The sequence below is a fragment of the Morganella sp. HSTU-ASny43 genome (assembly GCF_022819185.1).
In the GTDB taxonomy this organism is placed as follows: Bacteria; Pseudomonadota; Gammaproteobacteria; order Enterobacterales; family Enterobacteriaceae; genus Morganella; species Morganella morganii.
This window is the reverse complement of the sequence record NZ_WSPG01000012.1, coordinates 1-109,351: the sequence shown is the minus strand read 5'-3', so window position 1 is coordinate 109,351 and position 109,351 is coordinate 1. Positions and strand designations below refer to the sequence as shown.

Genomic DNA, 109,351 nt, shown 5'->3' with positions numbered 1-109,351 from the left:
ACGTGATAAAAGAGACAGCGCACGTAAGCAGATTGCTGAGGGTATCGACCCTTGTGAACAGAAACGGATAAAGAAAGTGTAAGTATCCCGGAAAAACGAACCATTAACTTTAACAGATATGTCGATTTCAGCTTTTCATTCACACCAGGCTGTCAGGTTGGATTGTATTCTATTGACGAAACCTGTCAGCTTAAGTCTGAGCTGATACAGTCATGCTACGATCTAATGTGTCTGGCAGATGTACATAAAATGATAGGTGCAGCAGTATTCTGCGCTATTTAATGAGTCCTATCCGGAATACGGAAAGAAACCCGGAGCGGTATATTCAACTATGTCGGAATGTTTTATAACAGTAAGCGTTAGCATAGCTTGCGTGTTCTTATATCACCAACGCAATATAAACATCAATATTATCAATTAGTAACCAGTGTTTTTATCGCTCACGTTAATTCAAAATTAAATTAAGACTGACCTTCAGGTAAGGAAAAAATATAGAGTTTAAAAAGATAACTTGATCATCTTCACATTTTATAAAACTTCAATTTGAAATTTTACTCCATTTGATGTTTTATGTTGGAATTATATTTTAAATTGAAATCTCACTTATAACCACCACAAGAGTGAATGCATATGAAAATAATAAATAAAATACCTTATCTCTTTTTCACCATAATACTGTCTTCACCAACATTCTCATCGACCAGCTTTGCTGATAAACTCCCTGACCTTCCTGTGGTATTAAAAAATGGAACCGGAGTAATTAGCCAAAACATTATTTACATAGGTTTAGGTAGTACAGGAAACTCATGGTATAAACTTGATCTTAATGAAAATAAAAAATGGGAAAAAATAGCTGATTTCCCGGGTACGCCAAGAGACCAGGCTATAGCAATTAATTTAAATAATGATATTTATATATTTGGCGGAGCGGGAAAAGAAAATATTGAGAGTGAAACAATAAGCTCATTAACAGATGTTTATCGTTATTCACCAAGTGAAGACAAATGGATAAAAATAAACACCAGCTCACCTTATGGCTTGGTTGGTCATGCAGGAGTTAGTATCAGCACCAATAAAGCCATCATTCTCGGAGGAGTAAACAAGCAAATATTTGATAAATATTTCATTGATTTAAATAATACTAAAAACAATTCACCCATGAAAAATAAAGTTATTAATGATTACTTTAACAAACCTATAGAAAGCTATTTTTTAATAGAGTAATACTGACTTATAATGCAGATAATAATCAATGGAATTCATTAGGTACTATTCCTTTTAATGGAACTGCGGGTTCTTCATTAGTAAAAAATAACAATACAATAACCTTGATTAACGGCGAATTAAAACCCGGGTTACGTACCAGTGAAATACAAACGGCTCTATTAGAAAATAATCAACTACAGTGGAATACTACTGTACAGAAACTTCCTCTACCATCACCTGAGCAGCAGCAAGATGGCTTAGCTGGTGCATTTGCAGGTTATAGCGCTCATACTTTACTTGTTGCTGGTGGTACTAACTTTCCGGGCTCTCAGGCTAAGTATTCACAGAAACATTATTTTGCACATCAGGATTTAGATAAAAAATGGCACAAAGAAATTTATGGGTTGATTGATGATCAATGGAAAGTAATTGGTGAACTGCCGATCCCTCTTGGTTATGGAATCACTATTGAGCATGGTAATTCACTATATTTAATCGGTGGTGAAACTACAAAAGGTGAGGCAGTTAATTCTGTAATCACTTTAACAATAAAAGATAAAGATCTAATTATTAACTAAACCAATCACATATATAAATTATAATAATCAACCAAGAACTCTATATTAAATTTATGGCATCCTATCCACTCAGGTAAAAATTATGCTTAATAATAAAATCTTGCTGGCATGTTGTACTTTTTTTATATCACTTCAATTAAATGCGACTACACTAGACTTTCGTCATGAATATTCAGATTCATCGAGAATAAATAAAGACCGCATTGCGTTTATTCATTCATTTTCAAATGGCATAGGTTTTTATATTGATGCCAGTATAAAATCAGGTGGTGTTGATGGTGAAAAAGATAAAGTATTTAGTGATGTTGTTAATAATGCCATCGAAATGGGGCTGAGTTACAATCATAAGATAAATAATAATATAACGTTACAACCAGGCTTAATATTCGAAACAGTTACGGACACATCAATTTACAAACCTTATTTAAAGGCACAATATAATTTTGATAATGGTTTATATATTGCTGGTCGTTATCGTTTTGATTATGCCAGAAAAACAAAACAAGGTGTTGACGACGAGAAAACAAATCGCTTTGATACTTTTATTGGTTATAAATATAGTAAATACAAAGTTGAATATGACTATACACAAATGTATAGCGATGCTATAAAATATGATAATAAGAAACGTAATTATGAACATAATGTCTTTTTTTCTTACCAATTGAATGACACATTTACTCCTTATATTGAAGTTGGAAATGTTGCAGTGAGACCGACCAGTGACGCCCGTCAAACCCGGTATCGCTTAGGATTACAATTCCACTTTTAAGTCCTCTATAACATAATACCAAACCTTGTAGTGAATAATCACCCCATTATTCACTACATTATTTTATATGTTTATCAACCAATTAAATGCAACACTCTATTATTTGATCTCCTTCACAAATTACACCTTTCTCAATTGAGAAATTACACTCCATAAAATAATATCAAATGGAGTTGCATTTCAAAAAAGAATGGTGAATTCAAAATGGCATTAATTGAAAAAATGACTAAGGATATTCAACAAAAAGGAGGGCTGATCGTTTCTTGTCAGCCTGTCGATAATAGCCCTATGGATAAGCCAGAAATTGTGGCAGCAATGGCCCGGGCTGCTGTAAATGCAGGTGCCGTAGCAGTACGAATTGAGGGGATAGATAATTTAAAAGCAACCCGCCCCCTTATTGATGTACCAATTATCGGTATTGTCAAACGTGATTTACCGGATAGTCCGGTCAGGATCACGCCTTGGTTAAGTGATGCAGAAGCATTAGCGACAGAAGGTGCCGATATTATCGCTTTTGATGGTACGGATCGTGTACGTCCAGTTCCAATTAATGAGTTACTGGCTTGCATACACCACCTTAATAAATTAGCGATGGCAGATTGCTCCACATTTAATGAGGGAATGCATTGCCGGAAATTAGGAGCAGAATTTATTGGTTCAACAATGTCGGGCTACACAGGTGGCGAAATACCGAAATTACCTGATTTACAATTAGTCACTGCATTGGCTGAAAATGGGTGTCGTGTAATAGCCGAAGGCCGTTATAACACCCCAATAATTGCAGCAAGAGCCATACAAGCCGGAGCCTGGGCTGTCACTGTTGGTTCCGCATTAACCCGACTTGAACATGTTTGTGGTTGGTTTACTCATGCGCTCAAGTTACAGCAGGAGTTAGTTAAATGAATATATTAGCAATTGATATTGGAGGAACAAAGATTTCGGCTGCATTAATCAGCCGGGATAATCAACTTACACAGCATACTCAAATTACAACCCCTGCAAGTGCATCACCAACTCAGCTCTATGAAGCGCTGGCCGCGATAACAACACCACTAAAAGCACATGCAGATGGTGTCGCCGTAGCCTCTACAGGGATCATCTGTGATGGTGTATTAACGGCATTAAACCCCGATAATCTGGGGGGATTAAAAAATTTCCCGTTGAAAAAAATACTCTCTGCATTAACGGATCTGCCTTGCTGGTTACTCAATGATGCTCAGGCTGCTGCATGGGCTGAATATGATTACCGCCATGAAAATATCTCTGATATGGCATTTGTTACAGTATCGACAGGTGTTGGTGGCGGCTTGATTCAGCAAGGACAATTACAGGCAGGAAAACGAGGTATTGCAGGCCATCTTGGCCATACCATTGCTGATCCTCATGGCCCTCTTTGCGGCTGTGGTCGTTATGGATGTGTCGAAGCTATCGCTTCCGGCCGTGCCATTGCTTCACAAGCTGTAAATGAACTTGCAGGGAAAGATGCGAAAGCTATTTTTGCTGCCTATCACCAGGGAAGCCTTCAGGCGAAGACAATAATTGAAAACTCAGCAAATACTATAGCTAATTTAGTTGCTGATATTAAAGCAACAATAGATGCCGACTGTGTTGTTCTTGGTGGAAGTATCGGGTTAGCAAACGGATATATTGAGCTCGTTCAAACAGCTATCAGACAACAACCGGAGGCATTACAGGTGCCTATTTTAGCAGCTCACTATCATCATGATGCCGGACTTTGGGGTGCGGCTCTCTGGGCCAGAGTAAACTAAAAAACTGTCGTACTTCTTACCTTTTACCTTACATATGGCAGGACTAAAAAAATGCAACTACATGATTTTGGTTTCGTTAATTATGCAGTGCTGTTTGGTTATTTAGCAGCAATGCTACTCGTTGGTGTTTATTTCTCTAAACGCCAGAAAACAGCAGATGATTATTTTCGTGCCGGGGGACGGGTTCCCGGTTGGGCTGCCGGCGTTTCTGTCTTTGCAACTACATTAAGCTCAATTACCTTTATGTCTATTCCGGCGAAAGCTTATACCTCTGATTGGACTTTTATTATTGGCCAATATTTAGCGATCGCCATTTTGCCATTAGTATTTTATTTCTACATCCCTTTCTTTAGAAAATTAAAAATCACCTCTGCTTATGAATATTTAGAAGCCCGTTTTGATATACGAAGTCGTTTATTCGCCAGCCTGTCATTTATGTTATTTCATATTGGTCGAATTGCAATTATCACTTATTTGACCGTACTCGCATTACGTCCTTTCATAGGGATAGATCCGATTATATTAGTTGTACTGATTAGCCTGTTATGTATTATTTATACATGGATGGGAGGGATTGAAGGTGTTATTTGGACTGATGTCATTCAGGGATTATTACTTTCAGGTGGTGCTGTTTTAATCTTTATCATGATCTGTTTTAAAGTTGATGGAGGAATTAGTGAGATTTTTACCACAACAGCACAAGCTGATAAATTTTTCCCAGAAGCACAGTTACGCTGGAGCTGGACTGACAGTACTATTCCTGTATTAATGATTGGTTTTTTATTTGCCAATATTCAACAATTTACTGCAAGCCAAGATGTTGTCCAGCGCTACATTGTGACTGATTCTATCGAACAGACTAAACGTACTTTAATCACAAATGCTAAATTAGTTGCTGTTATTCCTGTTTTCTTTTTTGCCATTGGTTCAGCCCTGTTTGTGTATTACAAACAAAATCCAGGTTTGTTACCTGAAGGTTTTAATACCGGGGGTATCTTACCCTTATTTATTGTTACAGAAATGCCAGTGGGTATTTCCGGGCTAATCATTGCAGCTATCTTTGCCGCTGCTCAATCGAGCATTTCCAGTAGCTTAAACAGTATTTCAAGTTGCTTTAATTCTGATATCTATATTCGCTTAAGTAAAGTTGAACGACGTTCAGAACAAAAAATGAAAGTCGCCAGATTAGTTATAATTATTGCTGGAGTATTCAGTAGCTTAGCAACAATTTGGTTGGTTTTATCTGACGAATCTGAAATATGGGATGCTTTTAACAGCTTAATCGGTTTAATGGGTGGTCCTATGACCGGACTATTTATGTTAGGTATTTTTGTTAAACGTGCTAATGCAGGTAGTGCGGTCGCAGGCATTATAGTAAGTATCATTGCTGTATTAGCAGCCCGTTATGGCAGTGACCTTAACTTTTTCTTCTATGGTGTAATTGGTGCTATGTCAGTAGTTATTGTTGGTACAATTACTGCGCCATTTTTCTCCGCAGCAAAACAAATTTCATTGGATGATAGTGAAATATCCGGGAACTAACAGGAGGTATCTATGTTATTTGGTCATATATCTGACGTGGCAATAATGCCTGAAATGAATTTGGTATTACGTAATATAATTGAAAAGGCACTCGCACTCGATCCATTATCTTTAGAACCCGGAAGCTATCCTATTGATGATAATGATGTATTTATGAACGTAATGTCATTTGAAACACAATCCCGGGAACAAAAATGTGCAGAATTACATCATCGCTACATTGATATACAAATATTACTATCCGGTGAAGAAGTTATAGATTATGGCGTTCGTCATTCAGCTAAAAATGCCACTGTTTATCATAAAGATGATGACTATCAACTCACTGATACTATTGAAAATAGTCAAACATTATCTTTAACCCCCTCTATGTTTGCTGTTTTTATGCCTTACGAGCCCCATAGACCCGGAATAGCTTCAGAACAAGGAAATAGTATCCTAAAAAAAGCCGTGATTAAGGTAAACCCTGCCCTGCTGGAAAATTAATTTTTGCCGATTCAGTTAAACGCTTTATTCTAAAATATCAGAAATTTTCACTTTGATATCAATGGAATAAAGCGTTTTGCCATTATCACATAATTATCAGAGCAAGGCTTTTTTTAACCCGCCAGAATTGGTACTCTTGTTAGCAGAATTCCACTCCCTTTGAACTTCAGCAAACAAGGATAATTTTCATGACAAAACAGTCAGTTACCAGACTGAAGCCAGGTAAAATACTCGACACACTGGGGGCAATGAAAAATAGCCTGACGCGAGTATCACAGCGTATTGCTGAATATATCCTGTTTCATCCTGTTGAAGTCACTCAGCTTTCCATCGCACAACTTTCCCGGGCGACTAAAGCTGGCGAAGCAACTGTAGTACGTTTTTGCCGCACTCTGGGCTATAAGGGCTTTCAGGACTTTAAAATGGATTTAGCCATTGAAATGGCGACATCGGATAGTGAAGAATCACCAATCCTTGATGCTGAAGTTAACCATCAGGATGATATCCATACTATAGGTTTAAAATTACAAGCAACCATCAATAATGTGTTATCAGAAACATTAAATTTACTTGATATGACGCAAGTTAAAGGCGCTGTAAATGCGTTGCTATCATCGAATTATGTTTTTATCTGCGGCGTGGGTTCCTCGGGGATCACAGCAGAGGATCTAAAAAATAAACTGATGCGTATTGGATATCGGGTGGATGCTGTTACCAATAACCATTTTATGTATATGCAGGCTTCCTTATTGAAACCGGGTGATATCGCGATCGGTATCAGCCATTCCGGAAATTCACCGGAAACAGTTCATGCACTGAAACTTGCAAAAGAAGCAGGGGCTACCACAATTGTGCTAACGCATAATTTAGGTTCACACATTATGGAATATGCCAATTATTATCTGATTAATGGTAATCGCCAGGGGAAATTACAAGGTGATTCTATTGGTACAAAAACAGCACAACTGTTTGTTTTAGATTTACTGTATACCCTACTTGTCCAGGCTCAGCCTGAAATGGTCAAAGAGCAAAAACTGCGTACACTAAATGCATTGAAAAGTACCAATTCAGCATGAGTTTATAATTAGTGTTATGTGGTCTTGAATAAAACCAGCTAAAGATCACACTTTCATTTTTCTCTTTCTTTAACGCTAATTTCATTATTGCGTTCTGAACGATTGAGTCTTAATATAGAGTCAAACTCCATTAAATAATCAATAAAGAAACATGGCTCCAAAAGGAATAATAATGAAAAAACTCTCTGGGTTAATCGCTGCACCTCATACACCTTTTGCTGCCGATGGCAGTGTTAATTATCCTGTCATTGATAAAATTGCAGAACATCTTATTGCAACTGGTGTTACAGGTGCTTACGTATTAGGAACAACAGGAGAAGGTATCCATTGTTCTGTCGAAGAACGCAAAAAAGTCGCTGAATACTGGGCTGCTGCCAGTCAGGGACAATTAGATATAATTGTTCATACAGGTGCTCTCAGTATTGCAGACACTATAGAGCTATCCCGTCATGCTGAAACATTAGATATTCAAGCTACATCAGTGATTGGCCCTTGTTTCTTTAAACCGGGCAATGTAGATGACTTAGTTGAATATTGTCGTTTAGCAGCGATGAACTCGCCTTCTAAAGGCTTTTATTACTACCACTCTACTATGTCGGGACTAAACATTGACATGGAAAAATTTTTACAAGCGGCAGGAAAAACAATTCCGAATTTATCCGGAATGAAATTTAATTCTCCTGATATGTACGAATTTCAACGTTGCTTACGTGTTGATGGCGGTAAATACGACATTCCATTTGGTGTAGATGAATTTATACCGGCAGGGTTAGCGTGTGGGGCATTAAGCGCTGTAGGAAGCACCTATAACTATGCTGCTCCTTTATATCTTGAAATAATTGATAAATTTAACAATGGTGATTACAAGGGGATCACTGCGTGTATGGATAAAGTAATTGCAATTATTCGTGTGCTGGTAGAATACGGTGGTGTTGCTGCAGGTAAAGTTGCAATGCAATTACATGGCATTGATGTTGGTGACCCCCGCCGTCCACTACGCCCATTAACTGCAGCACAAAAAACGGATGCACTGGCAAAATTTAAAGCAGCTGGTTTCCTATAATTAACCTTACTCTTGTTGAGTATTAACAATACAAGCTTGCTTTTTTACATCTCCCCCATTTTATGATGACAGTGGCTTTCGAAGTGAAAGCCACCTTTTATTTCTTAAAATATTCTCCGGTCAGTCATCCGATTAAGCTGAATAACATCATGTATAAAACAAAAAAGAATATATTGTCACCTGTATAAGAAATTTGCTTTTATTACAGATAATTATATTTTACTACACTTTATTTTTTATTTTTAGCAGTGAATAATGCAACCGTACCCTGAATATTAACTGAAACATCTTCAAACAAAGACGAAAGCATAGTTTCAAGTGAATCCGCAGAGTCATAAACGTTGCTAAAAATCCCTTTTTTGTTATAGACTGACATTAGCTTACTTCCAAAACGGTTATGCTTAACCCCCTCTCCAAGAATAGTCGCGCCATATAAAATCCCATCATCTTTAAGTGTTTCAGTGATATTTATTATCGCTTGTTTCTTATCACTCACTTTCCCCGGCAAACAATGTAATAAATAAAATATGGATACTGAATCAAATCCCCCCCTCAACTCATCAGTAAATCTATTGAAGATATCATGACATAAACAAGAATTTAATTTTTCATCAGAAATATATTTTTTAGCACATTCCAAACTATGAACATTAAGATCGGAAAGCGTTATTTTATTAATTTTATCTGCGGATTTCTTTAAATAAAAACCAGTTCCAACACCAATATCCATATGGTTGCTACCAAGATGAAATTTAAAGTGAGGAATTAAAAATTTATCAGTATTACAATGCCATGCATAGTTATTAGATATCTTTAGCACCCACCAGTCATATAGAGACAAAGAGAGAGGTGTATATACTTTAGAACCATCGTTTGTGTTCAATGACATAAAATCCCCAGAATGGAAAACATATATATTATTTTTTTATTATTTGTTTTAATAGTCGAAAATAATGAGTAATAAATCAGGTTATCATATGTTATAAGTGCATGATAATATACCTGATATTATTCAGAATTATTTATATCACATACCATCCCTGGTATGCTTCATCCGTAATAATCATAAATCACATGTTTTTCTAAAAATTTCTCAGAAACCATTTATACAGATACTGAATAAAAACCACGAGGTCACGAAATACAAAATAACCAAACGCAATTATAACGATTAAAATTAACACCATTCACACAAGTAAATTAACAAGTTATATTTTCATTATCTTTTTATTTCTTTCGAAGTATTTTCATTGAGCTAATACTGTGTGGAAAATCATCTGCATTTCCCTTTCCTGAAGAGCGGGTATAATAGTCACCCTGAAAGTTTTTTTCTTTGAAAAACCGCACTGTCCATCCATCCGGAATATCAAACGACATGATCTTGTTATCAAAATTATATGTACTAAAATCATCAATACTTTCATTGACCAGCAAATGCTGACCTGTTTGATCAAATCCATTAAATAATACAATAGCAGAGAGCCCCTGGTGACGACTATCTCCATTACTCAGTATCACCGTTGCTGTAGTACACATGGCATCTTTTGGCGTACAAAAAATACTATTACTACCCTCTTTATTTTGACAAGACTGACTGGCGTTGAATTGTGCTTGTGTTTTTTTCACATCAACACCGGCATACATCTTGTTAAATGGGGTTAATACACATACATATACACTTTCTTTAAACTCCCGATTATCAGGGTAAGAGTACACAGGGGAATTCACCGTCACGTGAATATTATCAGCTATAGCAACCAAAGGTAGTCCTATCAATAAAAACAAACCTATAACTCGTTTTTTCATATTAAATTCCAAATCTATTTTTACCACTGCGGATCAAAAGGGTCTGTATCCGGGCTATACGGAATCAGATATCTTCCCCATATGCTTTGCAGCTTTCAATTGAAAATCTTCCCTAAAAGACTATCCTGTAAAGATAAATAGCACATATGCCCCGTTGCGGCAAACCAGAACAACACAGGGAAAAGAACGGTCAGATGGTACAAAAAATAAAATCGTAGTATCAACTTCCCGTGCACTATTTATCTCATTTTTTATTTTAAGTATTTCTGATTTTGGTTTTCTCATCATTCTGAATTAATCTGCCATTTTTCAGGTAGTTAATTTTGTCAGCCATCAATTGTGCTTCATCTTCGCTGTGAGTCACTAACAGTGCTGTTTGCCCGGCTTCCCGTAAAATATCTCTCACTTCCAGCCCTAAACGTTTACGGCTATCCGGATCTAAGCTCGACAAAGGCTCATCTAACAACAATACTGCCGGCTGTGTCGCCAATGCACGTGCTAAAGCAATACGTTGCTGTTGCCCACCAGACATTTCATGTGGATAACGCCCGGCAAGTTCTTTTAATTCTACTAAATCCAGCAGTGTTTGAACTCGTGTTTGCTGATATCCTTTCGGTTGTTTTCTCAGACCGAAAGCAATATTTTGCGCTGCGGTTAAATGGGGGAACAGCGCGTAATCCTGAAATACCATTCCCACATTGCGTTGTTCCGGCGGAAGATGAAGGCCCTCTCCTGCAACACAGCGGCCACCAACATGGATGGTTCCCTGCTCTGTACGTTCAAACCCTGCAATAGCACGTAATGCAGTGCTTTTTCCGCAGCCGGAAGTACCGAGAAGACAGCCGATCTCCCCTGCATTAATGTGCAAAGAAAAGCCTTTCAGAACATGATTACGTTGATGTTTACTCCCGTAAGAGACATGCACATTATCAAGAACTAACGTTGTGTCTGACACCTGATGACGACTCCCTTCTGATTATCGTTGTTTTGGCCCGGATGAAGATAATTGACTACGTGCTAATAGTATTACCGGGAGCGTTCCGGCCAATACAATCAGTAATGCTGCAACAGCCCCCTCCTCATAGGTACCTCTCGCCGCTTCTGCATACAAAGATGTTGCTAATGTTTCAAAGTTAACCGGACGAAGTAATAAAGTAGCCGGTAACTCTTTCATCACATCAGCAAAAACCAGCAAAGCACCTGTCACTAATGCCGGACGCAATAACGGTAAATGTACGCGGAAAAAGGTTCCCGACTCACTTTCACCAAGTAATCTTGAGGCCTGTTCCATGCCCGGCGGAATACGGGTTAACCCGGCATCAATCGCCCCGACTGAAATCGCCATAAAGCGGATAGAACAACAGATAACTAATAAAACCCCCGAAGAGAGCAGCGGTAAACCGCGATAATTGAACAATTCGGCCAGTATATTATCCAACGACATACCCGGTGTTAATAACCCGATGGCCAATACCGTTCCCGGCACCGCATAGCCCAATGAGGCAACTTTCATCAATGTACGTCTGGCCTCCGGAGCCCCCCCCGAAATCGCACTTGATCTCGCATACCACGCCACAATCAGGCTGACAAAAGTCACCACAAGGGTAACTCCTGCCGCTAATAATAATGAGTTTTGTAATGATTGCAGGAGGCTGGCAGAAATTTCCATACTATCACTAAAACGCCTGATACTTTCCCAACCCAGAAATAGTGCAGGGGCAACAAAGCCCAGTAAAACAGGCAGAGAAGTCAATAAAGTCGCCAGGCATGCGTGAATTCCCGTTAATCGTGCCGGTAAAATCCCCCGCATTTGCCGGCCGGAATTATAACGCTGATTCTTGCGCCCATAATATTCCAGGGCCAGCAACAGAATAATTACCGTCAACATGGAGCACGCAATTTGCGCTGCTGCCGCCAAATCAGAACGCGTCACCCACGTGGTATACACTGTGACTGTCAGAGTATTCACGCCAAGGAATTCGGATGCGCCAATATCATTCAGTGTTTCCAGTAATGCTAAGCTTGTTCCTACCACCAGTGCGGGACGTGCCATTGGCAGCGCCACCCGGAAAAATGAGCCGGTTGAACTTAAACCAAGTGTGCGGGCTGCTTCCAGTAAATGCGCCGGCTGGCTCATAAACATCGCCCGCATGGTGAGATAAACATACGGATATAACACCAGACCCAATAACAAAATCGCGCCGGTCATGGAGCGAAGATCCGGAAGCCTGAACTCACGGGGGTTGCTATAGCCCAACAGGCTGCGAATGACTTCCTGAACCGGCCCGATGGGATGCAGTAAATCAAGCCAGGCAAATGCCACTATGTAGGTTGGCATGGCGAGGGGAAGCAGCAATGCCCAACTAAATAGCCGCTTTCCCGGGAAATCGAATGCAGTGACTAACCAGGCGCAACCCGCACCAATAAGCATGACCAGTACGCCGACACCAAGTAATAAAATCAGGGTATTGAGTATCGCATCAGGCAACACATACTTCAGTAAATGTTCCCAATGACTGACACCTGAGCTTACCGCGAGCCATAACAGGAATAACAAAGGGGTCATTACACCAAGCGTAATGACCACCACAGTAAGACTTAAAGGCGAAAAACCGAAACGCGGCGCTCCTGCGGCGCCACGTAAATCAGATAAGCCTGTTTTATTGATCGAATCCAACTTTATCTACCAACTGGCTGGCTTGTTTACGGTGTTTAACGATTTCAGCCAGTGGAATGTTATCAACATTGATTTCACCAATCGCACTGTTGATCGTCGCATCCAAAGGAACCCCTTTACGGATTGGATATTCGTAGTTAGCTTGCGCATACAGCTGCTGAGCAGGAACTGAAACTAAATACTCCATCAATTTCACAGCTTGTTCTTTATGTGGCGCATTGCGGGCAACTGCAGCACCAGTGATATTGACGTGCGTTCCGCCACTGGTAAAGGTTGGCTGAACGACTTTAATGGCATCCCCCCACTGACGGGCATCAGTGCCTTCTTTCGCATTTTTCATATGACCAACATAGTAGGAGTTCGCTAAGCCAACATCACAGATACCACCGAGGATGTCACGGGCAACATCACGATCGCCACCAGCAGCTTTACGGGCTAAGTTATTTTTCACGCCACGTAACCACGCTTCTGTTTTCGCTTCACCATCATGAGCAATCATTGCGGCTACTAATGCTGTGTTATAGGGGTGTTGTCCCGCACGAATACAGATTTTGCCTTTCCATTGCGGGTCTGCCAGGTTTTCATACGTGATGCTGTTTAATGGTATGGATTTTTCTGCATACAACACACGTGCACGCATTGACAAACCAAACCATTGGTTGTCTTTATCACGTAAAGAAGCCGGAATAACTTCTGTTAATACTTCGGGTTGAACAGGTTGAGTTACACCTGCTTCAACTAAATCGATGAGGTTACCTGCATCAACTGTCATTAATAAGTCAGCCGGAGAGTTTTTACCTTCGGCTTTTACTCGTTCTAACATACCATCTTTGATATAGACAGTATTTACATCAATGGCAGTTTCTTTCGTAAAGGCATCGAGAAGAGGCTGAATTAAGCCCGGTTCACGTGTGGTATATAAAGTGAGGGAATCTTTTGCCATCGCTGGTAATGCACAGGTAACCATAAGCGATGATGCCAACGTAATCAAACGAGTCTTATTACATAAAAAAAACATTTTTTTCAACATGTTGCGATCTTCTCCATAGTGAAGTGATGCTTAATTTAATCTATTGAATATCTTGCAGGCTGTAAAAAAGTATATATGATAATAAGTCTCGTTTGCAAATTAGTTTCATTAAAAAATAGTAAAGTTAAGTTATAACTAAAATGAATGCATTCTAAGGTAATCGAAGATCTCTGTTCGGGCCAAACTCCGGCCTTATAAATACGCTTTCTGATGCGCTCTTTTTTCAGTAAAACGATTAGATCAAAGCGTTATCGCGGCAGTTGCCACTCCGGCTGATACTCTGTACCAGGTTGTTGGCCCGGCAGAAGCGCAGCCAGTGCCAGTTTGCGTGAGAGGGTAGGTTCCATAGCCCCCCTCACCCGGGCTGAATTATCTGCTGTGGTGGGGTGTCAGCTCAGAACATAACGGTCAATGTATAAAAAGGGGCATATTGTGGGTCCTGACAAAAAGATATCCTCAACACTACTCCGCCGCAACGAATATTATAGAAATAACGTAGCACTTGTAATGTGCACCATAAAAAACCTTACTTCATTCAATATCCGAACCGGAATATTTTTCATTGCCTCTGAAAGTAATTTATTAAAATAGATACAGCCTGATAAACCATCCCGTATTTTTCACCTGTCACTGTTATTCCCTTACTATTCTCAAATTGTTACACATTACCGCCTTATTACAACACAGGTGAGTAGAGGCATACGCGTCTGAGTGGTATTTTTCTTATTAACGAGCTGTATATCTGAATTAATTCCGGTAGACGGTATTTACCGGCTGTTTCATTATTTTATCACCTGTTAAAAAATAATATTCCGTTTTATTTCCGGACGATTTTCTTACAGCTCACAGCACCACATTCAATCTGATAAATAATTTTAATTCGCTTTTTAAAGCAAGGACTTGGATATGACATTTAATAATTCAGTGCTGATTGCACTGTTTTCCGCTTCTTTCAGCGCTTATGCCACGGAACCACCACCACCTTATCAGTCAGAAGTTGAAGTTCCTGATATTAATACCATTCTCAGCAGTGCCACTGATGGCTGGCCGACCGCAAAAGATAAGTGGGATAATAAATATCAGTCAATTATCACCGGTAACCAATATATTAATGGTCAGACATTAACCAGAACCTGGTTCCCGGAACAATTTCTTTATGTTGAGAATAATTCTTACAGCCTGAATAACACCATTGATTCCTTCCAGACCACATTCCGGAGCGGCAGTGTCGCTATCGGAAATATAGTCAAAGGCGGAATTACCAATCCGTCCGATCCTTCCAAAGTCTATCGCGGATTTATGTCGATGATGGAAGACTCCATAGCGTATAACACTATTGTTGAAGATAACGGCAGCCTCAGCCTGGGGAATGACGCCAAAGCGTATAACACCACAGTGAATACCGGCGGCAGAATGGTTGTCGGTACACGGGGCTATGCACAGGCAATTTTGATCGACGGCGGTTATCTGGAGCAATCCGTTACCAGCACCTCAAATACCAAAGATGTCATTGTCGTGAATGGCGGCCAGCATATTATCTACGGCGGTACGGCAACCAACAGCCATATCGGCAGCGGCAGCTATCAGATGAGCAGCGGCACCACGATAGATACGGTGCTGTATGACGGTGCTGTCCAGCAAATCTATTCCGGAAAAGGCGCTGACCGCAATACTATCGTTAATCACGGCGCATTGCAGTTTATTACCTACGGTAGTGCGGAAGATACCCGTGTTTACGGTACCCAGATTATTACCGGTGTTGACGGGGAATGGGAAAACGGCGAGTGGACATCCGACGATTCTTTCCGGATTGATGATCAGACAGCCAAAAATGCCACCATTTATGCCGGCGGTGTGCAGCGTATTCAGACTGGCGAAGCCATTGATACCCGGGTTTACGGACAGCAGATTGTCAGCGGCAAAAAAGGCGGCTGGAGCGGCGGACAATGGGTTGAGCAGGATGCCTGGATTGGCAAAGATCAGGTTGCCACCGGCTCAGTGATCCACCAGGGCGGTGAACAGATTGTTGAATACTATGCCGATGCGGTTGGTACGCTGGTTAACGGCGGTACACAGCTGGTCAAGGAGTTTGGTCATATTCAGGATACTACCGTTGAGAACGGAGGTTCATCCTTTATCGCTTACGGTGCCTACTCCACCGGTGACCTGAATGTTAATGACGGTTCAGTAACGATGGAAGGCGGTAGTCTTCACAGCTGGACCGGAGCTCTGGACGGCAAAGGCGCTTATGTTACCCGTCTTAATCTGGCCGGTGACAATGCGTTTATGTATCTGAAGCATAATGACACCACCAGCGAATCCGAAGCAACGATTGAAACACTGGCTAACAACGGTACCGTGGTATTCGGCAGCAGCGACGGCACTGACGCCGGTAAATACAGCCGGTTACAGATTTCAGATCTGACCGGTTCCGGCACCTTTGTGATGAACACCAATATTAACGGTGGTACCGGTGATTTCCTGAATATCAGCAACAGTATCAGCGGTGAGTTTAATGTCAGAGTAATGGATTCCGGTCAGGAGCTGAAAAGCCGCGGCGGTGTGAATCCTCATCATCTGATCTTTGCCAACGGCAGTGACAGCAACAGCTTTGCGCTGGTAAACGGCAGTGTTGATCTGGGTGCTTACAAATATTACCTGGTACAGGGTGATGAGCAGGACAGCGACAACTGGTATTTATCACCGAAAGCAACCGATCCGGTACCAAATCCGGATCCGGAGCCGGGCCCTGATCCGAAGCCTGAAATCTCCGAAAGCGGGAAAAACGCTATCGCGATGGCCAACGTGACGCCAACTATCTGGAACAGCGAATTATCCACACTGAGAACCCGGCTGGGCGATCTTCGTGATAACCAGACGGCGCAGGATGGTGTGTGGGGCAAATATATCGGCAGCCGTAACCGCATCTCAACCGGCAATGTCGGTTACACCCAGGATATGAACGGACTGATGCTGGGCGGCGACCACGCGATTGCGCTGGAAAACGGCCGCCTGCTGGTCGGGGGAATGTTCTCCTATACCCATTCAGAACTGGATGCCCGCACCAGTGACGGCAAGGTGGACAGCTTAGGTCTTGGTGTCTATACCACCTGGATGCACAACAGCGGCTACTATGTGGATGGCGTGCTGAAAGCCAACCATTTCAGAACCAAAAACAGCGCGCAGTTTAATGACGGAAAAACCACCGCCAAAGATAACACCAACGGCATCGGTTTCTCTGTGGAAGGCGGTAAACACATCACCGCAGGCAGTTACTTTATCGAGCCTTATGTACTGGGATCTTACTTCCGCGGCGAAAAAACAGCCTACCGTTTTAGCAGTGACATGAAAGTGAAAGCGGATGCTGCAGAATCTGTTAAAGGTGAAATCGGTACCACCTTCGGTAAGACGTTTGTCACTGAAAGCGGTGGTCTGATTAAACCTTATGCTCGCCTGGCGGTCAGCCACGAGTTCAAAAAGAACAATGATGTGGTGATTAATGACACTGAATCATTCAGCAATGATATGTCCGGAACCGTCGGTAAATACGGCGTGGGTCTGACAGCGCAGATGAATAATCAGTGGTCCGCCTATGCAGAGTTCAACTATGCCAAAGGCAGCCATGTGGAAACCCCTTACAGCGGCAACCTGGGTATCCGTTACAGTTTCTGATAACTTACACAGAAATAACAAAACCGGCCTTTAACAGAGCCGGTTTTTATTTTACAGAACAACGTATCCGTTTCAGCGGCGGTAGGTATGCTGAGACTGATACCACCACAGCAAGCTGAAAATCGAGGCAGATAATACCAGTGATGAAATGGCTGCCGGTACTGCTGCATTATTTATGCCGGACAGAAGTGGTGTTGTGTCATGAGTAAATTCGTCAAAATCAGATGTTTCAGCATAATCATCAAAAATTCCCTGTAAATCCTGTTTTAATTCTGCAAACAGGGGGGGATCTTTATAATCGGGATCCTCTCCCGGCTCTGTATACTGATTTCGGTTTATTTCCCTCTCAACCAACCCCAGTCTGACAAACTCATCCGGATTGACATAACCCTCAGCATACATAAGCACACTCTTATCAATACGAATACGCCAGTTATCTGTTTCATCCTTCATATATTCGGGTTTTCTGACTAAAGGATTATTGAGAATATCTCCTTCGTCCGCCTTCGCGCTGATAAATGATGTTTCCGTTTCACCGGAAAAACCGCTTATTTCCTCATCCAGCAATGGCTGCATTTCCAGGTCCTCAGCACCATTTCCTGTACCTCTGAAACGCTGTAATGCAGAACGGATCCCGCTGATAACACTTCTGATTGCCCGCCCTATCCGGGCGATTCCCCGTGCGACAGCTGCTAAAGGACGGGTCAGTACCCTGCTGATAGCGCGCAACTGTTCCCCGCGGCTTTGCTGCAACGGATGCGATGTATTATATACCGCCGGTGCCATGCTTCGCTGAGTGGACGGTATCTGCAGTTCCCGCATTTCAAATTCCTCAGCTCCGGCCATCAGACCGGCGCTATCGCTGTATGTCACCGGGTTATTGCGCACCATACAATAAGCATTCATACCATCAGCTGTTCCCAGCGGATCGGGCGAGATCCAGCGGCACAACCACGGCGCATAATAACGGAATCCGTAATCGTAAAGCCCGGTGAGATTATCCCGTTCTTTATTGCTGTAACGGTGATATTTATAGTCTGCTTCACTCTCACTCCGCGAACTGAACAGTGAGGTGCCGCCGAACGGATAATATTCCTCCTGCGTAATAATATCGCCCTCTGCACTCAGCTCCAGCGCGACCGAGCCCTGCGCATCAAGGCAGTTATAACGCATCAGAGAAAGGGGCATTTCTTTCTTTTCCGGCTCCCGCTCAGACAGGCATACCACCGCCGAATGGCCGGCCAGCGGAAAACTCAGTGAATAATGGCTGCCCTGTGGTTTACCATCATAGTCATACTCACACAAACGCATGCCGGAAATATACGTCACCGTTTCCCGGCGGCGGGCCTGAGTGATACCGTCAGCAATCCGGCTGCTGAGTTTACTGCAACGCTGACCGCTGCTGTCATACTGATAAAACTCATAGTCCGACGCGCCATTTGCCCGCCGTGCACCATCCGCGCGGACAAGCTGCTGCTGTGAGTCGCGGGTAAAATGCACGCCGTTACTTTCTTTCAGGTTACCGAAACTATCAAAAAAGCGTTCCACTTCATACGGTGAAACCGGCTGCGGTAAACTGCGGTTACTCTCCGGCGAGACAGAAAAAACCTGAGTCCAGTTATTATGTCCGGCACTGTGACGAAGCTGCGTCATATTGCCCGCATTATCATAGTTATACCATCTCTGATAATTCACTAACTGCTGTGATCCGCTGATAAGCGGCGTTATTGTACTTTTTCCGCCATTCAGCGCTTCACGGCCTTCAGCGCGGCGTAAGCGGTAGCAGGAATCGTAGTGATACTGATTATGTGCCGTGATCCGCAGATTATCAAAATACTGATCCTCCCGGCTCAGATCATAACGCTCAGTAACATTTCCTGCAGGATCATACTGATACGAAATATCCTGAATCGGGTAACGTTTTTTATTTCCCCCCGGACGCCAGGTTGAAATACGCAACAGCCGTTTTGTGAAATGTTCCTGTGCATAATAACGGGTCACACCATTACCCAGCATTTCCTGCTGACACGCACCATTCGCATGATAATCTGCCGATATCAGTAATGCATGCAGGTTTCCGCCCTCATCAGTCAGATGACTGCTGATAAGCTGTCCGCGCCGGTTGTACCCATTGCGGCGTGTATAAACAGCGCGTTCCTGTCCGGATTCATGACAGGACAACGATAATTGCCGGACTTTACCTGATGCCGATAAATCATTACGGTGAATCCACATCCGCATTTCTGCTTCAGGCGGATGATTCAAATCAGCACTCCGGTCACGTACTGCCCAGAAACGGCGGCTGAATGTTTTATTTTTGCCGGAGATATCAAATTCCGTAAATGTTTCAGTTCCGGCGTTATTCTGTATCTCTGTACACTGCCCCCGGCAATTATATTCTTCGGCATTATCAACACCATCACTGTAACGCCGGGTCTGTAATAAGATCTCTTCTGTTCCGTTAAGACTGTGCTGTGACAGCAAACGTCCAATACGATCGTAGGTAAAACGCTGGCTGACTGCCTCCTCTCCGGGATTTCCTGTTGTCCATTCAGGCTGGCCATCCGCATGCAACAGACTTAATGATTCACCGCTGTCGATACTGACCTGATGAACAGGGCGCTGCAGTAAATCTGTGGCAGAAACGAGATTCTGATATCCGGGTTCATTTCCCAGTGCAGAGACACTGAAACGCGGATCAGCACACATCTGCATTTCACCTCTTTCTCCGTACTGATAGCGGGTTATCAGTGCTTCGGGTATATCTGTACTGCTTTTGCGGTTAAAATCCACAGCCCTTGCAGTCAGTCCTCTGGGGTCAAATACCGTCATCCGGGGGGTGTCTGCGCACAGTTCACCAATTTCAGATAAGTTCATGATATTTTTTCCTTATACTTTCGGCGGAGTCAGATGCATTTCAAAACATGCCTGCTGTAACTCAATAAATTCCGGCTGATAAAATAATCCCTGCTGATCCTGTGCAATCCACTGCATTCTAAAACTATAATTAAAGACTCCCGATTTTAAATTCTGGCTCTGCGTTATTGGTGAAAAACGGCATATTGCCGTACCATCCGGATGGTTAAAATTAAAATGTGTTTTGATATTGCCCGAATTGTTCTGCACAGACACCGCAATAACCTGATTCTGAAACCAGTGATAAAAATGTGTTTCTTCCGGGACAGCTGAAGTATCAGTAACTACCTGATTAAAAATCTTCCGGGTCATAAGATAGTCATTATTGTAAGTATCATTAATCTGCCGGAAAACAGCCGGGCCACCCGGATATTCCGGAGGAAACTGAATAGTCTGAATAACCTGATGTCCGTGACTATCATAAAGAAACGTTTTTATGGTCCTCCCGCCTTCCGGATTAATTATCGTCATTCTGGTAATATTTGGTTTTCCGTCATATTCATACTCTTCTTTATACCCATCCGGGCGGAGACGGGAAATCAGCTGACCATCCTTATTCCACGTATATTTTTCTGTTTCCGGCCATCCCATATTAACCGGACAATGTGTCAATGAACTCAAACAGGGTGATTTGTCATTGTAGCAATAGCGAATAATATCACTGACACCCGAACTGAAACGCCGGATACTGCGAATAACTAATCCATTTTCATTATATTGATAGCTCTGACCGGACAGTATCCTGCCCATATTATTTGTCAGTGACAAATCACCACTATATCTGCAATCTGTCAGTTTACCTAAGTTATTAAACTGACGTAATTCTTTATAATTACGCTCACTCCTTTGCTCACTATGGCGGCTGCCATCAGGAGGTGAAAATAGATTAAGTTCTGTCATTTCAACACGATCATTAACATCATAGTTAAAAATCAATGTACCTAATCTCTCCCAGTCCTCACCCTTCCTTACACCTAAAGGATCAAGTAGTATATTGCCTGATGAAATTTTCGTTGTATTTACATTCCCCCGGTCATTATAATCATAACTGTAACGTAATTTTGTATATAGCAGGGATTTATTTTCTACACTATCAGCCACATATGTATTAACATAAATATCACTCAGACGGTTATTTTTATCATATTCCGATTGACAAAAACACCTTACCACCCCATTAATCACAAACCATACATACTCTATATTACCATTTTCTTTATTGTATTGATAAATTTCACGATATTCATTACTCCCGGTTGAAATAACTTTCCCTTCCGACCAGTCAATCCGGTTAAATACATTACTGGTAGCCAGCATCTTATGCCTCTCTTAAATTATATCTGTTCGTCAGGATGGTAATGATTAATTTAGCTATCATTATTATTCCCTCCGTACCATACCTGAAGCATTGCATAAGGCCTGAGAATATCCGGCCCCGGTGTCAGAGTAATACCAGCATCCGGCAACCAGGTTTCCCGTCCGCCGTTAAAATAATATCGCTGAATATTATCGGCATATATTTTTTCTGAATACGGCTTGTCTATTTCCGTCATTTGCCCGTAAATACCCCGTTCCATAAATAATTCATCATAGTTACCGGGCCCGGCAGATATATTACTTTGACGCTGAAACAGCCGCAGAAGATCAAAACCGGAAGACAGAGTATCGTTCTCATCATAGTCCAGATTAAACCAGGGGAAATAACGCTGATAACGCAGATATCCTTCCGCATCCTGCACAAATACCGGCTTATCCTGTGCGTCATATCCGATCACTTCGCACGGAATAAGATCTGACAAATGGGTATCAATAACGGGTTCATAACTGTCAGAAAACCAGGCTCTGAAACGACGGATGGCATTACCTGATAATGTGGTTTCCGGCGCTTGCATGATCCGCCAGCGGGTATCTGCCATCACTTCTTTCAGCTGATTATCATCCTGCAATAACACACCGCCGGCACAGGGATAAGCCGCACCGGGCTCATCGAGACTAAACTGCTGCCGCGGATGCCCTGTACCATCAAAATAGGTAATATCAATGCGGTACGGTGCCATGTCCGGTGTTCCGGGGTAATCTGACGCACTGATAGTTATCTTCCATGCCGGCGCGCCCATCAGTTCATTTTCGTGATATAACGTGACCGATGCCAGTCCGCCGAGTAATGCTTCTGCGTTATAAATCACCTGCGGTAATGAGAGTGGCTCCGGTAGCGTTAATTCAGATACCGGTTTAAATCCTGTGTCTTTACCCCCTTCGGTACCGTACTGACTGGCGGCGATAATATTACCAAATGCATTTAAACGGACTTCACTGGTGTTATTGTTGATATCGCAGATCCGTACCGGCTGCCAGAATCGCTCATCAATTTCTGTCACCTGTGTTTTCTGACCAAATTCATCCGTGAAACTATCCGCCATTCTGTAATAGGTGTTGTAATGAAAAATCTGAACGCCACCGCGTGGGTTTTTGCTTTCCGCCGGTAAATAAAACCCGTCCGCATCCAGATACGTCAGTGTGTTTCCTGATGAAACCCAGACAGATTGCTTCAGTTCTTCCGGTGTCCGCTTCTGATAGCCTGCCGCACTCAGTTGCTGTGTCAGTTCATCATCACTGAGATGTGCGTGGTATGGCTGCAGTGTGATGTCATTAAATACCGCCTGTTCCTGCCCGGTAACACGGGGCGGATAATTAATCTCTGCGCCGTCCTGCTGATAACACTCTTTCTGCCACGCCAGCAATGTCCGGGGTTTTCCCGCCAGCGGATTGTCTTTCGCCTGTAATATTTCCCGGCTGAATATGGTATTGCCGTTCATTTCATTGCCGGTCAGAGAAACGCTTTCCTGCCAGCTGCATTCCGGCAGAACCGGCAACCAGCGGTCAGGCGTGATCATACTCAGTGAGAGGCGGCGGGTTTCAGTGAACCAGCACAGGGTCTGAGCATCATCGAATGAATTCTGCCACTGAAGCGGTGTGACCGCCGGATACGGATTTTCCTCAACGCCGCTCTGACGCGGCAGGAAAACAGTTATCTCATGTAACGCTTCACCGTACTCAGAGTAATCCATCACAATTTGCTGCTGACAGGCGATGTCTTTTTCTGACTGCTGATAATTAATACTCAGGGTTTCCAGTAACAGCGGCGCTGCGCAGATAATATCCCCGTTTTGCTGAAGCAGACGGATCTGATAACGGTGTTCCTGTACAGAAAACGGAACAGCAGTATCTTCCGAATCAAATAATTCTTCCCTTAATAGTGCGCCTTTCAGGGCATAATGCAGAGACGGGACGCTGTTATCCGCAATGATCCGGTCTTTACGCTCCTGCCAGCGTGTCAGTAAAGAATCTGATGTTACCGGTGATGAAAAATATCCTTCCCGTTTTACAGCATCACCTGCCGCGCCAGTGTGATACCAGCGGCGCCGCAGACGCGGTCTTTGCAACGGCGTATCGTTGCGTTTGTTACTCTCACCGCAGTCGTCCGTTTCATCGACCCGGTAATAACCACAATAACGGCGTTTATCCGTATCATAGCGTCCGCCCCGGTAATTATAGGTTGTATGCTGTTCCTGACGGGTGATCAGATCCCGGCGGTGTATACCGGAAAGCAGGGATAACCGCAGCGGGAGCCGGCTCCGGCGTGATGGTTCTGCCAGTTTCTCATCCAGCCAGTAATCTGCCGAACTCCGGTAACTGAGCTGAGTATAAAATCCACAGTGATTAGTGATGGTTTTCAGCAGCCACGGCTGCTCAGATGTCAGATTCAGCCGCCAGTGACGTGCTTTCATGTGCCGCTCACTGACCACCAGGCTGACACCCTGTCCGCTCAGTGCGGCAAATTGCAGTGTATTGAGATCATCCCAGGCGAAACCGTCCGGCCAGCTGATCAGCAGAGGCTCCGCAAATCCGTTGCCGGACAGATTACGGTAATAATTCAGCCCCGCCGGCGCAGCATAGAGAAGATCATCTGTACCGCTGCCGTCAATATCCGTCATATAAAGGTGCTGCGGGCGGAATTGCGTTTCCTTATCAATCTCCCCCGGCAGATGCAGTTCGACCGCTTTGCCGAACTGCCCGTAACCATTACCGGGCCAGCAGGTAACACGGTTATAGCGGATGCGGGTTAAATGCGCTCCGCCGCTGCCGAGCGGATTTGCCAGTGCAACCCATTCACGGGCATCAGAAGCCGGTAACGGCAGACATTCGTCATTACAGGTGATCACTGCCGGTTCAAAACCTTCGCGGTTGTTGGCATAAAAACGCACGGTATGCGGGCCGATAGAGGCAATTCCCATCAATCCGTTACCGGCTAAATCAGCAAACTGGCTCTGAGGCTGAAAAAATTCCGGCGGAAAAGCAGAAAACGGGGTAAAACCGGTGTTCTTCTGCAGAGGATTGAGGGTAAAAAAGCCGTTCAGATCCGGGCGTAATACCACCCATTCAGGGAATCCGTCACCGTTAATATCCGCCAGCAGGTTTTCATCTCCCTGCTCAGAGGGGAGCAGCGGCAGCGGCTGCCTGTCCGCATATTCTGTTCCGTCCGGTGTAACCTCACTGCGTACCGGTGCCTGATACCCCCACACACCTTCATTCCGGGATAACCACCCCGCATAGCCTTCACCGTATAAATCGACCAGCTGCCCGGTTGCGCGATCCACTTCCGGCCAGTTCATCAGCGGAACATAATCCGCCTGACCGGTGGTCAGTTTTGCATCGGTATAGGTAAAAACAACCGGTGGTTTTTCTGCAACACGGAGCGTACCATCAACCGTTTCATACGCCAGCCGGGTAATGCGGCTCAGGCAGGTCATCACCGGGCTTTCGGTATACTCAAACAGGTAGCGGTTAACCATCACCGGGTCACGTTTCAGATCATCCGCTTTGCGGGAAAACATCAGGATCTGACGGCATAACCGGCGGCAGCGTGTTTCAAAGCCGGCAGAATAGAGTGAAAACGGATCACGGCGCAGCAACCAGCCGGATTCGGCAGCGGCTGTCCACGGCGGAACTTCCGCTTTCTGTAATGTTCTTTCGCCGTAATCAAAAACAATGTGTAATAAAAAAGCGTCCGGCGCGGGCATATCCCCCGCCAGGCAATACAGGCTTCCGTGAGCTTTTACATTCGCGTAATCTGTCCGCTGCGGATACAGCCGGTTATTTCCGCCCTGCCGTTCTCCGTCACTTACCCCGGTATCATCCTCCCGGCGGTAGTGAAAGCAGATATGTTCGCCGTTAACGGCCAGAAACTCTTCCTGATACCATTCACTGATCCGCAGCGCATCAGTTTCATCCGCTACCCGTGCACCGGCGGAATGACCGAAGCAGGTAACTGCACCATCGTTGTGACAGATCAGCCAGAACTGTTGTGCCTTATCGGTTTCGCCTGTCCAGCACTCGATCCGCTCATAACGGTTTTCAGTCTGAGCGCGGTAACGCCGGACAGTATAAGGTTGTTCAAGGGTTATTCCCTGACAAACCTGAATGTTACTCCTGACTTCAGGCAGCCCGTTATCATCACGGTATTCCGTTAATTCCCCGCCATCCGGGGCAAGAAAAATATCATCATCCTGATAACGCGGTACGCCGTGTAATGTGCTGCGGGAGATACAGGCGGTCTGCAATGACCAGCCGATACCGGTTTCACCGTTGCCCGATGCAGAGCTGTAATAAAGAGAGCATGATGGTGCAATTCCTCTTCCTGCACATACCGCAAAGGGAATATTTGCTGTAGCCATACCGTCAGCACCGGCGCCGGCCACGGTTTCTTCCATCCCTCCCGGAGTGACATTTCCGGAAGGTAAAGACGGCGGCGTTATCGTAACAGCGTCGCCGGACCAGATAGTATTTTCCATAACCTTACCTTTGTCTGTAACAGATAAAATGACAAAAACCCGGTACCGCATACACGGCACCGGGTCGGGTTATGACTGCTCCGGAGAATAGGCAGCCAGTATTGTTTCTTTATAGGTATTCAGCGGCAGCGGGATCGCAATCGCGCAATAAAGCGCACCTTCATCCTCGTCGAAATATTTTGTACTGATAACCGCAAAACCGTTATCTGTCGCCTGTTTGCAGGATAAAATACCGGTTTCAGGATCAAGCGTTGCACCACCGGATTCCAGCAGTGTCCATTCCACTTCATCCGCCGGTATTGCCGTTTCCGCATTTTCAGGGTCAGGGAAATAGGTGAGCTGTACACTGTTTTCCGGCATATTGTCATATGATGCCCGGATATATCCGGTTAACAGCACATTCCGGACTAAAATCATTGCTTCAGTCGTTGTACCCGTTCCATCCGTCACTGAAATACGTTCAAGATTCAGTTTTAATTTCTTGTTCTTTTTACCGGCTGTATAGGTATATTCGTTATTGCTGACTTTTGTCAGTGCTGAACCCTGCGGGTTATCGGCCAGTGTCCAGGTCAGTTCCCCGGGGTTCAGTGATTCCGCCGTTAACGCGGAGGATTTGCCCGGCAAAATAACCTGATACGCCGGTGAAATATTTACACTATGAGCAAGAACAGAGACCAGGGCATACACTTTGGTGTCCCCTTTTTCAGCACAAACCACCACATGGCGCACACCTTCTGTGATTGCCTTAGCTTGTGGTGCGGTATATTTCCCTGTCTTGGCATCAATATGCCCTAAATCAGCGTTGGTATTGCCTTTTTCAGAATCAGAGAGGCTCCATTTCACACCGCTGACTTCAGGGGGGGTTGTAAACTGATATTCCGAACCGGCAACAATGGTAATTTCAGTGGGTGTAACAGCAAATGATTCAGAGCCGGGAGCCAACTGCCCCTGAAGCAACAGATCGCCGGGAACAAAAGCAGTTTCAGAGCGGAAGTAATTACTATCGGGAAACAATAAATTTCGCAATACAAAGGTATTAATGTCATTCAGCTTAAACTCTGAAATTATTTTTACTACCCTTTCATTAACGCCTTCATTAATAGTATCACTGTATTTTGCTGTTCCATCAAATCTGGTAATCAGTTCAGAATTGAACCCACTACACTCTGATTCAACCTTAATATTACCTTTATCACACTGAAAAACAATTAAATCATTTTCAATTTTTGTTTCATATGACGTTTCCACATTCAATTTTAATTTACAAACTCCCGCTGAAACTTCTTTGTCAGGATCTAATTCATTATCACTTGGAATATACTGAAATTCATAAATCATACCCTCTGTATTAAAACCATATTTCATCTTAATATTATATTTTTCCTCATCAGAATAAATACATAACGGTACTAAAGCCTTATCTTTTTCTCCGAAATTCAGAGTAAAACTGCATGACATAACAATATGAGCACCTAAAGGATAAGAATCTTCCGAGCAAAAATTAATCACCTTATAATAATATGACTCCAAATATCCACTATTCGCTACTAATTGCCATGATTTATTGCTTCCACTAATTTCCTGATATGGCTTAAATTCTAAATAATTACCCAACGAGTTTTCTGTTTTTCTTCTGATTATTCTGTCAAATAAAAAACGATTAGAAACGATCAATGCTGAACTATAACCATCCGCTAATAACCAGTCAGTTTCCTTTTCCACCGGTTTCGAGTCACTGTCTTTCATCTGCACAAATAACACCACCGCACCATCACCTTCATCCTGTGACCCGCGGGATTCTGTATTCGGCGCCCCCATGGTGCGGATATCAAATTTTTCAGGCTGAAATTGTTGATTTTCATAATTACTGATGGTGCCCAGCTTATAGATCCGCTGGTCGTCCGGGGTTGCAACAAATCTCCGCTTGAAAAAATTGCTGATCATTTCCTGCCCCATACCATTTACCACCAGGTTATTGGTAAAGTGGTCCCCCTCTTTAATATCAAACTGTACTTCACCAATCTTACTTACTGAGCCGGGCGCTCTTGACAACGGTACCTTCATACCGATAAACGGGGAATTCAGCGGGGTGATCTTTTCAATCTTCTTAACACGGTAAGATCCGTCATCCGCTTCCTGTGTATAAATAATCATCCCTTTGACAAAATCCCAACCGACCCGTGCCATTGAATCCCCGGTGTCTGCAGCGTCGAATGACAGATACGGGGCACTCAGTGTCAGGTTATGTGTCTGTAACCGGGTGGCGTCTGATGAATCGATATCTTCATTCAGCGGCGCTAATACATTGCCGGTAACAAACCGCTTAATATGCTGCTGTTTAAGCAGCATGTTGGCCTGACCGCGCTGGTATACCACAACCGCATCCCAGCCATTCGTGATCGTTTTACCGGCCATTTTGGCCAGTAAATCTTTCACCGGATAACGGCCCTCTGTTGCCGCAAAAATCCAGTTCACCTCACCGGCAGAGACGTTTAGTATCACCTGTGGCCGTAAATCAGGCTGAATCATCAGTGTAATCTGTAACGGACACTGGTCCGTCACCGCCTGAACGGCAACGGCCAGTTTCGCCAGTCCCTCTGCCGCCGTCATGCTCTCAGAACGGTTCTCCTGACCGGAAACCGCCGGTAACCGCCACCGCTCATTTGCCATCTCCGCCGGGCGATCCGTTAACACCAGTTCAGCCCCCAGCTCCAGTGCCCGGAACTGCATTTTTTGCAAGGCCACTTCAGTTTCTGACAGCGATACTTTATCTGTTTTCAGCTCCGCAGTTAATTTACGTTTCTCTTCCGGTTGCCCCTGAACCCTGTTCAGCGAAATGCCTTGTTGTTTAAACTGAGACTGAATATCTGACAGTAATAATGTCAGATTTTTATTATTATCATCGTTTATTTCCGCTGATTTTTCGTTTTTTTGAATAACATTGATCTGAATATCTTCACCTGAAGAAAAATTAATATAAATACATGTGTGGTTTTTATCTGCTGTATCTATTAATTTACCAAAGATACTTTTTGATTTTTCTGACATAGCGCTCTCCATATATCATTAATACGTAGATTATTAGTCACACGACTTAAATTGATTAATGTAAAACAGTTACACTGAGGTAAATTTCATAACAGCACGGATATTTTTTAAATTTTCCAAAACAATCTCCAGTGTAAAACGGTGACCGACTGCCACATCGGTTTCAACGCTCCACTCAAGGTCAGGTTTATTTTTATCAACAGTGATTAATTTATCTGAGGTTATATTCAGACTATCACCTTCATCATCTGTTTTATGAACAACTAATGCCAATACCATTCCATTCAAAAATGCTGATATTTCTTGTGACAATTTCAGTTTAAGTGATATCTCTTTCTTATATTCAAGGTTGTTATTATTTATACCCGGGGTAATAACCGAATCATTCAACATAAAAATACATTGACTTTTTTCCAGATACTTTTCATCGCTAAAAATATGGCACGGAATTTTATAACTAAACTTATCCTGACTGTTTAATACTAAATCGAATTGAGTGCTTTCTTCTTCGGAATAACTGAATTCCCAATCAGTTTCCGGTGAATCTAATATTATAGGTATCTCCGGATCAAAAGAAACAGTATCCCGGTGATTGTCTCCTTCCGTCAGTTCCCAGGAAACGGTTTGTCCGCTGATTAAATTATCCGGCAGAAGTTTCAGATCCAGTGAATAGAGTTCCAAAGCCAGAAAAGCAAAACCAATATTAAAATCAATATCGTATTTTCTGCCCATGTCACCATCAGTGACACAGACAGAGCCTTCATCCTGTAAATCCGCAGACAATACCACACCATCCAGATGAACCGGTGCTCCGCCCCACTGACTCTGAATCTGCAATGAGAATTTTCCGCGTGCAGAAGCTGGGTCAGCAGATATCTGCCAGGAGGTTCCGTTTTCTGCCAGACTGACTTCCTGACCAAACGGCGGATTACTGATAACCGAAACCTCATTGCTGGTTTCTGCAACTAATGAAACAGGAATATCCTTCAGTAAAGGATGAGGTTTCACTGTCAGTGTACAGCCCCGCCCCGGCGCAAGAAATAAATTTCCCGGGGTTGTTAGCGGCGTATTATTCAGCGTAATGAGCTCAATTCCTGAGGCGATTTCCTGCGGCAGTGCACGGCCGGAAAGCGTCAGCGGAATTGTCAGTGGCGGAATGTTCAGATCCAGATTAAAGAATCCTCCCTGCGGGCCGGCACTTCTTAATACCCATTCTGCTGCATTGTTGTTCAGTACCTGTAATTGCCCGAAAGCCGGTTCTGCTGTCAGCAATTTACTTTCTTCACTGTTCAGTTCAGCCTGCAAACGGGACAATAATTTATTGACCCTGCAATTGAGTGTTACCGGTGTTGCCGGAATGATAATTAACGGTGTTTTTTTATTCGCTTCCTCACCATTCACTTTCAACGACTGAATTTCTTTATCACAATCAGGCTGCAATGTAATAACACCGATTTCCTGTGAAATATCAAACTGATCACTGGTTAATAATAGTGTCAGTTCTCTGCTGTCTCTGCCTGTGATATTAACATCCCAGGACAATCCTTCCGGTGAAATATCACGACCTTCCGCCGGTATGATACTGGTACCGGTATTTCCCTCTTTATTTTCGAGCTTAACCCGGCCGAAAATATTTTCGTTATTTTCACAGTTGAGATGAATAACCGTCGTTGTCCCGGTCATCAGATAAGCCGCATCATCCTGATAGTCGATTCCGGTACTGTTAATATCAATACGGGTATCATCCAGCCATGGAGAACGGTCATAAACATTAATATCAAACTGATGGCGGCTTTTGCGCCCTGCTTTATCGGTTATTACGGCAACAAGTTTATAATTCCCGCCCTGCTCCGGTAAAAATGTAAGAGCCGCCATACCATCATTATCTGTTTTGGTCGTACTGATACTCTTTCCGCCGTCAATTTTCCAGAGAACATCAACATCGGGTACGCCCGGCTTATCCGGATATTCTTCATCATAATCACAAACAACACGAATACTGACTTCAGCCGGTATATTTTGAGCAATAACGGCAATCCCGGTGATTTTCGGTTCCGTAAATTTATAAAGGTAATCGCCTATTTCCGCATCGAAAACAAAAGGTACTGCACTGTATTCTGACGCCAGCATTATGTTGAATGTCTCCGGAATTCCGCTGACTTTTTGAGCCAAACAGGATATTTTCCAATCACTTCCCTCTTTTTTTAAGGATTGCACGGTGTTCAGTTCAGGATCAAAACTGATTGGATAGTTAGATGGCGGAGTCTCACTCCCCCACTTCAGTACACAGTCAAGATCACGCCATGCACTGTCATCAGACGGCCTGATATTGAGAATGTGTTTACGCCCATAGTTAAGCCGTAACTGTGGCTTATCTGCCGGGATATTTTCATGATCGAATACAATGGATTCCGGACTAAATCCGCCAATATGTAACTGCATATCAACGGCAGTCAGATTCAATGCTTTATTCCCGCCTGATTTACCAGCATAAAACTCAAATTTTATTTCGGTATCTTCCTCTGATACATTAAGTGATAATTCTTTCTGACACCACTCTTTTTCATTCTGTAAGAAAACCTCTTCTTTATTTCTCTCATCCCCCCCTCTTATATATTTCAGTATTATTGATGCAGCTGCCTTGAATTCAATAAAGTAATCAAAAGACAATGAATAAGAAGGAGGCAATACCGGATTACCAGAATTTCTTTTCGGTAAAATAACTGATTGTGAAATACTTCCCTTGCCAAGAATACGAAGATAAGTTTTGTCTCCGTCCTCTTTCCTTGCATATTTCCCCGGCTCACCTTTATCCCAGACTTCATTATCCCATTCATCAAAACAAGGGTCGGATATAAAGTTACGTCCCTTAACTTCATTCTGGTTATATTTTTTAATCATTGTCGCTGCACTCTTTTATTATTGATTCCGTATTTTCCAGTAATTCATTGACCGCCGCTTCAAAGAAATCATTACCACTTTTCGCCGTATAATTAAGTTTAATGATAATGTCATTAAGATTATCAATGAGCTCTGTGCTATTCTGCGGACGGGGAACGGACAGCAGCCAGTGTGAAATAGCTCCGCTGTGTTCAAAACTATGGTATTGTCCGCCGGTAAAGGCATCTTCCGGAAACTCTCCGCTGTCATCGCAGCCACGGGAGAGTATGATTTTCTGGTTCACCCGCAAATTACGGATAATTGATTCACTGTTTTTTTGTTCTGCTGATGTATACAGGGATTTAACCGCATCAATATCCGGTGAAACTAATAACGTATTCGATGTCTGCTCCAGAAGAACCCGCATATTCTGATATGGCGGTAATAATGTCGGAAATGTCACGGATAAAGAGTGAATTTTTCGGGCATAATGTCCGGGAAAATCTGTATCAAAAAATTGATGGGATAACCCGAAGGACAGTTTTTTCGCTCCTTTTAATGCTTCTTTTACTTCATCCCATGTTGTCAGCGCTGTTTCATCTGTTTTAACCAGATGATTACTGACAAGTGATTTCAGTGAAATCGTTTTTGTGATATTCAGGCGGCGTGTATTTTGCTGTGTATACGCCATTTCCATTTCCAGCAACGCTTTCTGTAATTTAACGCCGACCAGAATACCTAAATTATCGCCACTCCACAGATCGGCCGGAATAAATGTCTGCCGTTTATAATCATCCGTTTCATAACGCCAGGATGCTTCTGTTAATGCACAAAATGTTCTGACCAGTGAACACAACTGGTCATGCAATAAGCCAATAATATTGGCCATTTTTTCGTACAAACTTTCATTAACCTGACGGGTCTGACTGAAATAGTCATACAGGTTTTTAGCCTGCGCCTGAAGAAGCTTTGTATATTTAACACTGTTTTCTGCTGCGGTAATAGCCACGTTCTGAGCATCAATTTGTTTATCCAGTACCTTTATTTCACTTTCTGCCTGAGACGCCAAAAATGCCCACTCTTCCTGGCGGCGACGGTATTGTTCATCTATCTGAACATACTCCGCAGTACCGCGCATAAGTTCCGCACCTAATGCAGCAGTCCCCCCCACAGCAGAGAGCAGTGCTGTTTTACCATGGTCGCCGGTATCCTGCGCCAGACCAAATACACGCGGAATCGCAGCCGCAATACCTGCCGCAACAGCAGCACCTGAAATAACCCCATGAAACACGGATGAACTCACTAATAAATTTCTGGCCTGACATTCTTTTGTACTCGTACTCAGGCTTCCGTAATATGTCTTTTTGCTCTCAGCCATCGTCCTGGCTTCATTCAGAGAGTCCAGAGCAGATTTTTGCTGGTCACGCAGCGATGACTGAATCGCAGCACTGGCATCCGCAAGCGCAACCGCATCCTTTAATTGCATATTTTCAGTGTGATAGCGTTCTTTTTGCTCATAATAACTGAGCCGTTTATCCCCTAAAGTAATCAGTGCCGCTGCCTGTTCTTTTGCTTTTTCCAGCATGGTCCGGAAACAATATGACGGAATACTTAATGACCCGGACTGTAAATATGCCAGTTCAGAGGTTCCTCCCAGCCGCGAACGCAGCAGATCGAACGGATCAAACGCAGCTGCATATAACGGGAGGTTCATCATATTCCCTTCAATATCCAGATAATGACGTAAATTAAATAAGCGTTGCTCCAGAACTGACTGCCTGCTCAGTAAACTTGTCTGAACGGGCAAACGGAATCGTTCATTGCCCAGACTGCCGTACCAGAAAAATCCTCTGAGCTTTTTGGGCATATTTTCCGGATATATTCCTGAAAATAATTCAGGCCTGGTACTTTCCTGTACAGAATAGGTTTTATTATCAAGCAGTTCATTAACAGTACATGGCTGCCATTTCGGTAAGCTGTGCTCCTTTGGTATATAACCCAGCATTCCCTGAGCCTGATGATAAAATCCCCAGGCACGGGTAATACTGTCACGGCTGAGCTGACGGTAATTTAAATCCGCTTCGGAAATCAGGGTATCGATATACATTAAATAGACCGACTTACGATAATGAGAAGGCACATCTTCAGATATCGCATAAGGGTCAGGTAATGCATAGTCATTACTTTTATATTGTAAATCTTCCTGCGTTAATACACGGCAGTTCCAATATGGCGGAGGTAATAATTCGTTACCATCTTTTATGGATAAACGGTGTCCGTCATAAGGTGAAAATATATAATGCAGCGACTGACGAGCCTGATAATAAAGACGATTTTGTGAAAAACGACTTGCCACCAGATAGGGTAAATAGAAAAATAACTCCCACAGATACCGGCTGTTAGCCCCATGTAAGTCGAGTATTTCTTTTTTATCTTCTTTATCTTCTTTATCTTCTTCATATTTCGGTTCTTCCGTGATTTGCGCTTCCCAGTCAAAAATATGTCTGACTGCGATTTGAGCGCGATAGATAAGATCACGAACCTGAACAGAATTAAGACGAATATTTTTTAGCTTAACATCATCTGACTGATTAAGCGTTAAAAATTGCTGATGTTCCGGAAAGGTCTCAATATATGGAATCGAATTTGATAATTTGCTGATTTTAACGCTGAACTCACCGCTTACATCTTTCTTCGTTAATCCAAATTTAAAACGAACATTAATATCCTCATTGTTTTTATCATTTTCGTCATTACTCCAGGTGAAGGTACACCAAGGTGTGTGACTATCCTTCTGATAAATCAACTCACCTTTCCAGTCTTCTTTTTTCAGTCCGGCTAGTTCGTCAGCAAAAATAGATAACTCAGCAGGAACAACAACCGGTTGCATCACCGTACTGATGCGGTTTTTAACATGCGCCAGTGAACTTTCCGCCCCCCCGGATGCTATCTGATAGGAAAAACCGGCACCACTGCGTATTTTTTTATAATCTTTTACGGCTATCAGGTCACATTGTTCCTGAGAAAGTGAGAATATTTTTTCTGCTGAAAACCAGCCATTGTGTTCCTTAAAGTCTCCCTTATTGAACTCAATCAATTTTTCACCGGACAGTAATAATGCTAAATATTCTGCTCCTTTAGTTGCCTCTGCTCTGACAGTAATATTGTCCCGATTTCCGCTGACAATAATGCGGCCATTACTCCACTGACTGACCGTTGCCTGAAAGTTAAGTGAAATAAGATCAGGTATTTTAGCTGAACGATGGCAAGTCCCCCTGACCCGTAACTGATGATAGTTACCTTTGAGACTATAGAATGCCTCCAGCGATAAATTCGGATCACTGTCTATTCTCCGGATACTGCTTATATCCTTTTCAATACCAAAGATACGGTGCTGACAGATATTTTTTCCGGTAAAAAATCGTGATGCTAATTTCGCCTGCCATCCATTGCCGAGAATACCCTTGCTGTCGATAGCTAACTGTTGTCTCAGTACATTTAAAACATTGGAAAAAATAATATTTTTCTGATTATCCAGCCATGCAATAACCAGATAATCATCCCGCTGTTCATCCTGAGTGAATACAACGGATATTAACCGGAACGGATCCGCATTATCTTCCGGTTTTTTCACAGGCTTACTATCATAGATTTTTTCATATAACTGCTCAGGAATATCCCACTTCCCGTCCAGCCCCATACGGCTTAACTTAAGTGTGACCTTATATTGTTTCTTATTTTTAACCCTGCTTCCTTTCTCTGGTTTTGCTTCATCCGCAATTATTTCTTCCTTACAGGCCAGATACACAATGAAAAGGCAACCACTCACTTTGACAATCCGCATTTGTAAAATATCTTTTGCATCTTCAGTGATGACCAGAGGTTGCCACTCCTGCCACGCCCGGGGAGAAATATATTCGGTGGATTTATCTGCTCTTATATTTGCTTCACGCCAGTAAAATCCGGCTGGTGATGAATTATTTTTACCGATGAAAAAATAGTCAGAATTCAGAAAACCATGCCCTTTGAATGTATCCTGATCATTTCGCTCTCCCGGATAATCAACATATCCGGAAATGACACTGATCGCATTAACTGCTTCATAACCCCGCAGATATTTAAGGAAAGCCGTTTGTATAGCGGCATCATTAAGACTGTCACTGCCAAGGTCTGATGCAAAGTCAGTGTACAGATTTGTTTTTTCAGTAACATGATCCGGTAAGTTATAATCTTCCGGATAATCCTCCATTTTCTGATACGCTTTCCACAGTGAAATATGCCCGAGATAACCTGACCACCACTGCTGAAGTTCCTCACTAAACTCACCTGAGTAACCCGGTTCTTTTTGATTAAGAATGTTACTAATATATTGCTGAATACTGGCCAGTGCATCCGAAACATAGCTGGTTTCAAAATCAGCACTTGTTTTTACATCCGTTAAAAAGTAATCATACAGATCATCCGCATCGGTAATTCCCAGCATTGCTGTATTTTCATCTTTACCCACTACATAATTAGTAAAGTAATCAACATATGCATCCCGTTTCTTCTCTGCGAGATGATTCAAAATCTGTTTTACATTACGAGGCATTTTATTCTCCCGTTATTCCTGTTCGTTATACACACCAGAAAAACTCATCCGAACCGGCTATTTTTAAATAAAAGAGATATTAACTCTCATCGAGTATTCAGGATTATTTTCATAGAACACATTCACCGCAATATCTGCAGGATTATCACTGACCAGTGTCGCGTGACAGCCCCCATCAATATCCGTAATGTTCTCCTTATGGATAAAACGGCCTCCGGTTGTTTCCCAGCGAATATTTTTATCCATACCCGGGTTATCGTATTGGTCTCTGAAAAGTACTGTTATTTCAACAGCTGATATCCCGTCTGCCGGAATATCTACCGGTTTTTCCGGTACGGTCTGAATATCGGTAGCACCCAACGAACTGCTGTCGCAATCAATCCGGATAAGAGGCAGCGAAATATTCTTCACACCATAATATGCTTTAATTAATGCAACTCCCTGCTTTTTCCCCGCTTTTAATGTCACCGATGCCCGGCCTGATGTATCGGTTTTACTTTCAGTATCAGTTAATTCACCCAGTCCGGATATATTTTTCCATACAACGGGTACTCCCTCCAACGGTGTACTTTCCAGTGTCTGTAAGGTAACTGTCAGCAATGTCTTATCTTCCCCATTCTCTTCCTCTTCTTCCTGCTGATTTTCACTGTAAACCAGCAGTGTTGTCTTCCCGGCTGAAACACTTGCGGTCAGGTCTCCCTGACTGGATTCATCGTTGCTGTAAAGTGATACATCCTGCTGTGCCAGACTTTCCATTACCTGGCCGGCAACAGATTGATACAGTGATGATTCACTGCTTTCATCCAGATTAAACAGCGAAATAACACTGCGGGCGCTCAACCCCGTTTTCAGGCAGACGGAATGGATTTGTTTAACGAGAAGAATTTGCGGCAATGTCCGGATGATGGCATTTTCCGGCGCGACATACTGTGCTGCAGTTAATAACTCATTAATACTCCATCCCATAAAAAGAGATAATTTATTCAGTGCCTGATCACGATACAGGCGTATTTCATCACTGCGGCTATCTATCGGGAGTGAATTAATAAGAGAAAGATAGTTTAATAATTTATCAGCCGGTTGTTTAGCATCATCAATAAGCTTCCGATATACTGAAAGCCGGTAAAGCAACTGTAAATCAGGTTTTTCTGTTTTCAGTTTGTACCAGTTGTGATTATTATCATGAGATAATAACTGTGACATCATAGCTGGCTCAAGACGGAAGTGTGCAATAATATCACTATAACGCCGCAGAGATGACAATAACACCATGACGTTATTATCTTTAGCGGACAACATATTATTATCAGGCAGTGCTCTGATATTTTTCAGAAACTCACCTGTATTACTACCACACCAGTACAATGCCGGTGTAATACTGTCAGTTTTATTTCCAAGATATCCTTCCAGTAATCCACTCACACTCTTCCACTGTGCTGCTCTTTTTTCCAAAAGGACGGACAGAATCGTATTAACTATAGTATTTCTTTCTTCCGATGTTAAATTTTTTAATTTTTCTTCCGACTTGGAAGTAATTATTTTTAATGCATTTTTTTTATAACTGTCCCAGTCGAGACCATCATCAGCATCCTTCAGAATTCCCTGGTCATCGACCAGTTCCTGTAATGCCGAAACCCAGTTTATATCCTTCGGTACACCAGCAAGATACAAGACTTCATTACTGAATAGTGCACTGTCTGTATTTTCTTTAATCTGGCGGAACAGTTCCCGCTCAGTTTTATCTTCCTGGTCATCGACAATCGCAGGTGTGATCCAATTAAAGATCTGTGCTACAGACAGTTTATTCTCTTTCCGCCATGTCTGAAGACTGATTAGTGCACTGATTGCACTGGTAATATCCGCCTGTCCGAATGATCCGTACACCTGGTTTTCCGGTATCCCTGTAAATAAACGGCCAAACTGAGCATCAGGATTCATTGATTTCATTAATGCGAGTAATTCCAGGGGTTTTATTTTCAGCAGGTCAGCCAAAACCACAGGACGATAAATTGCAGAAATAACATCCCGGCTGCGGGTTAATACATTCAGTCCCATAACTTCACGGGTCAGGAGTGCCAGATAAGAAAAAGTATCGTAGTTAATACCAAAAACACTACAGATACGGTTAATATCCCGTTCTTCCATTTTTTTGTCATCAAGAATAAAACGGTAATTAAAGCGGTCATCATTATTAAATAACCGGTCAAAATCACTGATATCTTTTCCCCGGCTGTAAACCGAAATACCATCATATAAAACAGAAAACTGACTGGCTGTACATTTTAGTTTTCTGTTCATTTGCGTGAACAAGCCAATAGCTCTCAGGGTATTTGTAGTAATATCCCATTTGTGACCGCTCTGGTTATTTTCAGCTTTTAAAATAGATATCAATAAGGTATCAAGTTTTTCATAAGGAAGATTAAGTGCCCTCGACAGACGCAGAAAACGTTCAATGCGTTCGCATCTTCCTTCATTCAGTTCATTGAAACTGTGTATTTTTTCATTAACACTAATAGCAGGCATTACACCATTATTAATAAATACCGAACCGTAAACAGCCGGAGATACCTCACGCCCCGGCTCCTTATCCGCATATCTGTTACTTATTTCCGGTATAACATTCGGGGATAAATGTGGTGTATATTCACCACAGGAAAACAATGATTCCAGATCTACACGCTCAAGTTTTAATTGCTGACAGAAAACCGTGGTATTCAGTAAATCCGTAAACTGTTCAACACCAAAATTTCTCTTAAAATATTTCTCATTATCTTCTTTCTTGCTATTTTGTATTTGTGGTCCGGCCAGCAAAATATTACGCAGACCAGGCCCTAAACGACTATCCAGCCAGAGAGCAGAATCTGAACGCTTTCCGTGCAAAACCGGCTGTGTGAAATAAGGCGCCTCGGGATCGCAATGCCGTTTAATATCACCTATAGATAGGTCATATTCATCCAGTACGGCATAAATCTGATTCATATAGTTTTCAAACGGAAACTGGTAAGGATAGCGTGCATTCAGCATCAGTTTCTCAGGATCTTCACTATTTTCCTGCTGACTTATTGCAGTACTCATGATTTGATTAATAATCTGAATTTTGGAAATACTTCCGTTTACATTCTCTTCATTCAGTAAAATATTATAAATATCCGGTCTGCGCTGTTTGAGTGTAATCGCTTTATCACTGTCTCCCTTCGGTTCAATCATTCTTTCCACAAATGTAAGCAGGTCATAAAGATAAGCAACAGCGCCGTGGCCTGAATCTATCGCATCCGGTAAAGTATTTCCCGCCCAGTTTGGCGAGAATTGATCTTCATAAGTTAATTGCCGGGTTAATGCTTTCAGTCCTTTTTCTTCGCGCGGTGAACGAAACTCACTGATCTGACGTAATTCCCGTTGTTTACGGGCCACAGTATGAACTGCAACTGCCAGACGATTATGCAATATTTCAGCATCCGGATATCCGAGTCCGGGATAGTCAGCCATCAGCCCTTTTTTTCCCTGCTTCAGACGGGTAATAACCGATTTTTCATTTTTTCTTGCTGATAATTTATCTGAAAATCCCGGAAGTGCCTGCTCAACTATCCGTGAAAAAAGTAAATTATGTTTATCACTTTCCATCAAAACTCCTCCTTAATAAGGCAGATTTTAATAATGAAATACAGTAAACCATGCAGTGCTTTATAATTAACACCATGGAAATAAATAATCTTTATCTGGAAAAGTCACTTATTGTAATATTTCAGACAATAATTAAACCCTGCATGATATTTAGTTAAACCAAGAGCCAATAAAACAACATGCAATAATATTATATTATTACTGAGAATATTTTAACAACGATCATACCGTGTCATTTTCATCTTCCTGTGCAATAAACCAGGGTGTATATATGGTGTTACGTAAATAACCTTTTGCTGTCACAACTTTGATAAGGCGCCCCAGCGGATCATAATAATTAGTATCTGACCACCGCTCATTTCCTGAAATAAAGTCAACATCATACTTCCAGTCATTAATAAAATAAGGCTGATACTCACGAATAATAAAACCTTTATTATTATATTCTTTACGGCCGGTTACCGACCAGCGGAAATCAGAATTATGTTTTTTCGGAGAGTGACTGCCTTTTCCATTTCGTATAACCGTATTATCGGATTCAACTCTGACAGATGTTTGCAACTGACGGGAAAGGCCATCAAAAAAAGTCACTTTCTGCCGTATTTGCTGAGCGTTGTCATTATCATAACGATCAGTTTTTAACTGTAATACATGTGGCGGCAACCTTTTTTCACCCGGTATAATCACGGCTTTTATTAAGCAGCGGTTATCTTCATTAATACGATAACGGGAAAATGCACTGACATAACCATCTTCTGTAATGATATTATCATTTTGCAGCTTTGAGATAATATCACTATACTCCGGCGCCATAAATTCGGGGGAAACTTTTAGCATCCAGCTGTTTGGTTCATACAGAAACAACTCAGATACCGGTAAACGGGTAGTCAGGCTAAGTGCATCTGCAATACTATCAGGGATTGTTAATGCAGTATCAGAATATCCAGTTTTTTTCCCCTGTTCTGTACCGGAAAACCGGACACTGGCAACCTGCCCTGTCCCGTTATACGTTAAAGAAGATACATTATTATTAATATCCGTTATTTTAACGGGAGACAAATATTTAAAATTATATTCAGGTTTAGTTATTCCCCCGGCTGAATCCGTATATTTAACAACCACGCAAAAATATTTATCCCACTTAAGTTTATTGAATTCTGTCAGGTTTGTAGCACGGTAAGACATCGGTTTATAAAATTGTTCCTGAGTTCCGTATTTCGTTATGTCCCGTTGTGCTGCATAGATGATTTCTTCTTTCTTATCTTTTTCCGGAAATGCATACTTCGTTTCAATGTATCCTCCGGATGATAATAACTTCTCTACACTTCCCTCCGGGAAATAATCTTTCATTTCTTTAAGATGATTTACATCAAATTCAGCGTGTTCCATGTAAGCTACCCGTACAGGAAAGTCAGGCGATAATAGTCCGCTTTTTCCGGACTTATTCAGATACGCCACGCGAGTTTGCCCGGAAAATTCGAACTGTTTCGGTTTATTACTCAGGCTATCCTTCTGTAATAAACTCTCCAGTGAATAACCATCCTGTGGCAATTCATTGCGGTCAAATTCAGCCGTATCCTGCCGTTGTGCATCCGCTATCGCCAGCTGCCGGATACCATTCCCATGGTTATCAAGAACGTAATAACTGTTTTTCTGTAATACAAAACGCAGTTTCTCCTGCTGTAAATCATAACCGCTCACCCATGTACTTTCCAGCAGGCTCTCAATACTCTGATAGGGATTAATATCCCGTTTCCGTCGCGGATAACTGATAGTGATCTGTTTCAGTGGCAAACCATATTGATCACTACTGAGGATCACCGTCTGTGTGCATTTAGGATCAATAGCAAACTGTTCATACAGATAGTGGCGATGTTCAATAACAGACGGACGAACCACCGGATAACAGCCCCGTTTTTCAGCCAGACGAACAGCAATCCGCTGTTCAGTAACCTCATAAGGCACTGCTGATAATTTTGATTTATCAATACCGTAAACTTCCTGCCTGAGTAGCTGCCCCTTTAATCCGCGACGCAGCCAATAATTCGCGGCGCCTTTACAATCATCCTTACATTCGGTTTCCTTATCACCGTAATTTTGTGTAAATCTGGGCGCAAAGCCGGGAAATGCAGCCTTGTCCTCATTCCAGTATTCCCCGGGAAACCGTTTATCCAGTGATTCAATACCTGTCGCAAACCAACTGCGGGTTTGTTTTGGCACCGTTGTTTCCGGTTTACCTTCTTCATTTTCCGTCAGCAAAGAATCCGTTATTTCAACATAACCAAAACCCCTGAACTCCCGCTCAGAACCATCCCATGCACCATGACGGTAATTCACCGTACTGGTCAGCGTATTACCGGTAATTTCATCTTTAGTTTCCGTTTTCCATACACAATGAACCGGGAAAGGAAGATAACAGACAGGCGTTTTCTGATGTTCTGATGCTGCTTTTTCATCCAGCCAGAACTGCGCCGAACTCCGGTAATTCAGCGCGTAATTCATACCCATGTTGTTATTTACCTCACTGAGGAGCCACGGTTTTTTAGTTGAGAACTCAAACAACCAATGGCGCAACTCCGGCAATGGCCTGATCAGGATCATACAATCCACGCCATTTCCCTGAATATCAGCAAATTGCAGTTCACAGGTATGATCATAGCGGACGCCTTCGGGTAACGGTAATTTAACCGGCTTTGAAAAACGATTCCCGCTCTGATTAATATAAATATCGAGGTAATCAGAATGCGCATAGATAATATTTGCCGAACCGTTACCATCAATATCCGCCAGATAAAGGTTTGCAGGGTCAAAATGCTCTCCCGGAATGAAACCCGGAATATGAACAGGATGGCCAAAATAGCCATTACCTTTATTCGGCCAATAATAAACACCATCCATATTAATCCGGACCAGGTGCTGCTGACCGGTCCCCGGTAAATCACTGAATCCGGTAAAAGAACGTTCATCCCCCGACAAAACCGGCAGTGTTACACCATCAGGCTGCTTAATGATTGTACCGGCCTTCCAGCCTTTACGATCTGACGGATACAGCCGGACACTTTTCGGGCCGATAACCACTAAGTCATACAATCCTTTACCTGTAAAATCAATTAACTGTGCTGCCGGATAATGGAATTCTGTCGGTAAACCGCTGAGAGATGAGAAACGCAGCCATTGTTCCGCATTATTTTTATCCTGCGGATAATAACCGTTTGCCCTCTGGTGAATAACGACCCATTCCAGGCGACCATCACCATCCAGGTCAATCAGCAGTGTATGTTTATCCAATGCAGGAATATCCGGCAAAAGTTGCGGTTCACTCCAGGTGGTGGCATTTATATCACTGCTGTTTTTATTTCTTACGGGAGAGCGATACCACCACGCCCCGCGATTTTTATACAATAAACCTTTGCTTCCCTCGCCCCATAAATCCAGGAACTGATAAGGCTGATGAGAATTGAGTTTCCCGATATGATCCAATGTTTCCCATTGATGTTCTGACCATTTTTCCGGCTTCGTCCAGTTAAATTCAAGCGGTGGTAATACGGTTATCCCGTTTTTATCCGCCGGGTCATTAAAACCGGAGCGACGTACGGCAACCAGTGTTGTGATGACCGGGGACTCGTCATAGGTCAGAACAAGCCGCGATACCAGCTCCGGGTCACTCCCCTGATCGGTACCGGCCTTCAAATCAGCAGTGCGGTGAAAAAGCAGAACCTGACGGCACAGACGCCGGATACGAATTTCAAATCCGTATTCATAAGAGGAAAAGATATCCTGACGCAGCGGCCACTGCTTCCCTGCCGGAATCTGCCATCCGGGAATATCAGCCAGCGTACAGCTGCGCTGACCATAATCAAACACCAGGAAAAACAGCCACTTGTTATCATCAGCGCTATTATTCACACAAGGAAAATGGCGCCCGCTCTTTTTATTGCCGTAACAGATTTTTTCAGGGTAACGGTATGATTGTTTCGGGTGAAAACGGATTTCATCTTCAGAACACCCTTCATTATCCTCATTACTGTAACGATAATAAATCTGCTCCCCCTCAGGGGATACCGACGCATTAATTAACCAGCGGGCAATGTGTCGCGGATTATCCGGTTGATATATGCGGGCCGAATCCTCATATCCGAACAGGTGTACCTGCCCGTCTGCCGCAAATATGACCCAAAACTCAGACGGGCACCCCGGAACATCTCTTTCCGCCTGCCAGTATTGCAGCAGGTCAGATGAGGTTTCCAGCCGGGGGCGATATTGTGTTACCCGGTATTCCGTTTTCAGGTCTGTATCAAGCAGTTTCCTTTTCGGGGATGATACCGGCTTGCCGTCACTCCCCAAAACAGGAACAATAACTTCATTATCAGGATCGGTAAATTCATCTTCATTCGTGTAGCGGGGAACACCTTTTACCACTCTGCGGCTGAGCGCTGCCATACTGACCGTCCAGCCAAGCCCGAAGGCATCATTACCGTTGCGGCTGTTGTAGCTCAGTACCGGTTCGGGGAAATAACCCCGCCCGCGGCTGACCGGCAGCGGAACGGAAAAGGCGGAAGCACCATCCGGTCCGATGATTCCCGGCTCGCCGGTCATTCCGGTAATCGCACCACCTCCTTTCGGCAATGATGGCGTTTCGATTCTCACCTGCTCTGTATTATTCATTTTCGGTTTCCTTACAGCGGCGCGTATACGGGCCGGAGATGGTTCATTAAACGCAATCAGTAAACTTATTTTTTTTCTTTTGTTCCTGTACATGCAGTAAAAGCGCTTCAGACTCAGAGGAAGAAATAACACTATGATATTTATCACAAGTCTCTGCGCAGGATAGTGGCATTAAATCATATGAGACCTGATCTGTATTATCACTGTTATTGCTTATTTCTTTTAGTATGCCCGATACGGGCTGCATAATTTTTTATCCTTATATCCTTAAACTGAGCCGATAATACCTACATGTCATCCTGCAAGACCAGGAACTATTCACCATCCTTTATCAGTTACAATACCCTCCCCAGAGATACAACATATTTTTTTTCTCACCTTACTGAATTTTATTTAACTCATCAGTGATAATCAGGGACTCATGCAGATACCAACCCAAATATTTAATACATTGGATTTTGATTTATATAAATTATTATTTCGCAGATAAATCCATCACTGAAATACATTTAAAAAATGAATAAATGGATAAACTATTTACACTAAACACATTTTTACTTTATTACTTTTTTTTGCAAAAAAAGTAATGTACCTGGTGATACAATATGTAATTATCTGTTTTATTGAAAATGATAACGACTATACCTTTGTTAATGACATTCCTGCATAGGTTAAAATTATGTTTATTTCAAGGCAGCTCAAACAATTTATTGCTATCGCTGAAAATATCAGCCTGACGAACGCGGCTGAACAACTTAATCTGACACCTTCAGCACTCAGCCATGGCATTCGTGAACTTGAATCTAAAACCGGCATTTCATTAATTAAACGCTCCGGCCAAAAGGTATCACTGACAACCGCAGGTACGCATCTTTACAATGATCTTTTACCTTATTATCTTCAGATGAAAAATATAGAAGATAAATTGTCAGAAAGAAAAGGTAACAGAATATCCGTTAATGTCAAAATTAACGGACTTTATTGTTCGTTAATCAGAGGAAAAATACTTAAATTTTGTAAAGAAAGACATAATATTGATCTATCTCTGACGTCAGAGGAACAAATTGATATTGAAAAAGAAATACTGTCAAACAATACAGATATAGTTATTTCATCAGCTATAATTCCGGATAATAAAAACATCAGATATATAAAGCTCCCTCAGGAAGAGGCAGGATTACTTGTTCATAATGACCTGTTATCTAAATATGGTTCAATTCAGGAATTAATTAAACATGAACGTCTCATTCAGAAAGAAAATGAAGTTGAAAGTGAAATATTCAATACATTTTTAAAAATCTTCTTTAACAAAAATGGTCATTGCAATATCACCAGGATATCAGATGCATATGATATTCCGGAATTTATTTCTTCCGCTGCGGGTTATAGCCTTATCGCCGGGAATAATAAATTTATTCCTGATATGAAAAGAAAAAACTGCAGTTTTATTTCACTTTCTTTACCTTATCGCATGACTATTAACAGAAGAGTTTACTTCAGAGAACAATGTAATCAGCCAATTACTGACCTGGTATTAAAAATAAGTGAGGTCAATAATTAACATTATCGCAACAACCGGATAATAAAAAAATGCCCCGAAAACAGGGCATTTTTTAGTTTTTTACAGGTTTCGGTAATAACCGGCTTATACCACCGCTTTTTCTGCGGCTTTTTCAGTCCTATGGTCATAGCGGAAAGTGAACTGGAAAATAATCGCCAGCACCACAGTATAAGAGGCGAATATCAGCCAGATTGACTGCCAGTCTTTCACGCCGTCCACCGTGAACATATCCACAACCTTACCGCTGACAATCGCACCGGCATAGGCTCCCACACCGTTAACCATCATCATGAACAGTCCCTGCGCACTGGCGCGGATTTTGGAACTGACGGTTTTTTCAATGAAAATCGAGCCGGAGACATTGAAGAAATCAAATGCACAGCCATAAACAATCATCGACAGCACGAGGAAGAAGAAACCGATTGATACCGGCTCACCAAAGGCAAACAGACCAAAACGCAGTGTCCAGGCAATCATACTGATCAGCATCACGGTTTTGATGCCGTAGCGTTTAAGGAAATACGGGATCGCGAGGATAAACACCACTTCAGCCATCTGTGAGACAGAAAGCAGCACAGACGGATACTGCACCACCAGCGTGTCTTTATATTCCGCGATACGGCCGAAATCATGCAGAAACGGGTTACCGAATGTATTGGTGATTTGCAGCACTGCGCCGAGCAGCATGGCAAACAGGAAAAACACCGCCATGACCGGCTGTTTAAACAGCACAAAGGCATCCAGGCCGTAACGCTGTGCCCAGGTGGTCGTACCGGTCTGTTTTACCACCGGAATTGCCGGCAGTGTCAGTGAATACAGTGCGAGCAGCAATGATGCGCCGGCGGCAATATAAAGCTGCATATTGCTCAGCTCGAATTTCATCAGACTGACCGCCCACATCGCCGCGATAAAACCGACAGTACCGAACACCCGGACAGACGGGAAATGCGTAACCGGATCGAGGTTATATTTTTGCAGGCTTGCGTAACTGACGGAGTTTGACAGGGCAATGGTCGGCATAAAGGCCATCGCATTCAGCAGCATCACCCAGAATAGTACATTCACATCGGTGACAGTTGCGGCATAAAAGAGTGCACCGGCGCAGATCAGGTGACACAGGCCGTAAAGCCGGTTCGCCGGAATGAATTTATCGGCAATAATCCCGACCAGGCCCGGCATAATCACCGCCGCCAGCCCTTTGGTGCTGTAGATCCAGCCCACATCAGCCCCAGTAAATTTGAGGGTTGCCATCATATACGAGCCGAGGGTGATTAACCACGCGCCCCAGATGAAATACTGGAGGAACAGCATCGCTTTCAGTCTGACTTTTATATCCATGGGTATCTCCGCTGAGATAAAGAAAAAAAGGCCGCCGACGTCCCATGATGTCAGGGCGGCCTCTGAACGACGGTTTTCTTAATGTTATACTGAGAAAAAGAAAACCACACTTAGCTGATGATTATCTGATTAAAAACGGGAAATAATACCGGTAACCAGCTTCAGGAAAGTGCTTTTCACCCGCTCAGCGGTTTCAATCACTTCGTCGTGGCTCAGCGGCTGGTCGAGAATACCGCACGCCATATTCGTCAGGCAGGAAATCCCCAGGGTTTCAATCCCGGCGTGGCGCGCCACCAGTGCTTCCGGAACGGTGGACATCCCCACCGCATCCGCGCCCAGTGTGCGGATCATCCGGATTTCCGCCGGTGTTTCATAAACCGGACCGGTCCACCAGGCGTAGACACCTTCGCGCATGGTCACACCCTGCTCTGCGGCTACCGCTTTGGCGATACCGCGCAGATTTTTGCTGTACACTTCACTGACATCCAGAAAGCGCACACCGAGATCCGGATTATTCGGCCCGATCAGCGGATTATTTGCCGTCAGATTGAGGTGGTCCGTGATCAGCATCAGGTCGCCCGGGGCAAAACCGGTATTTACTGCACCACAGGCATTGGTGATGATCAGCTTTTCGATACCCAGCGCTTTCATCAGACGCACCGGGAAGGTAACCTGATCCAGCGACACGCCTTCGTAATAGTGGAAACGGCCTTTCATCGCCACCACGGTTTTGCCGCCCAGCGTGCCGATAACCAGCTCATTGGCATGGCCGACAGCGGAAGAGCTGGCGAAATGCGGAATATCGTTGTACGGAATGCGGACAGCATTCTCCAGGGTATCGGCAAACGGTCCCAGGCCGGAGCCTAAAATGATACCGATAGTCGGTTTAACAGTGATCTGCGCTTCGACGAACGCTTTGCTTTCTGCGATATCAGCGGTGAGATGCATTATTTATCTCCTGAATTTATCCGGGATGTAACAATTGATGAAATGTATGCCGCGATTGTAGATCAGATGTAAACACGGAAACAGGATCTTCTTCTCAATATGAGAAAAAGGATCCGGATACAATGATGAATAACAGACAGTGCCCCGTGATAAAAGGAGATTCGGGCTTATGACGTTATCCGGCATACTCAGTGAATTCCGGTCATCCAAAAACTCCAAAACCCGGAAACTGAAAACCCTCTGGCAGCTGATTCTGAATGACGGGCCTATCCGAGCGGAAACGCTGTCAGAAAAAGCCAACATGAATGGCGCCACCTGTGCGCGGCTGCTGGATGAGCTGAGCAGGCTGGGCCTTATCAGCGCGGCAGAACTGGGGCAATCCACCGGCGGGCGCAAACCGATTCTCTACAGTGTCAATCCGGACAGAGGGCGGCTCGCCGGGATTGAAATCAGCAATATCTATTCCACGATTGTGCTGCAAAACCTGAAGCTGGATGTGCTGGCGACCTGCAAAATCAAAGCTGCCGGACAGGAAACGCCGCAGGTGCTGCTGGAGCGTCTGCTCACCCGGCTGTTATCACTGCTGGAGGAAAATCACCTCAGTACGGATGATCTGCTCGGTATCGGCATTGCGGCGGATTACACCCTGCCTCCCGGCAGTGACCGCCGCGCCATGAATGATTATCTGATCCCGTTACTGCGTGAGATGGCGGAAAGCCGTACCGGATGTCAGGTGACTATCGGCAGCGGGGTGAATTTTGCCGCACTGGCAGAATACCGGCTGCGCCACAAAGAGAGCCGCCGCCTGTTTTTCACCACCTGTGACGCGGAGATCCGCAGCAGTACCATTCTCAGCGAGCCTGTCCGCTTTATGCCGCCGGGCTCGGAAAATGCGTTCGGGCATATGACGCTCGATCTCCACGGCCGCACCTGTGAATGCGGCTCGTTTGGTTGTCTTAATCAGTACAGTTCGCTGGAAGCTATCCGCAAAACCGTGATTCAGCATCTGCGGCGCGGCAAACCCTCCGTCATCACCTCGCTGGTCAGTGATGAGCAGGAGATTGATTACCATGTGATTTTTAAAGCCCTTGAGCTGGCTGATCCAATCTGTACCGATGCACTCGAAGAGGCTGCTTATTATTACGGTCTGGCAATCGCCAATACCATTCTCTCCTTCCAGCCGGATGTGGTGGTCTGCGGCGGGACGCTGACCCCGAAACACACTTTCTTCGCCACTGTGCAGAAAACCGTGGCGCAAAAACTGGCCGGATTCCTGCAGATTAACACCCGGATAGTGCCTGCGTTTGATTCCTATGAAGTGGTTTCTCAGGGAGCCGGCGCGATGGTGCTGGAGAGCCTGCTCAGTGATACGCCCTGATAATCCTCTGCCGGGGTTTTCCTGAACAGGTATCCGCATAATAACCTGCGCAGTGTCGCCCTCACTGCGCTATCTTTCCCTGAATCCGCCGTCAGCGTTATATACAGGATTGCCAAGCCGCCGGATGTCCGTATACTGCCGGTATTTTCATCAGAAAATAATAAAAACACCTGTTGTCTTTTAAAGGAAAAACTATGTTTAAAAAAATCGCCCTCACCCTGATGCTGCTGGCCGGCAGTATGATGCTGACCGCCTGCGGCAGTGATTCCCCGCAGGATGTTGTTAAACAGTTCTACAGTGCTGTTGAGAAAAAAGATGCGGATAAAGCTTATGATCTGCTCGCCATCCCGGAAAAAGATAAACAGAAAAATGAGATGGAAATCAAAGGCAAAGTACAGATGATTGTCGGTGATATGGCGCGCCGCATTGAAGGCAACGGCGGCGTGGAAAGCACAGAAGTGAAATCCGTCGATATTGATGAAAGCAAAAAACGCGCAACCGTCATCCTGACAGTCAATTTCAAAGACGGCAAACAGAAAGATGAGCGTTTCATGCTGACAAAAGATGAAGGCGACTGGAAAATCATCCTGCGCTGATGAGACATACACTCTGCGCCGGGTTTCTGCTCCCGGCGCTGCTGACAGCCGCACTGCCGCTGCAGGCAGCAGTACCGCCGCCCGGCATTCAGAGCGGTGACCTGGTTTTCCGTGACGGCGGCGAAGCCATCAGTGATATTGTCAGAAGTATCGATAACAGCGGTTTCAGCCATGTCGGTATTGTTGATATCACACCGGAAGGGACTTATGTTATCCACGCCACCCCGCAGGAGCACCCGGACGGTATCAGCGGCGTGAACCGCGATCCCCTTGATTTCTTTATTGAACACGCCAAAGACGGACAGGTTGCCTGGTATGCCGTACAGGCAGACAGTGAAAATCACCGCCGCGCCCGAGATAATGCCCTTGCGCAGCTCGGCACGCCTTTCAGCATCAACCCGCAGGACGGGCTGTACTGCACACAACTGGCAGCAGATACCTGGCAGTCGGCCGGGGTCACGATCATCACCGGCAAAACCCGTCTGAGTTTACCGCTGGCGGAAGAACCGTTAATCTTACCGGAAAATATTACCCGCTCGCCGCAACTGCGCCGTATTCCGTAATACCGGCCTCCGCGCGGCGGCAACTGCAATACAGGGAACAACATGGAGTTAATTTTTCTGGGCACCGGTGCCGGTGTTCCGTCGAACAACCGCAACGTCAGCAGCCTGGTGCTGGATCTCAAATCATTACAGCGCGGCCTGTGGATGTTTGACTGCGGCGAAGGCACTCAGCATCAGATCCTGAAAAGTCCGGTCAAAATCCCGAAACTGGAAAAAATCTTTATCACCCACCTGCACGGCGACCATATTTTCGGCCTGCCCGGCCTGTTATGCAGCCGCTCCATGGGCGGATGTGAGGAACCACTTACTCTCTTTGGCCCGCAGGGACTGGCGCAGTTTGTTGAAACTGCACTGACACTCAGCGGCTCGTATCTGACTTTCCCGCTGGAGATCATTGAGATAGATGAGGAAGGGGTGATTTACGATGACGGACAACTGAAAGTCAGCGCTTACTCACTCAAGCACCCGGTGATCAGCTACGGCTACCGGATTGAAGAGCATGACAAGCCCGGCGCACTGGATGCACAGCGTCTGAAAGCCGAAGGCGTGCCCGGCGGCCCGTGGATGCAGACCCTGAAACAGGGCGGCGAAGTGACACTGGATGATGGCCGGGTGATTTGCGGGGCGGATTATCTCGGCGAACCGCAGCGCGGACGTCATCTGGTGATTTTCGGAGATACCGCGCCGTGTGAAAATGCGCTGAAACTGGCACAGAATGCAGATGTGATTGTGCTGGAAGCCACACTTGACGGCACTATGACAGAAAAAGCCAACAGCCGCGGACACTCCTCCACCGTGCAGACCGCCACTCTGGCGCGTGATGCCGGGGTTGGTACGCTGATCGCCACCCATTTCAGCGGGCGCTACAGCGAAGAAGATTGTGAGCGTTTACTTCGCGGGTGTCAGGCGATTTTCCCGGCCACAGTGTTTGCCTTTGACCACATGGTGTACCCGCTTTAACCTGTCTGTCTCCGGCGTGATTATCACTGTTACACAGATTTTGATATAGTGAATGCTGTTTATTGTTTCATTCACTGCCGGAGGTTTTACCATGCTGCCCGCCCACGAGTACGCCAATGATCTGATTTTATTTGCGCTGATTGTGGATTGCGGCTCCTTCAGTAAAGCGGCGGAAATGGCCGGTGTCACCGGCTCTGTGCTCAGCAAACGGGTAGGACGGCTGGAAAAAGCCCTCGGCGCCCGTCTTCTCTACCGCACCACCCGCAGCCTCTCTGTCACGGAAAACGGCCGCGTGCTGTATCAGCATGCCAAATCCCTTACCGGCCAGGTTCACAGTGCCTTGCAGGCAGTCAGTGCCAACAGTGATGAACTGACCGGTCTTATACGTATGTCAGTACCCACTATCTCCGGAGAACTTGTTCTCAGCGACAGCGTGGCGGAATTCTGTGAAAAATACCCCAATGTGAAAGTGGAAATGCATCTGGAGAACCGGTTTGTTGACCTGGTGAATGAACGGATTGATCTGGCTATCCGTACCGGGATGATGAGTGACTCCAGCCTGATAGCCCGTCCGCTGATTGATTCTCACTGGGTGATCCTCGCCTCCCCCCGCTATCTGGAAAAACACCCCGCGCCGCAGAATCCGGAAGATTTACTGACACACAACTGCCTCACCTACACCTATCAGCAAAGCGGTACCTCAAACTGGCTGATGCGCCGCCCGGATACCGGTGAAATCTATGAATTGCAGGTAAGCGGTAATATCGCTTTCAATAATGCCCGCGCCATCCGCAAAGCACTGCTCAGCGGCCACGGTATCGCCATGGTGCCGCGCTGTATGGTGCATGAGGATCTGGAGGCCGGGTTGCTGACGGAAGTTCTGCCGGGTTACAGCGGCAAAAAACTCGGCGTGTATGCCGTATATCCGTACACCCGCCATCTGCCGGTCAAAATCCGCCTGCTGATCGATCATATTCAGGCGTCATATCAGGCAATCAGTCCTTATTTCGGCTGACAGATTCAGGATTGTTATCTATCTGTGATATTGATTAGTCGATTTTTGGAATTTCTCTATTGACCATTGTGGCCTAATTAATGTGACCCTGTCCTTTTATCATACAAATTAACCCATTAATTTACTGATAAATAACATTTTTTTATTTCCTTTTTTCACCTGATTTTCTGCGTTTTTCGTCATTTCCCGTCCGCATTCAATTGTTAAAAAAATGCAGCATAGATAATTCTTTTTGGTTGTGATTAAAATAATTCCGTAATGAAAATTTAACGAATCCTGCATACAACATTTATTTTTAAAACAATAATAATGTCAGAGGGCTTTATGGCTATTTTTTTCAGTCTTGCACCGATCGTGATGTTAATCTGGATGATGACAAAACGCCGCAGTATCCCTTCCTACATTGCATTACCTTTCACGGCCGCTGTGGTGTTCTGTATCCAGCTGTTCTGGTTTAAAACGGATCTCACACTGCTGAGCGCCAATATTGTCACCGCCTTTATTTCTGTGCTGACACCGATCACCATCATTGCCGGGGCGATTATGCTCAATAAGCTGATGCAGGTGAGCGGCGCGGAAAACGTGGTGCGCAGCTGGCTGGAAAATATCAGCCCCAATCCGGTGGCACAGCTGATGATTATCGGCTGGGCATTCGCCTTTACCATTGAGGGCGCAAGCGGGTTCGGAACGCCTGCCGCTATCGCCGCACCGATCCTGGTCGGTCTCGGTTTCCCGGCCATGCGGGTTGCCCTGCTGACGCTGGTGATGAACTCCGTGCCGGTTTCGTTCGGCGCCGTCGGTACACCGACCTGGTTTGGTTTTGCCAACCTCGGGCTGAGTGAGGAGAGTGTTTATCAGATAAGCCACTACTCCGCGCTGATCCACTTTGTGGCTGCATTTGTGATCCCGCTGCTGGCGCTGCGTTTTATTGTCAGCTGGCAGGAGATCCGCCGTAATATCGTGTTTATTCTGATCAGCGTGCTCGCCTGTACCGTGCCGTATCTGCTGCTGGCCCAGGTCAACTATGAGTTCCCGGCACTGCTCGGCGGAGCAATCGGCCTCGGGATTTCTGTCGTGACCGCCCGTGCCGGTATCGGCCTGACCCGTACTGAACAAAAAACAGAGAAAAAAGTGATCCCGTTCGGGCAGGTTATCAAAGCGATGACCCCGACCCTGCTGCTGATCGGCATTCTGATTGTCACCCGTATCCACCAGCTCGGCCTGAAAGGACTGCTCAACAGCACTAACGTGATTTGGGAAGGTACTCTGGGTTTCCTCGGCCATATCACACTGAGTGATGCACTGATTGTCCGCCTGAGCAACGTATTCGGCACCCCGGCGGCGGCAGATTATAAAACGCTGTATGTCCCGGCGCTGATCCCGTTCTTCCTCGTGGTGTTTATCGGTATTTTCCTGTTCCGCCTGAAACGGACTCAGGTAAAAACCATGTTTGTGCAGACCGCACAGCAGACCAACAAGCCGTTTATTGCCCTGTTCGGTGCACTGATTATGGTAAACCTGATGATGCAGGGCGGCGAAAATGCGCCGGTTTACATTATCGGCCGCTCACTGGCGGGAGCCACCGGTGAGAGCTGGATCTATTTCGCCTCTTATCTCGGCGCACTCGGCTCGTTCTTCTCCGGCTCCAATACCGTGTCCAACCTGACCTTCGGCGGGATCCAGCAATCCATTGCCCAGACCACCGGCCTGAATGTCAATTTAACCCTCGCGCTCCAGTCTGTCGGCGGTGCCATGGGGAACATGGTGTGTCTGAATAATATTATCGCTGTCTGCACCATCCTCGGCATTACCAACGCCGAAGGATCCATTATCAAAAAGACAGTGGTTCCGATGTTTATCTACGGCGTGATTGCCGCCGTGATGGCACTGATACTGACCCTGTAACCGGGCACAGTGCTGAGTTTGTTACATACATATACAGGTACTTAAGATGATTATTTCCGCTTCAACAGACTACCGGGCGGCTGCCGAATCCAGACTGCCACCCTTCCTGTTTCATTATATTGACGGCGGGGCGTATGCCGAGCATACCCTGAAGCGCAATACGGCGGATCTGGCGGATATCGCCCTGCGTCAGCGGGTGCTGCGCGATATGTCGTCTCTCAGTCTGGAAACTGAACTGTTCGGGGAAAAACTGGCGATGCCGGTTGCCCTGGCGCCGGTCGGGCTGACCGGTATGTACGCGCGGCGCGGTGAAGTGCAGGCGGCAAAAGCGGCAGCCAATAAGGGCGTTCCGTTTACTCTGTCCACGGTATCCGTGTGTCCGATTGAGGAAGTCGCCCCGGCGATTGAACGCCCGATGTGGTTCCAGCTCTATGTGCTGCGCGATCGCGGTTTTATGAAAAATGCCCTTGAGCGCGCCAAAGCCGCCGGGGTCAAAACCCTGGTCTTTACTGTCGATATGCCGGTGCCGGGAGCGCGTTACCGTGATGCCCATTCCGGGATGAGCGGCCCGAATGCCGCCATGCGCCGTGTGTTACAGGCGATGGTTCACCCGCGCTGGGCACTGGATGTCGGCGTGCTGGGCAAACCGCATGATCTGGGTAATATCTCAGTCTATCGCGGTGCACCGACCAAACTGGAAGATTATATCGGCTGGCTGGGGGCAAACTTCGATCCATCCATTTCCTGGAAAGACCTCGAATGGATCCGCGAGTTCTGGGAAGGTCCGATGATTATCAAAGGGATCCTGGATCCGGAAGATGCGAAAGATGCAGTGCGTTTCGGTGCGGACGGTATTGTGGTCTCCAACCATGGCGGCCGCCAGCTGGACGGCGTGCTCTCCACCGCCCGTGCTCTGCCTGCTATTGCCGACGCGGTGAAATCAGACATCACTATTCTCAGTGATTCCGGGATCCGCAACGGGCTGGATGTGGTGCGGATGCTGGCGCTGGGGGCAGATTCTGTCCTGCTCGGCCGTGCTTTTGTCTATGCCCTCGCGGCGCAAGGACAGGCGGGAGTCGAAAACCTGCTGGATCTGATTGATAAAGAGATGCGCGTGGCAATGACACTGACCGGTGCAAAAACCATCCGCGATATCACCCGCGACTCACTGGTTAATCTGCCGGGCTGATCCGTTTTTTATCTTTATTCTGAAGCCACTCCCCAGAGTGGCTTTTTTGTTTTATGTGGTTTCTCTGTGTGATTGACACGGTTAATTATGATCAAACTCACACAAAACAACATAAAGCAAAATAATTAGCTAATAATTAAACAGCATTAAATAAAATAAAATCCCGATATTACCAGCTAATCACACTACAAAAATCACACTTCTACACTATTTTACCCAAACCGAATCAATTCAGTGATTATTTCATAAACAATACGCCCTATTTTGATGTGTTGATTTACGTTGTTATACCAAGCAATATCAACAAAAAACAACAATAAGTTGTTACTTACCCTGAACCCCCTGAGGTCCGATTATGAAAAAAATTGTCATACTGGGCAGTAGTGGCGGGAACCTGTACAACCTCGGTGGTGCAGATCCTGAAAAACTTCTGAGCGAAATCTACACACAATGTCAGTCCGCCGGTGTTTCTGTTGCTGCCGTGCAGTTTATTGCAGCACAGGCGTCGATGGATGTTGCCAAACCCTCTACCGCTGCCGCGGTCTACACCCTGACAGAAGCAGATGCCGTGCCAGCGGTGACGTTCTCCGGCACCCTCGCAGAAGTCAATGACGCCGTGCGCGGCAGTGATGAACAGATTGCCCGGCTGATAGAACAGGGCGATATCGACGGCATCATTATTATGAGCGGCGATCCGCACAACGCCAACCGCCTGGCACTTCAGGCCGCAGCGGAAAAGAAAGTGCCGATCGCCGGTACCGGCGGCACCTCGATGGCCCATATCGCCGCCGCCGGTGCCAATGTGATTGCCACCTCGGGTACCACCGGCACCACCAGCAGAACCCGGGCTATCTCGTTTATCTCCTCCCTGTGTAAACACTGGGGTATTAAATTCCGTCCGGTTCTGGGCAGTGCAGGCAGCACCGGCGGGCCATCCGATAAGAGTCTGCTTAAGCGGATGAATATCCGCGGCATTATGATCCCCGCGCTGCCCGGCTTTATTGCCATGGCGATTGTACTGGCGCTGAGCCACATCCCGGGACTGGAAAGCCTGGATGCGATTTTCCAGCTGCTGCTCAAAGGGCTGCCGGTGATTGTGGCGGTGATTGCCGCCAAACAGGTCTCCGAACTGGATGAGGTTTCGATTGTTTCCGGGGTTGTCGCCGGGGTGCTCTCGGTCGAGGGTGGTCTGATCGGCGGGATCGCCGGCGGGATCATGGCGGGTATTTTTGTCCGTTACCTGTTTGCCCTGTGCATCAGCTGGAAATTTCCGATGACCACCGTCAACATCGTGGCAGGCGGGATTTCCGGTCTGGCCGCCGGTCTTATCATGTTCTATTTCCTCAGTCCGCTGGCGCTGCTGGCCGGTAACTACATCAAACTGGCGCTGGAAAGCACCCTCACCTTCAGTCCGGTTCTGGCGGGACTGCTGGCTGGTCTGGTTATCTGGCCTGCGATCCTCGGTGGTGTGTATCACGCGGTGATCCTGCCGCTGGTACTGCTCGAGATGGAAAAAACCGGTGTCAGCTTCCTCGGCGCGGTGGATATGGTCGGGCTGGTGATGGTTGCCGCCGGTATTAACCTGGCAAACGTCATTGCCCCGCGTGAACGCAGTGAGGCGGCGGTCGCCGCCCCGGGACTGCTTATCAATCTGGGATTCGGCACCTTTGTGGAATCGGCGTATCCCTTCATGTTTGCCAACAAAATCGTGTTCGGCGGTGCCATTCTCTCCGCCGGGATCGGCGGCATGATGCTCGGCATGTTTAATGTCAAAGGGGTGGCGTATGTCCCGGCGTTTGCCTCTCCGTTCTTATCCAGTAACGCACTTTACATGGCGCTGACCATGACCGTGATTCTGGTTTTAACCTGCGCCATAACTGTCATCGCCAACCGTTTCAGTGCCGTGACAACCGTGAAAGCCGCAGGCTGATGCAAAGACGACACAGCAAAGAATAAGTGTGAAAAATATCACACGCCAACACCAGGGCTTTATAAAAACGGCACCTCCGGGTGCCGTCATACAAAAACACAAAAAAAGTAATAAGAGGTTGATATGTTTATAGGTGATATGAATAAAAAACGTGAACAGGCCATGGCGAAAGTCAGAAATGCTATTGCGCTGCACAACGGGCAGACTCTGCTCAGCACAGGTATCACCGGTGATGACGCGCGACTGGCGAAAGCAGTGTGTGATGCCGGGGTCAAAATGCTGGAGCCGAACCATCCGGCGCTGGCGCTGGCACGCGGACACAGGGGCGTGAATAACATGCACGCTGCCGAACAGATCCGCCATGAGATCTCCACCGCGCAGATGGCGGAAGCCGTCAACGGTATCCGCAATGTGATCCCGGATGATGTCTTTATTACGGTCGGGATCGCCGGCGGATTCACCGAAACCATCCCGGTGCCGGTGACAGAAGAGGATATTTTACAGATCGCCCGTGCCGGAGCTGACGGCCTGCACACCCATAAATCCACTTTTGAGGATCTGGCAGATATTGTCAGTCTTGCGCACCGCTTCGGCCTGACCGTGGATGCCTACATCGGCCACCCGGACGATCTGCATACCTTTGGTATCCCGGCGGAAACCCCGGAAGAAGTCGCGGAAGTGGCGAAGAAAATGGAAGCCATCGGCGTGGATATGATCGGCCTGATGACCGGTATGAGCTACGAGGGCGTGGCTGCCGGTGAAATTCCGGAACAGATTAAAGCTCGGCTGAAAGCGCTGGTCGGCGCAGTCAGTGTCCCGACGCTGGCGGAAGGCGGTATTAACGTCGCCAATGCCAAAGCGTTTAAAGAAACCGGGGTGAATATTTTAGTGGTCGGCACCGCAATTGATAACGTGGTGTGTCAGGCGGCTGCACAGGTTACTCAATCCTTTATTCATCACAACTGACTGAATTTCCAATGCGGGGGCACCGCTCCCGCTGAGGCTCTTTATGACCACACTGGCTATCGATCTCGACGGCACGCTTTTACATCCGGATAACCGTATTTCAGAGGGCAACCGCCGGGCACTGCTGGCGCTGCCGCCGGAAACGGATATTGTGATCTGCTCTGCCCGCCCGCTGCGGGCAATTTTGTCTCTGACGGACAGCGCCGGGCTGCTTCCGGTGATCCGCGCTATCGGCGCCTGTAACGGTGCGGTGATTTATGACTGCCGTACACAATCCGTTCTGAGCCGGGCAACCCTGTCTCCGGTAATGTTATCCGCACTGCAAAACCTGCTCACCACCGGCTGGCATGCTTTCGGTGAGGATGCTCTGCTCTGTCCGCCGGGGGAAATATCAGAATACACCATTCATGAAGCTGAATTATTCGGCCTGCCAATACAAACGCTCGCGGCAGACGATATTTTCAGCCGGACAGATATCATTAAAATCACCCTGTGCGGAGAAGCAGAAGCCCTGCGGCAACGGGCTGAAATCCTTCGTCCGCTGTTACCGGCAAAGGTCAGCGCATTCTTTACCGACCAGCACTATTTTGAACTGGTTCCGGCATCCGTGAGTAAAGGCAGTACCCTGCAAATACTGACGGAGCGCGGTATTCTGCGGCCGGGTACCATCATGGCCATCGGGGATCAGGAAAACGATCTCTCTTTATTTGCCGCAGCAGATCTGCGTGTGGCAATGGGCAATGCCGTACCGGCACTGAAGCAGGCCGCCGGGTATATTACGGCTGACTGCCGGGAGGATGGCGTTGCTGCCGCACTTCATCATTACAGAGCGGCATTCCGCAACGACACATAATGCGCTAATATTGTTCATGTTTACGAGTGTGATGAGAACGGTCATGAATCCGATAAAAAGAAAGGAATACATTCTCGATCTGCTGAATCAGCAGGGGGAAGTCAGTGTGCAGGATCTTGCTGATACACTGAGTGTCACCTCTGAGACGATCCGCCGTGATCTCTCCATTCTGGAGAAAGAAGGCGAGATCATCAAAATTCACGGCGGGGCGATGAAGAAAAAGAGTGTCAGCGAAGGCAGCTTTGAACAGCGGCTGGAACTGAACCGCGAGGAAAAAATGACCCTCGCGCGCTACGCTGCCGGGCTGATTTCCGAGCACGACACACTGTATATCGATTCCTGTTCGACAACGCTGCTGTTTTCCGCGCAGTTACCGGCGATTGCATTTACCGTTTTCACCAACTCCGCCCTTATCGCGGATAAAATCGCCTCGCAGAACCCGCTGGCGAAAGTGTATGTGCTGGGCGGTGAATACAGCCATGAATTCCGGGCCAATCTCGGCGCGAAAACCCTGCATGAAATCGATCATATTTATGCGGACTTTGCGTTTGTTGGTGCAGGCGGTGTGCGCGATGAAGGTATTCTGGTCAAAAGCGTTGAAGAAGGCATGATTGCGCGGAAAATGCTGGAAAAAAGTAAGCAGAAAATTATTCTGGCCGACTCCAGCAAATTCAGCCAGCAGGGGATTTTAAAGATCGCGGAGATTGCCGTTATCGATAAAATTATCTGTGACGATAAATGGCAGAAAGCGCACGAATTCCGTGAAAAATATCCGGAAAAAGTCATTATCGTGCCGTAAGGGAAAAAACCTTACGGCTGTGACGGCTCGCTGTGATGACCGGTCATCCGCCCGTCCTTCATCACCACATTGAGGCTGCCGTTATAAAATTCCGCCAGGAAAACAGACTCAGGGTCGTCAATTCCCTGCTGTTTCAGGCGGTCTGCCAGCCACGGCTCATCATGACCAATCTGTTCCAGTTCATATTTACGCGGTACGCCGTCTTTCATCACAATGACAGACGGCATCTGTGACTGGTCACAAATCACCGTCAGCTGGCCGTCCGGCTCTATCTGCGCATAATACACATCGCGGTATGAATAGATCCCCTGCGCATGCATGCGGGAGGTAATATTCAGAATATCGATTTTATTACGCTTCTCATGAATGCTGTCCATGATAAACACCCCGTTTTTAATAATCGGGATCGGGTTACCGATAGTCACCGCACGCAGCACACTGATATGTTTGCTGACCCAATTGATTATGCTGATAAAACTCACCCCCATCAGCAGAATAATAATATATTGCGTCAGCGGAATAGTATCACTGTAAATAACACCGCCGATAATGCCGCCCAGTACAAAGTTTCCAATAAAATCAACCGGTGTCATTTGTGATAATTGGGTTTTCCCGGAGATATTCATGTGCGTTAACACAATAACAAAGCCGATGATAAATTTAACGATAACCAGCAGATAATATGTCATGGTATTTCCTTACACTGACAAACAACGCTAACCAACTGAAATAAAACATGTTACTATGTTGCGCTTATAAGACTGCATTCTGTATTGATATTACCGGATATTTTTATGCAGCGGGATATTATTTTATGCCGTTACTGATAAATCCCCCTCAGCACTATACAACCGGCGCTTCATTTTCTATGCTGAAAGGGATAACCCTGACAGAAAATTATATCTGTCAGCAGACTGCCTGATTTTATTATATAATCAATAATCGCGGACACGATGTTATCCGGTTATTTTACTCAGTATTGCTGAAGAGGAGTTAATCATGAAAAAGGCATTATTAAGTTCACTCATCCTTGCGGGGGTATTTGCACTGGCCACCGGGTGTGACGACAGCAGCAAAACGGATCCCGCCGCACAGAAAGCACAGGAAGGTGCCGCGCAGATTAAGGAAGCCGCAGAGCAGAAAGCGGATGAAATAAAGCAGGATGCCAAAGAGAAAGCTGCTGAAATCCGTGACAGTGCCGATGCCAAAGCGGATGAGCTGAAAAAAGAGGCTGATGCCCTGCTGGCTGATGCCAAAGATAAAGGCGAAGATGCCAAAAAAGCCGCGGAAGAAAAAGCCGCAGAGCTGAAACAGAAAGCGGATGAAGCCAAAGCCGCCGCTGATAAAAAAATTGATGAGCTGAAACAGGATGTCAGCGGAAAACCCGCAGATGCTCAGTAAACCTGAACAGGTAATATCCCGTATCAATCCGTAAAACAGCCGTCAGCCGGAAACAATGACTGTTTCCGGCTTTTTTATTGTGTTATTTCAGGTAGTTTGCCGGTTTCGGTAAATAAAATTCACAGATAAAAATATCTCTTTTTCCCGCAAAAATACCCCGTGACTTGCCGCAGAGTGACATTTTTGGCACTATAATCCTCTTTTTTTCACCAACCGGGGGAATAAAATCTAATATCACCGCTTTTTTTCCGCAGGTTTAGCCTGTATTCATCTCCGTTTTTTCTGATCTCCCGCTGACACTATTTTGCCGGGGTTTCTATTTACCGCTGCGCAGCCGCGTACCGTTTTCAGAAGGAAAATCTGACGCTTTGATGCAGTTCTCCCCTTTTTACTGCCGGCGTTATCTGCAACTGATAAAAGGAATAATTCATGAGTCATCAGGACACTGAACAATCCGCAAAAAAAATGAAGATTAATCCGCCGGTTTTTTATATTTCGGCCCTGGTTATTCTCCTGATTGTCGGCTTTGCCGCCCTGTTTCCCCAAACGGCGGACATACACCTTAAAGCCCTTCAGACCAGCCTGTTTAAAAATGCCAGCTGGTTCTATATCCTCGCTGTCGCCCTGATTTTACTGAGCGTCACCTTTATGGGGTTGTCCCGTTTCGGTGATATTAAACTCGGCCCTGATCACGCCCGTCCGGCATACAGTTATATTTCCTGGTTCGCCATGCTGTTCTCCGCAGGAATGGGGATCGGGCTGATGTTCTTCGGTGTCGCCGAGCCGGTGATGCATTATCTTTCCCCGCCTGTCGGCACACCGGAAACGGTTGAAGCGGCAAAAGAGGCCATGCGCCTGACCTTCTTCCACTGGGGGTTACACGCCTGGGCTATTTACGCGGTTGTGGCGCTGATCCTTGCGTTTTTCAGCTACCGCCACGGCCTGCCGCTGACACTGCGTTCCGCACTCTACCCGATTATCGGTGACCGTATTTACGGCGCAGCCGGTCACGCGGTGGATATTTTCGCTGTGGTCGGTACGGTATTCGGGGTCGCGACCTCCCTCGGCTTCGGCGTGTTACAGGTGAATGCCGGGCTGAATCATCTGTTCGGCCTGCCGCAGACAGAAACTGTTCAGGTGGTGCTGATTGTGGTGATCACCTCACTGGCCACGCTGTCGGTTGTGTCCGGTCTGGATAAAGGCATCCGTTTTCTGTCAGAGCTGAACCTCGGCCTGGCGGTTCTGCTGCTGATTATGGTCGGTGTATTAGGCCCGACCGTGCTGCTGCTGAAATCCTTTGTTGAGAACACCGGCGGCTATCTTTCTGAAATCGTCAGTAATACCTTTAATCTCTTTGCCTATGAGCCGAAGTCAGACGACTGGCTGGGCGGCTGGACCCTGCTTTACTGGGGCTGGTGGCTGTCGTGGTCGCCGTTTGTCGGGATGTTTATCGCGCGGATTTCACGCGGGCGCACCATCCGTGAATTTGTCTTCGGCGTGTTGTTTGTCCCGGCGGGCTTTACCCTGCTGTGGATGACCTTCTTCGGTAATACCGCCATTGATCTGATCAAAAATCAGGGTGCAACCGCCCTCGCCGCGGTGGTGAAAGAGGATGTGTCACTGGCACTGTTCCAGTTCCTCGAGTATTTCCCGTTCTCCACGGTGCTCTCTTTCTTTGCCATGCTGATGGTGATTGTCTTCTTCGTCACTTCCGCTGACTCCGGCGCGATGGTGGTGGATACCCTGGCCTCCGGCGGGGATACCCACACGCCGGTCTGGCAGCGGATCTTCTGGGCCGGACTGATGGGCGTGGTGGCGATCACTCTGCTGCTGGCCGGGGGATTATCCGCCCTGCAGACCGTAACTATCGCCAGCGCCCTGCCGTTTGCGGTTGTGCTGCTGTTCTCGATTTACGGACTGATCAAAGCCCTGCGGATTGATGTGCATAAACGCGACAGTCAGCAACTGGCGACCATTGCACCGACCGCCAGCCGCAACCCGATCCCGTGGCAGCGCCGTCTGCGTAATATCGGCTATTTCCCGAAACGTTCGCTGGTCAAACGCTTTATTGATGAAGTGGTGTCAGAGGCGATGGACATGGTGTCTCAGGAGCTGGAAAAACAGAGCACACCGAGCCATATCGACCGCAGCCGCGACGACCGGATCACCTTTGAGGTCGATCTGGGGGATGATATGAACTTTATCTATGAAACCCGGCTGCGCTATTACAATCAGCCGTCCTTTGCCCTTTCCGGTATGACCGACGAGGAAAAAGATGAGGAACACCGCTATTACCGCGCGGAAATCCATCTGAAAGAGGGCGGACAGGATTATGACATTATGGGCTGGAACAAGGAGCAGATTATTCATGACATCCTTGACCAGTACGAAAAACATATTCACTTCCTGCATCTGCTCGGCAAGAAGTAAGCCTGTCACTGTAAAAATGCCGCTCATCTGAGCGGCCTTTTTTTATTCTTCTTCGTTGTCGCGCTGCGGCAGTGCAACCAGGTCATCCAGCAGTGCATAGAGCTGGCGTACCTTCTCCGGTGTGAACTGTAATTCCAGCGCCTGATAGCCGGTCTCCACTTCCGCCTGCACACGGTGATACAGTGCCATGCCTTCGTCAGTCAGGGAGAGGTAGAGTTTGCGCTGATCACTGAGGGGCTTGAGGCGGTGGATAATGCCCGCTTTTTCCATCCGCGTCAGAATACCGGTCAGGCTGGGACGCAGAATACAGCTTTTCTGTGCCAGAAGATGAAAATCGAGCGACGGGGTCTTAGCCAGTATGCGAATGATCCGCCACTGCTGCTCCGTCAGTTGGTGTGCTTTCAGGGTCGGGCGAAAGTAGCCGAGGACCACTTCACGGGCCTGCAAAAGGGCGATAAGTAATGATTCATGCATAATGGGTAATTTCTCCGCGATGTACTCACATCATAAACATCGACGTTATCAAAAAAAGGCGCAATTTTATCGGGAAAATGCGCAATCAGACATCCTCTGTTAGAATAAAAAGCATATCAGTCACGAAGACCCAAAGGACTCTCCTTTTATTAACGCCATATTAACAATAAATCAATGGTCTTCTGCTGATATCTCAGTGCCCTCATCACTTTTTTGAGAAAACGCAACGGAGCTCTCTATGTTCACCTCATCGTTAACCGATCCTTCCTTTTCCCTGCTGCGCACCGGCGGCTATATCAATGGTCAGTGGACCGATGCACAGGATAAGGCCACGTTTGATGTGACCAACCCGGCCACCGGCGGACTGATCACCCGCGTCAGCGACCTCGGCGCACACGAAACCCGGCTTGCCATTGCCGCCGCTGAAAATGCCCTGCCGGGCTGGCGCGCCCTGACCGCCAAAGCCCGTGCGCAGATACTGCGCCGCTGGTTTTTTCTTGTCATGGAGAATCAGGAGGAACTGGCACAACTCCTGAGTCTGGAGCAGGGCAAACCACTGGCGGAATCACTCGGGGAAATCGCCTACGGTGCCAGCTTTATTGAATGGTTTGCCGAAGAAGGCAAGCGCGTGTACGGCGAAACCATTCCGGCCACACAGAGCGGACAGCGGATCGCCACCATACGCCAGCCGATCGGGGTGGTCGGTGCTATTACACCGTGGAACTTCCCGAATGCGATGATCACCCGCAAAGCCGCTCCGGCACTGGCGGCAGGCTGTACCATGGTGCTGAAACCGGCAGCGGAAACCCCGCTTTCCGCTCTGGCGCTGGCGGCACTCGCGGAACAGGCCGGTATTCCGGCCGGAGTGCTCAATGTTGTCACCGGGCTTGATGCGGCGGCTATCGGCGGCGAACTGACCACCAGCCCGGTCGTGCGCAAAATCTCCTTTACCGGCTCCACCCGTGTCGGCAAGCTGTTGATGGCGCAGAGTGCGGAGACGGTTAAAAAGCTCTCTCTCGAACTGGGCGGTAACGCGCCGTTTATTGTGTTTGATGATGCCGATCTCGATGCGGCGGTTGCCGGTGCCATGGCCGCCAAATTCCGTAACAGCGGGCAAACCTGTGTCTGCGCCAACCGTCTCTATGTGCAGGAAGGCGTGTATGATGCCTTTGCCGCGAAACTGGCGAAGGCTGTCAGTGCCCTGCATGTTGCGCCGTACACCGACGAAAAAGCACAACAGGGGCCGCTGATTAATGAGGCTGCTATCCGCAAAGTCAGTGAGCATATCGCCGATGCGATCAGCAAAGGTGCAACTGTTCTCAGCGGCGGGAAGCCGGCGGCACAGGGCGGACTATTTTTTGAGCCGACAGTTCTGACCGGTGTGACTTCAGACATGCTGGTGACCCGCGAGGAGACGTTTGGCCCGCTGGCACCGCTGGTGCGTTTCCGCGATGAGGAAGAAGCCATCCGCGCGGCAAATAACAGTGAGTTCGGTCTTGCCGCTTATTTCTATTCCCGCGATATCGGCCGGGTCTACCGCGTGGCTGAAGCCCTGGAGGCCGGAATGGTCGGTATTAATGAAGGGATTATTTCCACGGAAGTGGCACCGTTCGGCGGTATCAAGCAATCCGGCCTCGGCCGTGAAGGCTCCCGCCACGGTATTGATGACTATCTGGAAATCAAATACCTCTGCTTCGGCGGGATCCGTTAATCCCCGCTGACCACCGCCTGCGGCTGTCCTTCCGGCAGCCGCATTTTCTGACTCTCCCTTGTATTTTTCCCCGGCTATCATTAGACTGCGTATCATTCGCAAATAAGCAACAATTGCGTCACATTTTTTATCCCACCGGGAGTTGGTATGTCTTTGGATAATTCACAGCGTCTGTTGTTCCGCGACGCAATGGCGACACTCTCCGCTGCCGTCAATATCGTCACCACCGACGGCGACGCCGGGCGCGGCGGGCTGACCGCCACCGCGGTCTGCTCTGTCACGGATACGCCGCCGACCCTGCTGGTGTGCATCAACCGCAGCAGTGCGCTCAGTGAGGTGTTCAGAGCCAACGGACGTTTGTGTGTCAATGTGCTCACCCATGAACACCAGGCACTGGCGTGTGATTTTGCCGGGATGACCGGCCTGAGTATGGACGCGCGTTTTGCCGGTGATCACTGGCAGCCGGGAGCGCTGGGACAACCTTGTCTGCACGGCTCACTGGCCTGTCTGGAAGGCGTGGTGACTCAGGTGCAGGAAATCGGCACACACAATATCTTTATGGCAGAGATCAGCAATATTGATGTCCGCGACGAAGGTCACGGCCTGATTTACTTCCGCCGCGATTTCCGCACTGTCGAAACCGGTGATATCCCCGCTGCTGCAGTTGCCTGATCCTCTTTCATTATTGTCATAATATTCGTTAACACATCATGTGTTAACGAATCATTATTCATCAGAAAAATACCTGTTACAGTTTGTCATATTTAATTCCGCCCCCCTCCGGACAACAGAATAAATAACCATCAATCTGCTCAATACGCCATCAACAAAACCATTGCGGACTAATTATTGATGTCAATCTAATGAATTTTATTTCAATTATGATATTAATTATTGCAGTAAGTGTGATCTGTCTTTGAGATGCTCAGACAGCAATATATTAGTCTGAGCCCTTTGGCAAATACCCTGACAAATACGCAAACACTCAACCTTACGCAAGAGTTTATCTTTTAGCTTTGCCTCCGCGATGCCGGGAAGGCTTTTGCGTGATGAATAATTATTAATAAGAGGCATTAAACCATGAGTAAACCCGCGCAGGTTGGTTTGTTTAACCAACCCAAGCCATTCTTCATGATTTTTATCGTGGAGCTGTGGGAACGCTTCGGCTATTACGGTGTGCAAGGCATCCTGGCCGTCTACTTTGTTCAGAAACTGGGATTCAGTCAGGAACAGGCATTCATCACCTTCGGGGCATTCGCCGCGCTGGTATACGGTCTGATCTCCATCGGTGGTTACGTCGGTGACCACGTCCTCGGGACCAAACGGACCATCATCTTAGGGGCCATCGTGATGGCTGTCGGTTATTTTATGACCGGCCTGTCTATCATGCACCCGGATCTGATTTTCTACGCACTGGGTACCATTGCTGTCGGTAACGGCTTATTCAAAGCCAACCCGGCCAGTCTGCTGGCAAAATGCTATCCGCCGAAAGACCCGCGTCTGGACGGGGCATTCACCCTGTTCTATATGTCGATCAACATCGGCTCTCTGATTTCCCTGTCACTGGCACCGGTTATCGCGGACAAATACAGCTATACCGTTACTTATAACATCTGTGGTATCGGCCTGCTGATCGCCCTGGCGGTCTTCCTGTTCTGTCAGAAAATGGTGCGTAATATCGGTTCCGAGCCGGATCACAAACCAATAAAATTCGGCAGCCTGCTGGTCGTCATCGCCGGTAGTGTGGCAACTGTTTTCCTGTGTGCATGGTTACTGCACAACGTCATTATTGCCAACTATGTGTTACTCGGCGTCACCGCTGTGGTTATCTTCTTCTTCTTCCGCGAAGCTTTCAAACTGAAAGGTGTTGAGCGGAACAAGATGTATGTGGCGTTTGTTCTGATGCTGGAAGCGGTTATCTTCTATGTGCTGTATGCCCAGATGCCGACTTCACTGAACTTCTTCGCTATCTATAACGTACATCACACCATTATGGGTATTGATGTGCATCCGGTCAGCTTCCAAGCACTGAACCCGTTCTGGATCATCGTACTGAGCCCGGTTCTGGCTTACTTCTACAGCAAGATGGGCGCACGCGGCAAAGACTTCTCCATGCCGGGTAAATTCACCATCGGTATGTTCTGCTGCTCCGCCGGTTTCCTGACAGCCGCTGCTTCCGGTATGTGGTTTGCCGATGCGTCCGGTCTGACATCTCCGTGGTTTATCGTTCTGGTTTACTTCTTCCAGGCAGTTGGTGAGCTGATGATCAGTGCGCTGGGTCTGGCGATGGTGGCTGCGTTCGTTCCGCAGTACCTGATGGGCTTTATTCTCGGGATGTGGTTCCTGACCCAGGCAATGGCAACACTGCTGGGCGGCTACGTGGCGACCTTTACCGCACCACCGGAAGGCGTGACTGATCCGCTTCAGACTCTCGGTATCTACACCGATGTGTTTGGTAAAATCGGTATCGCAACGGCGGTTGCCGGCCTGATTATGTGGGCTATCGTACCGAAACTGAACAAAATCATGAAAGAAGAAAAAACAGCCTGATTGTGTTAACCGGTGCGGCGGCACCGGTTTTCCGTCTCGTTTGCGTAATGACACGCTGTTCTGCATAACCCGGGCTATCCGGGTTTTTTATTATCTCCCCGTCCTGCTTTTCTGCCCGGTTTCACATTTTCCCGCACGCCATTTCTCAAATATTGCTATCCCTGCTATACGTTAATTAACTATTAATTAACAAATAGTCAATCAATCCCTCATACAAAACCCTGCACGATCAACGGAGATAATAATGATAACCCCATGGCGAACACCTGTTCTTCTGCTCTCTCTGCTGCTTTCCCCGCAATTGTATGCCGCTTCCGAACCCGCCGCTGAAGCCCGCAACGGGATGGTGGTCTCTTCCCAGCATCTGGCGTCACAGGCCGGGGCTGATATTCTGAAAGCCGGCGGTAACGCGGTGGATGCTGCAGTGGCTGTCGGCTACGCTCAGGCGGTGGTGAATCCCTGCTGCGGTAATATCGGCGGCGGCGGCTTTATGACCCTGCATCTGGCAGACGGAAAAAATATTTTCATCAATTTCCGCGAAACAGCCCCGGCGTCCGCTTCTGCGGATATGTATCTCGATAAAGACGGCAATCTGATCAAAGATGCCAGCCTGTACGGCTATCTCGCCGCCGGGGTTCCGGGTACGGTAAAAGGGCTTGATTATGCCCTGGAAAAATACGGTACCATGAAACGGGAGCAGGTGATGGCTCCGGCGATAAAACTGGCCCGTGACGGTTTTATCCTGACCCGCGCAGATACCGATGTGCTGGACACCACCACCGCCCGCTTTAAGCAGGATCCGGAAGCAGCGCGGATTTTCCTTAAACCTGACGGCTCCGCATTCCAGCCCGGCGACCGGCTGATTCAGACCGATCTGGCCAATACCCTGGAGCGCATCGCCAAAGAAGGCCCTCCCGCCTTTTATGAAGGGGAAATCCCGCAAATCGTGGAAAAAGCCTCTCAGGCAGGCGGCGGTAAGCTGACAGCCAAAGATTTTGCGGATTACACTATTTCTGAGGTTGCGCCGGTCACCTGTACCTATCGCGGCTATGAATTTATATCTGCCCCGCCGCCGAGCTCCGGTGGTGTGACTATCTGCCAGACCCTGAATATTCTGGAAGGTTATGATCTGAAAGCAATGGGCTTTAACTCGGCGGATTATATTCACACTCTGACAGAGGCAATGCGCCATTCGTATATGGATCGCAACACCTTCCTCGGTGACCCGGCGTTTGTGAAAAACCCGACCGAAAAACTGACCAGCAAAGCCTATGCGGAAGAGCTGCGCAAAGAAATCATTCCGGGCAAAGCCACACCTTCCGCTCAGGTGCAGCCGGGTACAGGCCCGCATGAAAAACCGGAAACCACACACTATTCCGTGGTGGATAATAAAGGCAATGCGGTTTCCACCACCTATACCATCAACGGTCGTTTCGGTGCGGTGGTGATCCCGCCGGGTACCGGTTTCTTCCTCAATGATGAAATGGATGATTTCACCACCAAAATCGGCGAGAAGAATATGTACGGCCTGGTTCAGGGTGAGCGCAACGCGATTGCCCCGGGCAAACGTCCGCTTTCCTCCATGAGCCCGACCATTGTCACCAAAGACGGTAAGATTTTCCTGGTGCTCGGTTCGCCGGGCGGCTCACGGATCATCTCTATCACTCTGCAGACCGCGCTGAATATTATCGATCACGGCATGGCACCGCAGGAAGCTGTGAATGCGCCGCGTATCCACCATCAGTGGCTGCCGGATGAGGTGTATTACGAGCAGCGCGGTGTGTCAAAAGACTCACTGAATCTGCTGGATAAAATGGGTTATAAGATGGTTGAACAGACACCGTGGGGTGCCGCCGAGCTGATTATGGTGGGGTTACCGGGTGCCGCCGGAGTCAGTGCGGACTCTTCCGGCAATGATGCCGCCGTGTCCGGTAAGGTGCGGGAAGGCTATTTATACGGTGCCAACGATGTGCGCCGTCCGGCCGGGGAGGCAGCAGGAGTCGAGTAATCTCCCGGCCGGATTTGTAAACGCAGCATGCCCTGTCCGTCACGGACAGGGCATTTTTTACGGCAACCAGCTGATATCAATAATTAAATATTAACACCGTGCTGAGACGCTAATGCAGACAGACCACCGGCGAAGCCCTGGCCGACGGCTTTGAATTTCCACTCTGTACCGTGACGGTACAACTCACCGAAGACCATCGCGGTTTCTGTTGATGCATCTTCAGACAGGTCGAAACGGGCAATTTCACTGCCGTTATCATTGTTACAGATACGGATGAAGCTGTTGCTGACCATACCGAAGTTCTGTTTACGTGCTTCCGCATCATAAATCGTGACGGAGAAGACCAGTTTTTTCACATCTGCCGGAAGGGTGTTCAGGCTGATTTTAACCTGCTCATCATCACCGTCGCCTTCACCGGTGCGGTTGTCGCCCTGGTGCTCCACCGCGCCGCACGGGCTGGTTTTGTTATTAAAGAAGATGAAATGGCTGTCGGATAATACTTTTCCGTCGTCACCCACCATAAATACAGATGCGTCGAGGTCAAAATCCTGACCATCAGTCACACGCGCATCCCAGCCCAGACCAACCATCGCCACGCTCATTGACGGGGCTTCTTTGGTCAGGGAGACGTTACCACCTTTTGTAAGAGAAACTGCCATTTTCGGACTCCTGCTGCGGATTATAAAGAGGGCTGGTTATCAGCCCGCTGAAAAAAATACTCAGGACGCGTTGATACCGTACTGTGCACAGACTGATGACAGACCACCGGCATAACCCTGGCCGACGGCACGGAATTTCCACTCGGCTCCGTGACGATAGAGTTCACCGAACAGCATCGCGGTTTCAGTGGAGGCATCCTCAGTCAGGTCATAACGGGCGATTTCGGTATTGGTATCATCATTGACCAGGCGGATAAATGCGCCGGATACCTGGCCGAAACTCTGACGGCGGGTCTGCGCGTCATGGATAGTGACCACGAAGACGATTTTGTCGATCTCCGCCGGAATCATATCCAGTTTGATGATCAGAGATTCATCATCACCATCGCCCTGGCCAGTGCGGTTGTCGCCGGTATGGGTGACTGAACCGTCAGATGAACGCAGGTTGTTATAGAAAATAAAGTCTGCATCGCCACGCACTTTACCGGCGGCGGTCAGCAGAAAGGCAGAGGCATCAAGGTCGAAATCCTGACCATCTGTGGAACGAACATCCCAGCCTAAGCCAATCAGGACGTTTTTCATTGAAGGGGCTGTTTTGCTCAGCGACACGTTACCACCTTTAGAAAGAGAAACGCTCATTTCACTTACTCCTTAGTTAAATCAGTGACGGGTGGCGGATAATTACTTATCCGCACTTTCCGTTTTTTCCGGGAAAACAAAGCTGGCGATAATACCCAGTGCCAGGACCCCGAGCACCACGAACAGGCTGCTGGTGGCCGAAATATGTAATCCGTGACCCCAGAGGCTGTCTGTCGCATTCAGACCCAGTTTCACCGCGATAAAGAACAGTAACGCAATAACCGCTTTTTCCAGGTGAACCAGATACTGCTTCAGTGCTTCCAGGACAAAGTACAGGGTACGCAGGCCGAGGATCGCGAACATCATGGCGCTGTAAACAATCAGTGGCTCACGGCTCACCGCGATAATCGCCGGTACGGAGTCAAACGCAAACATCACATCGGACAGTTCCACCACGGCCACACACAGCATCAGCGGTGTGGCATACAGAGCGGCTTTTTTACCGCGTCCGATAGTGACGTCCTTGTTCTCCGGTTTTGCCAGCTCGGCATCCACTTCTTTCTGGGTCAGCAGGAAGGCGTGTCCGCTCAGTTTCGGCCAGATCGGGAACAGTTTTTTCACCATCCGGTAAGCAATGTGCTGCGAGTAATCTTCAATCTCTTCCTTATCTTCGCGGTTACGCAGCATCATGACAGCGGTCCAGGCGACGATCAGGGCGAAAATCACTTCCACATACGGCCCCAGGCTCAGCAGACCGGTACCTATCGCCACGAAAATCCCGCGGAAAACGATAGCCCCGATAATGCCCCAGTACAGCACCCGGTGGCGGAAACGATCCGGAACCGAGAACCAGGAGAAAATCGCCATCATCACAAACAGGTTGTCGACCGACAGCACTTTCTCAAGCGCATAACCGGTGACGAACAGGCTCGCAACTTCCGAACCGTGGTGGATATAGAGAAACCCGGCAAAACCCATTGCCACAGCAACCCAGAAAACAGACCAGATTGCCGCATTTTTCAGTGAAACCGGCTTATCGCCCCGGTGCATAAACAAATCAATAAAAATCGCACCGATTGCGAGGATGACGAAAACGGTGACTGTTTCCATCGGAAAACCGATATGTGTTGATTCCATAATTAACCCTTAGGTATAAAAATCAGAGACCGAACTCTGCCGGGTCAAACCCCAGAGCAGCGGCGATCTCTTTTACTGCTTTCTGCTCATCCTGATCGAAGTTACCGTCACTCTTCGCGACTGCAATCCCGACACGCACCGCTAACTGCGCTGCTTCCGGCTGATCCTTCAGCGCCAGGATATATTTCATGGTTTCACCTTTGCCGATTTCCATGTCGAAATCGAAACTGGTGACCAATTTGTTGAAAAATGTAATGACTTCTTCGGTTTCAAATACTTTCAGTTCTTCAGAGGATTTCAGAAAACCGATCATTTTCTGTTTTTCTTCCGCACTGACCCCGTCACTGGAAACCGCAATACGGGCACAGACAGCGATCGTACCTTCCATAAACTTACGGTTTCTGAAACGGCTGACCTGTTTTGTCAGCTCTTCGCGGCCTGAATTAAACGCACTTTTGACCCGGTTAAGTATACTCATTGCTGTATCCTCACTTAAATTATTTCGAGCCGGCTTTCCAGCGGAAACCCCACCCGAATGCTTCATCCATATCGCTTTGATTTTTAAAGAAACGGTTAAGGCGTTCGACTTTTATCGCCCCGTTCTCATTGACCAGGCGGGCAATCGCGCACATGGTGCGGCGGTCGTCCCCTTCTGTCAGCCGGGTTTCCACCGGCGGCTGCTCCGGTACAAAGACCGTCACCACGCCATCTGTTTTGTCCCAGCTCGGTACGCCCTGATAAATAAAGGCGTAGATGAGAATTTGGCGGATGTGTTTCCACTCGCCGCCGTTGATATGCAGCCACTCACCTTCTGAAACCGCGCCGGTACGATCATCGCCCTGCAGCTGAATAAAGGGTTCACGCCGGTAATCACCAAATGCATTACCCAGCGCCTGAATCACCGATTTCTGACCATTCTGTAACTCAACGAATGCGCCCAGATCCAGGTCAATCCCCTTGTTGCCGCCACCGAACACATTGCTGAGGAAGCCCCCGGAGTTGCTGCTCTGAGTGTCCCGGTGCCAGTTCAGATTAATGCGGATTTCACCGAAGTTATCCCGCTTGCTCAGACTGATTGACGGCTTTTCTTTGCTCAGCGATATCTTGCTTAAACTGATTTTACTTTCTGCCGGTTTTGGTGCAGGCGCTGCTGCCGGTGCGGACTCTGCCGCCACATCCACCCCGAAGTGCTCCGCCAGCGGTTTCAGTCCGCCGTTGAAGCCCTGGGCAACAAAGCGGAATTTCCACTCATTATTACGGCGGTACAGTTCACCGAGGATCAGTGCCGCTTCCTGACGACCGGCGGTGTCCACAATGCCGCTGAGCAGTTTTTCATGATCCGCCTCAACCTGAACTTCCAGGCTGCGCAGACCGGCAACAGTCTGCCCGCCGTCACAGGTGACCACAAACGCAACTTTCTGCACATCCTGACGCAGACGGCTGACATCCGCCGTAAAGACGGTATTGTTGCCGTTCTGCTGCCAGCTGATGGTGTTGTCATCATTCTGCGGCTGGCCGTAGAAGACCATGTCCGGATCGCCCTGCACTTTGCCGTCAGCATACAGACGGAACGCAGAGGCATCCGCCGCCGCACCGGACAGCACCGTAATCCGCAGTGTTTTCAGCGGTACGGGCGCATTCGCCCCGGGCGTCATGTTCATCAGCGCACCACCGTACTGACTATGTCGGAAGACATGTCGTCAATCGTGCGGCCGCGGCATGCAGCACCGTGGGCGGTAAAGTTCCACTCACCGCCGCTGCGGCACAGAGAGGCGATCACGATACCGGTGTGTGAGCCCTGTTCATTCAGCTGATAACGCACCAGCTCTTTACCGCTCTGATCCAGCACACGGCAGAAAGCATTTTCCACATCGTTAAATGTCTGACCACGGAAGCTGTTCACCGTAAAGGCCAGATATTCGGTATTCTGCGGCAGACGGTTCAGATCCACACGGATCACTTCATCATCGCCGTCACCCTCACCGGTCAGGTTATCCCCTTCGTGGATCACGGATTTACAGTCTGATTTCAGTTTGCGGAACCAGATGGTGTCGAGAATACGGCCGTTTTTATCCAGCAGAATGCAGCTGGCATCCAGATCAATGGAGTCGTTACCGCCGCCGAACAGCGAACCGAGAAAACCTTTCTTTTTCTGAACAGGATCCCAGCCGAGACCGAAATGCAGCTGATTTAATGCGGCAGATGCCTTGCTGAGAGATACCGTCTGATTCTTCGTCAATGAAACCATATTTTCATTCCTTAAACGGGAGATAAAACCCGGCAACAGGTGCTGGTGATAATGAATTTTAAAAAATCATATCATGACGGAGTTCTTTGGCAAGATATATTTAAAATTAAATTAATAATGCAGATTAAACATATAGTTAATATAGAAATAATGACATTCACAGTTATAACCAATGTCAGGTTTAGTCAGCGGATTGTCAATTTAAACACAATCATAATATGATTGACATGTAAATTAATCCTAAATAAACTCGCTCCTAATCTATCGGATAAAACAGAACAGGAATAAACAATAATGGTGCATGCGATCTGGCTGACGGAAGGACTCTCTTCTCAGCGTGACTTGATCCGGAATATCAGGCTGTTCGCACAGACATTACAGGTTGATCTCACGATTTTTGCCTCTCACCGGCAGCCCCGCCATGAGATCCTGTCAGAGGCGGATTTTTCCCTGACTGAACCGGCTGATGAAAATGAGCGGCTGGCGTTTATCCTGTCTGTTACGGAGAAATACGGTATTCAGGTAATCCACGCCGGGCGGAATATCCCGTGGTTTGAAACGCACAGAAACACTATCACGGCTTCCGGCCCCCGGCTGATAACCGGTGTCGCCTCTCTGTCTGATTACGCCGTGGCGGATGATAAAGTCCGCTTTGCTGCTGAGATGGCATCACACGGCCTGCCGGTTGTGCCTTCTGTGCAGATTACCTCTGCGGCGCAATTGCGTGATGCACTCGCTCATTCCCCGTTTCCGGGGCTGCCGCTGTGTATTAAACCGGTTCAGGGTATTTACGGTGCCGGTTTCTGGCAGTTTGATGACAACGCACAGCCGATGGCCATGTTCACAAACCCTGAACGGCGGATCACCACACCGCAGCAGTATTTGTCCGCCCTTGAAAGCGCTGACAAATGCCCCGCGCAGGTACTGATGCCTTATTTGCCCGGCCCGGAGTATTCCGTGGATATTCTGGCGGATAACGGTGAGGTGCTGGCTGCTGTTGCACGGCGCAAAGAAGGCTCCCTGCAATACCTTGAACATGACGGTGCTGCATTTGAGCTGGCCTGCGCCTGTGCGCGGGTGATGAAAGCCGACGGACTGGTGAATGTGCAGACCCGCCATGACCATCACGGGCAGCCGCTGCTGCTGGAAATCAATATGCGGCCGTCCGGTGGTATCGGTTATACCGCGCTGAGCAGGGTGAATCTGCCGGGCCTGTTTGCCCTGTACAGTACCGGGCTGCTCAGTGCGGATGAGGTCAGAGAATATAACCGCACTGCATTCCGTCCGGCAATTGTCCGCCCGCTGACCGAAGCCGTCAGCTACCCGTCTTCCCTGAACAATGCAATACACTGAGGTCACTATGCCCGGTTTTTCCCGTCCCGGTCACCACCGGTTCACCCTGACCACCGGCACGCTGGAAGTCCGCAGCGACGCCAGCCCGGAAACCCTGAACGCCCTGTTCGGGATTGCGGAGCGGCGTAACCCGAAACGGGCATTTCTGTTTGTCAGCAAAGTGCTGGGCCGTCATATCCCGGTCGAGCCGGAAATCATGCGCGGTGTTTACCGCCGCCTCAGTGAGCAGTTTCCGCAGGATCTGCCGCAGCCGCTGCTGGTTATCGGTATGGCGGAAACCGCTGTCGGTCTGGGAGCCGGCGTATACAGCGAAATCCGCCGTCAGTACCCGGAATCCCTGTATCTCTCTTCCACCCGCCATCCGGCGGACGGTGAACTGCTGTGTGAATTTAAAGAAAATCACAGCCACGCCACGGATCATCTGCTCTATTTCCCGGCCGATCCGCAGCTGAAAACCCGGCTGCAACAGGCAAAAACCCTGGTGCTGGCAGATGATGAAGCGACCACCGGCAATACGTTTACCAATTTGCTGACTGCATTGCATGAAAGCGGTCAGCTGCCTGATTTACAAAAGGTTGTGACTGTCACACTGACGGACTGGCGTGAGGATCCGGCCACTGTTCAGCACGGGCTGCCGTTGCGGCATGTCTCTCTGATCAGCGGCAGCTGGCGCTGGGAAGCTGATCCGGATGCGGCCCTGCCGGAGATGCCGGATGTGAATGTCAGCGCTGCGGGAGCCGTGCCAATCCGCCGTCCGCTGACGCGGGTGCGGCTCGGTCTGCATGATCCGCACACCGGTTTTGGCAGTACGGTGACGACCGCACCCGGTGAGCGGCTCCTGGTGCTCGGCTCCGGGGAGTTTGTCTGGCAGCCGTTCCTGCTGGCCGAACGGCTGGCAGAGGCCGGAGCGGATGTAAAATTCAGCGCCCTGACCCGCTCCCCGATAGCCCCGGGCGGTGCCATTGAATCCGTTATTTCCTTCACGGATAACTACGGGCTGGGGATCCCCAATTATCTCTACAATGTGGCACATCAGTCATTTAACCGCATTCTGCTGTGCACAGAAACGGATCCGGCGGCGTTTGATCCGCAGTTATTACAGGCGCTGGCCCGCTGTGCGCCGCTGACGGAGGTGATTTATGACGACTAAACCGGTGATCCTGAGCGACCTGGATGACACCCTGTTCCAGACAAAACGCAAAATGACACAGGAGCAGGCACTTACGCCGTTTCGCACCGGTGCGGTTGACCGCACATTACAACCGCGCAGTTTTATGACGGAAGAACAGGCCATGCTGACAGACTGGCTGCTGGCGCATGCCGATCTCATTCCGGTTACGGCACGCGGTACGGAGGAACTCCGCCGCGTCACTATCCCGTTCCGCTCTTATGCGATAACCACGCACGGCGCGGTGATCCTGCGACCGGACGGTTCGCCGGAACCCGGCTGGCAGTCTGAAATGCTGACCGCCCTCGGCCCTTACTGTGAACGGCTGTTGTCACTTCAGCAGTTTTGTACTGAGCGGATGACAGAGCGCGGTATTGATGCATGGGCGCGCATTAATTATGAATACGATGATGTGCCGGTCTATCTGGTGATGAAACACACTGACAGTACCCGCACAGCGGAACTCTATGCCGTTGCCGCAGAGATTGAACAACAGTTTCCGGCAGACGGATTTTACATCCACCGCAACGGCAACAATATCGCCTGGCTGCCGGATCCGGTAGAAAAAGGCCATGCTGTTACGTACCTGCTGACGTTATTACGGGCAGAGCGCGGCACCTTTCCAGTTATCGGCCTCGGCGACAGCCTGAGTGATTACCGCTTTATGAAACACTGTACCTGGTTCGGGATGCCGTCCCGCAGTCAGTTTGCGGAGGCAGTCGCCGCCCGGATTTTCAGTGAGGTATCCTATGTATAATTTCCTGCCGTTCTCAGGCAGTTATCTGCCGGATGATGTGCAGTTTCTGCTCCGGCCGGTCACCATTGATATGACCCCGGTGGAACTGAAAGAGCAGCTTATTCAGTCCGGACAGAAACACTATTCCGATATGCTCAGCCAGGAGCCCGCTCCCACAGACTGGCATCTTGATCTGTTTAACCGCGCACTGAAAAAAGGTGCACCGCGTCTGGCGCGGGATGTGAGCGCCCTCGCCCGTACACTGGGTGACTATTTTGCAGATCAGCCGGTTGTGCTGGTCAGCCTGGTCCGCGCCGGTGTGCCGTTAGGGGTGATGCTGCATCAGGCGCTGCGTGATGCGGGAAAAATCTCACACCATTACGGCATCAGTATTATCCGCGATCGCGGTATTGATACGGCGGCGCTGGAGTGGATCGAACACCATCACGGCACCGCCGGTATTGTGTTTGTTGACGGCTGGACAGGTAAAGGCGCCATCACCGGTGAACTGATCCGCTCCCTGAAAGACAGACCCGGCTACCCGGTCGATCCGCGCCTGGTGGTGCTGGCCGATCCTGCCGGATGCGCCTGGCTTTCCGCTGCTGATGATGACTGGCTGATCCCCTCCGGGATTATGGGGGCGCCGGTTTCCGGGCTGATCTCCCGCTCTGTCTGGTCATATACCGGTCCGCACGGCTGTGTGCATTGTGAGCATTTACAACCTTATGAGTGCAGCCGGACACTCACCGATACTGTTGCCGCGCTGCGCCGTCAGGAAACCGCGGCTCCGGCTGCGGCCTTCCCGGAGCCGGACACCAAAACAGCACTGCGGAAAAAAAGCCGTGCGGTGATCACTGCACTGGCTGAACGCTGTGGTGTCAACGATCTGAACAGAATCAAACCCGGTATTGCCGAAGCCACCCGTGCTGTCCTGCGCCGGGTGCCGGATCACGTCTTTGTGCGCGACTGCACAGAGCCGGATGTGGAATTGCTGCTTTATCTCGCCCGTCAGAAAGGGATCACTATCACGGAAGCCGGCGATGCCCTCGGGCAGTACCGCGCCGTCACTATTATCAGGAAGGTATCACCATGACCCGACGTCTCTCCCCGTGGAATTTAGGGGCCTCACTCTATATGCCCGCCACCCGCACCGATATCACGGATGCGATTATCAGTAATAAAATCAGCGGACTGCGTTCACTGATTATTTGTCTGGAAGATGCGGTCAGTGAGGCGGATATCCCGCAGGCACTGGAGAATTTACAGGGCATCCTGGCCGCGCTGACAGCGGAAAAACAGCGTGCCGGAAACCAGAACTGGCCGCTGGTGTTTATCCGTCCGCGTCACCCGGAAATGGGATTGTGGCTGCGCGAGCACTGCGATCTCAGTGCCGTTGACGGGCTGGTGCTGCCTAAGTTCACACAGAAAACGCTGCCGGTCTGGTGGCTGGTGGTGAAAAACACCCCGCTGTGTATGATGCCGACCCTGGAAACAGAAGAAGTCTGTGATGTGGTGCAGATGCGGGAACTGGCGCAGGTACTTAAATCCCATCCCTGCCATGACAAAATCATCGCACTGCGTATCGGCGGCAATGATCTGATGAATGTGATTTCCCTGCGCCGCCCGCGTCATCTCACCCTGTATGACGGCCCGATGGGTTATGTGATTAAAATGCTGGTCTCTGTTTTCGCCCCGCACGATTTCGCCATGACCGCACCGGTCTGCGAGCATATTGATGATCACGATGTCATGACACGGGAACTGGCGCTGGATATCGCTCACGGACTGGTGGGTAAAACTGCTATCCACCCGAATCAGGTGGCAGTGATTGAGCAGGCGCTGCGGGTCTCCGCTGATGAGCACGCGGATGCACTGCGGATCCTCAACTCCACACAGGCGGTATTCAAGTCACTGGGAGCTATGTGCGAACCGGCGACACACCGGCGCTGGGCATCTGCCATTCTGGCCCGTGCACGGGTGTACGGGATCGCACAGCGGAAAACAGACGGACAGCCGTTTAAAACACAAAACGGGTGAAACTGAGGACAGAAATATCATCAGACTGAATATCCTGCACTATTATATCTGAATGCCTTGATATATCCTGATCAGCTGATTAAATAGAACTGTTATGCGGAACAGCCGTTTCCGGCATAACAGCGGCTTTGTCTCTTTGTTTTTATACAGGTGTCCCCAGACTATGCAATTAAGCACACGACAGGTTCGTTTATTCACCCTGGCAACCCTGCTCGGTACCGGAAAACCGGTTCCGTCAGATGAAATCCTGGCGACACTCCGCTGCTCAGAGGCAACTCTGACCCGTACTTTCAAAGAGTTACGTGATACCTGGTCAGCGGAAATCCGCTACCGCAAAGCCTCACATACCTATGAAATGACTGACTCCGGCACACTGGATCGCAAAACACTGAAAAAGATGAGCGAAGAGCTGGAAAACCATAACGGTCAGAAATCGGTGTATTACAGCGGGAAAGTGTCACTGGATAAAGAGAAGAAGAAGGCGGTTTCGCTGTCACTGACCGGCACAACCGTCCGGAAAATAGCGCATTTATCTATGCTCTCCGGCAAAACCCGCAGTGACGCGGTAGAGATGCTGGTCAATCTTCATATCGATGAGTTAATTGAATCGATAATCCGGCGGAATGAAAGCCAGCAGAAAAAATAATCCGTAAAAAAAATCGCCCGGCAATACCGGGCGATTTTATTATTCACGCAACAAATTACAGAACGTTAACGCAGTTCAGTTCTTTGAATGCTTTTTCCAGACGTTCGATCATTGTCTGCTGACCGGCACGTAACCATGCACGCGGGTCATAGTATTTTTTGTTCGGCTTGTCTTCGCCTTCCGGGTTGCCCAGCTGGCCCTGCAGATAACCTTCATTTTTCTGGTAGTAGTGCAGGATACCTTCCCAGGTCGCCCACTGAGTATCGGTATCGATATTCATTTTCACCACACCGTAACCCACTGCTTCTTTGATTTCTTCCGCAGTAGAGCCGGAACCGCCGTGGAAAACGAAATCCAGGCTGTTGTGCGGCAGGTTATATTTCTCAGAGACGTAGTCCTGAGAGTTACGCAGAATTTTTGGTGTTAACTGCACGTTACCCGGCTTGTATACACCGTGTACGTTACCGAATGACGCCGCGATAGTGAAACGCGGGCTGATGGCATTCAGTTTTTCATAGGCATACGCCACATCTTCCGGCTGGGTGTACAGCGCGGAGTTATCGAGGTGGGAGTTATCCACGCCGTCTTCCTCACCGCCGGTGCAGCCCAGTTCGATTTCCAGGGTCATACCGATTTTCGCCATACGGGTCAGGTACTTGCTGCAAATCTCAATGTTTTCTTCCAGTGACTCTTCTGACAGATCGATCATGTGAGAAGAGAACAGTGGTTTACCGGTTGCGGCAAAATGTTTTTCACCGGCATCCAGCAGGCCGTCTAACCACGGCAGTAATTTCTTCGCACAGTGGTCAGTATGCAGAATGACCGGCACGCCGTAATGTTCCGCCATCTGATGCACATGATGCGCACCGGAAATAGCACCCAGAACAGCGGACTGCTGGCCTTCGCCTTTGAAACCTTTACCGGCGATAAATGCGGCACCGCCGTTTGAGAACTGAACAATAACAGGCGCACGGACTTTGGCCGCTGCTTCCAATACGGCGTTGATCGAGTCTGTCCCGACGCAGTTTACCGCTGGCAGTGCAAAATTATTCTCTTTGGCTACCGCAAAGATTTTCTGAACATCATCGCCAGTGACGACACCGGGTTTTACAAAATCAAAAACTTTAGACATGTCAAATTTCCTGTATTGGTCTTTCGGAAGTTGTCACGGGCAGCTCACACCGCCCGTTATTGTCATCTGATTATGACTGTTACTGTTTTGCACGTTCTTCGAGCATGACAACGGCAGGCAGTTTTTTGCCTTCGACGAATTCCAGGAATGCGCCGCCGCCGGTAGAGATGTAAGAGATTTTGTCAGCAATGCCGAATAAATCGATAGCAGCCAGGGTATCACCGCCGCCTGCGATAGAGAATGCGTCGCTGTCAGCAATGGCGTTAGCCACGATTTCAGTTCCTTTACGGAAGTTCGGGAACTCAAACACGCCGACCGGGCCATTCCACAGAATGGTTTTGGCATTTTTCAGGATTTCAGCCAGGTGCAGTGCGGATTCATCACCGATATCCAGAACCTGCTCGTCATCTTTGATGTCATTGGCTGATTTCAGCACCGCTTCTGCGGTTTCTGAGAACTCAGTCGCCACACGGACATCAACCGGTACCGGGATATCACAGCTGCTGAGTAATTTTTTCGCTTCCGGAATCAGGTCATCTTCATACAGTGAACGGCCGACATTGTGCCCTTCCGCTGCGATAAAGGTGTTGGCGATACCGCCGCCGACAATGATCTGATCCGCGATTTTGGACAGAGAATCCAGTACGGTCAGTTTGGTGGAGACTTTAGAACCGCCGACAATCGCCACCATCGGGCGTGCCGGGTTATCCAGCGCTTTGCCGAGTGCATCCAGTTCCGCCCATAACAGCGGACCGGCACAGGCGACAGGGGCAAATTTTGCCACGCCGTGAGTCGATGCCTGGGCGCGGTGTGCAGTCCCGAATGCATCCATCACGAAAATATCACACAGAGATGCATACTGTTTTGACAGGGTTTCGTCGTCTTTTTTCTCGCCTTTGTTAAAGCGGACGTTTTCCAGCACCACCAGCTCACCGGCGTTCAGCTCCAGACCATTGAGGTAATCTTTTTCCAGGCGCACCGGGCAGCTCAGTTTATCTGCCAGATAATCAACAACCGGTTTCAGTGAAAACTCTTCGTTGTATTCCCCTTCAACCGGACGGCCGAGGTGAGAGGTCACCATGACTTTGGCACCCTGTTTCAGTGCGGCTTCGATTGTCGGGAGCGAGGCACGGATACGTGCATCAGAGGTAACTTTGCCATCTTTGACAGGAACGTTCAGGTCAGCACGGATAAAAATACGTTTACCCGCCAGATCCAGATCGGTCATCTTAATTACGGACATGGTGAATCCTCTTGTTGATTCTCTTATCAGTTAAATTGTGTTCAATTTTCTGCCGGGGCACGCCGTCCCTCAGTGAAAACCAGCCTCAGCCATTGCCAGAGTGGTATCCAGCATACGGTTCGCAAAGCCCCATTCGTTATCGCACCAGACCAGCATTTTTATCAGATGCTGTCCGCTGACGCGGGTCTGGGTGCCGTCAACGATAGCACTGTGCGGATCATGGTTAAAATCCGCCGAGACTAACGGTAACTCTGTGTAGTCCACTATACCACGAAATGCCCCCGTCGCTGCGTTTTGCAGAAGGCGGTTTACATCCTGCGTGGTGACATTACTTTTTACGGTGACGCTCAAATCAATCGCCGTCACATTAATTGTAGGCACCCGGACCGAAATCGCCTCAAAATGATCCTCAAATTTCGGGAAAATCCGCCGGATCCCCGCAGCCAGTTTGGTATCCACCGGAATGATGGAGTGCCCGGCCGCCCGCGTGCGCCGTAAATCACTGTGATACGCATCAATCACCGGCTGGTCATTCATCGCCGCGTGAATGGTGGTCACTGTACCGGACTCGATGCCGAATCCCTCATCCAGTAATTTTATCACCGGAATGATGCAGTTGGTGGTACAGGACGCATTCGATACAATTTTATCCTGCGCCGTCAGTGTGTCATGGTTAACGCCGTAGACAATAGTGGCATCCAGGTCATTACCGCCGGGATGGGAAAACAGCACTTTTTTCGCGCCGCCGGCGATATGTGCCAGCCCGTCATCACGGGAGCCGTACACGCCGCTGCAGTCCAGCACCACATCCACACCGAGTTCCTTCCAGGGCAGCTGGTGAATATCCGCTTCATGCAGGATGCGGATGGTGTCATCACCGACTTTCAGCACATTTTTTTCTTTCAGCTGTACCGGTTTAAAAAAGCGTCCGTGGCTTGTGTCATATTGAAGTAAGTGTGCAATACCTTCGGAATCCGCCAGCTCATTAATAGCAACAACGGTAATCTGCGTGTTACGCCCGGTTTCATACAACGCCCGCAGCACACTCCGCCCGATTCGCCCAAACCCGTTGATTGCAATTTTTATTGTCATAGTATCCTCAGAAATAGCCAAATTATCAGCGGACTAAGAATAACGGACTCACGGGTTTTTGTACGGGGTATTTATCATAGAAACCGCAATCTTTTTTATCCTCTGCGGCACATTCAGCACCCCTCGAAACTGAAACGGTTCAGCTCAATAAAGACAGGTTATGCTAAATGAAAAAAGATCGCAAGACAGTCAGAGGAGCAGATATAAAAAAAGCGCATTCGGTCAAAAAAACCGGAATGCGCTTTCAGAATCTGTATCAGCAGATTATTTCAGCAGAGCTTTCGCCTGAGAAACCACGTTTTCAACAGTGAAACCAAATTCACTGAACAGCTGACCGGCTGGTGCAGATTCACCGAATGAATGCATGCCGACGATGGCACCCTGCATACCGGTGTATTTGAACCAGTAATCCGCAATACCCGCTTCGACAGCAACACGCGCGGTCACGGCTGACGGCAGAACAGATTCACGGTAAGCAGCATCCTGTTTGTCGAATGCATCGGTGGACGGCATGGAAACCACACGCGCTTTACGGCCTTCGGCTGTCAGCTGCTCGTATGCTTTCACGGCCAGTTCCACTTCAGAACCGGTGGCAATCAGGATCACTTCCGGCTGACCAGCGCAATCTTTCAGGATATACGCCCCTTTTTCGATATCTGCCAGCTGCTGCGCGGTACGCGGCTGCTGTGCCAGATTCTGACGGGAGAAGATCAGGGATGTCGGGCCGTTTTTACGCTCAATCGCGTATTTCCAGGCTACCGCAGATTCCACCTGGTCACACGGACGCCATGTGCTCATGTTTGGTGTCACGCGCAGGCTGGCGATTTGCTCAACCGGCTGGTGAGTCGGGCCGTCTTCACCCAGACCGATAGAGTCGTGAGTGTAAACGAAGATGCTGCGGATCTTCATCAGTGCCGCCATACGCACCGCGTTACGGGCATATTCAACGAACATCAGGAAGGTCGCGCCGTAAGGAATGAAACCGCCGTGCAGGGCGATACCGTTCATGATGGCAGACATGCCGAACTCGCGCACGCCGTAGTGAATGTAGTTACCCGCTTTGTCTTCATTGATTGGCGCTGAGCCGGACCACATGGTCAGGTTACTCGGTGCCAGGTCAGCGGAACCGCCCATAAATTCAGGCAGCACTTTACCGAACGCTTCCAGTGCATTTTGTGATGCTTTACGGCTGGCAATGCTGGCCGGGTTGTCCTGGAGGTTCTGAATGAAGGCATTTGCATCCGCTTCCCACTGCGCAGGCAGCTCACCGTTTACACGGCGGCGGTATTCACGGGCCAGTTCAGGGAAGGCTTTTTCGTAGTGAGCGAATTTCACATCCCACTCAGACTCAGCAGCGGCACCGGTTTTCTTCGCATCCCACTCAGTATAGATTTCCTGCGGGATTTCGAACGGCGCATACGGCCAGTTCAGTGCTTCGCGGGTAGCGGCGATTTCCGCATCACCTAACGGAGAACCGTGTGCATCCGCAGTACCGGCTTTCTTCGGTGAACCGAAACCGATAACGGTTTTGCACATCAGCAGGGATGGTTTGTCAGTAACCGCTTTGGCTTCTTCAACGGCTGCTTTGATCTGGTCAGGGTTGTGACCGTCAATGCCGCGCACGACGTGCCAGCCGTAAGCTTCAAAGCGTTTGGCGGTATCGTCAGTGAACCAGCCCTGAACATTACCGTCGATAGAAATGCCGTTGTCATCATAGAAGGCAACCAGTTTACCCAGTTTCAGGGTACCGGCCAGAGAACAGGCCTCGTGGGAGATCCCTTCCATCATACAGCCGTCGCCCATAAAGACGTAGGTGTGATGATCAACAATATCGTGCCCCGGACGGTTGAACTGCGCCGCCAGTGTCTGTTCCGCAACAGCAAAACCGACTGCGTTTGCGATACCCTGGCCTAACGGGCCGGTGGTGGTTTCCACACCCGGTGTGTAGCCGTATTCAGGGTGACCCGGGGTTTTGGAATGCAGCTGACGGAAGGCTTTTAAGTCATCCATCGATACATCATAGCCGGTGAGGTGCAGCAGGCTGTAAATCAGCATTGAGCCGTGGCCGTTTGACAGCACAAAGCGGTCACGATCACTCCAGTGCGGATTGGCCGGGTTGTGCTTCAGATAGTCGCGCCACAGTACTTCCGCGATATCAGCCATGCCCATTGGTGCGCCGGGGTGTCCGGAATTTGCCTTTTGCACCGCGTCCATGCTCAGGAAACGAATCGCATTAGCAAGAGTTTTACGAGAGGTCATTGTCTACTCCAGGTTCGGATAAAAAGCAGATACAGGCTATTTTCGCAGTGCCGCGCACGGATGGCAATCCTTATCACCGGTCAGAGGCAAAGGGTCGGGGCTGAAAAGGCAACAATGAGACGTCAGGCGAGGCGTGTCTGAGGACAGAAACAATACTTCGCACAGGCGGCATTTTCGCTGACTAAATCGTTTTAGCACCAGGTATTGCGCAACAGCGGAAGTGACCTATTAAACCCGATTACCGCAATGAATAGCAAGCGGAAATACCGCATTCTGTGCGCTTATCCGGCGGATGGCGGGAGTTTCCTGCCGGCAGCGGAAAAATTCCGCTTACCGGCAGACGAAGATATTACGGTTTCTCTTTTTTACCGACGACACTGTCAAAATTGAATAAAAGATTCAGCACGATAGCCAGAACAAAGGTCACTATCACGCCCTGGGAAAGAATAATCCGCAGCATTTCCGGCAGCTGAGAAAGGGCTTCCCCCTGACCGTTAAACATCAGCCCGACACTGACTGAAATCCCGACCACCATCATATTGCCCATTTTGGTCATATCGACAGATTTTGTCAGTGTATCTATCCCCGCCACCGTAATAAAGGCAAAAATCACCAGGGTCGCACCACCGAAAACCGAAGCGGGGATCATGGTCGCAATTGCGGAGAATTTGGGAATAATACTGAGGATAATCAGGATCACACCGCTGCACGCGGTTACATAACGGCTGCGCACACCGGAAATAATAATCACCCCCGCATTGTTAATAAAAGAGGTCAGCGGCGTACAGTTAAACAGCCCGGAAATGGTCACCGCCACCCCTTCCCCGCGCATCGGAGAGTTCAGGGCATTACCTTCCATAGAGCGGTTACACAGGCGGCCGACAGTGGAGAAAGTACCGACAGAATCCAGAGTGGCCATAAAGGTACCGAGGAACATCAGAATAATGGCGGTCAGATCAAACTGAATGCCGTAATGGGCGGGACGAACAAACGAAAACCACCCGGCACTGCTCACAGGGCCGAAATTGACCATATCCATCACCACCGCGACCAAAGTGGCCACGATCAGGCCGATCAGAATCGACATTTCCCGCAACGCGCCTTTACCGAAGCGGTTTAACAGCACAATTACCGCGATAGTCAGCACACCGAGAAAAATACCGGCCGGGTCGCCGTAGGAGGCATCCCCCGGATAGCCGACAATGCCGGAAAACGAAACCGGCAGCAGGGAAACACCGAGCATTATAAGATAACAGCCGATGACTATCGGTTTGAATAAGAAAGCGATTTTTCCGTACAGCGGCGCGAGGAAGAACAGCAGCACCCCGGAGACCAGGGTTCCGCCGAAGACATAAGGCAGCGATTCAAGCCCCCCGCCGAACCGCGAGGCGATAATAAAAACCGGCGGCATCGCCACAAACGAGGTGCCGAGGATCAGCGGCAGACTGACGCCGACGTATTTGGTGATACTCAGTGACTGGATAAGTGTCCCCACGCCGGAGACAAAAATCGCGGCGGCAATCAGCAGGGTGGTATCTTCCTGTGATAGTTTCAGAACCTGGGAAATCACTATCGGCACGGCAATGGTGCCGGTAAACATGGCAAAAATATGCTGAACAGCATACGGAAACAGTTTCCGCATCGGCATCATTTCATTGACTTCATCACTCCCGGTGTTTGTTTTCATAAATACAACCTCTGTGATTGGTTTTATTGTTTTTACCGGCACAGCGGCGACGGCCGCGCAACCGGTTACGGAAAACAAACAGCAAGATATGTGCCAGCACCTGAACATTATTTATTCACATAAAGTATGAGTGTGGTCACAACGCATTATCAAAATGATAAGAGAGGTAATACCGGGGGATGATAATGATACAGGGCGATTGTGCAGTGTAAAAACAGAAAAGCCCTGACATTACTGTCAGGGCTTCTGTAATCTGGCGGAACGGACGGGACTCGAACCCGCGACCCCCTGCGTGACAGGCAGGTATTCTAACCAACTGAACTACCGCTCCGTGTGTTCCTTTTCGGGAACGGTGCGGATAATACGATGCCGGTTCCCGTTCGTCAATACCTGATTTGTGTAAATCCATGCAATTGCACAGTTTTTCACCTGAATATACTGTTTTATACGGGTCACCGCACACGACACACGGTCTCCCGCAACGCGCTCATCCGGTTTCAGGGCGCGGTTTGTTTTTCCAGATCAAGCAGATAAATCATGGCCTCATCCCGGCTATCCCCGCACATTTCCCGCGAGGGCTGTAGTCCGCTGCAAACCGCCGGACGCAGCGGTGAGCCGAAAATCAGGCACAAATTCTGCTCCGATAACTGAACGCAGCGGGTATTGGCAGGTTTACCGTCCGGCATCCCCGGAATCGGTGATGAGATGGATGGCGCAGTACAGCAGGCACCACAGTCACTGCGGCAGGCAGTCAGCTCCGCCAGATGCACGGGTTCGCCCCTTTTTTCTCCGCCAGATCCAGACGCGCCTCGTGCGCGGCAATTTCCTCATCCGTGGCATATACCACCCGCAGACCGCTCTGCGGGCGGGTAACGCGCTGAATAGTCTGAACGTTCTCTTCGCCGCTGCTCTCATTATCCGCTGAAAAAGCCAGTGATGTCTGGCCGCCGGTCATTGCCAGATAAACATCCGACAGAATCTCGGCATCGAGTAACGCGCCGTGCAGCAGACGTTTTGAGTTATCTATCTGATAGCGATCACATAAGGCATCGAGGTTATTACGCTTGCCGGGGAAAAGCTGTCTGGCGAGCGTTAAGCTGTCAGTGATGGTACAGAATTCGGCGGTCGGCGGGATCCCCCGGTTCAGCTTGCGGAATTCATAATCCATAAAGCCGATATCGAAGGGCGCGTTATGAATAACCAGCTCCGCACCACGGATAAATTCAATAAATTCATCCGCAATGTCGGCAAAAACCGGTTTGTCCATCAGGAATTCATCACTGATCCCGTGCACACTAAAGGCTTCCGGGTCCACCAGCCGGTCAGGCCGGATATAGAGATGGAAGTTACGGCCGGTCAGGCGCCGGTTGATCACTTCAACCGCACCGATCTCAATAATATTGTGCCCCTCGTAGTGGGCACCCAGTTTGTTCATACCGGTGGTTTCGGTATCGAGAACAATTTGTCGTGTAATATCAGTGCTCATAATGGCGTTTTGTGTCAGACTCAGGTAATTGCCAATCAATCAGAGGAAGAGTCTACCAGAGATGAGTGACAAGGTAGAAATTTTCACCGACGGCTCCTGCCTCGGAAATCCGGGCCCCGGCGGCTACGGCGCGCTGCTGCGTTATAAAGGCCATGAGAAAGCACTCAGTGAGGGCTTTTTTCTTACCACCAATAACCGGATGGAGCTGCTGGCCGCTATTGTGGCGCTGGAAACCCTCAAACGTCCGTGTGATATCGTGCTGACCACCGACAGCCAGTATGTCCGTCAGGGCATCACGCAGTGGATCCATAACTGGAAGCGGCGCGGCTGGCGCAAAGCGGATAAATCCCCGGTGGTGAATGTCGATTTGTGGCAGCGCCTGGATGCCGCCATCACCCGCCATCAGATTGACTGGCAGTGGGTGAAAGGCCACGCAGGGCACCCGGAAAACGAGCGCTGTGATGAACTCGCCCGTGCAGCGGCAGAATCCCCGTCACAGGACGATACCGGTTATCAGCCGGCAACGGAATAATCCTCAGCGCCGTTTCAGACAGCGCGGCGGCGTCTGCTGGCGTGTCGCGCCCACCACATTGTTCAGTTTCGGCCGCAGCAGGCGCAGCTTCTGCGGTGTGAACGTCAGCGGCACCGTACGTTTACGGGCCACAATCACCCCCAGACAGCCGAAAATCCGCGCATGCCGGTTGCCGAAACTTGCCGGATCACACCAGGGGATCGGCGTGGTCAGCCGGTGATACATAATTTTGTAATTAAGCAGACTGAGCCAGTCGAGCATACGGAACTGTGAAAACATCCGGCTGCACTGCGGCTCCCGGTTCAGACGCCACGGGATCAGTTTGCGTGCCCCCAGCAGGCTCAGCGGGTTAAATCCGCTGATAATCAGCCAGCCGTCCTCAATCAGGACACGGTCAGCCTCACGCAGCAACCGGTGCGGATCACTGCTGTAGCCCAGATTATGTGCCAGCACACAGACATCCGCGGATTTGTCGAGAAACGGCAATTGCGCCGCCTCCCCGAATACCTGTAAGGTGTTACCCTGCGGTGCCACATTCACCTGATGCGGGATCATGCAGCTGCTGCTGTCAATTTCACAGCTCAGCGCGCCGATCTTAATCAGATGAAAACCAAACATTTTCGGCCACCAGGGCGCCAGCTGTGCTTCCAGCGATTGCCGGAAGCGGCGCCCGCAGGGAATATCGCACCACGAGTCCGGCATCATCAGAGTTTTTGTCGCTCGTGCAGAAAACATGGCTTTATCCTTGATTCACACTCAGAAAGGTGAGGTATCTATGGAGCTTATCAGAATTTCCGCGTTATCAGATAACTACATTTGGCTATTACGGGATAATGCGCACACCTGTATTATCGTTGACCCCGGCGTCAGTGAGCCGGTACTGAATACACTGCGGGAGCGGGGACTGATCCCTTCAGCCATCCTGCTGACACACCATCATGCGGATCACACCGGCGGCACGGCAGAGATTGTTTCACATTATCCCGGCCTGCCGGTTTACGGCCCCGCCGAAACCCAGCCGAAAGGCGCAAATCACTGCGTGCAGGATAATGACACGATTACCTGCGGCGGGCTGACATTTCAGGTCATGGCAGTGCCGGGGCATACACTCGGTCATGTGGCTTATTATTGCGAACCTTATCTGTTTTGCGGCGATACGCTCTTCTCCGGTGGCTGCGGCCGTATTTTTGAGGGCACACCGGCACAGATGTTCCGTTCAGTCAGCCGCCTTGCGGCGCTGCCGGATGAGACGCTGGTCTGCTGTGCGCATGAATATACACAGTCTAACCTCGCCTTTGCGCGCGCTGTCTGGCCGGAAAACCGTGATATTCAGGCATATCAGCAATATATTGCAGAATTACGTCAGAATCATGAAGCTACACTGCCCGTCACACTGAAAACAGAAAGGAAAATTAATGTTTTTCTTAACTGTGATAATATTGATCTGCAACATAATTTATCAGTAAGTAAACATACGGCGACGGCTGAGGAAACTTTTACGTCTTTACGCGCAAAAAAAGATCAATTTTAGCCGTAATCGTTGTCAGGGCGGAATAACACCAGTATGATTGCAAAACCTACAGACTGAAGAATAATAATGCTGATTCCGCCAACATGAAAATCAAAGCTACACTCCTTGCCGCCGCAATTTTGCTGGCGGGGTGTCAGACTGCGCCGCAGAAAACTGCACAGGACCCTCATTATCCTTCCGGTAACGGTTTTTTACTGACGGCCCGGCAGATGAACGCAGCAAAGGCATCCTCCGTCAGTCCCGAAGATGATATCTGGGGTTATATCCGCGATGAAATGAAAATGAACATCCCGGACAATGACCGCATACGCGCCGAAGAACTTTCTTACCTCGCCAAAAAGAGCTATCTCCACGATGTGACACTGCGCGCAGAACCTTACATGTACTGGATCATCGGTAAAATCGATGAACGTAACATGCCGATGGAACTGGTTCTGCTGCCCATAGTGGAGAGTGCTTTTAATCCGCATGCCACCTCACCGGCCCAGGCTGCCGGGTTATGGCAGATTATCCCGAGTACCGGCAAAGCAAGCGGGCTGAACCAGAACCAGTGGGTTGATGACCGCCGTGATGTGGCTGCCTCCACCACTGCCGCGCTGGATTTACTGGAGCGCCTGAATAATATGTTCGGCGGAGACTGGGCACTGACCCTGGCCGCGTATAACAGCGGCGAAGGCCGCGTGCTGCGCGCGATGGAAGCGAATGCGGCCGCCGGAAAACCAACGGATTACTGGTCATTATCCCTGCCGAAAGAGACCATGGATTATGTGCCGCGTATTTTTGCCCTGAGCAATGTTATCCGCAACAGTGATCGTAACGGTGTGAATTTACCGGTACCGGATGCAGAGCGCGCCCTGGCACGGGTGAATATCGGTCAGCAGATTTCCCTGGATGTCGCGGCACAGCTGCTGGATATGCCGGTTTCCAGACTGAAAGATTACAACCCGAGCCTGAAACGCGGTGTAACCTCACCGGCCGGACCTCACTATCTGATGCTGCCGAAAACCAAAGTCGACCAGCTGATGAACGCGTTATCTGATGACGCAGTGCTTGATGATATCCGCACAGCGGTCGCAAGAAACAATCAGCGAACTGAACAGCTGAGTTCGCCGGCTGGCCGTGCACAAGCTGCGAAATATAAAGTGAAAAGCGGTGATTCGTTCTACGCCATTGCCAACCGCCATAAGATGACCGTCGCTGAACTGAAAAAGCTGAACGGACTGAAAAGCGCTGCGGTTCTGAAACCGGGACAAACGTTGCAGGTGAAAGGCAGCCCGGTGGTGAAACCATCTAAAGCCGCCACCAAAAATGCTATGCGTCTGGCGAAGTATAAAGTGCGTCAGGGTGATTCTTACTACAGTATTGCGCAGCGCCATGGTGTGACACTGAAAGAGCTGATGTCCTGGAACAGTAAAGTCAAAATGAAGGACTTGCATCCGGGTATTGAGCTAACGGTTTATGTTGCCAATAAACGCGGCTGATAATCACTGAATCACCACGCTTTATCTGAAGCCCTGCATGACGCAGGGCTTTTTCATATCCGGTGATACCTGAATGTCTTTCCGGCTGCTCTTCTTCTTTCCCGCACTTCTGCGATATCAGTACATCCGCACCGATATTCTTTGTTGCCGGTATAAAAAAACCCGCTGATAAATCAGCAGGTTTTCTGTGTTGAACTTTGCTTTCGTGTTTATTATCAGCTGTGCTGTTATACCCAGAACAACCAGGCAAAGGCTGAGATAACAATGATACAGGCGATATTCAGCACACCACCGACCCGCACCATCTCAGACTGTTTGATAAACCCGGTCCCGAACACTATCGCATTCGGCGGCGTCGCCACCGGCAGCATAAAGGCACAGGATGCACCGATACCGATAATCATGGTCAGTGCCATCACCGGCATTCCCAGACCATCTGCCACACCGGCAAAGATAGGTACCAGCAGTGCAGCACTCGCGGTGTTACTGGTGAACTCCGTCAGCACAATAATAAAGGTGGTGACAGCGATAATAATCACCAGCCAGCTGCTGTTACCAAAGGAGGTTTTCATCCAGTCCGCCATCACTTCACTGGCACCGGAATCTTTCAGGATCATACTCAGTGTCAGACCGCCGCCGAACAAGAACAGAACGCCCCACTCGGTGTTGTTCTGAATCTGTGACCAGCTGGCCACCCCGGTAATACCAATCAGCGCAGCGGCACTCAGGGCGATAATAGTATCGAAATCTTTGATTTTACCCAGCAGATCACTCAGCGGTGCACTGCCGATCCAGCAGATAACGGTCAGACCGAAAATCGCCAGTGTCAGCAGACGTTTTGGTGTCCACTGAACCTGCTCCACTTCAATTTCAAAGCGGGCACCGAGCTTCGGACGTAACATCAGGTACATAATACCGAACATAATCGGCATCAGGATCAGCACCATCGGAATGCCGTATTTCATCCAGGTGAAGAAGTCCATTCCCAGCTGGTTTGCGGCAATAATGTTCGGCGGGCTGCCGACCATCGTTCCCAGGCCGCCGATACTGGCGCTGTACGCCACGCCCAGCAGCATAAATACGAACGTGTTACGGTCGTGACGGATATCGAGGTTCCCCAGAATACCCAGCACCAGCGGTAACATCATCGCGGCGGTAGCAGTGTTACTGATCCACATGGACAGCGCACCGGTCACACTGAACAGCAGAATCACTGCCGCCCATAAACGACCGCGGGCAATCAGCAGCAGGCGGTTGGCAATCAGGCGATCCAGCCCCTGAATATGCAGTGCCGTCGCCAGCGCAAAGCCACCGAAGAACAGGAAAATGGTCGGACTGGCAAAAGACTGTAATGCCTTACCTGCGCCCAGTAATCCGAGAAAAACGGCCAGAATCGGGATCAGTAACGCGGTCAGCGTGACATGAATCGCCTCAGTCAGCCATAAAACAGCGACGAACACCATCAGCGCCAGCCCGGCATTTTCTTTGTCGCTGTAGGGCAGGTATTTCAGCAGCAGTATCAGCACCACGATGTCCAGAGCCAGTATGATGAGTCCCTTTGTATTAAAAGAACCCAGCCCGGTGGATTGGGTGAGCGTTTCTGAAGCGTCCATGATAATTCCCTCAGTAGGATGAAAAAGTATTCACGAAACCGATTGCTGTCATAGTTTAATAACCGGCATTTTTGCGTGAATGCTAAAAATGTTAAACAATTTATCTTCATGTGAAATATAAAAAGTATTAATAACAAAATACATCACAAATCGTCCGTTTTGCGATCTGAGGCAACAGAATAAGTAAAAAAACTTGTCATAGCATGGTAAATGACCAGTTTTAGTCATTGAGAGAACGGATAGAAAGCGGGGGAATATTCGTAAGATAAGATAACGCGGTCATAAAAAAAGGTGTGCCCGCCGGACACACCTTTTTTAACATTCACAGTAACAATTACTGACCTTTGATCTCTTTGCGGCCGTGGAACGGAGCACGTTCGCCCAGCGCTTCTTCGATACGGATCAGTTGGTTGTACTTGGCAACACGGTCAGAACGGCTCATAGAACCGGTTTTGATCTGGCCTGCTGCGGTACCGACAGCCAGGTCGGCAATCGTGGCATCTTCGGTTTCACCGGAACGGTGAGAGATAACGGCAGTGTAACCGGCGTCTTTTGCCATTTTGATAGCAGCCAGTGTTTCGGTCAGTGAACCGATCTGGTTGAATTTAATCAGAATGGAGTTAACGATACCTTTTTCGATACCTTCTTTCAGGATCTTGGTATTGGTCACGAACAGGTCATCACCGACCAGCTGGATTTTATCGCCCATGACTTTAGTCTGATACGCGAAACCATCCCAGTCAGATTCATCCAGACCATCTTCGATAGAGACGATCGGATACTCTTTGGTCAGCTCTTCCAGGTAGTGAGTGAATTCCTGAGAGGTAAAGGTACGGCCTTCGCCTTTCAGTTCATACATACCGGTTTCTTTGTTGTAGAACTCAGATGCTGCACAGTCCATCGCCAGGGTAACGTCTTTGCCTAACTCGTAGCCTGCTGCTTTAACGGCTTCTTTGATGTCAGCCAGCGCTTCTGCGTTAGAACCCAGGTTTGGTGCATAACCACCTTCATCACCCACAGCGGTGTTCATGCCTTTAGCTTTCAGCACTTTTGCCAGGTGATGGAAGATTTCAGAACCCATGCGGACAGCTTCTTTCAGAGAAGGCGCGCCGACAGGCTGGATCATGAATTCCTGGATGTCCACGTTGTTATCAGCGTGCTCACCACCGTTCAGGATGTTCATCATCGGCAGCGGCATAGAGTATTTGCCCGGAGTGCCGTTCAGTTCTGCGATGTGTGCGTACAGAGGTAAACCTTTTGATGCGGCAGCAGCTTTGGCGTTTGCCAGAGACACAGCCAGAATCGCGTTTGCACCGAAGTTGGATTTGTTTTCAGTGCCATCCAGGTCGATCATGATCTGGTCAACTTTTGCCTGATCTTTGGCATCCTGACCCAGCAGCGCCTGTGCGATCGGACCATTTACCGCGCCGACTGCCTTCAGAACACCTTTACCCAGGAAACGTGATTTATCACCGTCACGCAGTTCCAGCGCTTCACGGGAACCGGTAGATGCGCCTGACGGAGCAGCCGCCATACCCACAAAACCGCCTTCCAGGTGTACTTCAGCTTCTACAGTAGGGTTACCGCGGGAGTCGATGATTTCACGGCCGATCACTTTAACGATTTTGGACATTAGGTTTTCCTCAGTACAAGTTAAATTTTCAGATAAGTAACCGGCACTTACAGCCGGTCACTCACCTCACATCTTATTTTAGCAGACCTTTCTGGTTATCAGAGGCTGCCTTGACAAAACCTGCAAACAGCGGATGACCATCACGCGGGGTAGAGGTGAACTCCGGATGGAACTGACAGGCCACAAACCACGGATGGTTCGGGTTCTCGATGATTTCCACCAGTTTGTTGTCCACTGAGCGGCCCGCAACCAGCAGACCCGCATCTTCAAGACGCTTCAGTAACATGTTGTTCACTTCATAACGATGACGGTGACGTTCAGTAATCGCATCTTTGCCGTACAACCGGCGAACCAGGGAATTGTTCGTCAGGTGGCATAACTGACCGCCGACACGCATTGTACCGCCGAGATCACTCTCTTCGCTGCGGACTTCAATATTGCCGTCTTCGTCGCGCCATTCGGTGATAAGCGCAACGACCGGGTACTTACAATCAGCATCAAATTCCGTGGAGTTCGCGTCATCCATACCGGCCAGGTTACGGGCAAAGTCAATCAGTGCCACCTGCATTCCCAGGCAAATGCCCAGATACGGAATGTTGTTCTCGCGGGCATAGCGGGCAGTCATAATCTTACCTTCCACACCACGGGAACCAAAACCGCCCGGCACCAGAATCGCATCCAGACCCTGTAACAGTTCTGTACCGCGGGTTTCCACATCCTGAGAATCAATCAGTTTGATGTTCACAGTGACGCGGTTTTTCAGGCCGCCGTGTTTCAGTGCTTCGATAACGGATTTATAGGCATCCGGCAGTTCAACATATTTGCCGACCATCCCGATGGTGACTTCACCTGACGGATTGGCTTCCTCATAAATCACCTGCTCCCATTCGGAGAGATCTGCCTCAGGAGCATTAATGCTGAATCGTTTACAGATATAATCATCTAATCCCTGGGATTTCAAGAGGCCGGGGATTTTATAAATGGAATCTACGTCTTTCAGACTGATCACTGCTTTTTCAGGAACGTTACAGAAAAGCGCGATTTTGGCGCGTTCGTTAGCAGGAATCACTCTGTCTGAACGGCAAATCAGCACATCCGGCTGAATACCGATGGATAATAATTCTTTCACTGAGTGCTGAGTCGGCTTGGTTTTTACTTCACCGGCAGCCGCCAGATACGGAACCAAAGTCAAATGCAGATATAAGGTGTGTTCACGGCCGACTTCCGCCGCCATCTGACGGATAGCTTCCAGGAACGGCAGTGATTCGATATCACCGACAGTCCCGCCGACTTCCACCAGCACCACGTCATGACCTTCACCGCCACGGATGATACGATCTTTGATTTCGTTGGTGATGTGCGGGATAACCTGAATGGTGGCACCGAGATAGTCGCCGCGGCGCTCTTTGCGCAGAACTTCAGAGTAAACACGTCCGGTGGTGAAGTTATTGCGGCGGGTCATTTTGGTGCGGATGAAGCGCTCGTAGTGACCTAAGTCGAGATCAGTTTCAGCGCCGTCGTTGGTGACGAAAACTTCCCCGTGTTGGGTCGGGCTCATGGTTCCCGGATCGACGTTGATGTACGGATCCAGTTTCATCATGGTGACATTGAGTCCACGGGCTTCGAGTATAGCCGCTAAAGAGGCTGCGGCAATGCCTTTACCCAGAGAGGATACGACCCCGCCGGTCACAAAAATATAATTAGTTTTCATGCTGAACCTGAAAGTTTAGGTGTAATAGATGATGGATATAACAGGACGGGAAAATAGTATACCCTAACCTTATTTTGGCGACAAATAATCTCGTCACCTCTTTTCGGTTATCCGTCGCTCCCGGGGCGGTAAAAACCGCCTTTTTACACTAACTAATCAACGTCTTACATTTTATAAAAAACTTTTCATTCTCCGGTAAAATCATTAGCTGAAAGCATTAAGCTTACCCCTCACGGGATTTAACATCCTGCCAACTTTTCTCCATTTCATCAAGTGTTGCTGATTCCATGGTCAGTCCGCGGGCGGCAATATCGCTCTCCACCTGACGAAAACGGTTCTCAAACTTACGGCAGGCTTTTTGTAACACCATTTCCGGTTTATGTCCCAGATGACGGGAAAAATTCACCACTGCGAACAGCAAATCACCCAGCTCTTCAGCCACGCGCTCATCATTCACCTGCGGCTGATTCACTTCCTCCATCACCTCATCCAGTTCCTCATACACCTTACCGAGCACCGGCGGAAGTGTGTCCCAGTCAAATCCGGCAGACGCACAGCGTTTCTGGATTTTATAGGCCCGCATCAGGGCAGGCAGTGTTGCCGGGATATCATCCAGCAGGGAATACTGTGATTTTTCAGCGCGTTCGGCACTTTTTCGCTGCTCCCAGCCGGAAATGGCCGCTTCCGCACCGATCCCCTGCTCACGGGCAAAAATATGCGGGTGGCGGCGGGTCAGTTTGTCACTGACGGCGGCGGCGATATCCTCAAAATCAAAACGCCCTTCCTCTTTCGCCATCTGCGCGTAAAACACCACCTGAAATAATAAGTCACCTAACTCACCTTTCAGATCGTCAAAATCCGCCCGCTCAATCGCGTCCAGAACCTCATAGGTCTCTTCCAGGGTGTAAGGGGCGATAGTGGCATAGGTTTGTGCTTTGTCCCACGGACAGCCGTTTTCCGGGTCGCGTAACTGCGACATGATCGCCAGCAGGCGTTCAACTGATACAGACATGTGATTAATTCCTGAATATGATTTCCGGGAGGATAAAAAAGCAGACAGGCGTCTGCTTTTTTCAGTTCAGTGTAACCGATTTCCGGCCGTTTTACTGAGTGTGACGTTTTGCCTCAATCACATCCGGCAGTTGGTTCAGTTTTGCCAGCACACGACTGAGGGTCTGGATATTGTAGATTTCCATATCCATATCAATGGTGGCAATCTGCTGTTTCACATCACTGTGGCTGCGCACCCCGAGAACATTCACTTTCTCGTTGGCCAGAATAGTGGTGATATCGCGCAACAGGCCGCTGCGGTCATTCGCCACCACACGCACCACCAGGGAATAGCCGCTGGAGTAACTCGCACTCCAGACCGCTTCCACCAGGCGCTCAGGTGCCTGCTCCTGCAATTCCGCCAGCTGTTCGCAATCCGCACGGTGGATGGAAATCCCCCGGCCTTTGGTGATAAAGCCGACAATATCATCCCCCGGAATCGGCTGGCAGCAGCGGGCAATGTGATGCATCAGGTTACCGACACCCTCAACCACAATACGGCCGCTGCTCTGGTGAGCCGGTGCCGGTTTGGCCGGCGGGGCTTTTTCCAGGGTTTTCAGGGCTTCGCGATCGGCCTCTTCCGCTGTCGGCTTGTTCAGTTTGCTTTGCAGGTAGTTCGACAGCTGGTTGATGCGGATATCACCGACACCAATACCGGCCAGAACTTCATCCAGCGAGTGAACGTTATAACGGGCGATCAGCAGTTTTTCCGCCTCTTTCAGGCTGATATCCTGCGCGGCCAGTTCGTTGTCCAGCATCTGCCGCCCGGCGATAATATTTTTATCGCGATCCTGCTTGCGGAACCAGTTATGGATCTTGGCGCGGCCCCGGCTGGTGGTGACATACCCCAGGTTCGGGTTCAGCCAGTCACGGCTCGGGTTCGGCTGTTTCTGGGTGATCACTTCAATCTGATCACCCATCTGCAACTGGTAACTGAACGGTACAATACGACCGCCGATTTTTGCGCCGATGCAGCGGTGACCCACATCGCTGTGGATGTGATAAGCAAAATCGAGCGGCGTGGAGCCGGCCGGTAAATCCACCACATCCCCTTTCGGGGTAAAGACATAAACGCGGTCATCAAACACCTGACTGCGCACTTCATCCAGCATTTCACCGGAATCGGCCATCTCTTCCTGCCACGCGATCAGTTTACGCAGCCAGGCGATACGGTTTTCGTAACTGCCGGTTTTGCCGCCGCCTGCGGTACCTTCTTTGTATTTCCAGTGCGCGGCAACGCCGAGCTCCGCATCCTCATGCATCTGCCGGGTGCGGATCTGAATTTCCAGGGTTTTGCCCGCCGGACCCAGCACCACAGTATGAATCGACTGATAACCGTTCGGTTTCGGGTTCGCCACATAGTCATCAAACTCATCCGGCAGATGACGGAAATGGGTGTGAACAATCCCGAGCGCGGCGTAGCAGTCCTGAAGACGCTCCACCACAATCCGCACGGCGCGGACATCAAACAGCTCATCAAAGGAGAGCGATTTTTTCTGCATCTTGCGCCAGATACTGTAGATGTGCTTCGGCCGTCCGTAGATCTCGGCCTGAATGCCCTCTTCTTTCATGTCGTTGCGCAGGGTCGTGACAAAGTTATCAATATACTCTTCGCGGTCAAGACGGCGTTCATGCAGCAGGCTGGCAATGCGTTTGTAATCATCCGGGTGCAGATAACGGAAGCAGTAATCCTCCAGCTCCCATTTCAGTTGCCCGATCCCGAGGCGGTTCGCCAGCGGGGCATAAATATTGAAACACTCTTTGGCGGCCAGAACGCGCTCGTCCTCACCGGCATCTTTCACTTCGCGCAGATGGGCTATCCGCTCTGCCAGTTTGATAACCACGCAGCGGAAATCTTCCACCATGGAGAGCAGCATACGGCGGATGTTATCCACCTGCACCGAGCTGGTTTCGTCGTTATGGGTGGCTTTCAGCTGACGGATAGCATCCATATCCATCACACCTTTGACCAGCAGCCAGATAGCGGGACCAAAGGCTTCGCTTATCTCTTCCTCTCCGAGGATCTCCGCTTCGGCCAGCGGAAAAAGCAACGCTGCGCGCAGACTGTCGAGATCCATACTGAGGGTGGATAAAATTTCCACCATCTCAATACCGCGCCCGAGCAACAGCGCCGCATCCTGATGTCCATCAACCTTCTGATGACAGTAATGCCAGACCTCTTCCAGTTTTTCACCCGTCACCGGGTTATGCAGCCCGAGGCTGTTAATCCAGTGTGCCGGGTCAAACTCACCGGCCGGTGTTAAATGCGCACTTCTTACCGCGACCATACATTCTCCCTACTGACTGACCGGTGGTGTCTTTGTGAAAAGCACCATCGACTCCAAATGGCCGGTTTGCGGAAACATATCCAGCATACGGACAGCATTCCGGTGATACCCGGCACCATGCAGAACCTGACTATCCCTTGCAAGTGTTGTGGGATTACAGGAAACATAAACGATGCGCTCAGGGGAAAGCGCAACAATATGCGGCATAATCTCAGCCGCCCCGGCACGCGCCGGATCCAGTAATACTTTGTTAAACCCGGAAGCCGCCCACGGCTCCCCGGTAATATCCTGCGACAAATCCGCGTGATAAAATGCGGCATTCGCCAGATTATTGAGACGGGCATTCTCCCGTGCCGTGCGGACCAGCGCATCCACGCCTTCCACCCCGACAACCTCACCGGCGCGTTCCGCCACCGGCAGCGTAAAATTACCCATCCCGCAGAAGAGATCTAACACGCGATCGTGTTTTGTCAGCTCCAACCAGTTCAGCGCCTGTGCCACCATCAGCTCATTCAGGGCACCGTTCACCTGGATAAAATCCTGCGGACTGAACTGTAATTTTAACCCGGCTACCGCGTAATGCGGAGGATACGGCGCACAAACTGCCACAGGCGGTGCACCGGCACTGCCCTGCAGATAAAGCGCGGTATTGTGTTCAGCACAAAACGCCGTCAGTGCGGACAAATCCGCATCACTGAGCGGTGCCAGATGACGCAGTACCAGCAGCGGTCCGCTTTCGGTATCTGCCAGTTCCGCGTGACCGAGTTCCGGTGCGGCGGCCAGAGACGACAGACAGCGCTGTAAGGGTACCAGTAATGCCTCCAGACGCGGAACCAGCACCGGACACTGTGTGACAGCAACCGTTGATTTGCTCTGCGCCTGACGGAATCCCATGGTCAGCTGTTTTGTTTTCGGGGAATACACCAGCGCCAGCCGCGCCCGGCGGCGGTAGCCGTACTCTTCCCCGCTCAGAACAGGGATCTCCCCGCACGCCTCACCTGTTTCGCGGGTCAGCAGATACGCGAGATACGCCGCTTTGGTTTCCCGCTGCATGGCAACCGGAATATGCTGCTGCTGGCAGCCGCCGCACTGTCCGTAATGACGGCAGGCTGGTTTGCGGCGCGCCGGGTTATCAGACAGGCGTTTCACCACACTGCCTTTGGCATAGTGACGCTTTTCTTCCGTCAGCCTGACCTGTGCGGACTCACCCGGCATCAGATCCGGGATAAAAACAGTTTTTCCCTGAAGGCGGGCAATGCCCTGCCCGAGGGCATCGAGAGAGTCAGCGGTGACTGTGACAGTCCGGGACTGCCGCGGGGTCTGACGGGGCTGAGAATAAAATTGCGCCATAATGATAAAAAACGTTGTCTGTGAGGCCGGTGATTTTCCCATAAAGCAGCGTATTGACCAACGGATTCTTCGGATACACTGCAAATAACACGTCATGGACCGGTAAAAAATGCATGGCGCTGATTATACCATACTGCCGGATAGTGCCTCAGCACTATTTGTTAAAAGGATAAATGATATTTATCGTTACACATCAGTGCTGCCGGTTTCATTATTTATAATGCCTGATACCGCACCACCCGCTGAATAATACGCAATATCAGCCACTGATAAATAATAAATTTACATGAACTTACCGGTGCTGATTTTTTTGGCACAAAAAAAACCGTTATTTAAAAAATAACGGTTTATTGTTACCGGCAATAAAAATGTATCCTGATATGACAGCGTTATGCATCCTGCTCCGGCCACAATCCGCCGAAATGCATTAACTCCCCGCTGACCAGGAAACGGGTGATCATTTCATCCGCCGGGGTCATTCTGTTTGCCAGACGTTCACTGAGTAACTGCAGCCGCGCCGCTTCATTCAGCAGGCCATGCTGCTCCAGCGCGCGCCGGGCGGCGATAAGCAGTGTCTCAACCACCGTGGAAACAGTCAGGTCGGCAAACGGCTCGCGGGCAATCGCATTAAAGCGGGCGTCCGGCTGCACGCTGTAATTAAAGGAAATGGTGTCATCCAGCACCAGCCCGAGGATCCACGCACAGAATGCGCCCATCAGCGCCGGGTCCGGAACCGCATCGAACGCTTTGAATTCAATCCGACCGTGCTCACCCTCGTTACGTGCCGGATAAATAAAGTCATGCGGATACACCGCCGAGTTGGTCAGGAACCCTTTACAGGCCGGACGGTGACAACTGCGCAGTGCGGTACGGCGGGATAAACCGCCCCATAACTGCCCGTTTTCCAGCGGACCGTTCAGCGAAAGCGCCACCAGGTACGGTGCAAAGAACGTCAGTTTTTCAACCGCGTGCACAACACGGGCGTCACTCATTTCCGGCACGGAAATATTGATATCCGGCCCGCAGGTCTGCATTACCAGATCCGCGTGGCGGAAAGCAGCGTGCTCCTCACGGAACGCTTTTTCCCATGCATTCAGCGGCGGATTAAACTGATAGCGCGGCGAAACCGGATGATAAGCACTGATTGCCAGCCCCAGCCCGCACGCTTTCAGACGTTCACTCAGCTGCGCTTCAATAATCTGCAGGAAATCCAGTGCCGCTGTCACCGACTTTGCCGGTGGCGTGCGGATTTCTATACCTTTGATAACCTGGGCAATGAGTTTGCCTTCCGGTGAAAACCGCTCATCGCCCTCAACATACCAGTAACCGGCTTTAATCCCCGCATCACCCTTATGCAGCGAGGCATCATCCATCCCCGGGCGGTTATTCAGTGCAGGCGCCAGCTCTGACAGGGTAATATTGTCAAAGGATTTAATACCGGCGGCACTTTTATTCCGGTACTGTGTCAGCCAATATTCAAATTCAATCCCGACCCGATACTCTTTTTGCATACGTGATGTAATCCCGGTTAATACTTTTGGTGCGACGGTATAGCCCCTGAAACGAATTCAGGCTGCGACAATATGATGAACAGATCCGCCGCCGAATACAGTGAATCTATTTCAGCAACACCTGCGGATTAATCGTAGCAACAATTCCGGTAATATTGAACCGGAATTGTCATGTCATTTGTGCGAAAGTGCTGTCATTTATCAGCAGCTTACTGACAAACGGAGAAACGCCGGAATTCTTCGTAAGCGTAATGGTCGGTCATACCGCTGATATAATCCTGAATCAGCCTGGCGCGGTAATAAAATTCCAGGATGGTCTGCTCTTCCGGCGGTTTATCTGCCAGTGCGGCAACGGCTTCCCCGTAGGCCGCCCGCTGCTTGCGTGACAGCTTATGTAACAGCCGGGTTTCGATAAAATAGTGTTTGTGGAAGTTTTCACGGACCAGATCGGCGAAATCCGCCTGCGGCATCATTAACAGCGGCCGGTAAAAATCCAGCAGGCCGTTGATGATCCGGAATCCCTGTAATTCAAGCTCTTCCACTTCGTGGTGGGTAAACACATATTTAAACGCGACCCGTTTCAGGGTTTTCAGCAGACGGTGCTCTTCACTTTTATCTTCCAGCAGCGCCTGATTGTAAGTACCCGCAAACACGGCGGGCAGATTATCGATAAAGCGCTGCGCGGTATACGGCACCAGTTTATTGGTGATATAGACCCGCAGATACATAAAAAACTGATCCTGCGGGCTGCGGTGCTGACTGCGGGTAAGCGACTGATACGCCTGCTCAACGGTATCGCGGAACAGCGCGGAATCCGCAGAGCCTTCCAGCGCCTGCCACTCCTGGCGCAGATAGGTCACCAGGGTATCCGGGGTCAGAATACCTTTCTCCACCGCATCATCCAGGTCAGCAATGCAATACGAGATATCATCCGCCGCTTCCATAATATAACTAAGCGGAAAACGGCAGAACTCACCGAGCTGTAATTCATCACGCAGCCGCTGAATCAGGGTATTTTCAGACCAGTAATAGCCCGGTTTTTTGGTTAGATAATTGAACTCCTCCGGCACCGGCTCTAACTGCCAGGCAGGACGGGTATATTTCAGCACACTGCCTATCTGGGCAAATGTCAGATTCAGTTTCAGCAGATGGTGTGCCATCCGCATTCCCTGGGCATTGCCCTCAAACAGGCACAAATCACGACGCAACTGACGGCGCAGATGATCCGATTGCGGTGAGCCGGTCAGGCGCAGTGCGGCAATCTGACAGTTATCCTCATCCCCGGTCTGTGGCTCCCCCAGCAGGTTACTGAACCATTTCTGAATCGCCGCCTCCCCGAAATGCCCGAACGGCGGGTTGCCGATGTCATGCATCAGACACGCCATTTCAACCACACTCTCAAAGGCATCCGTACGCTCATCCAGGCCGTATTCTTCCAGTTTTTGTGCTTGTTTCAGCTGACTGAGGATCGTTTTGGCGATATACCGCCCGACCTGCTGCACTTCGAGGGAGTGTGTGAGACGGCTGCGGACGGCGGAATTCTGCTCCAGCGGAAACACCTGGGTTTTCTGTTGCAGACGACGGACAGCGGCAGAATTGATAATACGGCCGCGATCGCTTTCAAATGCCTGATTCACCAGAAACTCTTGTGCAGATTCCTCCGCAGAAGCACCAAACTGGCGGTGAAAATTCAGCTTCTTTTTAAAATCAATAACCGGCACGTCGCCTCCGTCTTCTTATCCGCACGGGAAAAGACACCGCCCGCCGGGATTCGGTGATAAACTGTTGCTAATCCGTTATTATGCAGTTCAATTTCTATTCAGGGAGTATGACATAATGAAAGTCGGTATCATAGGTGCGATGGAGCAGGAAGTAACACTGCTGCGTGATCAGATTACCAACATGCAGACCCTCCGCCACGGCGGCTGCGAAATCTATACCGGTCAGATTAACGGTGTTGATGTCGCACTGCTCAAATCCGGTATCGGCAAAGTCGCCGCAGCGATCGGTACCACTCTGCTGCTGGAGCTGTGCAAACCGGATGTGGTGATTAATACCGGTTCTGCCGGTGGCCTCGCGCCGCATCTGAATGTCGGCGATATTGTTGTCTCCTCGGAAGTCCGTTATCACGATGCGGATGTCACTGCGTTCGGTTATGAACCGGGCCAGATGGCACAATGCCCGCCGGCCTTTATTGCCGATGCCGGTCTTATCGCACTGACTGAAAAATGCATTCAGACCCTCGGCCTGAACGCGGTGCGCGGCCTGATTTGCAGCGGTGATGCCTTTATCAACGGCGCAGAGCCGCTGGCGCGTATCCGTACCACCTTCCCGTCAGTAATCGCAGTGGAAATGGAATGTGCGGCTGTCGGCCATGTGTGCCATCAGTATCAGGTACCGTTTGTGGTGGTCCGCGCTATCTCTGACGTGGCGGATAAAGCCTCGCACCTCAGCTTTGATGAGTTTCTGCCGCTGGCAGCAAAGCAATCGTCTCTGATGGTGGCGGAAATCCTCGCCAATATTGATTCACTGAAATGATAAAACCAACATTGCGCCTCGCCGGACTGCTGTTTCTGCTGGCCGCCTGCGGGGCACAGGCAGCGGCACAGCGGGTGATCGCGCTCTCTCCGTCACTGGCGGAGATGGCGTATGCCGCCGGTCTGGGGGAGAACCTGGTCGGTGTCAGCGCCAATGCGGATTATCCGCCGGAAGCGAAAAACATCGGGCAGGTGTCCAGCTGGCAGGGACTGAACCTTGAGCGCATTATTGCCCTGAAACCGGATCTGATCATGGCCTGGCGCGGCGGCAACCCGCAGCGCCCGCTGAGTCAGCTGGAGCATCTCGGGATCAAAGTCGAGTATTTCGATCCGCGCAATCTTGATGAAATTGCGGATGATCTGGATCGCCTCGCGCCTTACAGCCCGCAACCGGCGCTGGCGGAAAAAGCGGCTTCAGATATGCGCAGCGGGATTGATGCCCTGAAAACCCGCTACGGCAATAAACCGGAGAAACTGATTTTTCTCCAGTTCGGTCAGAACCCGATTTTCACCGCGTCCGGCACCACTCTGCAAAGTGAAGTGGTAACACTGTGCCGGGGTAAAAACGTATTTGCCGACAGCCCGGTGCCCTGGCCGCAGGTCAACCGCGAGCAGGTACTGACCCGCAGACCGGACATGATCCTTATCTCCGGGGATAACCGCGAAGTGGAGAATGTAAAGCGCTTCTGGTCTCCGCAGCTTGATGTGCCGGTGATTACGATTAATGCCGACTGGTTCCAGCGCGGCACGCCCCGGCTGTTAAAAGCTGCGGAAGAATTATGTGAGAAAATAAATAATACCTGATATGAATATATCATGTTAATAAT

At 48.5% G+C, this 109,351-nt stretch carries 78 protein-coding genes, 1 tRNA gene and 3 pseudogenes; 40 read left to right on the top strand and 42 right to left on the bottom strand.

What is annotated here, in order from left to right; genetic code table 11:
- From GN208_RS08675 to GN208_RS08630, 10 genes and pseudogenes are all read left to right on the top strand, one after another.
- A pseudogene (locus GN208_RS08675) lies at positions 1-79 on the top strand (DUF4102 domain-containing protein); the annotation flags it as partial.
- Between the two features lie 551 nt (positions 80-630).
- On the top strand, positions 631-1,224 hold the full coding sequence (locus GN208_RS08670) for a kelch repeat-containing protein (protein ID WP_243828336.1): 594 nt from the start codon (positions 631-633) through the stop codon (positions 1,222-1,224).
- Between the two features lie 104 nt (positions 1,225-1,328).
- Positions 1,329-1,784, top strand: coding sequence for a hypothetical protein (locus GN208_RS08665; RefSeq protein WP_243828335.1), 456 nt, complete (start codon positions 1,329-1,331; stop codon positions 1,782-1,784).
- Positions 1,785-1,866: 82 nt separating this feature from the next.
- Entirely contained in the window at positions 1,867-2,556 is a 690-nt protein-coding gene (locus GN208_RS08660; RefSeq protein ID WP_004237808.1) for an oligogalacturonate-specific porin KdgM family protein, read from the top strand.
- A gap of 204 nt (positions 2,557-2,760) precedes the next feature.
- The gene (locus GN208_RS08655; RefSeq protein WP_004237807.1) at positions 2,761-3,459 is read left to right on the top strand and encodes an N-acetylmannosamine-6-phosphate 2-epimerase; all 699 of its coding nucleotides are present in this window, start codon (positions 2,761-2,763) and stop codon (positions 3,457-3,459) included.
- Positions 3,456-4,325: an N-acetylmannosamine kinase gene (locus GN208_RS08650; protein ID WP_004237806.1), complete on the top strand. Its 870-nt coding sequence runs from the start codon at positions 3,456-3,458 to the stop codon at positions 4,323-4,325. Before GN208_RS08655 ends, GN208_RS08650 begins: the two co-directional genes overlap by 4 nt.
- A 51-nt stretch (positions 4,326-4,376) precedes the next feature.
- A complete protein-coding gene (locus GN208_RS08645; protein ID WP_004237805.1) occupies positions 4,377-5,867 on the top strand; it encodes a sodium:solute symporter in 1,491 nt (496 codons plus the stop codon).
- A 12-nt stretch (positions 5,868-5,879) separates the two neighbouring features.
- Entirely contained in the window at positions 5,880-6,353 is a 474-nt protein-coding gene (gene nanQ / locus GN208_RS08640; protein WP_004238806.1) for an N-acetylneuraminate anomerase, read from the top strand.
- A gap of 188 nt (positions 6,354-6,541) precedes the next feature.
- Positions 6,542-7,429 carry a MurR/RpiR family transcriptional regulator gene (locus GN208_RS08635; RefSeq protein WP_004237804.1) on the top strand — a complete coding sequence of 296 codons (888 nt, stop codon included), beginning with the start codon at positions 6,542-6,544 and terminating at the stop codon, positions 7,427-7,429.
- A gap of 172 nt (positions 7,430-7,601) precedes the next feature.
- Positions 7,602-8,492, top strand: coding sequence for a dihydrodipicolinate synthase family protein (locus tag GN208_RS08630; RefSeq protein WP_004238807.1), 891 nt, complete (start codon positions 7,602-7,604; stop codon positions 8,490-8,492).
- A 229-nt stretch (positions 8,493-8,721) separates the two neighbouring features.
- Here the strand turns inward: GN208_RS08630 and GN208_RS08625 are convergent, their stop codons facing one another.
- From GN208_RS08625 to GN208_RS08600, 6 genes and pseudogenes are all read right to left on the bottom strand, one after another.
- Positions 8,722-9,381, bottom strand: coding sequence for a class I SAM-dependent methyltransferase (locus GN208_RS08625; protein WP_243828334.1), 660 nt, complete (start codon positions 9,379-9,381; stop codon positions 8,722-8,724).
- A 338-nt stretch (positions 9,382-9,719) separates the two neighbouring features.
- Positions 9,720-10,298: a beta/gamma crystallin-related protein gene (locus GN208_RS08620; RefSeq protein ID WP_123805119.1), complete on the bottom strand. Its 579-nt coding sequence runs from the start codon at positions 10,296-10,298 to the stop codon at positions 9,720-9,722.
- 256 nt (positions 10,299-10,554) lie between these two features.
- Positions 10,555-11,253, bottom strand: a complete 699-nt coding sequence (locus GN208_RS08615) for an ABC transporter ATP-binding protein (RefSeq protein WP_004238813.1) — start codon at positions 11,251-11,253, stop codon at positions 10,555-10,557.
- A 21-nt stretch (positions 11,254-11,274) separates the two neighbouring features.
- Positions 11,275-12,975 carry an iron ABC transporter permease gene (locus GN208_RS08610; protein ID WP_004237798.1) on the bottom strand — a complete coding sequence of 567 codons (1,701 nt, stop codon included), beginning with the start codon at positions 12,973-12,975 and terminating at the stop codon, positions 11,275-11,277.
- The gene (locus tag GN208_RS08605) at positions 12,959-14,005 is read right to left on the bottom strand and encodes a Fe(3+) ABC transporter substrate-binding protein (RefSeq protein ID WP_243828333.1); all 1,047 of its coding nucleotides are present in this window, start codon (positions 14,003-14,005) and stop codon (positions 12,959-12,961) included. The genes GN208_RS08610 and GN208_RS08605 overlap by 17 nt, the downstream gene beginning before the upstream one ends.
- 147 nt (positions 14,006-14,152) lie before the next feature.
- Positions 14,153-14,321, bottom strand: a pseudogene (locus GN208_RS08600) (IS3 family transposase); the annotation flags it as partial.
- 590 nt (positions 14,322-14,911) lie between these two features.
- Between GN208_RS08600 and GN208_RS08595 the strand changes: the two are divergent.
- The gene (locus GN208_RS08595; RefSeq protein ID WP_015422511.1) at positions 14,912-17,677 is read left to right on the top strand and encodes an autotransporter outer membrane beta-barrel domain-containing protein; all 2,766 of its coding nucleotides are present in this window, start codon (positions 14,912-14,914) and stop codon (positions 17,675-17,677) included.
- A 72-nt stretch (positions 17,678-17,749) separates the two neighbouring features.
- Here the strand turns inward: GN208_RS08595 and GN208_RS08590 are convergent, their stop codons facing one another.
- The 9 genes and pseudogenes from GN208_RS08590 to GN208_RS08550 all read right to left on the bottom strand — a co-directional run.
- Positions 17,750-20,554: an RHS repeat-associated core domain-containing protein gene (locus GN208_RS08590; RefSeq protein WP_004237794.1), complete on the bottom strand. Its 2,805-nt coding sequence runs from the start codon at positions 20,552-20,554 to the stop codon at positions 17,750-17,752.
- 12 nt (positions 20,555-20,566) lie between these two features.
- Positions 20,567-21,910, bottom strand: coding sequence for a hypothetical protein (locus tag GN208_RS08585; RefSeq protein ID WP_004237793.1), 1,344 nt, complete (start codon positions 21,908-21,910; stop codon positions 20,567-20,569).
- A 50-nt stretch (positions 21,911-21,960) separates the two neighbouring features.
- A complete protein-coding gene (locus GN208_RS08580) occupies positions 21,961-26,445 on the bottom strand; it encodes a SpvB/TcaC N-terminal domain-containing protein (RefSeq protein ID WP_225806400.1) in 4,485 nt (1,494 codons plus the stop codon).
- Between the two features lie 69 nt (positions 26,446-26,514).
- Positions 26,515-28,881: a hypothetical protein gene (locus tag GN208_RS08575; protein WP_205778266.1), complete on the bottom strand. Its 2,367-nt coding sequence runs from the start codon at positions 28,879-28,881 to the stop codon at positions 26,515-26,517.
- Between the two features lie 681 nt (positions 28,882-29,562).
- The gene (locus GN208_RS08570; RefSeq protein WP_061057283.1) at positions 29,563-32,394 is read right to left on the bottom strand and encodes a hypothetical protein; all 2,832 of its coding nucleotides are present in this window, start codon (positions 32,392-32,394) and stop codon (positions 29,563-29,565) included.
- Entirely contained in the window at positions 32,387-36,964 is a 4,578-nt protein-coding gene (locus GN208_RS08565) for a neuraminidase-like domain-containing protein (protein ID WP_243828332.1), read from the bottom strand. Before GN208_RS08565 ends, GN208_RS08570 begins: the two co-directional genes overlap by 8 nt.
- Before the next feature lie 63 nt (positions 36,965-37,027).
- The gene (locus tag GN208_RS08560) at positions 37,028-40,585 is read right to left on the bottom strand and encodes a Tc toxin subunit A (RefSeq protein ID WP_046024677.1); all 3,558 of its coding nucleotides are present in this window, start codon (positions 40,583-40,585) and stop codon (positions 37,028-37,030) included.
- A gap of 222 nt (positions 40,586-40,807) precedes the next feature.
- Positions 40,808-43,987, bottom strand: coding sequence for a toxin TcdB middle/C-terminal domain-containing protein (locus GN208_RS08555; protein WP_225806432.1), 3,180 nt, complete (start codon positions 43,985-43,987; stop codon positions 40,808-40,810).
- A 357-nt stretch (positions 43,988-44,344) separates the two neighbouring features.
- Positions 44,345-45,181 (bottom strand): annotated as a pseudogene (locus GN208_RS08550) (SpvB/TcaC N-terminal domain-containing protein); the annotation flags it as partial.
- A 748-nt stretch (positions 45,182-45,929) separates the two neighbouring features.
- Here GN208_RS08550 and GN208_RS08545 point away from each other — a divergent pair.
- On the top strand, positions 45,930-46,811 hold the full coding sequence (locus GN208_RS08545) for a LysR family transcriptional regulator (RefSeq protein ID WP_004235904.1): 882 nt from the start codon (positions 45,930-45,932) through the stop codon (positions 46,809-46,811).
- 84 nt (positions 46,812-46,895) lie between these two features.
- Here the strand turns inward: GN208_RS08545 and GN208_RS08540 are convergent, their stop codons facing one another.
- Positions 46,896-48,149, bottom strand: a complete 1,254-nt coding sequence (locus tag GN208_RS08540) for a nucleoside permease (protein WP_004235905.1) — start codon at positions 48,147-48,149, stop codon at positions 46,896-46,898.
- 129 nt (positions 48,150-48,278) lie between these two features.
- On the bottom strand, positions 48,279-49,097 hold the full coding sequence (locus GN208_RS08535; protein ID WP_004235906.1) for a purine-nucleoside phosphorylase: 819 nt from the start codon (positions 49,095-49,097) through the stop codon (positions 48,279-48,281).
- A gap of 169 nt (positions 49,098-49,266) precedes the next feature.
- Here GN208_RS08535 and GN208_RS08530 point away from each other — a divergent pair, with 169 nt between their 5' ends.
- The 11 genes from GN208_RS08530 (at position 49,267) to GN208_RS08480 (ending at position 61,251) form a co-directional block, all read left to right on the top strand.
- Complete coding sequence (locus GN208_RS08530; protein WP_004235907.1) at positions 49,267-50,475, top strand: ROK family protein; 1,209 nt, start codon at positions 49,267-49,269, stop codon at positions 50,473-50,475.
- Positions 50,476-50,669: 194 nt separating this feature from the next.
- On the top strand, positions 50,670-51,071 hold the full coding sequence (locus GN208_RS08525; protein WP_004235910.1) for a DUF4878 domain-containing protein: 402 nt from the start codon (positions 50,670-50,672) through the stop codon (positions 51,069-51,071).
- Positions 51,071-51,634 carry a YiiX/YebB-like N1pC/P60 family cysteine hydrolase gene (locus tag GN208_RS08520; RefSeq protein ID WP_004235911.1) on the top strand — a complete coding sequence of 188 codons (564 nt, stop codon included), beginning with the start codon at positions 51,071-51,073 and terminating at the stop codon, positions 51,632-51,634. Before GN208_RS08525 ends, GN208_RS08520 begins: the two co-directional genes overlap by 1 nt.
- Before the next feature lie 42 nt (positions 51,635-51,676).
- On the top strand, positions 51,677-52,594 hold the full coding sequence (gene rnz / locus GN208_RS08515; RefSeq protein ID WP_004235912.1) for a ribonuclease Z: 918 nt from the start codon (positions 51,677-51,679) through the stop codon (positions 52,592-52,594).
- A 91-nt stretch (positions 52,595-52,685) separates the two neighbouring features.
- Entirely contained in the window at positions 52,686-53,609 is a 924-nt protein-coding gene (locus tag GN208_RS08510; RefSeq protein ID WP_015422508.1) for a LysR family transcriptional regulator, read from the top strand.
- A gap of 324 nt (positions 53,610-53,933) precedes the next feature.
- Complete coding sequence (locus GN208_RS08505; protein ID WP_015422507.1) at positions 53,934-55,514, top strand: L-lactate permease; 1,581 nt, start codon at positions 53,934-53,936, stop codon at positions 55,512-55,514.
- Between the two features lie 46 nt (positions 55,515-55,560).
- The gene (gene lldD, locus GN208_RS08500) at positions 55,561-56,703 is read left to right on the top strand and encodes an FMN-dependent L-lactate dehydrogenase LldD (RefSeq protein ID WP_004238839.1); all 1,143 of its coding nucleotides are present in this window, start codon (positions 55,561-55,563) and stop codon (positions 56,701-56,703) included.
- Between the two features lie 355 nt (positions 56,704-57,058).
- Positions 57,059-58,633, top strand: a complete 1,575-nt coding sequence (locus tag GN208_RS08495; protein ID WP_004235916.1) for a PTS sugar transporter — start codon at positions 57,059-57,061, stop codon at positions 58,631-58,633.
- 123 nt (positions 58,634-58,756) lie between these two features.
- Positions 58,757-59,599: a hypothetical protein gene (locus GN208_RS08490; RefSeq protein ID WP_004235917.1), complete on the top strand. Its 843-nt coding sequence runs from the start codon at positions 58,757-58,759 to the stop codon at positions 59,597-59,599.
- Between the two features lie 43 nt (positions 59,600-59,642).
- Positions 59,643-60,452: a Cof-type HAD-IIB family hydrolase gene (locus tag GN208_RS08485; RefSeq protein ID WP_004235918.1), complete on the top strand. Its 810-nt coding sequence runs from the start codon at positions 59,643-59,645 to the stop codon at positions 60,450-60,452.
- A gap of 43 nt (positions 60,453-60,495) precedes the next feature.
- Positions 60,496-61,251: a DeoR/GlpR family DNA-binding transcription regulator gene (locus GN208_RS08480; protein ID WP_243828331.1), complete on the top strand. Its 756-nt coding sequence runs from the start codon at positions 60,496-60,498 to the stop codon at positions 61,249-61,251.
- Between the two features lie 11 nt (positions 61,252-61,262).
- On the opposite strand, the gene GN208_RS08475 is transcribed toward GN208_RS08480, so the two are convergent.
- The gene (locus GN208_RS08475) at positions 61,263-61,940 is read right to left on the bottom strand and encodes a YetF domain-containing protein (RefSeq protein ID WP_004235920.1); all 678 of its coding nucleotides are present in this window, start codon (positions 61,938-61,940) and stop codon (positions 61,263-61,265) included.
- Positions 61,941-62,250: 310 nt separating this feature from the next.
- Here GN208_RS08475 and GN208_RS08470 point away from each other — a divergent pair, with 310 nt between their 5' ends.
- Together GN208_RS08470 and betT are read left to right on the top strand one after the other, a co-directional pair.
- A complete protein-coding gene (locus GN208_RS08470) occupies positions 62,251-62,652 on the top strand; it encodes a hypothetical protein (RefSeq protein ID WP_243828330.1) in 402 nt (133 codons plus the stop codon).
- 429 nt (positions 62,653-63,081) lie between these two features.
- On the top strand, positions 63,082-65,082 hold the full coding sequence (gene betT / locus GN208_RS08465; RefSeq protein ID WP_004235923.1) for a choline BCCT transporter BetT: 2,001 nt from the start codon (positions 63,082-63,084) through the stop codon (positions 65,080-65,082).
- A 42-nt stretch (positions 65,083-65,124) separates the two neighbouring features.
- On the opposite strand, the gene hpaR is transcribed toward betT, so the two are convergent.
- Positions 65,125-65,556, bottom strand: coding sequence for a homoprotocatechuate degradation operon regulator HpaR (gene hpaR / locus GN208_RS08460; protein ID WP_004235924.1), 432 nt, complete (start codon positions 65,554-65,556; stop codon positions 65,125-65,127).
- 238 nt (positions 65,557-65,794) lie between these two features.
- On the opposite strand from hpaR, the gene GN208_RS08455 reads away from it, so the two are divergent.
- The 4 genes from GN208_RS08455 to ggt all read left to right on the top strand — a co-directional run bounded on the left by GN208_RS08455 (position 65,795) and on the right by ggt (position 71,825).
- Positions 65,795-67,267 (top strand): NAD-dependent succinate-semialdehyde dehydrogenase, encoded by a 1,473-nt coding sequence (locus GN208_RS08455; protein WP_004235925.1) that lies wholly within the window; start codon positions 65,795-65,797, stop codon positions 67,265-67,267.
- Positions 67,268-67,414: 147 nt separating this feature from the next.
- Positions 67,415-67,939 carry a 4-hydroxyphenylacetate 3-monooxygenase, reductase component gene (hpaC, locus tag GN208_RS08450; RefSeq protein WP_015422505.1) on the top strand — a complete coding sequence of 175 codons (525 nt, stop codon included), beginning with the start codon at positions 67,415-67,417 and terminating at the stop codon, positions 67,937-67,939.
- Positions 67,940-68,347: 408 nt separating this feature from the next.
- Positions 68,348-69,817, top strand: coding sequence for a dipeptide/tripeptide permease DtpB (dtpB, locus tag GN208_RS08445; protein ID WP_015422504.1), 1,470 nt, complete (start codon positions 68,348-68,350; stop codon positions 69,815-69,817).
- A gap of 244 nt (positions 69,818-70,061) precedes the next feature.
- On the top strand, positions 70,062-71,825 hold the full coding sequence (gene ggt, locus GN208_RS08440) for a gamma-glutamyltransferase (protein ID WP_004235929.1): 1,764 nt from the start codon (positions 70,062-70,064) through the stop codon (positions 71,823-71,825).
- Positions 71,826-71,908: 83 nt separating this feature from the next.
- On the opposite strand, the gene GN208_RS08435 is transcribed toward ggt, so the two are convergent.
- The 6 genes from GN208_RS08435 to GN208_RS08410 are packed head-to-tail and all read right to left on the bottom strand — an operon-like array spanning position 71,909 to position 76,448.
- Entirely contained in the window at positions 71,909-72,484 is a 576-nt protein-coding gene (locus GN208_RS08435) for a TerD family protein (RefSeq protein WP_004235930.1), read from the bottom strand.
- 60 nt (positions 72,485-72,544) lie between these two features.
- Positions 72,545-73,123: a TerD family protein gene (locus tag GN208_RS08430; protein ID WP_004238854.1), complete on the bottom strand. Its 579-nt coding sequence runs from the start codon at positions 73,121-73,123 to the stop codon at positions 72,545-72,547.
- Between the two features lie 42 nt (positions 73,124-73,165).
- Positions 73,166-74,200 (bottom strand): TerC/Alx family metal homeostasis membrane protein, encoded by a 1,035-nt coding sequence (locus GN208_RS08425; protein WP_004235932.1) that lies wholly within the window; start codon positions 74,198-74,200, stop codon positions 73,166-73,168.
- Positions 74,201-74,222: 22 nt separating this feature from the next.
- Entirely contained in the window at positions 74,223-74,678 is a 456-nt protein-coding gene (locus GN208_RS08420) for a tellurite resistance TerB family protein (RefSeq protein WP_004235933.1), read from the bottom strand.
- A 19-nt stretch (positions 74,679-74,697) separates the two neighbouring features.
- Positions 74,698-75,861 (bottom strand): TerD family protein, encoded by a 1,164-nt coding sequence (locus GN208_RS08415; RefSeq protein ID WP_004235934.1) that lies wholly within the window; start codon positions 75,859-75,861, stop codon positions 74,698-74,700.
- Entirely contained in the window at positions 75,861-76,448 is a 588-nt protein-coding gene (locus tag GN208_RS08410) for a TerD family protein (protein WP_015422503.1), read from the bottom strand. The genes GN208_RS08415 and GN208_RS08410 overlap by 1 nt, the downstream gene beginning before the upstream one ends.
- Before the next feature lie 294 nt (positions 76,449-76,742).
- Between GN208_RS08410 and GN208_RS08405 the strand changes: the two genes are divergently transcribed.
- The 6 genes from GN208_RS08405 to GN208_RS08380 all read left to right on the top strand — a co-directional run bounded on the left by GN208_RS08405 (position 76,743) and on the right by GN208_RS08380 (position 82,388).
- Positions 76,743-77,801 carry an ATP-grasp domain-containing protein gene (locus GN208_RS08405; protein ID WP_004235936.1) on the top strand — a complete coding sequence of 353 codons (1,059 nt, stop codon included), beginning with the start codon at positions 76,743-76,745 and terminating at the stop codon, positions 77,799-77,801.
- 7 nt (positions 77,802-77,808) lie between these two features.
- Positions 77,809-78,951: a phosphoribosyltransferase domain-containing protein gene (locus tag GN208_RS08400; protein ID WP_243828329.1), complete on the top strand. Its 1,143-nt coding sequence runs from the start codon at positions 77,809-77,811 to the stop codon at positions 78,949-78,951.
- A complete protein-coding gene (locus GN208_RS08395) occupies positions 78,941-79,726 on the top strand; it encodes a hypothetical protein (RefSeq protein WP_004235938.1) in 786 nt (261 codons plus the stop codon). The genes GN208_RS08400 and GN208_RS08395 overlap by 11 nt, the downstream gene beginning before the upstream one ends.
- Positions 79,719-80,798 (top strand): cysteine protease StiP family protein, encoded by a 1,080-nt coding sequence (locus GN208_RS08390; protein ID WP_004235940.1) that lies wholly within the window; start codon positions 79,719-79,721, stop codon positions 80,796-80,798. Before GN208_RS08395 ends, GN208_RS08390 begins: the two co-directional genes overlap by 8 nt.
- Positions 80,795-81,742, top strand: coding sequence for an HpcH/HpaI aldolase/citrate lyase family protein (locus GN208_RS08385; protein ID WP_015422501.1), 948 nt, complete (start codon positions 80,795-80,797; stop codon positions 81,740-81,742). The genes GN208_RS08390 and GN208_RS08385 overlap by 4 nt, the downstream gene beginning before the upstream one ends.
- Before the next feature lie 163 nt (positions 81,743-81,905).
- A complete protein-coding gene (locus GN208_RS08380; protein ID WP_004235942.1) occupies positions 81,906-82,388 on the top strand; it encodes a hypothetical protein in 483 nt (160 codons plus the stop codon).
- A 55-nt stretch (positions 82,389-82,443) separates the two neighbouring features.
- On the opposite strand, the gene fbaA is transcribed toward GN208_RS08380, so the two are convergent.
- The 8 genes from fbaA to dnaQ form a co-directional block, all read right to left on the bottom strand.
- A complete protein-coding gene (fbaA, locus tag GN208_RS08375; RefSeq protein ID WP_004235943.1) occupies positions 82,444-83,520 on the bottom strand; it encodes a class II fructose-bisphosphate aldolase in 1,077 nt (358 codons plus the stop codon).
- Between the two features lie 79 nt (positions 83,521-83,599).
- Positions 83,600-84,763, bottom strand: coding sequence for a phosphoglycerate kinase (pgk, locus tag GN208_RS08370; RefSeq protein WP_004238864.1), 1,164 nt, complete (start codon positions 84,761-84,763; stop codon positions 83,600-83,602).
- A gap of 69 nt (positions 84,764-84,832) precedes the next feature.
- Positions 84,833-85,855, bottom strand: coding sequence for an erythrose-4-phosphate dehydrogenase (epd, locus tag GN208_RS08365; protein WP_004235945.1), 1,023 nt, complete (start codon positions 85,853-85,855; stop codon positions 84,833-84,835).
- 264 nt (positions 85,856-86,119) lie between these two features.
- Positions 86,120-88,114 (bottom strand): transketolase, encoded by a 1,995-nt coding sequence (gene tkt / locus GN208_RS08360; RefSeq protein ID WP_015422500.1) that lies wholly within the window; start codon positions 88,112-88,114, stop codon positions 86,120-86,122.
- Positions 88,115-88,463: 349 nt separating this feature from the next.
- Positions 88,464-89,801: a solute carrier family 23 protein gene (locus GN208_RS08355; protein WP_036420505.1), complete on the bottom strand. Its 1,338-nt coding sequence runs from the start codon at positions 89,799-89,801 to the stop codon at positions 88,464-88,466.
- Between the two features lie 254 nt (positions 89,802-90,055).
- Positions 90,056-90,132, bottom strand: a tRNA-Asp gene (locus GN208_RS08350).
- Between the two features lie 166 nt (positions 90,133-90,298).
- Positions 90,299-90,571, bottom strand: a complete 273-nt coding sequence (locus GN208_RS08345; RefSeq protein WP_024472709.1) for a YkgJ family cysteine cluster protein — start codon at positions 90,569-90,571, stop codon at positions 90,299-90,301.
- Positions 90,553-91,287, bottom strand: coding sequence for a DNA polymerase III subunit epsilon (gene dnaQ / locus GN208_RS08340; RefSeq protein WP_015422499.1), 735 nt, complete (start codon positions 91,285-91,287; stop codon positions 90,553-90,555). The genes GN208_RS08345 and dnaQ overlap by 19 nt, the downstream gene beginning before the upstream one ends.
- A 61-nt stretch (positions 91,288-91,348) precedes the next feature.
- Between dnaQ and rnhA the strand changes: the two genes are divergently transcribed.
- Positions 91,349-91,819 (top strand): ribonuclease HI, encoded by a 471-nt coding sequence (rnhA, locus tag GN208_RS08335; protein ID WP_004235951.1) that lies wholly within the window; start codon positions 91,349-91,351, stop codon positions 91,817-91,819.
- 3 nt (positions 91,820-91,822) lie between these two features.
- On the opposite strand, the gene GN208_RS08330 is transcribed toward rnhA, so the two are convergent.
- Complete coding sequence (locus GN208_RS08330) at positions 91,823-92,554, bottom strand: methyltransferase domain-containing protein (protein ID WP_243828328.1); 732 nt, start codon at positions 92,552-92,554, stop codon at positions 91,823-91,825.
- A 40-nt stretch (positions 92,555-92,594) separates the two neighbouring features.
- Between GN208_RS08330 and gloB the strand changes: the two genes are divergently transcribed.
- Both gloB and mltD read left to right on the top strand, forming a co-directional pair.
- Positions 92,595-93,350, top strand: a complete 756-nt coding sequence (gene gloB, locus GN208_RS08325) for a hydroxyacylglutathione hydrolase (protein WP_004235953.1) — start codon at positions 92,595-92,597, stop codon at positions 93,348-93,350.
- Between the two features lie 83 nt (positions 93,351-93,433).
- Positions 93,434-94,831, top strand: coding sequence for a murein transglycosylase D (mltD, locus tag GN208_RS08320; protein ID WP_004235954.1), 1,398 nt, complete (start codon positions 93,434-93,436; stop codon positions 94,829-94,831).
- 227 nt (positions 94,832-95,058) lie between these two features.
- Here mltD and GN208_RS08315 read toward each other — a convergent pair whose 3' ends face one another.
- The 8 genes from GN208_RS08315 to dgt form a co-directional block, all read right to left on the bottom strand.
- Complete coding sequence (locus GN208_RS08315; protein WP_004235955.1) at positions 95,059-96,444, bottom strand: DASS family sodium-coupled anion symporter; 1,386 nt, start codon at positions 96,442-96,444, stop codon at positions 95,059-95,061.
- A 334-nt stretch (positions 96,445-96,778) separates the two neighbouring features.
- A complete protein-coding gene (gene eno / locus GN208_RS08310) occupies positions 96,779-98,077 on the bottom strand; it encodes a phosphopyruvate hydratase (protein ID WP_004235956.1) in 1,299 nt (432 codons plus the stop codon).
- A gap of 73 nt (positions 98,078-98,150) precedes the next feature.
- Positions 98,151-99,788, bottom strand: coding sequence for a CTP synthase (glutamine hydrolyzing) (gene pyrG, locus GN208_RS08305; protein WP_004235957.1), 1,638 nt, complete (start codon positions 99,786-99,788; stop codon positions 98,151-98,153).
- Between the two features lie 223 nt (positions 99,789-100,011).
- Positions 100,012-100,800 (bottom strand): nucleoside triphosphate pyrophosphohydrolase, encoded by a 789-nt coding sequence (mazG, locus tag GN208_RS08300; protein WP_004235958.1) that lies wholly within the window; start codon positions 100,798-100,800, stop codon positions 100,012-100,014.
- A 91-nt stretch (positions 100,801-100,891) separates the two neighbouring features.
- Entirely contained in the window at positions 100,892-103,126 is a 2,235-nt protein-coding gene (gene relA, locus GN208_RS08295) for a GTP diphosphokinase (protein WP_004235959.1), read from the bottom strand.
- A 9-nt stretch (positions 103,127-103,135) separates the two neighbouring features.
- Positions 103,136-104,518, bottom strand: coding sequence for a 23S rRNA (uracil(1939)-C(5))-methyltransferase RlmD (gene rlmD / locus GN208_RS08290; RefSeq protein WP_004235960.1), 1,383 nt, complete (start codon positions 104,516-104,518; stop codon positions 103,136-103,138).
- A 347-nt stretch (positions 104,519-104,865) separates the two neighbouring features.
- Positions 104,866-105,987, bottom strand: coding sequence for a glutamate-cysteine ligase family protein (locus GN208_RS08285; RefSeq protein WP_004235962.1), 1,122 nt, complete (start codon positions 105,985-105,987; stop codon positions 104,866-104,868).
- A 209-nt stretch (positions 105,988-106,196) separates the two neighbouring features.
- Positions 106,197-107,708 carry a dGTPase gene (gene dgt / locus GN208_RS08280; RefSeq protein WP_015422496.1) on the bottom strand — a complete coding sequence of 504 codons (1,512 nt, stop codon included), beginning with the start codon at positions 107,706-107,708 and terminating at the stop codon, positions 106,197-106,199.
- Between the two features lie 115 nt (positions 107,709-107,823).
- On the opposite strand from dgt, the gene mtnN reads away from it, so the two are divergent.
- Positions 107,824-108,525, top strand: a complete 702-nt coding sequence (gene mtnN, locus GN208_RS08275) for a 5'-methylthioadenosine/S-adenosylhomocysteine nucleosidase (protein ID WP_004235964.1) — start codon at positions 107,824-107,826, stop codon at positions 108,523-108,525.
- Positions 108,522-109,328 carry a vitamin B12 ABC transporter substrate-binding protein BtuF gene (gene btuF, locus GN208_RS08270; protein ID WP_004235965.1) on the top strand — a complete coding sequence of 269 codons (807 nt, stop codon included), beginning with the start codon at positions 108,522-108,524 and terminating at the stop codon, positions 109,326-109,328. Before mtnN ends, btuF begins: the two co-directional genes overlap by 4 nt.
- The last annotated feature ends 23 nt before the right edge of the window (positions 109,329-109,351 follow it).

Excerpts from the sequence above, each read along its gene's own strand:
- gloB (WP_004235953.1), top strand. The coding sequence starts at position 92,595 with ATGGAGCTTATCAGAATTTCCGCGTTATCAGATAACTACATTTGGCTA.
- GN208_RS08430 (WP_004238854.1), bottom strand. The coding sequence starts at position 73,123 with ATGAGCGTTTCTCTTTCTAAAGGTGGTAACGTGTCGCTGAGCAAAACA.
- GN208_RS08455 (WP_004235925.1), top strand. The coding sequence starts at position 65,795 with ATGTTCACCTCATCGTTAACCGATCCTTCCTTTTCCCTGCTGCGCACC.
- relA (WP_004235959.1), bottom strand. The coding sequence starts at position 103,126 with ATGGTCGCGGTAAGAAGTGCGCATTTAACACCGGCCGGTGAGTTTGAC.
- btuF (WP_004235965.1), top strand. The coding sequence starts at position 108,522 with ATGATAAAACCAACATTGCGCCTCGCCGGACTGCTGTTTCTGCTGGCC.
- GN208_RS08400 (WP_243828329.1), top strand. The coding sequence starts at position 77,809 with ATGCCCGGTTTTTCCCGTCCCGGTCACCACCGGTTCACCCTGACCACC.
- GN208_RS08670 (WP_243828336.1), top strand. The coding sequence starts at position 631 with ATGAAAATAATAAATAAAATACCTTATCTCTTTTTCACCATAATACTG.
- GN208_RS08565 (WP_243828332.1), bottom strand. The coding sequence starts at position 36,964 with ATGCCTCGTAATGTAAAACAGATTTTGAATCATCTCGCAGAGAAGAAA.
- tkt (WP_015422500.1), bottom strand. The coding sequence starts at position 88,114 with ATGACCTCTCGTAAAACTCTTGCTAATGCGATTCGTTTCCTGAGCATG.
- dnaQ (WP_015422499.1), bottom strand. The coding sequence starts at position 91,287 with ATGAGCACTGATATTACACGACAAATTGTTCTCGATACCGAAACCACC.
- GN208_RS08420 (WP_004235933.1), bottom strand. The coding sequence starts at position 74,678 with ATGAGTATACTTAACCGGGTCAAAAGTGCGTTTAATTCAGGCCGCGAA.
- GN208_RS08495 (WP_004235916.1), top strand. The coding sequence starts at position 57,059 with ATGAAAAAAATTGTCATACTGGGCAGTAGTGGCGGGAACCTGTACAAC.
- GN208_RS08645 (WP_004237805.1), top strand. The coding sequence starts at position 4,377 with ATGCAACTACATGATTTTGGTTTCGTTAATTATGCAGTGCTGTTTGGT.
- GN208_RS08530 (WP_004235907.1), top strand. The coding sequence starts at position 49,267 with ATGACGTTATCCGGCATACTCAGTGAATTCCGGTCATCCAAAAACTCC.
- mtnN (WP_004235964.1), top strand. The coding sequence starts at position 107,824 with ATGAAAGTCGGTATCATAGGTGCGATGGAGCAGGAAGTAACACTGCTG.
- fbaA (WP_004235943.1), bottom strand. The coding sequence starts at position 83,520 with ATGTCTAAAGTTTTTGATTTTGTAAAACCCGGTGTCGTCACTGGCGAT.
- GN208_RS08525 (WP_004235910.1), top strand. The coding sequence starts at position 50,670 with ATGTTTAAAAAAATCGCCCTCACCCTGATGCTGCTGGCCGGCAGTATG.
- GN208_RS08435 (WP_004235930.1), bottom strand. The coding sequence starts at position 72,484 with ATGGCAGTTTCTCTTACAAAAGGTGGTAACGTCTCCCTGACCAAAGAA.
- eno (WP_004235956.1), bottom strand. The coding sequence starts at position 98,077 with ATGTCCAAAATCGTTAAAGTGATCGGCCGTGAAATCATCGACTCCCGC.
- rnz (WP_004235912.1), top strand. The coding sequence starts at position 51,677 with ATGGAGTTAATTTTTCTGGGCACCGGTGCCGGTGTTCCGTCGAACAAC.
- GN208_RS08540 (WP_004235905.1), bottom strand. The coding sequence starts at position 48,149 with ATGGATATAAAAGTCAGACTGAAAGCGATGCTGTTCCTCCAGTATTTC.
- GN208_RS08655 (WP_004237807.1), top strand. The coding sequence starts at position 2,761 with ATGGCATTAATTGAAAAAATGACTAAGGATATTCAACAAAAAGGAGGG.
- GN208_RS08355 (WP_036420505.1), bottom strand. The coding sequence starts at position 89,801 with ATGAAAACAAACACCGGGAGTGATGAAGTCAATGAAATGATGCCGATG.
- GN208_RS08580 (WP_225806400.1), bottom strand. The coding sequence starts at position 26,445 with ATGGAAAATACTATCTGGTCCGGCGACGCTGTTACGATAACGCCGCCG.
- GN208_RS08660 (WP_004237808.1), top strand. The coding sequence starts at position 1,867 with ATGCTTAATAATAAAATCTTGCTGGCATGTTGTACTTTTTTTATATCA.
- GN208_RS08380 (WP_004235942.1), top strand. The coding sequence starts at position 81,906 with ATGCAATTAAGCACACGACAGGTTCGTTTATTCACCCTGGCAACCCTG.
- GN208_RS08425 (WP_004235932.1), bottom strand. The coding sequence starts at position 74,200 with ATGGAATCAACACATATCGGTTTTCCGATGGAAACAGTCACCGTTTTC.
- mazG (WP_004235958.1), bottom strand. The coding sequence starts at position 100,800 with ATGTCTGTATCAGTTGAACGCCTGCTGGCGATCATGTCGCAGTTACGC.
- GN208_RS08560 (WP_046024677.1), bottom strand. The coding sequence starts at position 40,585 with ATGGAAAGTGATAAACATAATTTACTTTTTTCACGGATAGTTGAGCAG.
- GN208_RS08545 (WP_004235904.1), top strand. The coding sequence starts at position 45,930 with ATGTTTATTTCAAGGCAGCTCAAACAATTTATTGCTATCGCTGAAAAT.
- rnhA (WP_004235951.1), top strand. The coding sequence starts at position 91,349 with ATGAGTGACAAGGTAGAAATTTTCACCGACGGCTCCTGCCTCGGAAAT.
- GN208_RS08315 (WP_004235955.1), bottom strand. The coding sequence starts at position 96,444 with ATGGACGCTTCAGAAACGCTCACCCAATCCACCGGGCTGGGTTCTTTT.
- lldD (WP_004238839.1), top strand. The coding sequence starts at position 55,561 with ATGATTATTTCCGCTTCAACAGACTACCGGGCGGCTGCCGAATCCAGA.
- GN208_RS08630 (WP_004238807.1), top strand. The coding sequence starts at position 7,602 with ATGAAAAAACTCTCTGGGTTAATCGCTGCACCTCATACACCTTTTGCT.
- GN208_RS08390 (WP_004235940.1), top strand. The coding sequence starts at position 79,719 with ATGTATAATTTCCTGCCGTTCTCAGGCAGTTATCTGCCGGATGATGTG.
- GN208_RS08410 (WP_015422503.1), bottom strand. The coding sequence starts at position 76,448 with ATGGTTTCATTGACGAAGAATCAGACGGTATCTCTCAGCAAGGCATCT.
- GN208_RS08625 (WP_243828334.1), bottom strand. The coding sequence starts at position 9,381 with ATGTCATTGAACACAAACGATGGTTCTAAAGTATATACACCTCTCTCT.
- GN208_RS08635 (WP_004237804.1), top strand. The coding sequence starts at position 6,542 with ATGACAAAACAGTCAGTTACCAGACTGAAGCCAGGTAAAATACTCGAC.
- GN208_RS08520 (WP_004235911.1), top strand. The coding sequence starts at position 51,071 with ATGAGACATACACTCTGCGCCGGGTTTCTGCTCCCGGCGCTGCTGACA.
- hpaC (WP_015422505.1), top strand. The coding sequence starts at position 67,415 with ATGTCTTTGGATAATTCACAGCGTCTGTTGTTCCGCGACGCAATGGCG.
- ggt (WP_004235929.1), top strand. The coding sequence starts at position 70,062 with ATGATAACCCCATGGCGAACACCTGTTCTTCTGCTCTCTCTGCTGCTT.
- dtpB (WP_015422504.1), top strand. The coding sequence starts at position 68,348 with ATGAGTAAACCCGCGCAGGTTGGTTTGTTTAACCAACCCAAGCCATTC.
- GN208_RS08485 (WP_004235918.1), top strand. The coding sequence starts at position 59,643 with ATGACCACACTGGCTATCGATCTCGACGGCACGCTTTTACATCCGGAT.
- nanQ (WP_004238806.1), top strand. The coding sequence starts at position 5,880 with ATGTTATTTGGTCATATATCTGACGTGGCAATAATGCCTGAAATGAAT.
- GN208_RS08285 (WP_004235962.1), bottom strand. The coding sequence starts at position 105,987 with ATGCAAAAAGAGTATCGGGTCGGGATTGAATTTGAATATTGGCTGACA.
- betT (WP_004235923.1), top strand. The coding sequence starts at position 63,082 with ATGAGTCATCAGGACACTGAACAATCCGCAAAAAAAATGAAGATTAAT.
- GN208_RS08490 (WP_004235917.1), top strand. The coding sequence starts at position 58,757 with ATGTTTATAGGTGATATGAATAAAAAACGTGAACAGGCCATGGCGAAA.
- mltD (WP_004235954.1), top strand. The coding sequence starts at position 93,434 with ATGAAAATCAAAGCTACACTCCTTGCCGCCGCAATTTTGCTGGCGGGG.
- GN208_RS08510 (WP_015422508.1), top strand. The coding sequence starts at position 52,686 with ATGCTGCCCGCCCACGAGTACGCCAATGATCTGATTTTATTTGCGCTG.
- GN208_RS08590 (WP_004237794.1), bottom strand. The coding sequence starts at position 20,554 with ATGAACTTATCTGAAATTGGTGAACTGTGCGCAGACACCCCCCGGATG.
- pgk (WP_004238864.1), bottom strand. The coding sequence starts at position 84,763 with ATGTCCGTAATTAAGATGACCGATCTGGATCTGGCGGGTAAACGTATT.
- GN208_RS08470 (WP_243828330.1), top strand. The coding sequence starts at position 62,251 with ATGAAAAAGGCATTATTAAGTTCACTCATCCTTGCGGGGGTATTTGCA.
- GN208_RS08585 (WP_004237793.1), bottom strand. The coding sequence starts at position 21,910 with ATGCTGGCTACCAGTAATGTATTTAACCGGATTGACTGGTCGGAAGGG.
- GN208_RS08330 (WP_243828328.1), bottom strand. The coding sequence starts at position 92,554 with ATGTTTTCTGCACGAGCGACAAAAACTCTGATGATGCCGGACTCGTGG.
- GN208_RS08650 (WP_004237806.1), top strand. The coding sequence starts at position 3,456 with ATGAATATATTAGCAATTGATATTGGAGGAACAAAGATTTCGGCTGCA.
- pyrG (WP_004235957.1), bottom strand. The coding sequence starts at position 99,788 with ATGAAAACTAATTATATTTTTGTGACCGGCGGGGTCGTATCCTCTCTG.
- GN208_RS08385 (WP_015422501.1), top strand. The coding sequence starts at position 80,795 with ATGACCCGACGTCTCTCCCCGTGGAATTTAGGGGCCTCACTCTATATG.
- GN208_RS08570 (WP_061057283.1), bottom strand. The coding sequence starts at position 32,394 with ATGATTAAAAAATATAACCAGAATGAAGTTAAGGGACGTAACTTTATA.
- GN208_RS08415 (WP_004235934.1), bottom strand. The coding sequence starts at position 75,861 with ATGAACATGACGCCCGGGGCGAATGCGCCCGTACCGCTGAAAACACTG.
- epd (WP_004235945.1), bottom strand. The coding sequence starts at position 85,855 with ATGACAATAAAAATTGCAATCAACGGGTTTGGGCGAATCGGGCGGAGT.
- GN208_RS08480 (WP_243828331.1), top strand. The coding sequence starts at position 60,496 with ATGAATCCGATAAAAAGAAAGGAATACATTCTCGATCTGCTGAATCAG.
- GN208_RS08405 (WP_004235936.1), top strand. The coding sequence starts at position 76,743 with ATGGTGCATGCGATCTGGCTGACGGAAGGACTCTCTTCTCAGCGTGAC.
- rlmD (WP_004235960.1), bottom strand. The coding sequence starts at position 104,518 with ATGGGAAAATCACCGGCCTCACAGACAACGTTTTTTATCATTATGGCG.
- GN208_RS08395 (WP_004235938.1), top strand. The coding sequence starts at position 78,941 with ATGACGACTAAACCGGTGATCCTGAGCGACCTGGATGACACCCTGTTC.
- GN208_RS08505 (WP_015422507.1), top strand. The coding sequence starts at position 53,934 with ATGGCTATTTTTTTCAGTCTTGCACCGATCGTGATGTTAATCTGGATG.
- hpaR (WP_004235924.1), bottom strand. The coding sequence starts at position 65,556 with ATGCATGAATCATTACTTATCGCCCTTTTGCAGGCCCGTGAAGTGGTC.
- GN208_RS08605 (WP_243828333.1), bottom strand. The coding sequence starts at position 14,005 with ATGTTGAAAAAAATGTTTTTTTTATGTAATAAGACTCGTTTGATTACG.
- GN208_RS08595 (WP_015422511.1), top strand. The coding sequence starts at position 14,912 with ATGACATTTAATAATTCAGTGCTGATTGCACTGTTTTCCGCTTCTTTC.
- GN208_RS08535 (WP_004235906.1), bottom strand. The coding sequence starts at position 49,097 with ATGCATCTCACCGCTGATATCGCAGAAAGCAAAGCGTTCGTCGAAGCG.
- GN208_RS08620 (WP_123805119.1), bottom strand. The coding sequence starts at position 10,298 with ATGAAAAAACGAGTTATAGGTTTGTTTTTATTGATAGGACTACCTTTG.
- GN208_RS08475 (WP_004235920.1), bottom strand. The coding sequence starts at position 61,940 with ATGACATATTATCTGCTGGTTATCGTTAAATTTATCATCGGCTTTGTT.